This window comes from Streptomyces sp. NPDC088261 (assembly GCF_044740805.1).
In the GTDB taxonomy this organism is placed as follows: Bacteria; Actinomycetota; Actinomycetes; order Streptomycetales; family Streptomycetaceae; genus Streptomyces.
On the sequence record NZ_JBIURL010000004.1, the window covers coordinates 287709 to 402371 of the forward strand.

Here is a 114663-nt window from a genome sequence, read left to right on the forward strand (position 1 = left end):
GAGGTCAGGAGGGCTGCTGCGCGAAGTCCTTCGTACGGATCGTGAAGAACGAGACCACGCCGGAGGCGAGGGCGATGATCCCGCCGACGAGAAGAAGCTCGTTGAGGCCCGACGTGAAGGCCGCCGCGGCGAGGTGTTCGACCGGGCCCCGGACGGCGGCCGGGAGGGCGTCGACCGTCTGGGTGACCGTGCCGGACTGGACGGCGGTGGAGATACGGGAGCCGATGTCGCCGACGCCGTGGATCGCGGCGATGTGGTCGGTCACATAGGACTTGATCTTGCTGGAGAACAGCGTGCCCAGCAGCGCGATGCCGGTGGCGATGCCGATCTGGCGGAACGTCGAGTTGATGCCCGACGCCATGCCCGCGCGCGCCGGCTGGACCACACCGACGGCGGTCGACGCCAGCGGTGGATTGACCAGGCCCAGACCCGCGCCGGACATGAGCATGCCGGGGATGAGATGGGTCCACCCGCTCGACGCGTCCAGCCCCCGCATCCACAGCAGCCCGCCGCCGATCAGCAGCAGGCCGGGGCCGATCAGCCACTTCACCGGCATCCGGGAGGAGAGCCGTCCCGACACCGTGGACATCACCAGGATGCCGACCGAGATCAGCAACAGCCGCACACCGGCCCCCAGGGCGCTGAACCCGAGGATGTCCTGGAGGTAGAGCACCAGGTAGAGCAGCATCGACAGGAGGGAGGCGCTGAGGCCGAAGGCCGCCACCAGGCCGCCGGTGAAGGTCGGCTTGCGGAAGAGGGCCAGGTCGAACATCGCCTCGGAGACGCGCAGCTCGACCACCACGAACGCGGTCATGAGCACCACCGACGCCGCCAGGCACGCGATGACCACGGGGTCGGAGAACGAGTCGTGGCTGGACTGGATGAGCGCGTACACCAGGCTCGACAGGGCGGCGGTGAACAGGACGAAGCCCGGCCAGTCGGGGTGGCGGGCCTCCGGATTGCGGGAGTCGGCGACCTTGAGCACGGTGATCGCGACGGCGATCACCCCGATCGGCAGGTTGACGTAGAAGATCCACTCCCAGGACAGGCCGGTGGTGAGCACCCCGCCGAGCAGCGGCCCGATCGCCACGGCGAGTCCGGTGATGGTGCCCCAGATCCCGAAGGCGACCCCCCGGTCCTTGCCCCGGAACGCGTCCGCGAGCAGCGCCAGAGAGACCGAGAACATGATGGAACCGCCGATGCCCTGGAGCCCCCGGGACAGTTGCAGCATCAGGGAACTGTTCGAGAGTCCGCACAGCAGCGAGGCGAGGCAGAAGACCGCCAGACCGATCACGTAGAGCTTCTTGCGGCCGTACATGTCGGCGAGACTGCCCGCCGTGAGCAGCAGGGCGGCCAGCGTGAGGGAGTACGCGTCGACGACCCACTGGAGGTCGGAGAAGCTGGCGTGCAGCGACCGCTGGATGTCGGGCAGCGCCACGTTCACGATGGTGATGTCCAGCAGCAGCATGAAGGTGCCGAGGCAGACGGCGGTCAGCGTCCACCACTTGTTCTGCGCGGGCGGGGTGTGCGCGGCCCGGGGGGCGGGGTGGGATCCGCCCGGTTCGGGGGCCTCGGGTTCGGCATCAGGCATGCTCACTCCTCGTCCACGGCCTGAGGGGCGTACCGGTCCCACCGACTATCTCCCCCCGGCGCCCCCGGCCCGCCCTCACCGCGCGGGGCCAGCCGGGCGAACCTGCTCCGGGGCGTGGGCCGGCCGGGCCCGGGCGCGGCGTGAGTCACCCGGCCGGGGCCCGGCCCCGCGCCCGCGAGCGCTACGAGGTCAGGGCGTCGCCGTGGAGACCACGTACACGCGCGGGAAGGCCGGGTCCGAGAGGTCGACCACCACGTCCTGGCTGGGTCTGGGGTCCTTCTGGTCGTGGCTCACCCCGGCCCACGCGTGGTCCGGGATGTCGAAGTCCCAGCCGACCGTGCGCTGGTCGCGGGCGGAGATGGGGATGGCGCCCTCCTTGAGGGAGGAGCGGCTGACGCCCATCTCCGTCAGGAAGGTGTCGAGCCGTCCCGAGGTGACGTCGAACTGGACGTACAGGCGGCTGGACTTCCAGTTGCTGGTCTCGTAGTAGCGCAGTCCGGTGGCGCCGCCGGGGACCGGGACCTCGTAGATGCGGCGCTTCATCTTGGAGGGGCGCAGCGGCTGGAGGCCGGTGGCCGAGGACTCGGCCTCCTTGTCCCGGCCGCTCCTGCGGCTCTGTTCGGCGGAGACCACCAGGTAGCCCGCCGGGACGCCGACGAGCAGCACGATGACGACGGCGGTCAGCCAGCGGCGGCGGTTGCGGTGACGGCGGTCCTCCGGGGGCTTGCCGTCGTCGCCCGGCCGTACCGGCTGCGGTGGCGGCACGTGCGAGGGGAGGGTGCTCATGACGGCGGTTCCTCCTCGGTCGGGGCCGTACGGGTGGTACGGATGGCCTGGGCGTACCGCTCGTAGCGTTCGTAGCGCTCGACACGGCGGCGGGTGGCCCGGCGGAAGCGGCGCGCCACCAGCCGGGCGAGGTCGGCGGCGCCGACCATGCCCGCCTCGGGGCCCAGCTCCGCCTTGACGATGCGCGCCTCGGGGCGGTAGCCGCGCCCGGTGAGGTGGCGGCGGAAGGCGTCGCGGGCCGGGCCGATGAGCAGGTCGTCGGCGGCGCTGACGCCGCCGCCGATGACGAAGCAGGAGGGGTCGAGGGCGGCGGCGAGGTTGGCGATGCCGACGCCGAGCCACTGGCCGATGTCCTGGAACAGCTCGATGCACATGGCGTCGCCCTCGCGGGCGAGTTCGGTGATGAGCGGTCCGGTGATCTCGTGGACGTTGCCCTTGACCCGGTCGATGATGTTGTACGCCACCGGCGAGTCGGCGACGGCCAGCTCCCTGGCCTCCCGGACGAGCGCGTTGCCGGAGCTGTACTGCTCCCAGCAGCCGCGGTTGCCGCAGGGGCAGCGGTGGCCGCCGGGGACGACCTGCATGTGGCCGAACTCGCCGGCGACGCCGTACTTGCCGCGCTTGACCCGGCCGTCCTCCAGGATCGCGCCGCCGATGCCGGTGCCCAGCGTGATCATGACGAGGTGGTCCTCGCCGCGTCCGGCGCCGAAGCGCCACTCGGCCCAGGCGGCGGTGTTGGCGTCGTTGTCGACCATCACGGGGACGGCGAGGCGCCCGGCGATCGAGTCCCGCAGGGGTTCGTCGCGCCAGGCGAGGTGCGGGGCGAACAGGACGCGCGAGCGGTCGGCGTCGACCCAGCCGGCCGCGCCGATGCCGACGGCGTGCACGTCGTGGCGGTCGGAGAGGTCGAGGACCAGCTCCACGATGGTGTCCTCGACCACCCGGGGGCTCTTGGACTTGTCCGGGGTCTCGGTCCGGATCTTCTCCAGGATGTTGCCGTCCGGGTCGACCACCCCGGCCATCACCTTCGTCCCGCCGATGTCGATGCCGACGGTCGGGACGCGGGGCGCGGTGAGCAGGGACCGGCGCTCCCTGGTGCCGACGGTCCTGAGGACCGTGCCACGGGCGGACCCGCGGTGCGCGAAGTCGCGGTACGTGCTCATCGGCCCGGCTCCCTGGTGTCCGTCGGCTCAGGCCTGCCGTACCGAGTGCGTCCTCGGCTGATCGCTCGCACGAGTCGTGTCGTCCCTGCGGGGTCGGGGCCGGGCCCTGGCGGGCGGCGGCGGCGGACGGTGCCCGCCGGGGCCGATTCTGCCATCCGCCCTGCCCGGGGTCGCCACGGACCGGGGTCCACGGGGTGTACGGCTCCGGCACGGGCCGGTCGTCCGGCCGCCGCGCGGGTCCCGTACGGCTCCGGCGCGCCCGGGCGCCTACTCCGCGCCCGGCCCCGGGGCGGCCGGGCGGGACAGCTCGTGGGTCAGTTCCTCCAGCTCGGAGCCGCCCGCCATCTGGCGGGTCAGCTCGTCCAGGGTGATCGAGTCCTTGGTGTGGCCGCCGGCCATGACCCCGCGCTTGAGCAGCGTGAACCGGTCGCCGACCAGGAACGCGTGGTGCGGGTTGTGGGTGATGAGGACGACGCCGAGGCCCGCGTCACGGGCGGCGGCCACGTACTTGAGCACCACGCCGGACTGCTTGACCCCGAGCGCGGCGGTCGGCTCGTCCAGGACGAGGACCTTCGCGCCGAAGTGCACGGCGCGGGCGATGGCCACGCACTGGCGCTCGCCGCCCGACAGGGTCCCGATGGGCTGGTCGACGTCGCGCAGGTCGATGCCCATGCGCAGCAGCTCGGCGCGGGTGGTGGCGCGCATCAGGTCCACGTCGAGCCGTTTGAAGGGTCCGGCGCCGCGCGTCGGCTCGGAGCCGAGGAAGAAGTTGCGCCAGACCGGCATCAGCGGGACGACGGCGAGGTCCTGGTAGACGGTGGCGATGCCCCGGTCCAGGGCCTCGCGCGGGGAGGCCAGCGTGGTCTTCTCGCCGTCGATCAGGAAGTCGCCCGCGTCGTGCCGGTGCAGCCCCGAGATGATCTTGATGAGGGTGGACTTGCCCGCGCCGTTGTCGCCCAGCACACAGCTGATGGAGCCGGCGTGGACCTCCAGGGAGACCCCTTCGAGGGCGCGGACGTTGCCGTAGTACTTGCTGACGCCGTCGAGTTCGACGAGGGCCGTCATCGTGTCGCCTCCGCACGCTTGCGCACCCAGGCGTTGAGCAGGGTGGCCAGAAGGAGCATCGCTCCGAGGAAGAACTTGAACCAGTCGGGGTTCCACTCCGCGTACACGATGCCCTTGCTGGTCATGCCGAAGATGAACGCGCCGACCGCCGAGCCGACGGCGGAGCCGTACCCGCCGGTGATCAGGCAGCCGCCGATGACGGCCGCGATGATGTACGTCAGCTCGTTGCCGACGCCCTCGCCGGACTGCACGACGTCGAACGAGAACAGCAGGTGCTGGCCGGAGATCCAGGCACAGAACGCCACCCCCATGTACAGCCCGATCCGGGTCTTCGCGACCGGCACCCCGACGGCCCGCGCGGCGTCGGCGTTGCCGCCGACCGCGAAGATCCAGTTGCCGAAGCGGGTGCGCAGCAGGATCCAGGTGGCGACGGCGACCAGGACGATCCACCAGAGGATGGTGACCTTCAGCTCGATGTTCCCCAGGGTCAGCTGGGAGGCGAAGAGCTTCTTCGCGGAGGGAAAGCCCTCCATGTCGCCGATGGCCTTGGTCGAGACCGTGCCGCTGATGAGCTTCGTCAGGCCGAGGTTGAGGCCGGTGAGCATCAGGAACGTGCCCAGCGTGATGATGAAGCTGGGCAGTTTGGTACGGGTGAGCATGACGCCGTTGAAGGCGCCGAGGGCGAGGGTGACCAGCAGCGAGACGAAGACCCCGACCCAGACGTTCGCCGTCATCTGGTAGCTGAACATCGAGGTGACCAGGGCGGAGCTGGTGACCATGACCCCGGCGGAGAGGTCGAACTCGCCGCCGATCATGAGCAGCGCCACCGGGACGGCCATGATCCCGATCGTGGACGCCGCGTAGAGGACCGTACCGAAGCTGGACATCCGCAGGAACGAGTCGGCGACGACCGCGAAGAAGAGGAAGACGGCGAGGGCGCCGACGACGGCGCCCAGCTCGGGGCGGCCGAGGAGCTTGCGCAATGGGGAGGCGCCCAGGAGCCGTTCGTCGCCGGAGGCCGGTCCGCCGGGCCCGCCGGGTCGGTCCTTGACGGGGGGTGCGCTCGTGGTCATCGCGTACCCCGGTCGGTGTAGCCCGCCAGTGCCCCGGCGTCCCGCTGGGTGATGATCTGCGGTCCGGTGAGGACGGGGCGGCCGCCGCCGAGCACGTCGGCGTTGTAGCGGTAGAGCCAGAGCAGGTCCACGGCCTCGTACCCCTGGAGGTACGGCTGCTGGTCGACGGCGAAGCCGAGCGTCCCGGCCTTGAGGGAGGCGGCGACGGCGGCGTTGAGGTCGAAGGTGTCGATCTCGGCCTTGCTGTCGGCGGACTTCTTCGCCTGGACGGCGGCGTCCGCGAAGGGGGCGCCGAGCGTGACGACGGTGTCGATGGACGGGTCGGCCTGGAGCTTCGCCTCGATGGACGCCTGGACGTCGGGCATGTTCGTGCCGTCCACGTACAGGTTGGTCATCGATCCGCCGAAGGTCTTCTTCGCCCCGGCGCAGCGCTGTTCGTGGCCGACGTTGCCCTGTTCGTGGATGACGCAGAGCGCCTTCTTCTTGCCGCGCTTGTCCAGTTCGTCGCCGACGGCCTCCCCGGCGATCGACTCGTCCTGGCCGATGTGGCTCAGCGCGCCGAACGCCTTGGACTGCTCGGCGCCGGAGTTGACCGTGATCACGGGGATTCCGGCCTTGCGGGCCTTGGCGAGGACGTCCTTCATCGCGTCGGGCTTGGCGAGCGTGACGATCAGCCCGTCGACCTTCTTGTCGATGTACGACTGGACCTGCTGGGCCTGCTCCTGGCCCTGGTCGCTGTGCGCGTAAAGGAACTTGATGTTGTCCTTCTCCGCCGCCTGCTTGGCGCCCCTCTGGACGATGTCCCAGAAGGTGTCGCCGTCCCCGGAGTGGGTGACCATGGCGACGGTCCAGTTGGGGGTGGACACCGCGGCGCGGCCCGCGGCCTGTCCCTCGGCGGAGGCCCGGGCCGCCCGCTGTTCGGCCCGCAGGCCGCCCGTACTGCTGCATCCCGCGAGGGCCGAGGCCCCGAGCACCGCAGCCAGTACGGCCCCCATGGCGCGCACTCCTGTACCGACCTTTGCCACGACGCGGCGCCCTTTCTGATCTGTCCCGTACCTGATCTGTACCTGATCTGTCCTGTACCGGTTCCGGCGCCCAAGTATCGGTCATGGGCCGCCGGCAGGTAACCGCCGGGTACGGAACAGGTGGAATCCAGGGGCGTACGGGCGGCGGGGATCAGGGGGCGTACGGGGGCGGGGATCAGGGGCGTACGAGAAGCTGGAACTCGAAGGCGTAGCGCGACGCGCGGTAGATGTGCGAGCCGAACTCGACGGCCCGGCCCGTGTCGTCGAACGTGGTCCGTTCCATGGTGAGCAGCGGGGCCCCGGTGGGTTCGGTGAGCTGTCCCGCCTCCTCCGGGGTGGCGGCCCGGGCGCCGACCGACTGGCGGGCGCTGTGCAGGGTGATGCCGCCGGAGCGCATCATCCGGTAGAGGCCGGTGGCCTCCAGCCGTGCGGTGTCGCACTCGAACATGCCGGTGGGCAGGTGGTTGCGCAGGTACGCCATGGGCTCGTCGTGCGCGTACCGCAGCCGCTCGATCAGCCGGACCTCGGCGCCCTCCGTCACGCCGAGCGCCGCCGCGATCCGGGCGGTGGCGGGCTCCAGGGTGTTGGCCAGGACGCGGGTGGCCGGGCGCTGGCCCGCCGCCTCCAGGTCGTCGAAGAGGCTGCTCAGCTCCAGCGGGCGTTTGACCTGGCTGTGGACGACCTGCGTGCCGACGCCCCGGCGGCGCACCAGCAGGCCCTTGTCGACGAGGGACTGGATGGCCTGGCGGACGGTGGGGCGGGACAGCCCGAGCCGGCCCGCCAGTTCGATCTCGTTGCCGAGGAGGCTGCCCGGGGCCAGCCTGCCCTGTTCGATGGCGCCCTCCAGCTGCTGGGACAGCTGGAAGTACAGGGGCACCGGGCTGGTGCGGTCCACGCTGAGCTGGAGCGGCAGGGAGGGCTCCGTCTCCTGCCCGGGCTGGGACGATCTCGGCTGATGGGGCACGTCGCCGAGCGTAGCCGCCGGGAATGTCGGCGTGAAGTGGTGAAGTTCGATTGTCAGGACAAATGCTTGACACGGTGAGGAGCGTGCCGCCACCTTGGGGCCATGCGCATCGGACTCATCGGCACTGGCCGCATCGGAACGTTCCACGCGGAAGTGCTCAGCCGCCATCGTGAGGTCGGGGCCCTGGTCGTCGCCGACACCGACGCCGCACGGGCGTCCTTCGTCGCGGACCGTACAGGTTCCACCGCCGCCCCCTCCGTGGACGAGATCTTCGCCTGGGGCGTGGACGCCGTGGTGATCGCCTCGGCCACCTCGGCGCACGCCGATCTGATCAGCCGGGCGGCGCGGGCCGGGCTGCCCGCGTTCTGCGAGAAGCCGATAGCGCTGGACCTGCCGGGGACGCTGGGCGCGCTGGCCGACGTCGAGAAGGCGGGCACGGTGCTCCAGCTGGGGTTCATGCGCCGCTTCGACGCGGGGTACACCGCCGCGCGGGAGCTCGTGCGGTCGGGGAAGCTCGGGCGGCTGCACACCGTACGGGCGATCACCTCGGACCCGGCGCCGCCGCCCGCGGGATATCTGCCGCTGTCCGGCGGGCTGTACCGCGACTGTCTGGTGCACGACTTCGACATCATGCGGTGGGTCACCGGGCGCGAAGTGGTGGAGGTGTACGCGACCGGGTCCGACGCCGGGCCCCCGATGTTCCGCGAGGCGGGCGACGTCGACACGGCGGCGGTGGTGCTCACCCTGGACGACGGGACGCTGGCCACGGCCACGGCGACGCGCTTCAACGGCGCGGGGTACGACGTGCGGATGGAGCTGGCCGGGGAGCTGGACCAGTTCGCCGTCGGACTCGACGACCGTACGCCGATCACCTCGACGGAGCCCAAGGGGCCGCCGCGCTGCGACAACCCGTGGCCCGGTTTCCTGGAGCGCTTCGCCCCCGCGTACGAGGCGGAGCTGGACGCCTTCATCCAGGTCGTCAACGGTGAGCTGGACAATCCGTGCGACGGCAGGCAGGCGTTGCACGCACTGCGGATCGCGGAGGCGTGCGAGCGCTCGCGCCGCGACCACCGGCCGGTGGCGCTGGCGGAGATCCCGGGCGCCTGAGAGTCCGCCCGGCCCCGCCGGGAGGCGTTCTCACCAGCGCACCGGTAACCGGCGGGTGCCGCGGATGAGCCGTCCCGGCAGCCAGTCGTACGGCCCCGCCGCCGGGTCGAGCGACAGGTCCGGGCAGCGCTCCAGCAGGGAGCGGACGGCGATCCGGCCCTCCAGCCGGGCGAGCGGGGCGCCCAGGCAGAAGTGGATGCCGTGGCCGAAGGCGAGGTGGCCGCCGCCCCGGCCCGGCGTCCGTGACCTGCGGATGTCGAACGTGTCCGGGGCGGTGAAGCGGGACGGGTCGCGGTCGATCGACGCGAGGGCGACCAGGACCATGTCGCCGGGCGGGACCACCACGTCCCCGTACGCGAGCGGTTCCAGGGCGAACCGCCTGGTGCTGGTCTCCACCGGGCCGTCGTAGCGCAGCATCTCCTCGATCGCCCCGTCGAGGAGGGAGAGGTCGGCGCGCAGGGCGGCCAGTTGGTCGGGGTGGTCGAGCAGGGCCCGTACCCCGTTGGAGATCAGGTTGACCGTCGTCTCGTGGCCGGCGACGAGCAGGACGAAGGCCATGGCCCGCAACTCGTCGGCGGAGAGCCGGTCGTCGTCCTGGGCGTTGGTGCGCAGCAGCGCGGAGAGCAGGTCGTCGCCGGGGTGCGCGGCGCGTTTGTCCTGGATGAGGTGGTCGAGGTAGGCGGTGAGTTCTCCGGCCGCCTTCTCCGCGTCCCCCGGGTGGCTGGGCGCGACGAACCCGTTGGTCCAGGCGCGGAAGGTGTCGCGGTCCTCGTGCGGCACGCCGAGGAGTTCGCAGATGACGGTGATGGGCAGCGGGAAGGCGAGGACGTCGACCAGGTCGGCCCGACCGGTGGCCGGGAGCGCGTCGAGCAGGCCGTCGGTGATCTGCTGGACCCGGGGGCGCAGGCTCTCCACGCGGCGGCCGGTGAACTCCCGGGAGACCAGCTTCCGCAGCCGGGTGTGGTCGGGCGGGTCGCTGGTGAGGACGTGCGGGCCCATCGCCTCCTCCGGCAGGCCGCCGGCCATCGGCGACTTGGAGAGCCGGGGATCGGCGAGGGCGGCGCGGCCCTCCTCGTACCCGACCACGAGCCAGAACCGCTGGCCCGTGTCGTCCCGTACCTCGTGAACGGGCCCCGCCTCGCGGAGTTTCGCGTAGAACGGGTAGGGATCGCTGTTGAAGTCCGGCCCGTACTCTTCCAGTTCGATGATCGCCATCTTGTCACCGTACGTCACCGCCCCGGTCGGCTCCGTCGCCGGTGGCCGGATCCGCGTCATGCACCAACAGGGCGATCTGCACTCGGTTGTTGAGCCCGAGCTTGGCCAGGACGCGGGAGACGTGGGCCTTGACGGTCGGCACGCTCATGTAGAGGTCGGCGGCGATCTCGGCGTTGGACCTGCCCCGGCCCACGGCGTACGCGACCTCCCGCTCCCGGTCGGCGAGGGTGGCGAGGCGGCCGGCCGCGACGCGCCGGCGGGCGTCCGGGGAGGTGCCCGAGGAGGTGCCCTGGGACGTGCCCGCCACATGGGTCATCAACTGGCGTGTAACCGCCGGTGAAAGAACCGGGTCGCCCGCCGCGACACGCCGTACCGCCGAGACGATCCGGTCGGGCGGGGTGTCCTTGAGGACAAACCCGGCGGCGCCCGCGCGCAGCGCCCGCAACACCTGTTCGTCGGCGTGGAAGGTGGTCAGGACGAGCACTTCGGGGGCGCCGGGCCGGGCCCGCAGCGCCTCGGTGGCGGTCAGCCCGTCCATGGCGGGCATGCGGATGTCCATCAGGACGACGTCGGGGGCGCACCGCTCGACGAGGGGCGCGACCTGGGTGCCGTCGGCGGCCTCCCCCACGATCTCGATGTCCTCGGCGCCGCCGAGCATGAAGGTCAGTCCCGCGCGGACGAGGGGGTCGTCGTCGACGATGAGCAGCCGGATGGTCATGCGGCCCACGGTAGCCAGGCGCGGAGGGCGAAACCGCCGTCTCCCGTGGGTCCGTGGTCGAACCGGCCCCCGGCCAGCGCGGCCCGTTCGGTGAGCCCGATCAGCCCCTGGCCCGAGCCGGGGACGCGCGGGACCTCACCGATGGGCGCCGCGTTGCGCACCTCGACGGTGAGCCCGTCGCCGGGGCCGCCGCTCACCACGACCGTCGCCTCGGTGCCGGGCGCGTGCTTGCGGGCGTTGGTCAGGCCCTCCTGGGCGATGCGGTAGGCGGTACGGCCGGTGGCGGCGGGCACGGCGGCCACGTCGGCGACCCCGCTGTCGAGGGTGACCTTCATGCCGGCCGCGCGGGACTCGGCGACCAGCTCGTCCAGGGTGACCAGGGTGGGCTGCGGGCGGTTCCCGTCGTCGCCGGGGGCGCGCAGCACGCCGATGATCATCCGGAGGTCCTGCAACGCCTCGTGCGCGCTGTCCCTGATCACCCCGGCCGCTCTGGCGACCTCGGGCGCGGGCGCGTCCGGCCGGAATTCGAGGGCGCCCGCGTGCACGCTGAGCAGGGAGAGCCGGTGGGCGAGCACGTCGTGCATCTCCCGGGCGATGGACTCGCGGGCGAGCCGCTGCGCCTGCTCGGCGCGCAGGTCTGCCTCGGCCTCCGCCCGTACGGCGCGTTCGCGCAGCGCGACGACGAGCTGGCGCCTGGACCGTACGAGCAGACCCCAGCCGACCGCCAGCAGGACCAGGAGCACCGTGGCGATCACGGACGCGAGGAGGGACGTCGTCGGGTCGGGCCGCAGGACGGACTGCGCGGTCCCGGTCGCGATCGACAGCACGCCGATGGCGGCGACCGGCCGGAACGGGCGGTGCACGGCCACGCTGAACAGGCTGACCAGCGCCGCCCCGCTCGCCACCGGCTCGACCGCCATGCACAGGGCGAGCGCCACGGCGAGGCCGACGGGCCAGCGCCGCCGCGTCCACAGGGCGCAGCAGGCGAGCGCGCCGAGCATCACGTCGAGGAAGACGACCCCGTCGGCGTTGCCCGCCACCTGGCCGGTGTCGGTGGCGATCATCCCGAAACCGGCGGCGAGCAGGAACATCAGGGTGTCGGTCACCCAGTCCCGTACGGTCCGGCGGAGGCGGGGCCCGCCCCGGTCCCCGGGCAGCTCGGGTCCCCTCGGGTCGACCATCTCCGAGGGGAGCAGCCAGGGGTGTTCCGTACGCGTCATACGGACCAATTTAGGCAGGCCGGGGGGTGCTGGGGAGCCCGTGGGACGGCCCGGCTACCAAAGTCGCGGAGGCGGCTACTTCCGCTCCGGCGGCGGGTCGAAGGAGCCGAACGCCGCGGGTCCGGCCGGCTTGAGCGTGTGGATGACCACGCCGGTGGAGGTCGTCCGCGCGGCGGTCGTACGGAACGCGGCGGGGGTCCCTCCTTCGGGGAAGAGCCGCGCGCCCCGGCCGAGGCGGACCGGGAAGACCAGCAGGTGGTAGGTGTCGATGAGGCCCTCGGCCATCAGCGAGCGGACGAGGGCGCCGCTGCCGTGGATCTGGAGCTGACGCCCCGGCCGGGACTTGAGCCGGCGGATCTCCTCCGCCACGTCCGAGGAGATGACGGTGGTGTTCTCCCACTCCGCTTTCTCCAGGGTGGTGGAGACCACGTACTTGGGGAGGGTGTTGAGCGGCCCGGCCACCGGGTCGGCGGGGTCGGTGACGAGCGGCCAGTACGACGAGAAGATGTCGTAGGTCCTGCGGCCGAGGAGGAAGGCGTCGACGCGGCCGAAGTTCTCGGCGACGAAGGCGCCCATGTCGTCGTCGGAGAACGGGACGACCCAGCCCCCGTACGGGAAGCCCCCGCTGGTGTCCTCGTCCGGCGCGCCGGGGGCCTGCATCACGCCGTCCAACGAGACGAAGGTGGTGGCGGTCAGTTCCATGGTGCTGCTCCCTTGTGCTTCTGTTCCGCGCTCCTGTTCGGTCTATCAACAGGGGAGACCCGCGGCGACCCGGGAACTCATCGGCCGGGCGGGCGGCCCGGCCGTCGCGGGAGCGGGGTCAGCCGCCCAGTTCCCGGTGGCGGGCCGCCAGGCGGGCGGCGGCTTCCTCCGTGAGGGAGCCGAAGAGGCGCAGCCGGGAGATCCCGCCGTCCGGAAAGATGTCGATCCGCGCGTGGGTCGCGACGACGGCCGGGTCCAGGACGAAGCGGTGGTTCGTGTCGGGCTGGAGGCGGGTCCTCGGCACGACCTCGGTCCAGGCGTCCGGTTCCGCGGCCTCCGCGTCCCGTACGGACAGGGTCGCCCAGCCGGCCGCGTTGCCCTTCAGGTACGCGGTGTCGATCTCGGCGGCGCGGATCCCGGCCCGGCCCGGCAGCCGGTAGCGGATCCAGTCGTGGCCCAGGTCCCGGCGGCGGCGGGTCTCCCAGCCGTCGTCCATCTGCCGGGAGCGGCCGGGCTGGATCGTGTGCTCGGGCGGCGAGTAGAAGCGGTCGGAGGCGTCCTCGACCACGCCGCCGTTCTCCAGGGCGACGAGGTCGACCGTACCGAGCACGGCGAGCCACGCCGGGTCGGGCGCGACCTCGCCGTACACCCGCAGCCGGGCGATCCCGCCGTCGGGGTGCTGGTTGAGCCGCAGGTGGGTGAAGCGCTGTTCGGCGCCGACGACGAAGCCGTTGGCGGCGTGCCCGCCGACGGGGGTACGGGGCACGAGCGTCGTCCACTTCACCGTGTCGGCGAGGAGGTCGGCCGGGGACGGGGAGCCGGGCAGCGAGGTCGCCTCGACGGAGACGGCCTGGGGGTAGTTGCCCCGGAAGTGGGCGGTGTCGACCACGATCCCCCGGACGACGCCGGGCGCGCCGAGCCTGATCAGCGCCCAGTCGTGGTCGTCGGCGGTGGGGTGCGGATGTGCGGCGCCGGCGCCGCGTCTGCGCCGGGTCTCCCAGCCGTCCATGATCTTGCCCTTGTGCCCGAAGCGCTCGGGGTCGAAGACGGCCGGCCCGGGGACGAGCAGGTTCTCGCGCTCGGCGAAGAACTCGTCGTTGGCGGCGACGACCCCGGCGCCCAGCCGCCGGTCGGCGAGGTCCACGAGGTGGGTGAAGGGGAAGACCGCCGAGCGGTAGTCGGCGTACGGATCACCGCCGCCGTACGGGCGGGCGTCGCCGGTGAACGAGGGCGGGGACGCCGGCGTCAGGGGGGCGGGTGCGTGCGTCAAGGTCGGTCGTTCCTTTCGGTCAGCCGGCCGACGGATCGTTCCTCCCGATCAGTCGGCCGGCGGGCTCGGCGAGGGTGCCGTCGTGCGCGATACGTGCGCCCCGCAGCCAGGTCGACCGCACGACGCCGTAGAGGGTCTTCCCCGCGTACGCGGTGATCCGGTTACGGTGCTGGAGGGCGGCCGGGTCGACGGTGAAGGACGCGTCGGGTCCGAGGACCGCGAAGTCGGCGTCGCGGCCGGCCTCGACGGCGCCCTTGCGGGTCAGCCCGGCGAGCGCGGCGGGGGCGGTGGACATCCAGCGGGCGACGTCCGCCAGGGTGTGGCCGCGGCGGCGCGCCTCGGTCCAGACGGCCGGGAGCCCCAGCTGGAGCGAGGAGATGCCGCCCCAGGCGGTGGCGAAGTCGGGGGTCTTGAGGTCGGTGGTGCAGGGCGAGTGGTCGGAGACGACGCAGTCGATCGTGCCGTCGGCGAGCCCCTGCCAGAGCGCGTCCTGGTTCGCGGCCTCGCGGATGGGCGGGCAGCACTTGAACTCCGTTGCCCCGTCCGGGACTTCCTCGGCCGTGAGGGTGAGGAAGTGCGGGCACGTCTCCACGGTGATCCGTACGCCCTCGCTCTTCGCCGCCGCGATCAGCGGCAGGGCGTCCGACGACGACAGGTGCAGGACGTGCACCCGCGCGCCGAGCCGCCGCGCCTCCGCGATCAGCCGGGTGATCGCCGCGTTCTCGGCGGCGCGCGGGCGGGAGGCGAGGAAGCCCGCGTAGTCGCTGCCGCCCCGCTGAGGGGCGGCGGCCAGCGTGTGCGGGTCCTCGGCGTGCACGATCAGCAGGCCGCCGAAGCCGGTGATCTCGGCGAGCGCGCGGCCGAGCTGGTCGTGGTCCAGCTCGGGGAACTCCTCCACGCCGGAGGGCGACAGGAAACACTTGAAGCCGAAGACGCCGGCGTCGTACAGCGGCCGCAGGTCCTTGAGGTTGCCGGGGATCGCGCCGCCCCAGAAGCCGGTGTCGACGTGGGCCTTGGGGCCCGCCACCTCGCGTTTCACCCGCAGGTTCGCGGCCGTGGTGGTGGGGGGCAGGGAGTTGAGCGGCATGTCGAGGAGGGTGGTGATCCCGCCGGCCGCGGCGGCGCGGGTGGCGGTCCAGAAGCCCTCCCAGGCGGTCCGGCCCGGGTCGTTCACGTGCACGTGGGTGTCGACGAGGCCGGGCAGGACCACGTCGTCCCCGGTGTCCTCCAGGCGCGCGCCGGGCGGCACCTCGGCGTCGTACGGGAGGACGGCCGCGATTCTGCCGTCCGCGCCGGTCACGGCGATGGAGGCGGGGCGGATCCCGTCCGGGGTGACGACGCGCGTCGAGCGCAGTACCAGGCTCACTTCGGACACCGGTGCTCCTCGCTTCCCTGCCGCGGAGCTTCCCCGCCACGGAATTCAACGAACTGTTGAAGGAGTCTTCCCCTCCCGCCGGGCCCCGTCAAGACCGGCCCGCCGCAGCCGGGGTGACACGGGCGTCCGCGCGCTACACTTGAGTATTTCCACAGAGCGGAATCCAGTTTTCGCCTGGCAGAAGGTACCGTAGCTGTCATACAGCACGAAAAGATCACCCCGGGCCCGGCCCGGTAGGCTGCGTGCCTGCCCACCCGCCCGCCCCGAAAGGACCGTGCCGTGCCGTCGTCCAGCGCCAGCACCACCGACGCCGCCAAGACCTCCGCCAGCGGCGGCGTCCAGTCCCTGGAGCGCGCCTTCGACCTGCTCGAACGGATGGCGGACGCGGGCGGCGAGGTCGGGCTGAGCGAGCTGTCCGCGAGCAGCGGGCTGCCGCTGCCCACCATCCACCGTCTCATGCGCACGCTGGTGGCCTGCGGCTACGTACGCCAGCAGTCGAACCGGCGGTACGCGCTCGGCCCCCGGCTGATCCGCCTCGGCGAGTCGTCGGCGCGGCTGCTCGGCACGTGGGCGCGGCCCTATCTGGCCCGGCTGGTCGAGGAGACCGGCGAGACCGCGAACATGGCGCTGCTGGACGGCGACGAGATCGTGTACGTCGCGCAGGTCCCGTCCAAGCACTCGATGCGCATGTTCACGGAGGTGGGCCGGCGGGTCCTGCCGCACTCCACCGGGGTGGGCAAGGCACTGCTCGCGCACACCCCGCCGGAGGAGGTACGGGCCCTGCTCGCCCGGACGGGCATGCCCGCCGCCACCGAGAAGACGATCACGACGGCCGAGGGTTTCCTGGCCGCCCTGGAGACGGTACGGGGCGCCGGGTACGCCATCGACGACAACGAGCAGGAGATGGGGGTCCGCTGTGTCGCGGTCTCCGTGCCCAACTCCCCCACGGCGGCGGCCATTTCGATCTCGGGTCCGGCGGGCCGGGTGACGGAGGCGGTCACCGAGCGGATCGTGCCGGTGCTCCAGGAGGTGGCGCGGGACCTGTCGGCGGCGCTGGCGAGCACGACGGCGCAGCAGGCCTGACGCCTACGGCCGGTTCTGCGGTTTCCGCGCCTCAGCGGGGGCGGGGCGCGTTCCCGAAGACGTCCACGGCCGCCCGTACCGCCAGCAGCGGGGACGTGAGCGCGCTCACCGAACCGATCGAGCCGACGATCAGCAGCAGCGAGCGGCGCATGCGCGGCACCTCGGGCGCACCGTTCGCCGCCATCGCGGCGAGCGCGGACAGCTCGTCCTCGGCGATCGCGCGGTCCCGGAACTCCGCCGGATACGCGGCCAGTTCGCGCCGCAGCCGCGACACGGCGGCCCGCAACTCCATGACGCCGGGCTCCTCGCGCCGCTCGCCGCGCCCGTAGCCCTCCGTCACCCGCGGTTGCCCCACGCTGCGCAACACAGCCGCCCCCCCTCGGGCCGTCTCTCGCGGCCCAGCCCCGGCACGGATGCCCGCGCCCCTGTCCGACCTCTCGCGGCGATGGTCAAGCGCCAAGGTTCGCAGGCAAGTTAACGTCATCCCGGGCGGTATGCGCCACTCCACGGACCGAATACGGCGGGAATGCGAAAGGATTTCCCGCGGACCCGAAATGCGGCCGCACCCGGGGATGAGGTATCCAGGGCAGATGGCCGCCGCACCGTACGAACAGAACCCCTCCCGTCCTTCCGGCAACCGTCCCGCCGGCCCCCGACCCGCCGTCGCCGGACTGCTGCTCGCCGCCGGCGGGGGACGGCGGCTCGGCGGGCGCCCCAAGGCGCTGCTCGCCCACCGGGGAGCCCTCCTGGTGGAGCGCGCGGCGGGGGTGCTGCACGCGGGGGGCTGCGACCCGGTGCACGTGGTGCTGGGGGCGGCGTCGGAGGAGGTACGGCGCCGGGCGGAGCTGCCCGGATGCGTCCTGGTCGACAACCGGGGGTGGGCCGACGGCATGGGCTCCTCGCTGCGCGCCGGGCTCACCTCCCTGGCCGCCACGGACGCCAGGGCGGTGCTGGTGCTGCTCGTGGACCAGCCGGGGATCGGCGCGGAGGCGGTGGCCCGGGTCGTGGCCGCCTGCCGGTCCGCCGATTCGCTCGTGTCGGCCGCGTACGGCGGGAAGCGCGGGCATCCCGTGCTGTTCGGCTGCCATCGCTGGGTGGAGATCGCGGCGGATGCCCGGGGCGATCGCGGGGCACGCGGATATCTGGCGGACCGCGAACGCGACATCACGCTGGTCGAGTGCGGGGATGTCGCGCGGGCGTACGACATCGACACGGAGGAGGATCTGCGGCACCTGGAGCCTCCCGCGTAGAGCGAGGGCGCAGCCGTGGCACTGCGCGCCACGATGCCTCGACGCGGAGAGTCTCGACATCAACAAACCATTGAAGTTCCACCATGAGGAAACTACTATCCACAGGTCAGGTGCGCCCGCCGCCCAGGCGGACCCCTGCGACCGCATCCCGGCGCCACGGCACTCAGTGCCGTCCGAGGCGAGCAACCGGCCGCCGGGCACCGCCCGGCAGCTCGCCGAAGGAGTCGACAGCGCATGTCCGCACCCGCCCCCTCCCCCCTGGCCGTCGTGGACGCCGAGCCCCTGCCCCGCCAGGACGAGGTCCTGACCGAGGCGGCCCTCACGTTCGTGGCCGAGCTGCACCGGCGCTTCACCCCCCGCCGCGACGAACTGCTGGCACACCGTGCCGAGCGGCGCGCCGAGATCGCCCGTACCTCCAGCCTGGACTTCCTGCCGGAGACCGCCGCCGTCCGCGCGGACGACACGTGGCGGGTCGCGCCGTCGCCGGCCGCGCTGGACGACCGCCGGGTGGAGATCACCGGCCCGACCGACCGCAAGATGACGATCAACGCGCTGAACTCCGGGGCGAGGATCTGGCTCGCGGACTTCGAGGACGCGTCCGCGCCCACCTGGGAGAACGTGGTCCTGGGTCAGGTCAACCTGATCGACGCGTACGAACGCCGCATCGACTTCACGGATCCGTCCACGGGCAAGTCGTACGCGCTCAAGGCCGCCGACGAACTCGCCACCGTGGTGATGCGCCCGCGCGGCTGGCATCTGGCGGAGCGTCACCTCCAGCTGGACGGCGAGCCGGTGCCGGGGGCGCTGGTCGACTTCGGGCTGTACTTCTTCCACAACGCCCAGCGGCTAATCGACCTCGGCAAGGGCCCCTACTTCTACCTCCCGAAGACGGAGTCGTATCTGGAGGCGCGGCTCTGGAACGACGTCTTCGTCTTCGCGCAGGACTACTTCGGCATCCCGCAGGGCACGGTCCGGGCGACCGTGCTGATCGAGACGATCACGGCGGCGTACGAAATGGAGGAGATCCTCTACGAGTTGCGCGACCACGCGTCGGGGCTGAACGCCGGGCGCTGGGACTACCTCTTCTCGATCGTGAAGAACTTCCGTGACGGCGGCGCCAAGTTCGTCCTCCCGGACCGCAACGCGGTCACGATGACGGCCCCGTTCATGCGGGCGTACACCGAACTCCTCGTCCGTACCTGCCACAAGCGCGGCGCGCACGCGCTGGGCGGCATGGCCGCGTTCATCCCGTCCCGCCGCGATCCGGAGGTCAACAAGGTCGCCTTCGAGAAGGTCAAGGCCGACAAGGACCGTGAGGCGCGGGACGGCTTCGACGGCTCGTGGGTGGCCCACCCCGACCTGGTCCCGATCGCCATGGCGTCCTTCGACGCGGTCCTCGGCGACCGGCCGAACCAGAAGGACCGGCTCCGCGAGGACGTTCACGTGGCGGCGGGCGACCTGATCGCAATCGACTCCCTGGACGCCCGGCCCACGTACGACGGCATGCGCAACGCGGTGCAGGTCGGCATCCGTTACATCGAGGCGTGGCTGCGGGGCAGCGGCGCGGTGGCGATCTTCAACCTGATGGAGGACGCGGCGACGGCGGAGATCTCCCGCTCCCAGATCTGGCAGTGGATCAACGCGGGGGTGGAGTTCACGCACGAAGGACGGACGGTACGGGCCACTCCTGAGCTGGCCCGTGAGCTGGCCGCCGACGAACTCGCGGCGATCCGCGCGGAGAGCGGCGAGGAGGCGTTCGCGGCCGGGAAGTGGCAGCAGGCCCATGACCTGCTGCTGACGGTGGCGCTGGACGAGGACTACGCGGACTTCCTCACGCTGCCGGCGTACGAGCAGCTGCGCGGCTGAGCGTTCAGGCCCCTCTCGGCGTTCCCACCCCGCTTGGCAATTCCGTCCCCTGAGCATTTCCGCCCCCGCCCGCGATGAGTTTCGCCGGCGGGGGCGGTCTGCACTGGCATGGATGCAGATACGAATTCGGATACGGACACGGACACGCGTACGACGGCAGGAGCCGGCCCCGGCCCCGGGTCCGGCATGATCGATCTCGGTCCGGTGTGCCGCGCGACGGCCCGGGTGGCCCTCGGGGTCCCGGACGAGCGGCTGGACGGGCCGACCCCCTGTCCCGCCTACACCGTCCGGGACATCCTCGCGCACCTCGCCGGGCTGACGATCGCCTTCCGGGACGCCGCGGGCAAGAAGCGCGGCCCGACCACGGACACGGCGCCGGAGCCGGGGAACCTGCCCGTCCTGGACGAGGGCTGGCGCGAGGTACTCCCCCGGCAGCTGGACGAACTGGCCGCCGCGTGGCGGGATCCCGCCGCCTGGGAGGGCGGGACCCGGGTCGGCGGAGTGGATCTGCCCGGCGAGGTGGCCGGGGTGGTCGCCCTCAACGAGGTGCTGGTGCACGGCTGGGACGTGGCGCGCGCCACGGGCCAGGTGTACGAGGCCGACGAGGCAGGCCTGCGGGCGTCGTACGGGATGCTCAGCGCGCCCCGCCCGGCGGAGGGGATCTTCGGACCGCCGCTCGCGGTGGACGGGGACGCCCCGCTGCTGGACCAGGTGATCGGGCTGAGCGGCCGGCGGCCGGACTGGCTGCCGGGGGTGTGACGCCCGCCGTTCGTGCCCGGACGTCGTGTCGCTGAACTGCCGCGCAGGGGACGGCGGTTCGGCGACACGCCCAGGGGCGCGTCCGCCGGCCGGGGGGCCGGCCGGGCGCGCCCGGAGGCGTCCGGGCGCCCCGGCGCCGGGACGCCGGTCCACCGGCGCCCGGCGTCGGTCACACCGCGTCGAGTCCGCGTCCGTGGGCGGTGTCGTACGCCGCCCGGGACTCCGCGATCGTCACCCGGTGACGCTCGGCCCAGTCCGTCAGCCCCAGCAGGCTCGCGTGCAACTCACGTGCGACCGGGGTCAGTTCGTACTCCACCTTGGGCGGGACCGTCGCGTGCACCGTACGGGTCAGCAGTCCGTCGCGCTCCAGGTTCCGCAGCGTCAGCGTGAGCATGCGGCGGCTGATGCCCTCGATCGAGCGCTCCAACTCCGTGAAGCGGATGGGCCCGTGGGCCGCCGCCACGATGATCAGCACGCTCCATTTCCCCGCGACCCTGTCAAGAACTTCCCGGACCGGGCAGGCCTGCGCGTGCACGACCTGGGTGGTCACACGCGTGTTCCCCTGGGACATCGAAGTGCCTCCTTCTGCCGAGCTTCACAGTCACCCACGATGACCTCCGTTACAGATCGTGCGCCTTTGGAGGTCAAGCCCCATGGACAGGGACGTACAGACCGTTCCACCCTCTCATCCCTCCCGCCGGACGGCACTCGCCGTGCTGTGCGCGGGAAGCCTCATGACCGTGCTGGACGGCAGCATCGTGACCGTCGCGATGCCCGCGATCCAGTCCGGTCTCGGCTTCTCGCCGGCCGGGCTGGCGTGGGTGGTCAACGCGTATCTCATCGCCTTCGCGGGCCTGTTGCTGCTCGCCGGCCGGCTGGGTGACCTCCTCGGCCGCCGCCGGATGTTCGTCTCCGGCCTGGCCGTGTTCACCGTGGCCTCCGTGCTCTGCGGGCTCTCCCCCGGCGCCGGAACGCTGGTCGCCGCGCGCTTCCTCCAGGGCGTCGGCGGGGCGATGACCTCGGCGGTGGTGCTGGGCTTGCTGGTGGCGCTCTTCCCCGAGGGACGCGAACGGGCCCGGGCCATCGCCGTGTTCAGCGCGTCGGCCGCCGCCGGCGGCGCCATCGGGACCTTCCTCGGGGGCGCCCTCACCGCGACCCTCGGCTGGCACGCGATCTTCCTCATCAACCTGCCGATCGGCGCCGCCGCGCTGATCGCCGCCCGGCGGGTCCTGGCGGACGACCCCGGACAGGGCCCGCGCGAAGGCGCCGACTACCTGGGCGCCGTCCTGGTCACGGGCGCGCTGATGCTCGGCGTGTACACGATCGTGCGGACCGCCGACCACGGGTGGGGTTCGGTCCGTACGCTCGGCCTCGGCGCGCTGTCCGTGCTGCTGCTCGCGGCCTTCGCCGTACGGCAGGGGTACGCCGCCGATCCGCTGCTCCGGCTGGGGCTGCTGCGGTCCCGTACCGTCACCGGCGCCAATCTGGTCCACATCCTCATGGTCGCGGGGATGTTCACCTTCCAGTACCTCGGCGCGCTCTATCTCCAGCGGGTCCTGGACTTCGGGGAACTGGCCACCGGGGTGGCCTTCCTGCCCGCGCCGGTGGTCATCGGGGTGATGATGCTCGGATTCTCGGCGCGGCTCAACGCCCGTTACGGACCAAGGCCGTTGCTCTTCGGCGGGCTCGTCCTGATCGTCGGCGGGCTGGCGTTGTTCGGGCGGGCGCCCACGGACGGTTCGTACGCGACGGACGTCCTGCCGGTCATGGTCCTGCTCGGGGTCGGTTTCGGGCTGGCGATGCCCGCCCTGACCGGCCTGGCCATGGCCGGCGTACGCCCGGAGGACGGCGGGCTGGCGTCGGGGCTGTTCAGCACGACGCAGGTGGTGGGCGGTGCGCTGGGGCTCGCCGTCCACTCGGCCCTCGCCTCGGACCGTACGCGGGACCTCCTCGCGGCCGGTGAGGACACGGCCTCGGCGACGGGCGGCGGCTACCGGCTCGCGTTCCTCTCGGCGGCGGGGGTGGCGACGGCGGCGCTCGTGGTGGCGGTCGCGCTGCTGCGGCGGGGGCCGTCCGGGGAGACGGCGGAGGAAGCGGCGGAGGAGGAGGCGCCCGACGCCGCGGACACACGGGACGTGGCGGACGATCCGGCCGGGAGCCCGCGCGTAACCTCGTAAACGATCCGCACCCCGAGGAAAGCTCCGACCCGTGATCCCCTCGCTCCGCCGCCTGTTGTCCGTGCTCGCCCTGATGGCGCTCGTCGTCTGCGCCGCGTGCGCGCCGGCCGCCGGGGCGCCCGCCGGGCTGGACGACCCGGCGAAGAAGGAAATCGCCATGGAGTTGGTCTCCAGCGCGGAGAACTCCTCGCTCGACTGGAAGGCGCAGTACGGCTACATCGAGGACATCGGCGACGGCCGCGGCTACACCGCCGGGATCATCGGCTTCTGCACCGGCTGCGGCGACCTCCTCCAGGTCGTGCGGCGGTACACGGACACCCGCCCGAACAACCAACTGGCGCGCTTCCTCCCGGCGTTGAAGGCGGTCGACGGCTCCGCGTCCCACGCGGGCCTGGGCGCCCCCTTCACCGCCGCGTGGAAGAGGGCGGCCCGGGATCCCGCCCTGCGCGCGGCGCAGGACACCGAGCGCGACCGGCGGTACTTCGACCCGGCCGTGTCGCGCGCGAAGGCCGACGGGCTGGGCGTGCTGGGGCAGTTCATCTACTACGACGCGTACGTGATGCACGGTTCGGGCGACACGGAGGGCACGGTCGGCTTCCGTACGATCCGGGCCGAGGCCCTGCGTACCGCCGACACGCCCGCCGACGGGGGCGGCGAGGAGGAATTCCTCGGCGCGTTCCTGGACGCGCGCGTCGCCGCGATCCGCCGTGAACCCTCCCACTCCGACACGAGCCGTATCGAAACCGCCCAACGGCTCTTTCTGGCCCAGGGCAACCTGAACCTCGACACCCCGCTCGACTGGAAGGTCTACGGCGACCGTTACCGCATTTCCGGCGAGTAACGCCTCCGGTCGCCGCGCGTCACACTCCCTCGCAGAACCGCCCGAACCGCCCCGGCGCCAGATCTTCCGTGCGTCGAACGGGTGTACGCGGCCCCCATCCTTTGGTAGGAAAGCTTCCTAACAAACAAACCACGCGGGAATCCCCCCTCTGGAGGCCTCAGGTGTCCACGTCCCCCACACGCCCCTCGCGCCGGCTCAACTTCCTCCCCCACGCCCTGCTCGGACTCACGCTGGTGGCGATTCCGGCCACCGCCGTCGCGAACACGGCGCCCGCGCCCGCCGCGGTCACGGCCACCACGGCCGGCCCCCGGGCCGTCGCGGCGATCGGCCTCGACGACCCGGCGAAGAAGGAAATCGCCATGAAGCTGGTGTCCAGCGCGGAGAACTCCTCGCTGGACTGGAAAGCGCAGTACGGCTACATCGAGGACATCGGCGACGGCCGCGGCTACACCGCCGGGATCATCGGCTTCTGCTCGGGCACGCACGACATGCTCGACCTGGTCGAGCTCTACACCCAGCGGGTGCCGGGCAACGCGCTCGCCAAGTACCTGCCCGCGCTGCGCGCTGTCGACGGCACGGACTCGCACACCGGCCTCGGCTCCGGCTTCGTCAGCGCGTGGAAGACGGCCGCCAAGGACACCCAGTTCCAGACCGCGCAGAACGACGAACGCGACCGCGTCTACTTCAACCCCGCGGTCAGCCGCGGCAAGTCGGACGGCGTCGGCGTGCTCGGCCAGTTCATCTACTACGACGCCATCGTCATGCACGGCGACGGCAACGACGGCACGAGCTTCGGCGGCATCCGCAAGCGCGCCCTCACCAAGGCGAAGCCCCCGGCCCAGGGCGGCAACGAGACCACCTGGCTGAACGCCTTCCTCGACGCCCGCGTCTGGGCGATGCAGCAGGAGGAGGCCCACTCGGACACCAGCCGCGTGGACACGGCCCAGCGCGTCTTCCTCAGCAAGGGCAACCTGAACCTGAACCCGCCGCTCGACTGGAAGGTGTACGGGGACAGCTTCCACATCGGCTAGGCAGTGGAACACAGGTAGGGACCAGTGGCCTGCGGTGGATGTCACCTCAGGCCACTGGCGCGTCAGAAGAGGTCGAGGTCGGCGGGGAGATTCCCGGGTGCCGACGACGGAGCCCCGTCGGCGAGCAGGCGGTCCACTGCTGTCGCGCAGGCACGGCAGTTCGTCACGCCGTTCTGAGGATTGACCAGCGCCTTGAGCTGAGGGGTGCTGGGCGTTTTGTAAGGGATGCCGCCGTATCCGAGCGTGACGCCTCCGCCGCCGGGGAACGCCGGTCCGGCCGGGGGCCGTCCCCCCCGGCCGGAGTCGCGGGGCGGATCAGTCCTGTCCGGCGATCCGCGCGAGGCGCCGGGCCTCGCTCCTGGCGGAGCGGGCGACGGCGTCCTCGTCCACCGTGGTGAGGTGGTTGTCCTCGACGACGGTGCGTCCGTTGACGAGCGAGAGGGTGACCGGGGCCGCGGCGCCGAGGATCAGCGCGGTCACCGGGTCGGCGATGGAGGAGTGGGCGAGGGTGTCCATCTTCCAGAGCACGAGGTCGGCGAGCTTGCCCGCCTCGATCGAGCCGATCTGGTCGGCGCGGCCCAGCACCCGCGCCCCGCCGTACGTACCGAGGCGCAACGCCTGACGGGCCGTCAGAGCCGCTTCCCGGTGGGCGCCCAGGCGGTTGATCAGGAGGGCGTTGCGCAGTTCGGTGTGGAGTTCGCCGGACTCGTTGGAGGCGGTTCCGTCGACCCCGAGGCCGACGGGGATGCCGGCCGCGAGCATGTCGGGGACCCGCGCGATCCCGGCGGCCAGGCGGGCGTTGGAGGAGGGGCAGTGGGCGACCCCGGTGCCCGTACGGCCGAAGGCGGCGAGGTCCGCGTCGTTCATGTGGACGCAGTGGGCCATCCACACGTCGTCGCCGAGCCAGCCCGTCGATTCGAAGTAGTCGGTCGGGCCCATCCCGAAGCGTTCCTTGCAGAACTGCTCCTCCTCGACGGTCTCGCTGCCGTGCGTGTGCAGCCTGACCCCCTTGCGACGGGCCAACTCCGCGCCCTGCTTGAGGAGTTCGGTCGAGACCGAGAACGGGGAGCAGGGGGCGACCGCGATCTGGGCCATCGCGTCGAAGGAGGTGTCGTGGTAGCGGTCGACGGCCTCCTCGGTGGCGGCCAGGGCGCCGTCCAGGGTCTCGACGGCGAAGTCCGGCGGCAGGCCGCCGTCCGACGTCCCCCGGTCCATGGACCCCCGGGCGAGCGTGAACCGTACGCCCGTCTCGGCGGCCGACTCCATGATCGCGCCGGTCAGGTCGCCCGCGCCGCGCGGATAGACGTAGTGGTGGTCCATGGCGGTGGTGACACCGCCGCGCGCCATCATCGCGAGGGAGCCCCTGGCGGCGGCGCGGAGCATCGGCTCGTCAATGCGGGCCCAGACCGGGTAGAGGGCGACCAGCCAGTCGAAGAGGTTGTGGTCGGTCGCGAGGCCGCGGGTGATCCACTGGTAGAAGTGGTGGTGGGTGTTGACGAGGCCGGGCGTGAGGAGATGGCCGGTGCCGTCGACCCGCCGTACGACGTCGTCCAGACCGGCGGGGGCGGGGCCCGCGCCGACCGACTCGATCAGGTGGCCCGCGATCACGACGTGGCCCGAGGCGTACTCGGTGTCGTGCGCGTCCACGGTCGCTACGGCGCAGTTCTCGATGACGATGCGCGGGACGTGCGGTGCCGCCATGGCGGTTCCTCTTCCTGTACGGGCGATCAGGGGTCGGAGAAGGTCTGGGTCAGAGGGTGGTCAGGTCCGCTGCGATCCGCGCGTCGGCGCCGTCGCGCAGGACGGTGGCCTCGATCAGGCCGTACGGCCGGTCCGCGGCGAGGTAGACGGCTCCCTCGGGGGTGTCGTTCTTGAGCCCGAACGGCGCCAGATCGACCAGGAAATGGTGCTTGTTGGGGAGCGAGAACCGGATCTCGTCGATCTCCTCGCGCTGTTCCAGGACCCGGGTGCCCATCTGGTGGAGGGTCTGCTGGAGCGAGAGCGAGTAGGTCTCGGCGAAGGCGGCGAGCACATGGCGTCTGGTCTGCTCGTACGACTCGTTCCAGTCGGGTTCGCCGATGTCGCCGACGGCCCCCTCGTCACCGGACCCCGCGTCAGCGGACCCCTCGTCACCGGACCAGCCGTACCGCCAGCGCGCGGACACGTCGGTCGCGAGGATCCGGTCGTAGGCCTCCTTGAGGGTCGTGTACTTGTCCTTGGCGAACCCCCAGAACTCGGAGTCGGTCGAGTTCAGCACGGTCAGGTCCTTGAGCCCGGACACGACCTCCACCCGCTCGCCGTCGAAGGTGATCTGGCTGACCCGGGTCTCCTGCCCCCGGCGGACGAACGAGTGCCCGCCCCCGTCACCCCCCTCACCGGCCGCGATCCGCTCCCAGGCGTACTCCTCGATCCGGACCCGCGCCCGGTCGATCGGCGCGCACGTGGTCACGAAATGCCGGGCCAGCACGATGCCGAACTGCTCGGGGGACTCGATGCCGTGCTCCTTGGCGAACGCGTACACCGTGTTTTTCATGGTGTCGGTCGGCAGGACATGGGCGTTCGAGCCGGAGAGGTGCACGTCGTCCAGGTCGCCGGAGAGGGAGACCGAGACGTTCAGGTCCTTGATGTGGTGGGTGGCGCCGTCCCGCGTGATCTTGACGACGCGGTTCTCCGCCTTGCCGTACTGGTTCTGTCCGAGCGTGGTGGGCATGCCTGCTAGCTCCCTCGGTATACGGAGTAGCCGAACGGGTTGAGCAGCAGCGGTACGTGGAAGTGCTCGCCCGGCGTGACGGCGAAGGTGACCGTCACTTCCGGGAAGAACGCACCGCTGTCCCGTAGCGCGGGGGCGTCCTGCCGCTCCTCGGCCTGTGTCCTGCGGGTGAGGTACGGCCCGGTGGTGAAGTCGAGCCGTACGTGCGTGGTGTCCGGCGGCAGCGCCGGCAGGTGGGTGCAGCGCCCGTCCGCGTCGGTCCGCGAGCCGCCGAGGGTCACCCACGCGGCGCCGGAACCGCCGCGCGCCGCGAGTGATACGGCGACGTCCGGGGCGGGGCGTCCGGCGCTGGTGTCCAGGATGTGCGTGGAGACGGACGCCGGGGCGGGGTTCCGCGGTTCGGGGCCGGGGTCGGGGCGGGTGCTGGTGCTCACGGGGTCAGTCTCCTTCGAGGACGAGGCGCGTCAGCCGGATGCGGTTGATCTTGCCCAGTTCGGTGCGCACGATCTCGCGCTCCTCCTCCGGCGTATGACAGAGCCGGGTCCTCAGCGCGTCCCGCATCTGCTCACCGGTCGCGCCGGTGGCGCAGATCAGGAAGACATGCCCGAACCTGTCCTGGTACGCCAGGTTCAGTTCGAGCATCTCCGCCCTGAGCGCGTCGGAGGCACCGGTCATCCCCCGCTGTTCGCGGGAGGAGACCGGGTCCCCCGGCGCGGGCCGCCCGATCGGCGGGTGCCCCGCCATCGCCTCGGCCAGATCGCTCTCCGTCAGCGCGGCCACGGCGGAGTCCGCCGCCGTGAGGAGGTCGTCGAGTCCGGCGTACGGACGACGAGCGAGCAGCTCGCGCCCCCACGCCGGACTGGCGCACACCTCACGGAGCACGGCCAGGGCCGCGCTGTCGGACGAGACGTTGAACCGGGCTAGGCCCGGCGGTGGCCGGTACGTCACGGTGCCTCCGTGGCTGCGCTGAACGGGCTGCGCCCAGCTAACGCCCTCGGCCCCACGCCGTCAACACTTTGTTGAAATCTCGGCCGGGCCGCGACCGGACCGGCGGCGACAACCCCCTACGAGTTCGGGACCATGATGGTGTAGCAGGACATCACGGTGACGATGTCGATGGAGGTCGTGTTCACGATGACCAGGTAGGTCGCCTCGCACGTCTCCTCCGGCTTGAAGAAGTTCTGGATCGCCCCACCGCCGGGGCGGCCGATGACCACACCGCCGGGCAGATGCAGATATCCGTCGATCATCACGCCCACCCGCCAGTCGTCGATCGGGTTGGTGTTCGGCCACCACATGCCGACGGGCGGCGGGGAGTAGCAGAGGATTCCCGAACGCAGCATGTCGGCGTCGTACTTGGCGCGGTAGCCGACCTGCGACGCCCAGGCCGTTCTCTGGAGCTGGGTCGCGGCGGCACTGTGCTGGCCCTGGGAGACGGCGTTGACCATCGCCTTGAAGGTCAGTGCGTTGAACTGGCCGGGGCCCGCGTCGAACATCACGTCCATCAGCGCCGCTCTCCGGTTGCCGGACAGCGAGTCGAAGCCCGGAATCAGAGTTTGCAGAGCCTTTTCCGCGGCGGTGAATCTGACTTCGAACAGGAAGCGGATCTGATCAGGCCTCAGATCCTGGGCCCCGGAACGGACATCGTCGTAGTCCGCGCCCACGGCGTCGAGCAGGTCCCGCGCGTCAGGGCTGTCGAGATCGAAGCCGATCCCCACGGTGAGGCGGCCCTGCGGGTTCTTGTGGACGTGCGGATCGCCGTCCAGGCCGTTCGAGCTCTCGCGGCTCGCCACGTAGGACAGCGCCTGCTCGCGGGTCATCTGGGTGCCCTCGTCGCCCGCCGGCGCGTCCGGGTCCACCTGCCCGGAACCCGAGGTGACGCACGCGGGCAGGGGTGTGGCGAAGGCGGGCGCGGGCGTGAGCAGCAGCGGGAGCGCGGCGACGGCAGCGACCAGGAGGGCCGCGAGCGGGCGGCGGGCGGATGATCTTCGACGGACCATGGGTACTCCTCTGACAAGAACACGGGAGGGGGGAGGCCCGCTCATGATCGAGTAGGAGCGAGGTCCGGCGATATCCCAGAAATCAGGGGGTTCCCCGGGACCGGCCGCACGCCGCTGCCGCCACCGCGCCGGGACCGGTCCGGGGTCTCGGCTTCTGGGATCCCGGGATCAGTCCAGGATCTCCGGGACCCGTGAGGCGACGAGTCCCGCCACCAGGTCGCGCCGGCTGCGTACCCCCGCCTTGGTGAACACCGACTTGAGGTGGTCCTGCACCGTCAGCGGTTTCAGCGACAGCGCGCGGGCGATCTCCCGGGTGTCCCTCCCCCGCAGCACTTGTACGGCGACCTCGCGTTCACGGGCGGTCAGCCCGTACGTCGCGAACACCACGGGCAGGACGTCGTCCGCGTTCGCCGGGGTGATCACGACGGCCGCCAGATGATCGGCGCCGCCGCCCATGATCGAGGTGTTGAGCACCAGCCACGCCCCCGCGTGGGTACGGACCCGCAGCCGCGGCGGCACACCCGCGGCCGCCTTCGCCGCCCTGGCCTGCTCCACCGCCATCAGCAGGGAGGTCGGCACCTCGAAGGCCCCCACCGCGTCGTCGGCGATCTCGCCGAGCAGCACCTCGGCCCGGTCGTCGGCGCGCACGACGCGGTTGCGCGAGTCCAGGAGCAGGACGGCCGGCGGGTGCCCGCCCGCCGGTGTGCCCGCGGCACGCATCTGGCTGTGCCGCAGGGCCGTACCGAGGGAGCGGGCGGCCCGCCGGGCGAGCGCCACCTCCCCCACGCGGTAGGCGCCCCGGTCCGGGGCGCGCATGAAGGCGGCGCACCCCCACGCGGCGCCCGCCGCCTCGAACAGGACCCGCAGTTCGTCGCCGAATCCGGCCGGCGCTATCTGCTCGCGGAAGCGCCGGCTGTCACCCGGGCGGCCACGCGTCGCCCGGGTGAGGGAGTCGGCCACGAGTCCGCCGCGCCTCAGGTCGGCGAACTGGGTCACGTCCTGGGTCCAGATCTCCAGCTCCACGGCCTGCCGGAAGTCCTCCAGCCGCAGGTCGTCGGTGAGGACGGAGGTGACCAGACCGGTCGCGGGGTCGGTCCCGTGCCAGCAGACACCGTCGTACCCGAGGACCGGGCGCAGCACCTCGTCCGCCCGCCGGAAGATCTGGCCGGCGGTCAGCGGGCGATCGGCCAACTCCTCCAATTCGGCGATCGCGTGGCGCCGTTGATCTTTCTGGGAAGTCATGGCCAAAGGATAGGAACCGGGGTCGGGGTTCGGGTCATACGGTCAGTCGGGTCATAAGGTCAGTCGGGTCATACGGTCACACCTCCGAGTACTCGTGGCGCTCGCTCGGCTCGGCCTCCACGGCCGCCGCCTCCTGACGCCGGTTGCGGGTGTACTGGACGATCGTCACCAGCAGCGCGAAGATCGTGATGCCGACGGTGACGCCGATCGCGGTCTTCATGTGCGGGAGAAGCTGCGCGTGCTGGATGTGTGTCGTCCCGGTGCCCAGGATCGCCGTGACGACCGCGAGGACGATCGCGCCGCCGATCTGGAGGCTGGAGTTCAGGATGCCGGACGCCAGTCCTTGCTCCTCGTCCTTCACCCCGGCCGTGGCCTGCACGTTCACCGCCGGGAAGCAGAGGGCGAAGCCGACGCCGAGCAGCAGGATCGTGGGCAGCATGAAGTTCGCGTACGACTGCCCCGGGCTGACGCGCAGGAACAGGGCGTAGGCGGCCGCGAACGCGGTCAGGCCCGCGAGGAGCAGCTTGACCGTACTGAAACGCTCCAGGAGGAGCGGGATCTTCGAGCCGCTGAGGACCACGATCAGTCCGCCGGGCAGGAAGGCCAGGGCCATGTGGATCGGGGACCAGCCGAGGGAGTTCTGTACGTACAGCGTCACCAGGAACTGGAAGGCGACGTAGCCGCCGAACATCACCGCCGCCGAGATGTTGGCGTGGACGAGCGGGCCGGAGCGCAGGATGCCCAGCCGCAGCAGCGGGGTGCGGTGCCTGCGTTCGAGAACCACGAACACCGCCATCAGCACGACGCTCAGCGCCAGCAGGCCGAGGGTGGAGAAGCTTCCCCAGCCGTGCGTGGGCGCTTCGACCACCGCGTACACGAGGAGCAGCAGCGCCGCCGTACAGGTCACCGCGCCGCGCAGGTCCAGCCCGGCGAGGCTCGGCCTGCTGTGCGGGACCCGGGGGATGACCTTCAGGCCCGCGACGACCAGCGCGAGGGCGATCGGTCCGGGGACGAGGAACGTGAGCCGCCAGTTCAGCTCGGTGAGCAGCCCGCCGAAGATCAGCCCCAGGGAGAACCCGCTCGCGCCGCACGCGGCGTAGATCCCCATGGCGCGGCTGCGCGCCTTGCCTTCGGTGAAGGTGGTGTTGATGATCGACAGGCCCGCCGGGACGGTGAAGGCGGCGGACGCGCCCTTGATGAAGCGCAGGGCGATCAACAGGATGTCGCTGTCGACGAAGGTGCTGATGACCGACGCCGCGCCGAACACGCACAAGGCGGCGAGGAAGACCCGTCGGCGTCCCAGCAGGTCGGAGGCTCTTCCGCCGAGCAGCAGGAGGCTTCCGTAACCGAGGACGTAGCCGCTCACGATCCATTGCAGCGAACTGGCCGACAGATGCAGGTCCCTGCCGATGTCCGGCAGGGCGACCCCGACCATGGTGAGGTCGAGACCGTCCAGGAAGAGCGCTCCGCAGAGGACGATCAGGAGGATCCAGGTCGCCGGTTTCCACTTGGAGTCGCCGAGGGTGGACAGAGATCCGTTTTTCGTGGACAGAGATCCGTTTTCTTCCGAATTGGGATCATTCATTCGGCCAGAGTAAGCAGGCCCGGCATGCGCCCAAAATGGCGCGATACGTCCGCATTCGGCGAAGAATTTCCGTTACGCGCCCGTACGTGACCCGGCCGCCACCGTACGGAGCGCGACAGCCGCTCCACGGCCCCGGGCCCGGCGGATCGGGCCATGGAACAACATCCCTTTGCCCTGATGTTTGCCAAGCCTTGGGGATGGCCGCGCGGCCGGCCGCGCCGGGGAAATCGCCGGGGAATATCTGACCAGCACTCAGCTCAGCCCTCCGCCGACGGCGGCCGCGCCCCGTCCTCCCGCGCCCCCTCCTCGCGCGCCTTCGCCCGCTGCTCGTTCGCGTAGTTCAGGTAGTTGTAGACGGTGAAGCGGCTGACGCCGAGCGCGCTCGCCACCGTCTCCACGCCGTGCCGTACGGAGAAGGCGCCGCGCGCCTCCAGTATCCGGACGACCGATTGTTTGGACTTACGGTCCAACTCGGCCAGCGGCATGCCGTGCCGGCGCTCCAGCGCGGCCAGGATGTGGTCCAGGGACTCCGAGAGCTGCGGCAGCCGTACGGCGAGGACGTCCTCGCCCTCCCAGGCGAGCACGACGTCGTCGGGCTCGGCCTCGGCGGCCGCCATCAGCTCGCCGCCCATCGCGTCCACCAGCGGCTTGACCGCGGCGACGAGGGGGTGGTCGTGCGGCGCGGTCACCGACCGCCCTCCGCGGCGCCGCCCGCCGCTCCCGCGTCGATCACGTTCACCTGGAGCGAGACCCGGGTCGCGCCCGCCGCCAGCGTCTCGCGCAGCAGTGCGTTCACCGCCGCCAGCACCTCGTCCGAGCCGCCCTCGGCGGTGTTGCCGAACGGGCCGACGTCGACGGAGTCCAGCGGGGCGCTCCCCACGACCTCCCGGGCCACCAGCGCGTGCGCGGGTGCCTCGTCGAGGTCGAAGGGTTCGGTCGTGAACTCCACCCGCAGTCGCACCGCGCCTCCGCCTCCACCGTCGTCCTCGACGTTCGTACCGGAAGTCGACCTTAACGGATCGCCGGAGGGAGCCGGTCGAGTCGCCCGGCGGCGACCAGGGCGACCTCGCCGCCGACCCGTACGTTCGCCAGGGCGTCCGCCGACCCCTGGGGCGTCACCCGCATCAGGCTCGGGCGGCCGGCGAACCGCCCCTGGGCGAGGGTGAATTCGGCGTCCGGACGGACCAGCCCGTGCTTGGCCAGAAAGGCGCCCACGCAGCCGGCCGCGCTGCCGGTGGCGACGTCCTCCAGCACCCCGTCGTTGTTCCAGCTCCGGCCCTCGGGGATCCACCCCTCGGGGCCGCCGGCCGCCCCGACGTCCAGGACGTACGCGAACCGCGCCCCGTACCCCGCCAGCAGCGCGGTGAAGTCCGGGCGGGCGATCCGGGCCTCGGCCAGCCCCGACGTCACCGGCACGATCAGATAGCTCAGGCCCGTGGTGACCACCTCGAGGGGCAGATCGGCAAGCGCCCCGGCGGGCAGCGAGAGGGCGTCGGCGACCCCCGCCCGCCCGGCCTCCCGGACCTCGCCGAGGAAACGCGGCGGCCCCTGGTCGAGCAGCGCGGTGACCCCGACGGCCGACGGCGTCGTGGTCACGCCGACCGTCGCGCCCGGCAGCCGGAAGGTCCACCGGAGCGGTCCGGCGGCGCCCGATCGCTCGTGGAGGACGGCCGCCGCGCCGAGGACGGGATGCCCGGCGAAGTCCAGCTCCCCGAAGAGGTCGAAGACCCGGGCCCCGACCGCCCCCGCCGCGTCGGGCGGGGTGAGGAAGACCGATTCAAAGTGCCGTACCTCCTGCGTGATCGCGAGCAGCTGCCCGGCGGTCGTACGGTCCGGCAGGTCGCCGTCGGCGCCGAAGACGGCCAGGCTGTTGCCGGTGTACGGGCCGGTGGCGAACACATCGACGTGGCGGTAGCCGACGGACACAGGACGTCCCTCCAGGGATCACGAGGTGTGCGGGGAGCACACGGGCGGCTCCCGGCGCCGACGTTAGGGAGCTCCGACCGCCCTGTCCGGGGCCAATCGGACCCCGGTGGACCGGACGGGACCGGACGGCGGCCGAGGAATTACCGAAACGGCACTTGACAGGCCCCGAGCCTCCCGGGCAGGCTTCCATCAAGCAGAAAATAACTTCCGCAATACGGAAGGAGCGCCTGGCCCCTCATGAGTTACTCCGAGCAGCGCTTCGATGTGAACCTGTCCATCCTCTTCACGGAACTCCCGCTCCTGGAGCGCCCGGCCGCAGCCGCGGCGGCGGGCTTCGGCGCGGTCGAGCTGTGGTGGCCCTGGATCGACACCCCCACACCGCCGCAGGCCGAGCTGGACGCGCTCAAGAAGGCGCTCGACGACGCGGGCACCCAGCTGGTGGGGCTGAACTTCTACGCCGGGCAGCTGCCCGGGCCCGACCGGGGCGCGCTCTCCGTACCCGGAGCGGAGGCCGAGCGTTTCCGCGCCAACGTGGACGTCGCCGCCGACTTCGCCGCCTCCGTGGGCTGCACGGCGCTCAACGCGCTGTACGGCAACCGCGTCGAAGGCGTCGAACCGCACCTCCAGGACACCCTTGCCCTGGACAACCTCGTCCTGGCCGCCCGCGCGGCCGACCGGGTCGGGGCGACGTTGCTGATCGAGGCGCTCAACAAACCGGAGTCCCCTCTCTACCCGCTGGTGAGCGCGCCCGCCGCGATCGAGGTCGTGGACCGGGTCAACGCGGCGACCGGCCTCGGGAACGCGGCGTTCCTGCTCGATCTCTACCACCTGTCGATGAACGGCGAGAACCTGGCCGCGGTCATCGACTCGTACGCCGACAAGACAGGCCACGTGCAGATCGCGGACAACCCGGGCCGTGGCGCGCCGGGCACCGGATCGCTGCCGCTGGAGGATCTTCTCGGCCGGCTGCGGAAGGCCGGTTACGACGGCTGGGTCGGCCTGGAGTACAAGCCGGGCGACCGTCCGAGCGCCGAGGCGTTCGGCTGGCTCGCCACCTGATCGTCTGATGTACCCGACCATCTGATGCGCCTGACCATCTGATGCACCCGACCTTCTGATGTACGTGTGTCGAAAGAGGCCCCCGCAATGAGTAATCTCCCCAAGATCGCGTGGATCGGACTCGGCATCATGGGCTCCCCCATGTCCGAGAACCTGATCAAGGCCGGTTACTCGGTGACCGGGTTCACGCTGGAGCAGGACAAGCTGGACCGGCTCGCCGCCGCGGGCGGCACCGCCGCCGGGTCGATCGCCGAGGCGGTCGGGGACGCCGACGTCGTGATCACGATGGTCCCGGCCTCGCCGCAGGTGGAGGCCATCGCGTACGGCGAGGCCGGCATCCTGGCGCACGCCAGGCGGGGCGCGCTGCTGATCGACATGTCCTCGATCACCCCGCAGACCTCGGTGGACCTGGCCAAGAACGCCGCGGACGTCGGGGTACGGGTGCTCGACGCGCCGGTCTCCGGTGGGGAGGCGGGGGCGATCGAGGCGGTCCTGTCCATCATGGTCGGCGGCGAACAGGCCGACTTCGACGAGGCCAGGCCCGTACTGGAAGCCCTCGGCAAGACCATCGTGCTGTGCGGTCCGCACGGTTCGGGGCAGACGGTGAAGGCCGCCAACCAGCTGATCGTCGCGGTCAACATCCAGGCGTGCGCCGAGGCCGTGGTGTTCCTGGAGAAGTCCGGGGTGGACCTGGCCGCCGCGCTGGACGTCCTGAACGGCGGCCTGGCGGGCTCCACCGTACTGACGCGGAAGAAGGACAACTTCCTCAACCGCGACTTCAAGCCCGGCTTCCGCATCGACCTGCACCACAAGGACATGGGCATCGTCACCGACGCCGCCCGCAACGTCGGTGCGGCGCTGCCCGTCGGAGCCGTGGTGGCCCAACTCGTCGCCTCCCTGCGCGCGCAGGGCGACGGCGGCCTCGACCACTCCGCCCTCCTGCGCTCCGTGGAGCGCCTCTCCGGTGACCAGGTGTGAACTCCCCTTCCTGGCACCGCCCCTGAACCCGGGCTGCGGCAGCGCTGACACCTGTCCTTGTCGCGCCCAGGCGCTGCCGCCGCCCGGACCCCTTTCTTCTCCTTTTTCATCAACTTCCCGACCACGCGCCGGAGCTGACGGCAGACCAGCTCCGGTGCCTCCGTCCGGCCCGCCGGCCCTTGTCAGGGGTGACCGGCGGGCCGGACAGCATGCGGACCGCGACGGCGGGCGAGCCAGTGCGGTGGCCCCGCCGTCGCGGTCCTCGCATGTCCCCGGGCATGTCTCCCGGCACAACGGAGGGGGCGGGGGGGGGGGGGCGGGGGGCGGCCCCCCCCCCCCCCCCCCGCCCCCTCCTGCCGTGCCACCGCGGCATCCGGGCTCAGCTCAGCGGCAGGATCTCCGTCGGCGCGTGCCACGGCTCGGTGGCCAGGTCCTCGAACTCGTTGACGCTGGCGATGTCGCTGCCGCTCATCGAGATGTTCGTGACGCGCTCCAGGATCGCCTCGACCACCACCGGCACCCGGAACTCCGCCGCCAGCTTCTTGGCCTCCTCGAAGGCCGGCAACAGCTGGTCGGGTTCGGTGACCCGGATGGCCTTGCAGCCCAGGCCCTCGGCGACCTTGACGTGGTCGACGCCGTAGACGCCCAGCTCGGGCGAGTTGATGTTCTCGAACTCGAGGTTGACCTCGAAGTCGATGTCGAAGTTGCGCTGCGCCTGCCGGATCAGGCCCAAGTAGGCGTTGTTCACCAGCACATGCACGTAAGGGATCTTGTGCTGCGCGCCGACCGCCAGCTCTTCGAGCATGAACTGGAAGTCGTAGTCGCCGGAGAGCGCGACGACCGTCGCCTCCGGATCGGCGACGGCGACCCCGAGCGCGGCCGGGATCGTCCAGCCGAGGGGGCCCGCCTGGCCGCAGTTGATCCAGTGGCGCGGCCGGTAGACGTGCAACATCTGCGCGCCGGCGATCTGGGAGAGGCCGATGGTGGTGACGTACCGGGTCTCGGGGCCGAAGGCGCGGTTCATCTCCTCGTACACCCGCTGCGGCTTGAGCGGCACGTTGTCGAAGTGGGTACGGCGGTGCAGCGTGGCCTTGCGCTCCTGCGCGGAGGCGGCCCACGCGGCGCGATCGGGCAGTTGGCCCGCCGCCTTGAGCTCCTTGGCCACCGTCACGAAGAGTTCGAGCGCGGCCTTGGCGTCGGAGGCGATCCCGTAGTCCGGCGCGAAGATCTTGCCGATCTGGGTGGGTTCGATGTCGACGTGGACGAACTTCCGCCCCTGCGTGTACACATCGAGCTTGCCGGTGTGGCGGTTGGCCCAGCGGTTGCCGATGCCGAGGACGAAGTCCGACTCCAGGAACGTCGCGTTGCCGTAGCGGTGCGAGGTCTGGAGGCCCACCATGCCGGCGTTCAGCTCGTGGTCGTCGGCGATGATGCCCCAGCCCATCAGGGTGGGCACGACCGGGATGCCGGTCAGCTCGGCGAACTCGACCAGCAGGTCGGAGGCGTCGGCGTTGATGATGCCGCCACCGGCGACGATCAGCGGGCGTTCCGACTCGTTCAGCAGCGCGATGGCCTTCTCGACCTGGGCGCGGGTCGCGGCGGGCTTGAAGGCCGGCAGCGGCTCGTACGTCTCCGGGTCGAACTCGATCTCCGTCAGCTGGACGTCGATCGGCAGGTCGATGAGGACCGGCCCGGGGCGGCCCGACCGCATCAGGTGGAAGGCCTGCTGGAAGACGCCGGGGACCTGCGCGGCCTCCATCACCGTGGTCGCGGCCTTGGTGACGGGCTCGGCGATCGACGCGATGTCGACGGCCTGGAAGTCCTCCTTGAGGATCACCGCACGGGGCGCCTGCCCCGTGATGCACAGGATCGGGATGGAGTCGCCGGTCGCCGAGTAGAGGCCGGTGATCATGTCCGTACCGGCGGGTCCCGACGTACCGATGCAGACGCCGATGTTGCCCGGGTGGGTCCTGGTGTAGCCCTCGGCCATGTGCGAGGCGCCCTCGACGTGGCGGGCCAGCGTGTGCCGGACCCCGCCGGCGGCTTTGAGGGCGGCGTAGAACGGGTTGATGGCGGCGCCCGGCACACCGAACGCGTTGGTCACGCCTTCGCGCTTGAGGATCTCAACTGCGGCTCGGGCAGCGGTCATTCGAGGCATGGAGTGCTCCTGCTTCGGCTGGCGGATTCGGGCCCTGTCGCGCCACCTGAGAGCGCCAATTCCGTAATGCGAAAGTTTAGTTCTGCTATACGGAATCAAATTTAGGCGGGCCCCGCTACCGCGTCAAGGGATGGGCGAAGTCCGCCCCCCGGCCCCGCCGGTGGTGGACGATGGGCCGCGGTGCGTGTTCGAAGGGGGTTCTGATGGCAGAGAGCGTTCCGGTCCGCTGCCCGGCCTGTAGCCGGAGCCACGCCTTTGTGCCGACGGTGTATCCGTGCGCGTGCGGGGCGCCGGTCGAGCCACCGCTGCTGCGGGGCGCCCCGGCGGAGCCGGTGACGCACCGCACGTGGACGGACGAGTGGGTACGGGTGCGGTGCACGGCGTGCGGGCGGCAGGACCACTGGCCGCGGCCGGAGCTGGGCTGCCCGTGCGGCTCGGTGCTGCGGATTCCGGTACGGGAGGTGGGCGGCCCTGCGGGGCGCGCGGCGGGGCCGGCGAAACCCCCGCCCGCCGGGGCGCCGGTGGCCCCGCGCCCCACCTTCCGCCCGCTGACGATCCGTACCGCACGGGACGTGGTGACGGGGGCCGCGCTCTACTTACGGTGGCTGGGCTTCCAGGGCGTGGTCCAGGCGGCGGAACAGCCCGCGTCCGGCATCGACCTGCGCGGCCCGGACGTGGTCGCCCAGGTCGACCCGACGACTTCCCCGGCCTCGCTGCGGGCGGTCGAGTGCCTGTGGCTCAACGGCCTCAACGCGTCGGTGGTGGGCGTCTTCTTCGCCCTGGCGGGCTACGCGAACGACGCGCGAGCCCGCGCCGACACCCTGGGCGTCCCGCTGTTCGTCATGGACCTCACGGGCGCGCCGCAGCCGGTGAACGACCCGGCGGACGAACTGGTGGCGACGGGTGGGTAGGTGGGCGGGGGCGTCGGGCGGCCGGCTCGGGGACGGTTCCGCGTTGCGCCCGGATCGGCGAGCGTTGCCCTAGGGCGTGTCCGCGAAGTGGGGTCGTCCGCCCGGAGGGCGGGGCTCGCGGCGTCTGGTGCGTGCGATCGCAAGGCGGAGGACCCACCCCGTACTGGACGTACAAGGTGGGTCCGACAACGCCGCGAGCGCGCGTGCCAGGCGCCGCGAGCCAGACCCCCACTTTGCGGACACGCCCTAAGCCCCCATCATCCAGTCCGCGAACAGCCAGCCGGGCCACAGGGGAGCGACCGCGCTGACCGCCAGTACGACCACGGCACGTCCACGCAGGCGGACCAGGCCGTGACGACCGAGCGCGAACGTCCACAGGCCGCTACCGGCGAACGAGAGGACGAAGGCGAGGACGAGGATCGTCGGTACGCCTTCGGGACACGGACGTTACCGCCCACAGGAGCCACCGGGAATCGCGGTCCAGCCCAGCGCGTGAAACAGGAGAGCGAGACTCCACGCGGCTCCCGTGGCAATGATCAACACCCACGTCCCCCGCGTCCACGTCTCCGCCGACGACGAGCCTATGCTCCTGCGACCGACCATCACGAGTCCCCCCAACGGGCGCCCCCCGGCGCCTCACTCATGCGTACGCGCGCACGATCAGCGATCAGCAATCACTGAGCGCATCGGAGTCTAGCCCCGACCGCCCCTGAACTCGCCTGTGTTTCAAGGGGTGTTGGAGGTCGGCGAGACGGCGGCGTCCGGTGGGCACCAACGGCGAATCGGCGGCCCGCTGTTGTAGCCGGCGGGGGAATCGTGGCCCACTTGCCCGGAGCACGGTGGGCCACGGCTGCTCGGGATCACACCCGAGGGTGTACGGCTGCGGCGGCGGATTGTGGCTCAGGCATGGCGTCGCCCCCGAGAGGAGGGCGCGGACCTGCTGAGCGCGGAAGAACGCGCCACGATCGACCGCATCGGCGGGAGTTCGCTGATCTCGCAGGACGGCCCGCTTCCGATGGTCCCGGTGGCCACCCGCATGTGCGGAACATGTAGTGCTCCACGGTGGCTTGGTAACGGGTGGCGCCAGGAGCCGACCTCGGCGCCACCCGCCCTGCCCGCGCGCAGTCCAGCCTCTCGGCGTAGGCGGCACGGGAGTTCGGTGGGTACGGCGTTCTCACGTCCCGGTCGGCGATTCGGGTGGTACGTAGTCGGGGCACAGCACGGGATTGCCGCACGCGCAGGGGGGCCAGCGGAGGGCTGAGCCGGGAACCAGGTCGGCGCCGTCCGCGCCGGTGTCGTACTTCGGGACGACCAGCGTGCCGTTCGAACCGAACTCGTCCATCAGGCGGGTCAGACGCCTGCGTCCTTCGCTTCCCTCCGTCACGACAGCTCCTCCAGACCGCGAAGTACCCGCTCCAGCAGGTCGGTTGTCAGGGGCGCGTACGTACGGGCAGGCGCGCCGGCCCAGTTGGACAGGTCAGGCAGGTCGGGCGGATCCGGCCAGCCGGGCGGTAAGCGCCAGAAACCCCAGTGCTGAACCGTCTCCACGAGTTCGGCCAAGCCGCCCGCTCCGCCGGTAAGCCGTTCATTGGACATGAGCCATCGCCTCCGATACCCCGCACGCGATCACCCGCTGCGCTTGATCTGACACCCTCAGTGTGGCGACCACGGAGAGTAGAGCGCAAGTTCATCGCGTGAATCTGCAAAATTGCACACACGAAAGAGTGATGGGTCGCGACTGTGGAAAGCTGTTGCCCCGCGCTTCACAAGCGCCATGAACTGACGTGTCATCTGTAAGAAGGAGGGGCGCATGAGCGATCCGACCGTTCGCAAGCGTCGACTTGGCTCGGAACTCCGTCGCATGCGCGAGGCCGCCGGGTTAAAGCTGGACGACGTGGCAGAACGCACCAGCCTCAACGCGGCGAAGACGAGTCGCATCGAGACCGCGCGCATCGGGGTCAAACCCGACGACCTCACCGCTCTCCTGGACCTCTACGGCCTTGAGGACGAGGCGAAGCGAGCGGCGCTGCACGGCCTGGCCAAGGACGGCGGCAAGCGCGGCTGGTGGCAGACGTATCGCGACGCGATCTCGCCCGCCTATGCGGATCTGATCTCGTTGGAGGCCGACGCCCGCAACATGCGGTCGTACCAGACCACGTTGATTCCCGGGCTGCTCCAGACCGCTGCCTACGCCCGCGCCACGATCGACGCCATCAACATGACGTCGCCGCAGGACCGCGTCAACGCGCTGGTGGAGGTGCGGGTGGCCCGGCAGTCGGTCCTCACCCGGCCGGAGCCGCTGGAGTTCTGGGCCATCATCCACGAGGCCGCGTTGCGCCCGCGGATCGCGCCCGTCCAGGTCATGCGGGACCAGCTTCAACGGCTGATCGACCTCGCCGAGCTTCCACACGTGTCCATCCAGGTGCTTCCGCTGGACGCTCCGCCCCATCCGGGCCTGGCAGGCAGCTTCGCACTGGTGGGATTCCCCGAGACTGCGGACCTCGACGTCGTCCACGTGGAGTCGCTGACCAGCGCGCTCTACATCGAGGAGCCCGCAGAAGTGTCGAGCTACAGCGCCGCGTTCGAGAGACTTCGCGCAGCGGCACTTCCGTTCGCCGATTCAGCCGACCTCATCGCCAGAACGAAGGACTCACTCACATGACCGACACCACACCTGCTCCCATCTGGACCAAGTCCTCCTACAGCGGGGGAAATAGCGACTGCGTCGAGGTGGCCCACGGGTTCCCCACCACCATGCCCGTACGCGACTCCAAGCGCCCCACCGGCCCGGCACTTGCCGTGGCCGCCCCCGCCTGGGCCGCATTCCTCAGCGGCCTGAAGACCGGCGGCCTCGCCTGACGGGGGTACGCCATGCAAGGAGCCCCCGCCGGCAACTCGGTGGGGGCTCGCGGCGGTTCTTTGGTCAGATGGCCGGGCGCAGGTGTTCCGCCGCCCACTTCGCGAAGCTGGTGAGCGGGAGGCCGAGGGCGGTCGCGAACTCGGGGCGGGCCGGGTGGCCCACCACGTTCATGCGCTCGTGGCTCGCGCCGAACGGCGGGCCGCCCGCCGCCAGCGCCTCCTCCGGCGTCATCGTCGGAGCCGTCAGCTCCACGCCCAGCGCGTCGGAAAGGATCTCCGCGATCCGGGTCATCGGGAGCCGGTCACTCGCCAGTTCCAGCTCGACGCCGTCGAACCGCTCCGGGTCGGCGAAGGCCGCTGCCGCCGCCACGCCGATGTCCGTGACCGCGACCAGGGCGACCTCGGTCGTGGGCTTGATGACCGTCACCAGACCGCCCTCCGGGCCGTTCGGGAGCAGGAACGACGGCGGGAGGAAGTTCTCCATGAAAAAGGCCGGCTTGAGAAGCGTCCAGTGCGCGAAACCCGCCTCGCGGACCCGGTCCTGGAGCCCCGACTTGGTCTCGTAGTAGTGCTCCATCGACGCCCACCGGCCCTCCGCCCAGCCGGGCTCGGTGCGGTGCTGCCCCGCGCCGGAGACGGACGTGTGCACGAACTGCTCGACCCCCGCGTCCCGCGCGCCGTCTACCAGGTTGCGCCCCTGGACCCACTCGGAGTCGCCCTGGAGGTCGTTCATGTCGGGCATCTGGATCGAGAAGACGCCCCGCGCCCCCTCGGCGGCCCGCCGCACGGAGTCGAGATCGCGGAGATCGCCCGTGACCAGCTCGGCGCCGCGCCCCTCGATCGCCCTCGCCCGGTCGGTCGACGGGTCGCGGACCAGGGCCCGTACCGGAACACCCGCCGCGAGCAGGGCACTTGCCGTCGCACCACCCTGCTTTCCGGTGGCGCCGGTGACCAGGACGGGTGCGGAAGAGGTGGGCATGGGTCTCCTCGGGTGGTGGGTGGCGGATAAACGGCGGGCCCCGCCGTTTCCGAGTCGGTACGATACGGAGGGCCTCGCCACTTAGCAACCGAGGCAACCGGGACACCCGGCACACCAGGGCAACCCACGGAAGGAGACGCCATGGCCGTTCAGCGCGCGGACGCCCGCCGCAACTACGAGCGGATCCTCGCCGAGGCCGAGAAGGAGGTCGCCGCGCACGGCGCCGACGCCTCCCTCGAACAGATCGCCCGCACTGCCGGGGTCGGCTCGGCCACCGTGCGCCGTCACTTCCCCGGCCGCCGCGCCCTCCTGGAGGCGGTGTTCCACGAGCGGATCGAGGTCCTGTGCGCCCGCGCCCGCGAGCTGGCCGACGCGCCGGACGCGCGGGCCGCGCTGCTGGAGGCGCTGCGCGCGCTCGCCGCGTACGCCACCTCGGCGCGGGGGCTGGCCACCGCACTGACCCAGGACGGGGCCGCCGGCCCCGAGCACGTGAACGCCTGCGCGGCGAAGCTCTCGCACGCGTACGACCCGCTGCTGGAACGCGCCACCCGGGCGGGCGCGGTGACCCCCGGCGTGACCACCGCCGACCTGGTCACGCTGGTCTCGGGCATCGCCCTCGCCACCGAACACGACCCGGACCCGGCGGCCCGGACGGAACGGCTGCTCGACCTGGCGGTGGCGGGCATCAGCCCACGCGGGTGAGGGCGAGTGCGGGGGGCAAGAGCGGGCGCGCAGGGGTGCGGCCGTGGGCGGAGGCCGTAGGCTGACGCGACCGCGGGCAGGTGGGCACGTACGGACACGGCTGCGACCGCGGCCATGTGGGGGGCGCGTACAGGCGGGGCTGCGGCTGCATGCCGCGCGTACCGGCACGGCCGCGAGCGCGCGCAGGTGCACCCGTACGGTCGGGGCGGCGGCCAGCCACAACCCCTGCCGCTGACGGCAGTTGGACCCGTACGGCTACGACGCCCGGCCCGGCGCGGCCCGTACCGGACCCGGACCGCGCCCACGGCGCCGCGCGCCCCCGCCAACCGCTACGCCGCGAACCGCTCCCGCAGTTCGATCTTCCGCACCTTGCCGCTCACCGTCATGGGAAACGCGTCCACGATCTCCACCCGCCGCGGCACCTTGTAGTGCGCCAGCCGCTCACGGCAGTACGCCGCCACCTCCTCCGCCGACGGCGGGTCCGCCGGGTCGCGCGGGATCACGCACGCCACGATCTCCTCGCCGTACCGCGCGTCGGGGACGCCTATCACCTGCACGTCGGCGACCTTCGGGTGCCCGTACAGGAACTCCTCTATCTCCCGGGGATAGACGTTCTCGCCGCCCCTGATGATCATGTCCTTGATCCGGCCGACGATCTGCGCGTAACCGTCCTCGCGGATCACCGCGAGATCGCCGGTGTGCATCCAGCGGCCGGCGTCGATGACCTCGGCGGTGCGCTCCGGTTCGTTCCAGTAGCCGAGCATCACGCTGTAGCCCCGGGTGCACAGTTCGCCCGCCACCCCGCGCGGCAGCGTCACCCCGGTGGCCGGGTCCACCACCTTCACCTCGATGTGCGGCAGCGCCCGGCCGACCGTCCCCGTACGACGCTCCAGGTTGTCGTCGCGGCGCGTCTGCGTGGAGACCGGTGACGTCTCCGTCATGCCGTAACAGATCGACACCTCGGCCATGTTCATCTCGGCGACGACCCGCTTCATCACCTCCGCCGGGCAGGGCGAGCCCGCCATGATGCCGGTGCGCAGCGAGGAGAGGTCGTACGACGCGAAGCCCGGGAGGTCCAACTCGGCGATGAACATGGTGGGGACGCCGTACAGCGACGTACAGCGCTCCCGCTCGACCGCCTGAAGCGTCGCCCCGGCGTCGAACGACGGCGCGGGGATGACCACACACGCGCCGTGCGAGGTGGCGGCGAGGTTGCCCATCACCATGCCGAAGCAGTGGTAGAAGGGCACCGGGACACAGATCCGGTCGTGTTCCGTGTACGCGACCGTCTCCCCCACGAAGTAACCGTTGTTGAGGATGTTGTGGTGGGAGAGCGTGGCACCCTTCGGAAAGCCGGTCGTTCCTGAGGTGTACTGGATGTTGATCGGGTCGTCGCACGACAACTCGGCCTCGCGCGCCGCTATCTGATGCCCCGTCACCTCGCCTGCGTACGCGAGCAGTTCGGCCCAGCTCGGGTCACCGATGTAATGCACCGCCCGCAGGTCCGGACAACGGCCCCGCACCTCCTCCACCAACGCGCGGTAGTCGCTGGTCCGGTGGCCGAGGGACGCCAACAGCACCGAGATCCCGGCCTGGTTGAGCACGAACTCCACCTCGTGCGCCCGGTAGGCCGGGTTGATGTTCACCATGATCGCGCCGATGCGGGCCGTCGCGTACTGCGCCAGCATCCACTCGGGGCAGTTGACCGCCCAGATCCCGACCCGGTCGCCCTTCGCCACGCCGCGCCCGAGCAGCGCCCGCGCCAACTCGTCGACGGACGCGCCGAATTCACCGTACGTCCAGCGCCGTCCCGACGGTACGTCGACCAGCGCCTCCCGGTCGGGGAAGGCGGCGATCGCCCGGTCCAGGTTCCCGCCGACCGTGTCGCCGAGCAGCGGGACCGTGGCCGTGCCGTGGAGGTAGGAGGCGGCCGGGGCCGCCGCCACCGGGCCGGAACGGGTGGTCATCGTCGTCATCGCAGATCCCCCTCGTCGTACTCGGCGGTGGAGCCCCCGGCCGTACGCTCACGCAGCTCGATCCGGCGGATCTTCCCGGACACCGTCTTGGGCAGCTCGCCGAATTCGAGGCGGCGGATCCGCTGGTACGGGGCGAGCACCGAACGGGAGTGCGCGAAGAGCACCTTGGCGGTGTCGGGCCCCGGCTCCCAGCCCTCGGCGAGGACGACGTACGCCTTGGGGACGGCCAGGCGCACCGGGTCGGGTGCGGGCACGACCGCCGCCTCCGCCACCGCCTCGTGCTCCAGCAGCGCGCTTTCCAGCTCGAAGGGCGAAATCTTGTAATCAGAAGCCTTGAAAACATCATCGGACCTGCCGATGTACGTGATGTAACCATCGGCGTCGCGCGAGCCGATGTCACCGGTGCGGTAATAACCCCCCGCCATCGCCGCCGCGGTGAGGTCCGGAGCCCCGTGGTAGCCGGTCATCAGGCCGACCGGGTGCGCGCCGAGGACCAGCGCGATCTCCCCCTCGTCCACCCCCGGCGCCCCGCTCACCGGATCGAGCAGCTCCACTTTGAAGCCGGGCGTCGGGCGGCCCATGGAACCGGCCTTGAGGAGCTGGCCGGGCGAGTTGGCGACCTGGACGGCGGTCTCGGTCTGGCCGAAGCCGTCGCGGACCGTCACCCCCCACGCACACCGGACCTTCTCGATCACCTCGGGGTTGAGCGGTTCACCGGCCGCGACGGCCTCGCGCGGCGGCGTACGGAGCGTCGACAGGTCGGACTGGATCAGCATCCGCCACACGGTCGGCGGGGCACAGAAGCTCGTGACTCCCGCGCCGTCCATCTCCGCCATCAGCCGGCCCGCGTCGAAGCGGGTGTAGTTGTGGATGAAGACGGTCGCCTCGGCGTTCCAGGGGGCGAAGAGGTTGGACCACGCGTGCTTGGCCCAGCCGGGCGAGGCGATGTTCAGATGAACGTCTCCGGGGCGCAGCCCGATCCAGTACATCGTGGCCAAGTGCCCGATGGGGTACGACGCGTGGGTGTGCTCGACCAGTTTGGGGCGGGCGGTCGTGCCGGAGGTGAAGTAGAGCATCAGCGGGTCGTCGGCGTGCGTGGGCCCGTCGGGCTCGAAGCGTGCGGGCGCGTCGTCGGCGTCACCGTACGAGAGCCAGCCCGGCACCTCGGGGCCCACCGCGATCCGGGTGAACCGTCCCTCGATCCCGTCGAACTTCGCGGTGCCGTCCGAGCGGACGATCACGTGCGACGCCCGGCCGCGCTCGACCCGGTCGCGCAGGTCTTCGGGGCCGAGGAGGGGGGTGGCGGGGATGACGACGGCGCGCAGCTTCATCGCGGCGAGCGCGATCTCCCACAGCTCGACCTGGTTGCCGAGCATGACCACGACGCGCTGCTCGGGCCGTACCCCCCGCGCGCGCAGCCAGTTCGCGACCCGGTCGGAGCGCGCGGACATCTCCGCGAAGGTGACACGGGTACGCCTGCCGTCCTCCTCGACGATGTGCAGGGCCTCGCGGTGGTTGCCCTCCGCGATCCGGTCGAACCAGTCCAGCGCCCAGTTGAACCGCTCGGGTCGCGGCCACTCGAAGCCCGCGTACGCCGTCGCGTAGTCCTCCCGGTGCGCCAGGAGGAAGTCCCGGGCCGACCGGAATTCCTCCGTCGGGGTGAGCCTGCCGCTCGCGCCGGCCGGACTGTTCGGCGTCCCTGCCGTCATATGTCCTCCTCATTGCGGACCGTTCAATGACATCGTGTAATCAGTGACGTGGGTCTCACCACCCCCGGACGGGGGTGGTGGGGGTGCGGCCGACGACGGAAGGGCGGCGACGTGACCGAAGTGGTGGAGTCGGTGGAGTTGCGCGCGGCGCTGCTGCGGCTGCGGCGGACGACCGGTCTGCCGGTGGCGTTCGGCGGTCTGCTGCACGAGACGGGACGGTTCCGGATCGCCGAACTGACCGGCACGGCGACCGGCGCGCTGCGCGGCCTGGCGATCTCGTCGGGCAACGGCCTGGGCGGCAAGTCCATCGCCCTGGCCCGGCCGTTCGCGGTGACCGACTACCGCCAGGCGCGGCACATCAGCCATGAGTACGACGCGGCGGTCGCGGCGGAGGGGCTGCGGTCCGTCCTCGCGGTGCCGGTCGTCGTACAGCGCAGGGTACGGGGCGTGCTGTACGGGGCGCTGCGCACCGCGCTGCCCATCGGGGACCGTACGTTCGACGCGGCGGCGTCCGCCGCGCGGGACGTGGAACAGGCGTTGGTCGTACGGGACGAGGTGCGCCGGCTCCTGGCGGTGACCCGGGAGCGGGCGACGGGCCCGGCCGCGTGGGAGGAGGTCCGGGCCGCCCACGGCGAGTTGCGGGCGCTCGCGCCCCGGATCGCCGACCCGGAGACACGTGACCATCTGCTGGCGGTGTGCGCCCGGCTGGCGGGCGCGACGGGCGCGCCACCCGCCGAGCGAAACCTGCCGGTGAGCCTGGCCCCGCGCGAACTGGACGTCCTGACGTGCATCGCCTCCGGCGCGACGAACGCGGCGGCGGCGGAGCTGCTGGGGCTGCGGCCGGAGACGGTGAAGGGTTACCTGCGCTCGTCGATGCGGAAGCTGGGGGCGCACACCCGCCTGGAGGCGGTGGTGGCGGCGCGGCGGGAGGGGTTGCTGCCGTAGGGGCGGGGCGGCGCGCGGGGGCGCGGCGGGGGCTGGGGGGCGGCGCGGGTGGGGGGCGGCGCGAGTGCGGAGCGGCGGGGGCTGGGGGCGGGCGCGACTGCAAGGGCGGGCTGACTGCGGGGCGTCGAAGGCGGGTCCGGGCCTGCGGGCCTGCGGGCAGACCGAGGCTGTGGCCTGGCGAGGCTGCGGGCCGGGTGAGGCGGGCGTGGGCGTTGGCCGAGCCGTCCGTAGGCCGTCGGTCGGGCCGTAGGTCAGGCCGGACCGACGGTCGGCCGTGTACCGGGGTCGGCCCTATCCCCCCGGTCCGCCCCGTCCCTGGAGTCCACCCGACCCGTCGGCCCCAGTCCGGCCCGGGGCCGATCCGTCCGCCGGGGCCCGGCGCCGAACCAGCCCCAGCCCGACCCGGGGCTGGTCTCTCCGCTGAGGCCCGAGGCCGCACCGCCGGGGCCCGAGGCCGATCCGCCAGGGAACCGTCAAGATTCCGGCGCCGCCGGTCAATGCCGCGTCAGGGCCGTCCCCACTTCCCTCACCGTCGGTCGGGCCGGACCGACGGTCGGCCGTGTACCTGGGGTCGGCCAGTCCTTGATCGGCCGCGCCCTCGGGCCACCCGACCCGTCGATCCCATTCCGGCCCGGGGCCGATCCGTCCGCCCGGGCCCGGCCCCGAACCAGTCCCGGCCCGGCCCGGACCGAGGTTGATCCCTCCGCCGGGGCCCGAGGCCGATCCGCCAGGGAAGCGTCAAGATTCCGGCGCCGCCGGTCAATGCCGCGTCAGGGGCGTACCGGCCCCCCTCCCGCCGGATCTACGTTCCAGGTGTCGGAGTGATCGGACCGTCCGGGAGGCACACCATGGAGCAGGCCAGAGCAGCAAGGGGCGACGCGGCCGGGGCGAGGTTCCGATGACCACCGAGCCCCTCCTCGGCATCAGTGAGTTGAGCGCCGCCACCGTGTGGCCGGAGTCCGCCGTCGTCGCCCCCGGCGGGGACATCGCCGTCGCCGGGGTGTCGCTCGCAGAGCTGGCCGAGCGGTACGGCACCCCCACCTACGTCCTGGACGAGGACGAGGTGCGCGCCCGCGCCAGAGCCTGGCGCCGGGCACTCCCGGACGCCGACGTCGTCTACGCCGCCAAGGCGTTCCTCTGCCGGGCCCTCGTGGACTGGATCGAGGAGGAGGGCCTCGGGCTCGACGTCTGTTCCGCCGGTGAGCTGGAGCTGGCCGCCACCCGGGGCTTCCCCGCCGAGCGGATCGTCCTGCACGGCAACGCCAAGTCCCCGCAGGACCTGCGGACGGCGCTGCGCCTCGGCATCGGCCGTATCGTCGTCGACTCGGCCTGCGAGATCGCCAGGATCGCCGCGCAGGTGCCCGGCCCCGGCCCGCAGAAGGTGCTGGTCAGGGTGTTGCCCGGCATCGAGGCGGGCGCGCACCCGAAGATCCGTACCGGAGCCGAGGGGCAGAAGTTCGGCCTGTCCATCGCGGACGGCGACGCCGCCGACGCGGTGGCCCGTATCCTCGGCCAGCCCTCCCTCGAACTGGTCGGCCTGCACTGCCACCTCGGCTCCCAGATCACCGACGCGGAGCCGTACGCGGAAGCGGTACGGCGGCTCGTGGCCTTCCTCGCCGCCCTCAGGGACCGGCACGGCGTGACCCTGCCCGAGCTGGACCTGGGCGGCGGTTTCGCGGTCGCGTACCTGCCGGGCGATCCGGCCCCCGCGCCCGGCGTGTACGGGCGGTTGATCACCGACACGCTGGCGGAGGAGTGTGCCCGGTACGGCCTGCCGGTCCCCCGGCCGACCGTCGAGCCCGGCCGCTCGATCGTCGCGCAGGCCGGGGTCGCGCTCTACCGCGTCCTGGCGGTGAAGCGCACCGGGGGCCGGGTGTTCGTGGCCGTGGACGGCGGGATGAGCGACAACCCCCGGCCCGCGCTGTACGGCGCGCGGTACACGGTCCGCAGGGTGGGGCGCGCCTCGGCGGCCCCGATGCGTACAGCGACGGTCGTGGGCCGGCACTGCGAGGCGGGCGACGTCCTCGCGGAGGCGGTGGAGCTGCCGGACGACATCCGCGCGGGCGACGTCCTGGCGGTCCCGGCCTCGGGGGCGTACCACGTGTCGATGGCGTCCGGCTACAACATGACGGGCCGGCCGCCGGTCATCGCGGTGTCGTCGGGGCGGTCGCGGCTGCTGGTGCGCCGGGAGACCTTCGAGGATCTGCGTCAGCGGGACGTGGGGCTCTGAGACGTGGGGCTCTGAGCCTGAGCCGTCGGGTCCGTCGACACGTCCGCGAACCGGATGTCGTACGCGTCGGCCGGCGCCATCGTCGTGAGCAACCGCTCGCCCTCCTCCGCGATGTCGGCGCGCTGCTGCCGGGTGGGCCGCGCGAAGAGCTGGACGGTGAGGGTCGTACGGGACGGGGCCGTCCTTGTTGACGTACTTGACGTACCCCTTCCTGACGTTCCGGCCCGGCTCTCCTCCAGCCGCCAGATACCGGCGAGGAATCCGTCCACGAGCAGCGCCCGGTGGGCGATGTTGCCGTGCGAGGCGCGCCCCTTGTACGCGGGCGGGACGACCCGGCTCCGGTCCGCGTGCGACAACAGCAGGTTGTCGAACTCGGGCAGGAAGCGCGGCGGCGCCGGGGTGTCCCCGTCGGGCCTCGGCGCGTCGGGCAGGTCGAACAGCTCGACCCCGTACGCGTCCCGAAAGGTGAGCAGACGGGGCCGCAGCTGCTCGAACACGGCCCTCAGCCGGGTCAGGCCCGACCAGACCTGCATGTCCTTGAACGAGGCGGGACCGAAGGCGCCGAGATAGCGCAGGACGGTGTCGTCGGGCGCGGGCGCGGGCTCCGAGGGCCGGCCGAACCACTGCTCGGCGGTGGTGAGCGTGACCTGCCCGGCGCGGCCCCACAGCCCGCGCGGGGTGGTCTGCACGAGCGGCAGCAGCCCGCGGGCGGCGACGGCCAGCGCGAACGGGTCGGCGTCGGGCCACCGCGCGGCCAGCGCGTCCCGCAGCTCCTTCACGGGCCGCGGCCGCTCCTCGACCAGGTCGCGGCTGAAGGCGGTGAGGTGGTCCAGGTCCACACCGGCCAGCCCGGCCCGGAACAGCCGCAGCTCCTTCTCGCGCGCCTCCTGGAGGAGGGGGCGCAGGGTCAGGCAGTCGTCGGCGGTGTGGGTGTGGATGGTCGACCGCATCGTGACGAGCCGGGCGACCTCCCGGGACTCCATCAGACCCGACAGATCCCCGGGCACGAACCCGGCCAGCCGGGCGGCGAGCTGGAAGTAGGGCGGCTTGACGTTCTGCGCCTGAAGCCCGAGGAGGTGCCCGACGGCGTCCTTGGCGGACACCCCGGCGGCCCGGTGAAGCAGGAACTGCCGCTCCAGGGTGGCGCGATTGAGCGCGCGGGTGCCGAGGACGGGGTGGTCAGCCTTCAGAGCCACGCGGCAATTCAGGCCCGTCCGGCGTTTGAGGACAACAGTGACCCGCACAGACCACGGCCCGCGCGGACCCACCGGCCGGACAAACCAAGCCCGTCCGGCGATTGAGGACAACGGTGACCCGCACGGGTCACGGCCCGCGCGGACCCACCGGCGAAAACCAAGCCCGTCCGGCGCTTGAGGACAACAGTGACCGCAGCGGTCACGGCCCGCGCAGGCCCACCGCCCTAACTCACCCGCGCCCCCCGAGACGGCCGCGCCAGCGAATACCCCCCGATACCCGCAAGCGCCCCCAGCACACCCCCCACCGCCGTCCAGATCCAACGATCCGACCACCAGCCCGAGGCCCACCCTCCCTCCGGCTCACTCGCGACCGCCGCCGCCGACGGCTCGTCGTCCGACCCGTCCCCGTCCGCGTCGGCGAGCACCGCACTCGCCGTCAGCGGTACGGCGAGCGCGCCGCCCACCGCCACGGACCCGCCCTTGTCGGACAGAGACGCGCCGACCGAGGCCCGTACCGGCAGCCCCAGGTCCTCCTCCTGCGCGTTCACCACCGTCAGGCGTACGTAGTAGCTCCCCGGCAGCGGATCGTTCGACCAGGGCTCGGCCCAGGCCCGTACCGTCCGCAGGGTGCAGCGCAGCTCCAGCGTGTCCGCGTCGGCCGCGACCGCGCGGGTCCTGGCCCCGTAGACGCACGGCTGGTGGCGGCGCAGCCCGTCGTACACGTCGACCTGCCAGGTCGCGGAGCCCTTCCTGGTGGCGGAGTCGGGCAGGGTGACCTTCGCGGTGACGGTGGCGCGCTGCCCCGTGTCGACCGGGAAGACCCAGTACAGGTAGTCGCCCGTAGAAGCGTCGGCGGTGGCCTGCTGGCCAGCACGGAAAGCGGTGGCGGTACGAAACGACGTACCGGCCTCCGTAGGCCCGCCACCGGAACCGTCCGCACCGTCCGAACCGTCCGTGGACGACGAGGACGGGGCAGGGGTGTCGTCGGCCAGGGCAGGCCCCGCCGTCGTGAGCAGCGCCGTCACCGCCACCAGCAGCGACCCGGTGAGCGCGGACGTCTTGCGGATGCTTCGCATCAGTTGGTCCTCCATACGGCGACACGCCAGCGCGAGACCCAGCCCCACAGCAGCCCGGCCACCAGCCCGGTCAGTACGAGCAGGCCGAGCAGCCACCAGCCGCGGCCGAGACCGAACGCGGCGACGTCGGACGGCTCGTCGGGCGAGTCCACGACCTGGATGGTCAGTTCGACGGGCAGGCCCGGGGTGGTCTTCACGGAGTCGGGCGCCGAGAAGGAGTTGCTGACCTGGAGGCAGACGGCCTCGCCGGCGGACGCGGTGTCATCGTCGTCGTCCGCCTCCGGCTTCGGATAGCGCAATCCGGTCGAGATCACGTCCGTACGGCCGTCCCCCGCCTCGGAGCCGCGGACGATCTCCCTGCCGTGGACGGTCACCGCGCGCAGGAGCACGCCGTAGTCCCGGTCGACGGCACGGTCGGCGGCGACGCTCACCGAGGCGCGCAGCTCCTGGCCGGGCAGGACGTCCACGCGGTACCAGCGGTGCTCGGAGAACTCCTCGCGGTCGCTGTAGAGCCCGGCCTTCAGTACGGGCGCGTCGGCGCAGCGCGCGGCGCCGTCGGTCGCCACGGGGGTGACCACAGGATCGGCGGCGCGGTCCACCAACTGGGTGACGCGGCCCGAGAGTTCGTCGGTGTGCTGCACCGAGGTGTACGTACCGCCGGTGGCCTCGGCGATGCAGGTGAGCTGCCGCCTGGTCTTCGCGTCGGGCACCAGGCCCAGGGTGTCGATGACGAGGTGGATGCCCTTCGCGGCGATCTCCCGGGCCACCTCGCAGGGGTCGAGGGGGGCGCAGGTGTCCTCGCCGTCGGTGATGAGGACGATCCGGCGGGTCGCGTCACCGCCTTCGAGGTCCTTCGCCGCGCCGAGGAGGGCGGGGCCTATTGGTGTCCAGCCGGTGGGGGCGAGGGTGGCGACCGCGGTCTTCGCCTCGGTGCGGTCGAGCGGGCCGACGGGGTAGAGCTGCGCGGTGTCCTCGCAGCCGACCTTCTTGTCCTTCCCCGGATAGTTGGCGCCGAGGGTACGGATGCCCAGCTCGACCTCCTGGGGCACCGCGTCCAGCACCTCGTTGAAGGCCTGTTTCGCGGCCGCCATCCGGGACTGTCCGTCGATGTCCCGGGCCCGCATGGAGCCGCTCACATCGAGGACGAGGTCGACTTTGGGGGCCGGTTTTCCACTGGGTTCGTCCGCGGAGGCGGCGGGAGGGAAGAGCCCTACGGCCAGGGTGGCCACCAGACCGCACAGGGCGGCTGCCGACCGTTTACTTATGATCATCGCCGGATGATAGTGAGAATAACCCAGGGAGCCAAACGAGAACTGACACCTCGTCAATTGACATCTCGGACGCCGATGTGGGGAGGGTTCTCTTGCCGCGGGGGCCCGATCGGGTCACTGTAAGAGTCACGGACGCCCCATACGTCACAGCCCCACGTCACACCCTCACATCCCCACGCCACATCCCCACGCCACAGCCCGACGTCACAACCGCACACCCCCGCACCACAGCCGCACGTCACATCCCCACACCCCCACATCCCCCCACTCCTGACACCCGAGGTGACCGGTATGAGCAGCAGAAGCACGGGATCGGCAACGGACTCCGGGGGCGGGGGCGGCCTCAGCCGCCGCCGCTTCGTCGGTGTGCTCGCCGCGACCTCGGCGGTGGCGGTGGTGCCCGCGACGGCCGGAGCGGCCGCGCCGGTCCCCTCCCCGGGTACGCCCGCCGTCGCCACCCCGGCCCCATCCCCGGCACCCACCCCCGCCGCCGCCCCGCGCGCCGCCACCCGCCGGCTCTTCCTGGGGACGTACACCTCGTCCCCGGGCGGCGGCACCGGTGTGGGCCTGGCGACGTACGACTCGGCCACCGGCGCCATCACGGGCACCGGGACCGTCACGGGCGTCGCGGACCCCTCATACCTCGCGATCCACCCCGACGGGCGGACGCTGTTCGCCGTGGACGAGCAGCAGGCCGGGCAGGTCACGGCGATCGCCCTGGCGGACGACGGCCGGCACACAGTCCTCGGCAGCCGCTCCACCGGGGGCGCCGGGCCCGCCCATCTGTCCGTGCACCCGAGCGGGCAGTGGCTGCTGACCGCCAACTACACGTCCGGCAGCGTGGCCGTGCTGCCGATCCAGGCGTCGGGTGCGCTGGGCGAGCGTACGGCGCTGGTCACGCACTCCACGCCGCCGCCGGGACCGGGCCAGGGCGGACCGCACGCCCACCAGATCGTCACCTCACCGGACGGCGGCCATGTGCTCGCCGTCGACCTGGGGAACGACACGGTGTACACGTACCGCCTCGACGTACAGACCGGCGCGCTGACGCGTGTCTCGTACGCGCGGCTGCGGCCCGGGGCGGGCCCCCGGCATCTCACCTTCCACCCGTCGGGCGCCTTCGCCTACCTCGCCAACGAGCTGGACAACACCGTGGTCGTCTGTGCGTACGACTCCTCCACGGGCCAACTGACCCCCGGGGAGCCGCAGTCGACGGGCACCACCGGCAACACCCGCAGCTTTCCGGCGGAGTTGGCGGTCACGGACAACGGTGCCTTCGCCTATCTCGCCAACCGGGGTCACAACAGCCTGGCCCGGTACGCGATCGAGGCCGACGGCGCCGAGCTGCGGCTGCTGGACACCGTGCCGGTCGGGGGCGACTACCCGCGGCAGATCGCCCTCTCGCCGGGCGGGGAGCTGCTGTTCGCGGCGAACCAGCGGTCGAACTCGGTGACCGTCTTCGACGTCGACCAGGTGACCGGTGAACTGCGGTCCGCCGGCGCCCCGTTCACCGCGCCGGTCGCAGTGTGCGTCCTGCCGCTGTGACCGGTACGGGTGTCACGGGCCCGGTCGCCCGTGACACCCGTACCGCCGCCGGGTCCCCCGGGCGGGCCACCGCCGCCAGGTCGGGCGTCGTCAGCTCCAGGTAGGTGGCGGCCCAGACCAGCGGCGCGTTCCAGTTGACGGTGTTCTCCTTCGATCCCCAGGCGGCGGGGGCGGTGCCGGGACCCGCGTACGACTTGGCGGCGGGCCGGCCGGTGGGGGTCGCGGTGTCGTTGATGAGCGTGCTGTTCGGGCCGCCGGACAGCCAGCCCCGGGGGTACGGCGTCGCGGGGTAGCGCCCCCAGGCGAGGCGGTCGTGCAGGTCGGTCTCGTGGTAGGCGCCGTATCCGGTGACGTACGACAGGCGCATGGCGTTGGCGCCCATCAGGTAGTCCATGGAGCGGTGCATGGCCTTGAGCGCGCGGGGGTCGGCGGTGAGGTCGTAGTCGGTGCCGAGGAGCAACATCCGGTTGACGACGGAGGAGTTGGAGCCCCAGGGGTACGGTCCGCTCCCCGGGATCGGCGCCGGGTAGCCCTCGCCGTCCTGCACCGCGATCACCTCGTCGCAGAACGTCTTGAGGCGCCCGCGCATCGCCGCGAGATCGGCGGCGGGCAGGTCGCTGTCAACCGCGAGGAGGGAGAGCGTCCCGAGGGTGGCGACGTCGGCCCAGCTGAAGTCGGCGACGTGCCCGTAGTGGGGGGAGCGGATGACGGCCGTACGGTAATTCTCGCCGGTCTCCGCCCCTTCCGCTCGGCGCTGGGCGGTGAGGAAGAGCTCGGCGGCGGCCGCGTAACGGTCGTCGTCGTTGCCGGTGTCCGCGTAGTCGCCGCCGCCCTCGGCGTCGGGGGTCGTGTCGGTGTAGTCGACGTCCGGGGCGGCCTCGGCGCGCTTCCACGCCTCCTGGGCCGAGGCCCACAGCAGGTCGGCGCGGTCGGCGTCGAACGCCCCCAGGACGCGGGCGAGTTGGGCGTTGGTACGGGCCACGGCGTAGGTGGCGTTCGTGGAGGGCCCCATCGCGGAGCGGGGCAGAGTGTTCTCGGCGGCGACGTCCTCGACGGGGAAGGCGCTCCACCGGTGGTTGTGCACCTTGTGCGAGGCGAGCCCGGACGCGGGGAGCATCCCGGAGAGGAAGCGCGAACCGTACTCCACCTCGTCGAGAAGATCGGGGCGCCCGTTGCCCCGTTCGGGGATCAGGAGGGTGGAGTCGCCGTGGGCGGCGGGCCGGCGCTCGTAGAGGTTCATCAGGGTCCACGCGGCGATGGCGTGGTTGACGGGGTAGATCCCGAAGTCCCCGGCGTCGGCCCAGGATTGGGCCACGTCCAGCCGCTCCTTCCCGCACCAGTCCTGGTAACAGGGGACGGAACTGTCACCGGGGTGCAGCGCGTCGTGCGCGTGGGCGGGGCTCTGGAGGTAGCGGGCGGAAACGGGGGTGCCGAGGCGGTGAAAGTAGAAGTACTGCATGGCTTCGCGGGCGAGGTGGGGGTAGAGGGGGTTGCCGCCGATGGCGAAGGGAACGCTGCCGACGTCTCCGCCGGGGTCGCCAACGGTGAGCCGATACGTCCCTGGGGCGGTCACGGCGGAGAAGTCGACCCGATGGACGTGGTCGCCGGAGGCACGGTCCGCACCATGAATCCTGCTCGTACCGGTGGCCACGACCTTGGAACTGGTCGTATCGACGAGCCGCCACGCGAGCGGCGAGGTGTGCTCGGAGACGACGGTGGCGATCTTGTCGGCGCCGCTGAGGTAGCCAATCTGATTGACGCGCACGGGGCTGGGGTCGACGAGGGCGCTGCGCTTGGCGTGGGGGTTGCGTTGGGCGAGGGCGCTGCCTTGGGCTAGGGCGGCGCCCTTGGCGTGGGCGGCGCGTTGGGCGAGGGCGCTCCCTTGGACGTGGGCGTTGCCCTTGGCGAGGGCCTCGCCTTGGCCCGGGGCGGCGGCGCGGCCCTCGCCCGGGGCTGGCGGCAGCGCGGCGGCGACCGCGAGGGCGCCGAGCACGACGGGCGCGGCCAGGGCGACGCGAAGACGGGGGCGGGACGGGGACGGGGACGGCATGCGGCGGCTCCCTCGTACGGACCGGCGAGGGCACATAGTAGAACAAAACGATCACCTGCCCCGACAACCGACACGGTGTTCCGGTGCGGGGGCGCGGCTTCCCGATTGCCCTCACGCCGGACGAGCGCCCGCGCCCCGGTGGGCGGCGCGGCTTCCCACTTGTCCTCAATCGCCGGACGGGCTTGATGGCGCCCGCGCGCCCGGTGCCGGGTGCGGGTCACTGATGTCCTCAATCGCCGGACGGGCTTGATTTTGCCCGCTGCGGGCCGGTTGCGTATGCGCGGCTTGTCGCCGGGGGCCGGTCAGGGGTCGTGTCCTGCACTGCATGTTTTACGTCGCGTGCGGGCCCTTGTTTTGCGTAACGGTAGCCATGCGACACAAAACACGCTTTACGTTCCGGACACGACCCCTGCCCGTCCCCCTTCCAGGCCCGCGTCATAAACAACCCCGGCCCACCCCGGCGCGGGGCGGTAGCCAGCCAGGGCCCGCCCCGGGGCATTTCAAGCCCGTCCGGCGATTGAGGACATCGGTGACCCGCACCCGGCAACGGGCGCCAAGACCCAGCCCGCCCGGACGCACCCCCAGCCCGTCCGGCGTTTGAGGACATCAGTAAGCCGCGCTCGCAGGGCGGGCGGCAGGGGCCCCGGAGCGGGCGGGGTCGTTCACCTTCCCCGACGGCGTGAGGGGGGTGGGGTCGGAGGAGGTGCGTGTGGCCGGACGTAAAGCGTGTTTTGTGGCGCATGACTACCGTCAAACAAAACGAGACCGTGCACGCGCCGTAAAACATGCAGTCCGGACATACGTACCTCCGCAGGCCCCGCCCCCCGTCACCACGACACACCCAGCCCGTCCGGCGATTGAGGACATCAGTAAGCCGCGCCCGCGCAACGGGCAGACGCCACAACCAAGCCCGTCCGGCGATTGAGGACAAAGAAGGACGCCGCGCCCACCACCAGGGCGCAGACGCTCGTCCGGCATGGCGCGGTCAGGAGGCCGCGCCTACGCGCCGCGGCGGCGTTGGGTCGTGGAGCGTCAGGCGGGCGGGCCGCTCCGTTGGCGGGGCGTGGTGGATCGGGGTGTGCGTGTCCGTCAGGGGCACACCCGTGCCGCCTCGGCGTGATGCCACCACCTCCGCCACGATCGACAGCGCCGTCTCCTCGGGAGTACGCGCGCCGAGGTCGAGGCCGATCGGGGAATGGAGGCGGGCCAGTTCGAGTTCCGTCACGCCCACCTCGCGCAGGCGCGCGTCGCGGATCTCGTGGGTGCGGCGTGAGCCCATCGCGCCCACGAAGGCGACCGGCAGCCTCAACGCCCGTTCCAGCAGGGGGACGTCGAACTTGGCGTCGTGCGTGAGGACGCACAGCACCGTCCGCCCGTCGACCCGCGTCGACTCCAGGTAGCGGTGGGGCCACGCCACCACCACCTCGTCCGCGTCGGGAAAGCGCGCCGCCGTGGCGAAGACGGGGCGCGCGTCGCACACCGTCACGTGGTAGCCCAGGAACTTGGCCGCCCGCACCAGCGCCGACGCGAAGTCGATCGCGCCAAAGACGATCATGCGCGGCGGTGGCACGCTCGACTCCACGAGCAGCGTCAGCGGCCGGCCGCACCGGGAGCCGTCCTCGCCGACCACCAGCGTGGCGGTACGGCCCGCGTCCAGCAGGGCGCGCGCCTCCCCCGCCGCCGTACGGTCCAGCTCGGGGTGTCCGCCGAGGCCGCCCTCGTACGATCCGTCGGGGCGTACCAGCAGGGCCCGCCCGAGCAGTTCCGCCGGCCCCTCGGTGACCCGCGCGAGGGCCGTCGCCTCACCCCGCGCGGCGGCGGCCACGGCGGCCGCGTACACCTGCCGGCCGGCGGAGGCGGCCCGTACCGGCGTCACCAGGATGTCGATGACACCGCCGCAGGTCAGCCCGACGGCGAACGCGTCCTCGTCGTCGTACCCGAACCGCTCCAGGACGGTGACGCCGTCCAGGAGCGCCTGGACGCAGAGGTCGTACACCGCCCCCTCCACGCAGCCCCCGGAGACCGAGCCGATCGCCGTGCCCTCGCTGTCGACGGCGAGCGCGGCGCCCGGCAGCCGGGGCGCGCTGCCGCCGACCGCCACGACCGTGGCCACGGCGAAGTCGCGTCCCTGCTCGACCCATCGGGTCAGTTCTTCCGCGATGTCCAGCATGGGGATCTCCTCGCGTCTCGGGGGGAGGGGGAGTTACGCGCCCAGCCAGGATTCGATCGGGTGCAGCGCGTAGAACAGCACGAAGACCGCCGTCAGCCCCCACATGAAGGCCCCGATCTCCCGGGCCCTGCCCTGCGCCACCTTGAGCGCCGTGTACGAGATGACGCCCGCCGCGACCCCCGCGGTGATGGAGTACGTGAACGGCATCAGCACCACGGTCAGGAAGACCGGGACGGCGACGGCGCGGTCGCCCCAGTCGACGTGCCGGGCGTTCTGCGCCATCATCGCGCCGATCACCACCAGGGCCGCGGCGGCCACCTCGCCCGGCACCAGCCGGGTGAGCGGGGTGAAGAAGAGGCACGCCGCGAAGAGCAGGCCGGTGACGACGGACGCCAGGCCGGTACGTGCCCCCTCGCCGACGCCCGTCGCGGACTCGACGAAGACCGTCTGGCCCGAGCCGCCCGCCACTCCGCCGATCGCGCCGCCGGCCCCGTCGATGAACAGCGCCTTGGAGAGGCCCGGCATCCGGCCCCCGTCGTCGGCGAGTCGCGCCTCCGTGCCGACCCCGATGATGGTCGCCATCGCGTCGAAGAAGCCCGCCAGCACCAGAGTGAAGACGATCATCCCCACCGTCATCGCGCCGACGTCGCCCCAGCCGCCGAAGTCGACCTGCCCGAAGAGCGAGAAGTCGGGCAGGGAGACCGCACTCCCGGTCAGCTCCGGTGGCCCACTGCCCCACGACGTGGTGGCTATGACGCCCGTGGCGTCGAGGACCGCGGCGGCCACCGAGCCGATGACGATGCCCATCAGGATCGCGCCCGGCACCCGGCGCGCCTGGAGCATGAAGATCAGCAGCAGGGTCAGGCAGAAGAGCAGGACGGGCCACCCGGCGAGCTGGCCGGCCGGACCGAGGGTGACCGGGCCGCCGGCCTCCGAGGCGTGGACGAACCCGGCCTTCACCAGGCCGATGAGCGCGACGAACATGCCGATGCCGATGGTGATGGCGTGTTTCAGGGCGAGCGGGATCGCGTTCATGATCATCTCGCGGAGGCCGGTGACCACCAGGAGGCAGATCACCACCCCGTACAGCACGCACATCGCCATGGCCTGCGGCCACGTCATCACGGGCACGACCTGCCCGGCGAGCACCCCCGAGACGGAGAGCCCGGCGGCCAGGGCCAGCGGCACCTTCCCGACGAGGCCCATCAGGAGGGTGGTGAGCGCCGCGGCGAGGGCGGTCGCGGTGATCAGGGCGGACCGGGCGAGGGTGTCGCCCGCGACGTCCTCGCCGGACAGGATCAGGGGGTTGAGCAGCAGGATGTACGCCATGGCCATGAAGGTCGTGACGCCGCCCCGGATCTCGCGGGCGAGGGTCGAACCCCGGTGGGAGATCTCGAAGTATCTGTCCAGCCGGGTCCGGTTGGCCGGAGGACGCGCGCCGGCTTTCTCGGTGCCGGCGTCCTCGGCCGCGGTGTCCTCGGCTGTGGTGGTCCTGGGTTCCAGTGACGAATGGGTCATGTTGCCTGCTCCGGAGGGGAGATGGATGCGTGGGCTGCACGACCCGGGGGACGGCCCGAGACGAACGAAGAAGTGGTGGTGGTGTGTGGACGAGGGGTGGTGCGCGGGCCCTCACATGCCCGTCAGGTGTTCCGGTCGTACGGGCGTCCTGTTCAGCTCCAGCCCCGTCGCGTTCCTGATCGCCGCCAGAATCGCGGGAGTTGACGACAGAGTCGGCGCCTCGCCGACGCCCCGCAGCCCGTACGGCGCGTGCTCGTCGGCGAGTTCGAGCACGTCGACCGGGATGGTCGGGGTGTCGAGGAGGGTGGGGATCAGGTAGTCCGTGAAGGACGGGTTGCGTACCTTCGCGGTCACGGGATCGACGATGATCTCCTCCATCACCGCCACCCCGAGGCCCTGGAGGCTGCCGCCCTGGATCTGGCCGACGACGGAGAGCGGGTTGAGCGCCTTGCCGACGTCCTGCGCCACGGCCAGTTCGATGACCTTGACGAGGCCCAGTTCCGTGTCGACCTCGACCACCGCGCGATGGGCGGCGAACGAGTACTGGACATGGCCGTTGCCCTGTCCCGTACGGAGGTCGAAGGCCTCGGTCGGGCGGTGGCGCCACTCCAGCTCCAGGTCCACCACCTCGTCCTCCAGCACGTCCGCGAGATCGGCCAGCACCTCGCCGCCGTCGGTGACGACCTTGCCGCTTTCGAGCAGCAGCTCGGCGGTGGCCCAAGCGGGGTGGTACGTACCGAACTTGCGCCGCCCCAGCTCCAACACCCGCTCGCGCACGTGCTCGCAGGCGTTCTTGACCGCGCCGCCCGTGACATAGGTCTGGCGGGACGCGGAGGTCGATCCCGCGGAGCCGACCTGGGTGTCGGCGGGCTGGATGGTGACCTGGGTGACGCCCAGTTCGCTGCGGGCGATCTGCGCGTGGACGGTCACCCCGCCCTGGCCGACCTCGGCCATCGCGGTGTGCACGACGGCGACCGGCTCCCCCGCGACGACCTCCAGGCGGACCCGGGCGGTGGAGTAGTCGTCGAAGCCCTCGGAGAAGCCGACGTTCTTGATGCCGACCGCGTAGCCGACACCCCGTACGACCCCCTCGCCGTGCGTGGTGTTGGACAGCCCGCCCGGCAGGGCCCGTACGTCCGCCGCCTCGCCCGCCGTGAGCCACTGCCGCTCGGGCGGCAGCGGCCTGGCCTTCACGCGGCGGAGCAGCTCGGCGACGGGCGCGGGCGAGTCGACCCGCTGGCCCGTCGGCAGGAGCGTGCCCTGTTCCATGGCGTTGCGCTGCCGGAACTCCACGGGATCCAGGCCCAGTTCGGCGGCCAGCTTGTCCATCTGCGCCTCGTACGCGAAACACGCCTGGACCGCGCCGAAGCCGCGCATCGCCCCGCAGGGCGGGTTGTTGGTGTAGAGCGCGATCGCCTCGATGTCGACGTCCTCGACGACGTACGGGCCGACGGAGAGGGAGGCGGCGTTGCCGACGACGGCCGGGGACGCGGAGGCGTACGCACCGCCGTCGAGCACGATCCGGCACCTCATGTGGGTGAGTTTTCCGTCGCGCGTCGCGCCGTGCTCGTAGTGCAACTTCGCGGGGTGGCGGTGGACATGGCCGAAGAACGACTCGAAGCGGTTGTAGACCATCTTGACCGGTTTGCCGGTGCGCAGGGCCAGCAGGCAGGCGTGGATCTGCATCGACAGGTCCTCGCGCCCGCCGAAGGCGCCGCCGACGCCGGACAGGGTCATCCGGACCTTCTTCTCGGGCAGGCCGAGGACGGGGGCCATCTGGCGCAGGTCGGAGTGGAGCCACTGGGTGGCCACGTACAGGTCCACGCCGCCGTCCTCGGCGGGGACGGCGAGTCCCGACTCCGGGCCGAGGAAGGCCTGGTCCTGCATGCCGAAGACGTAGTCGCCGGTGACGATCACGTCCGCGCGGGCCGCCGCCGCGTCGGCGTCGCCGCGGACGATGGGCTGGCGGTGGACGATGTTCGGGTGCGGGACATGGCCGATGTGGTGGTCTTCGCGGCCTTCGTGGACCAGGGGGGCGCCGGGCGCGGTGGCCGACAACTCATCGGTGACGACGGGGAGTTCGGCGTAGTCGATCCGGATCCTGGCGGCGGCGCGGCGCGCGGTCTCGGGGTGGTCGGCGGCGACGATCGCGACGGGCTCGCCGTGGTGGCGGACCTTGCCGTGGGCGAGGACGGGGGTGTCCTGGATCTCCAGCCCGTAGTGCTTCACGGCGGTGGGCAGGTCGTCGTGGGTCAGGACGGCGTACACGCCGGGGACGGCGAGGGCCTCGGAGATGTCGATCGACCGGACCTCGGCGTGCGCGACGGTGGAGCGGAGGGTGTGCCCCCACAGCATGTCCTCGTGCCACATGTCGGAGGAGTACGCGAACTCGCCGGTGACCTTGAGGGTGCCGTCGGGGCGGAGGGTGGACTCGCCGATGCCGCCTTTGGTGCGGGAGCCTTGGGTGAGGCTGGCAGGGGTGCCGGTGGGGGTGCGGGGCGTGGAGGTTCCCGGTGTTGTGGAGGTACGGGGTGTCGAGGACGCCATCGTCAGATCGCCTCTTCCTGTCGCGCCGCGGCCAGCCGTACGGCGTCGAGAATCGCCTCGTACCCCGTGCAGCGGCACAGGTTCCCGGACAGCGCCTCGCGGATGTCCGCGTCGGTGGGGGACGGGTTGCGCTCCAGCATCTCGTCGGCGGCGACCAGCAGCCCCGGGGTGCAGAAGCCGCACTGCACGGCGCCCGCGTCCATGAACGCCTGCTGGACATGGGACAGTTCGCCCTCGCGGACCCGGCCCTGGCCCCCGTTCCGATCCTGGTCGCGCCGGCCCGCGTACTCCGCCAGCCCCTCGACCGTCAGTACCTCGCGGCCCTCCACCTGCCCGGCCGCGACCAGGCACGCGCAGACCGGAACGCCGTCGAGCCGTACCGTACAAGAACCGCATTCGCCCTGCTCGCAGGCGTTCTTGGAGCCGGGCAGGCCCAGCCGCTCCCGCAGGACGTACAGAAGGCTCTCGCCCTCCCAGACGTCATCGGCTTCCCGCCGGCGTCCGTTGACCGTGAAGTTCACACGCATGATCAGGCAGCTCCTCGGAGGGTTCGACCGGTGCCGCGGTACTGCTCCCACGTCCAGCCGAGCTGGCGGCGGGCCATGACGGCGACGGCGTGGCGGCGGTACGTCGCGGTGCCGCGCACGTCGTCGATGGGGTTGCAGGCGCCGGCGACGAGGTCCGCGAACTGCTTCGCGACCGACGGCGTGATGATCTTCCCGTTGTCCCAGAAGCCGCCCTCTTCGAGCGCCGCCCCGAGGAAGTCCTCGGCCGCCCGGGCCCGGACGGGCGTGGGGGCGGCGGAGCCGATGCCGGTCCGTACCGTACGGGTGCGGGGGTGCAGGGCCAGCCCGAACGCGCAGACGGCGATGACCATCGCGTTGCGGGTGCCGACCTTCGAGTACTGCTGGGGTCCGTCCGCCTTCTTGACGCGTACGGCCCTGATCAGCTCGTCGGGCGCGAGGGCGTTGCGCTTCACGCCGGTGTAGAACGCGTCGATGGGGATGAGGCGGGTGCCCCGTACCGACTCGGCCTCCACCTCGGCGCCCGCCGCGAGGAGCGCGGGGTGCGCGTCGCCGGCCGGGGACGCGGTGCCGAGGTTGCCGCCGACGCCGCCGCGGTTGCGGATCTGGGGCGAGGCGACGGTGTGGGAGGCGAGCGCGAGGCCGGGCAGCTCGGTCCGCAGGTTCTCCATGATGGCGGTGTACGGGACGGAGGCGCCGAGCCGGACGTGGTCGTCCTCGACCGTCCAGGTGGCCAGCTCGCCGACGCGGTTGAGGTCGAGCAGGTGCGTGGGGCGGCGGTGGTCGAAGTTGATCTCGACCATGACGTCCGTACCGCCCGCGAGGGGGACGGCGGAGGGGTGCTCGGCCTTGGCGGCGAGCGCGTCCTGCCAGGTGGCGGGGCGAAGGAAGTCCATGAATGGCTCTTCTCTCGATCGTTCGCTGTCGTGCGATCCGTGATCGTGCGTCGTGCGATTCGTGATCGGGCGGGGACGGGCGGCCCTGTCCATGAACTGTTCACGCGGTGTGGCACAAGTACACAAGCAGTGCGCCGCCTGGGGGCAGTCACGGAAACCATGAAGGGGTGGGCGGGGCGTGCGCGGGGTCTTGTAGATTCGAACAAAGGGGAACCGAAGGCGAGCCTCGCTTGAATCGACTCAACCGACTCAACCCACTCAACCGACTGAACCGACTGAATCGACGAGAAGGATCGGCGGCGAGAGATGCGGCTGCGCGCACTGCTGGAGACCGACGCGCTGGGCCTGCGGCTGCTGGGCGGCGCGGGGGAACTGGACCGTGGTGTCCGTGGCGTCATGACGACCGATCTGCGGGACCCGAGCCGCTATCTCTCGGGCGGTGAACTGGTCCTGACGGGCCTGGCGTGGCGGCGCTCCGCGGAGGACGCGGAGCCGTTCGTACGGATCCTCAACGCGGCCGGGGTCGCGGGGCTCGCGGCGGGCGAGGCGGAGCTGGGGCACATCCCGGAGGACCTGGTCACGGCGTGTGTCCGGCACCGGATGCCGTTGTTCGCGGTGCGGGAGGACGTGGCCTTCGCGACGATCACCGAGCACGTCGTACGGCAGGTGTCCGGGGAGCGGGCCGGGGATCTGGCGGCGGTCGTGGACCGGCACCGCAGGCTGATGACGTCGGGGCCGGCGGGCGGGGGCCCCGAGGTGGTGCTGGACCTGCTCACCTCCGACCTCGACCTGCGGGCGTGGGTCCTCACCCCCACCGGCCGGCAGATCGCGGGCGGCGGCGAGCGGCTGCCTGCGGGGCGGGCGGCGGCGCTGGCGGCGGAGCATCTGGCGGCCACTCGTTCGGGACGGAGGTCGCCCCATCGGGTGACGGCCGGGGGGACGGCGTACTCCCTGTTCCCGATTCACGACGGGGTCCACGTCCCCTACGACGACCGGGATCAGGGCCCGATCCGCGAACCGGGGGGCGGTACGGCGCCCGCCGCGTTCTTGGACGTACGGGATGTACGGGACGTACGGGAGACGGTGCTGTCGGACTGGTTCCTGGCGGTCGAGGCGGACGCGGGTGAGTGGCCGGCGGCGCGGCTTGACCTGCTGCGGGGGGTGACCCAGCTGATCTCGGTGGAACGGGACCGGCGCGACGCGTCGCGTACGGTACGGCGCCGGCTCGCCCAGGAGGTCGTGGACCTGGTCCAGGAGGGGGCGCCCCCGGCGGACATCGCGGCGCGGCTGCGGGTGGCGGCGCCGGTCCTGCTTCCCGGCGTGGGCGCGGCACCGCACTGGCAGGTGGTGGTGGCGCGACTGGAGTGGTCGGGGGACGACGCGGGTACGGCGGTCGCGTCGGGCCCGGCGGGTCAGGCGGCCCTGGAGGAGATCCTGGCGGCCCACACCCCACCGGGGACGGACCTGTCGGACCGGATCGCGGTGGCGCATTCGGACGGCGAGGCGATTGCGCTCGTACCGATCGCCATGGAGGTACGGGGGGACGGGCCGGGGGCTGGGGCGGCGGCGGCGCACACGGGGGCGGGGGTTGGGGCGGCGCCCCACAGCCCGGCTGGTGCCGGGGCCCACAGCCCGGCTGGCGCTGGGGCCGCGCCCCATGCCCCGGCCGGTGCCGGGGTAACGCCCCACAGCCCGGCCAGCGCTGGGGCAGCGTCCCAGACGGCCCACGGCCTGGCGTCCGGTGCTGGAACCGGTGCCGGGCCCGCCCCCGACACGGGCGCCGGGCTCCAGCCCGGCAACGGCAATCCGCTCGATCCCGGCTCAGGCTCCGGGGCCCGTATCGGCACGGGGTCTGCGGCCAGCACCGGGACCGGCACTGACGCCGGTGCTGGTGCCAGGCCCGCCCCCGGCAGCGGCAACCGGCTCCACCCCGGCTCCGGCAGCGGGGCCCGTACCGACACGGGGCCTGCGGCCAGCACTGAGACCGGCACCGGCATCGCCGCCGGAGCCAGTGCCGCACCCGCCAACGGGACCCCGTCCCACCCCGCGTCCGGCTCCGGGGCCCGTACCGGCACGGGGCCTGCGGCCACCACAGGGACCGACGCCGTTGCCGGAGCCGCCCTCGCCAACGGCAACGGCAACGGCACCCTGCTCCAACCCGGTTCAGGCTCCGGGGCCCGTGCCAGCACAGGGCCCGGCACCCACGCCGGAGCCGGGACCGGCAACGGGACCCCGCTCCACCCCGCGTCCGGCTCCGGGGCCCGTACCGGCACGGGGCCTGCGGCCACCACAGGGACCGGCACCGACGCCGTTGCGGGAGCCACCCCCGGCAACGGCACCCTGCTCCACCCCGGTTCAGGCTCCGGGGCCCGTGCCAACACAGGGCCCGGCACCCACGCCGGAGCCGGGACCGGGACCGGCAACGGGACCCCGCTCCACCCCGGCACCGGCTCCGGGGCCCGTACCGGCACTGGGTCTGCGGCCGGCACTGGGACCGGCCCCCGTACGGGCGCGACGGCCGCCGTCACCGGGACCGACACCGGCACCGGTAACCGCACCGGCGCCCCTACCGACCCGCCCGGGCAAGGGCTGCACGCCGACGTCCTGTTGGGCGCCGTACGTGGGACGCTCAGCGCTGGGCTCGGGGAGGATGGGCGGCTGACGTTCGGGGTGAGCGCCGCCGTGCACTCGGCCGAGGGATTGCGCGGCGCGCTGGAGGAGGCCCGGCACGCCCGCCGGGTCGCGGCGGCGCGGCCCGGGCGGGTCTGCGCGGCCGGGCACCACGAACTCGCCTCGCACGTCCTGCTGCTGCCCTTCGTCCCCGACGACGTCCGGCGCGCCTTCACGGCCCGGCTGCTGGACCCGCTGCGGGAGTACGACAAACGCCACCGCGCGGAGCTGATCCCCACCCTGGAGGCGTTCCTCGACTGCGACGGCTCCTGGACCCGCTGCGCGGCCAGGCTGCACCTTCATGTCAACACCCTGCGCTACCGGGTGGGCCGGATCGAGCAGTTGACCGGCCGCGACCTGGCCCGCCTGGAGGACAAGCTGGACTTCTTCCTCGCGCTGCGGATGGGCTGACCGCGCTGACGCGATCTGCCGGGCGCTCACGCCCAGCGCCACACCTGATTCGCGCGATTCCATTCCGTGCCCGAGGTGATGCAGTTCCACACCTGGAGAACCGACTGCTCACCCGGCTGGCCGGAGGGGGAATTGACTTCCATGCACCGTCCGCTCAGCCGGTTCCTGATGATCATGTAAGTAATGGGGAAGCACATGCACGGTTCCTGCGGCGGACGGATCTCCTGCGTGTACCACTCATTCGACCGGCCGTTGGCGTCACAGTACGGCTCCTGAATGATCGGTACACCATTCGCGGGATTGCCGCCGAGGACGGCCAGGCACTGGCCGGAATGGCGTGCCCTGAGGCGGAAGAATCCGTTTCCGCTGTCCAGCCGCTCGAACTCCTGCGACCAGCTCGCGTTGTTCGGCCAGAGGAATGCCCCCGTACCCGGGGCGGTGGAGGCCCACATGACGTCCGCGTGGAGTCCGGTCCACTGATTCGCGATCTCCACAAACGGGGGATCAGCGGCCGCCGCGGTTTCCCGGGCGGTCGCCGACGGAATGGCCACGAGACCCGCCACCGTGACCATCGCCGCCACCAGCGTCGTTCGTCTCAGTCTTCTTCTCCGTAAGAAATTCAACCCATTTCCCTTTCCTTGATGTCGTCGGTGTTCACCGGTGAGCCGATTTCCCGCCCCCGCGTCCATCGTGGAGGGCGCGGCTCCCACGCGACAGGTGCCCATTCCGCCACCTTGACGCCGAGAATGACCTGTGCATGACACTCTTTTAGGCTTATCCTCCCCAAAGGCCATGGGCCATGCGCCGGGGACAGCCGGGACGGGGGGACCGCCGTGAACGAGGCACATCTGTTACGGCACGCACTGCTCGCCGCCCACCGCATCGTCAACAACGAGCCCTACGCCGAGGACTTGGCCGAAGGGCTGCTCCGCGTCGTCGGCGCGGACTGTGTGTGCGTCGACATCTGCCCGGCCTGGCGGACCCGGACGCCCTCGGTGACGATGGCCGGAGAACCCAGCACCCTGTCGGCGGACGAGATCGACCACTGGATGGCCCTGTCCGCCGACGACCCGTACCTCGTGAACCTGCTCACCACCGGCGACCCGCACCCGTACCGTACGAGCGACTTCATGCCCTTCCACCGTTTCCGGCGGACCCTCGTCTACCGGGAGGTCTTCGCCCGGTACGGCATGCGTCATCTGCTGCTGATGGCACCGCACCTCAGCGACGAGAACCTGGTCCTCATCGGCCTGACGCGCAGGCTCCACGACTTCTCCGACCGCGAGACCCAGGCGCTCCACCCCCTCCGCGACCTCCTCGCCACCGCGCTGGACCACCGCGCCCAGGTCACCGCGATCCAGGCGAGGATCAAGGCCGGCCCGCCCGGCGCCCCACCGCACCGGCGCACCCTCACCGAACGCGAGACCCAGGTGATCGCCCTCGTCGCCGCCGGCCACACCAACGACCAGGCCGCCCGCGCGCTCGGCATCAGCTCACGGACCGTCCGCAAGCACCTCGAAGGGGTCTTCGGCAAGGCCGACGTCCCCAGCCGCGCCGCCGCCGTCGCCTGGTGGCTCCGCCAGCCCGGGAATCGCGCCCGGCGATGACCCGCCACCCGTGCGGTCGTGGTGGCCGGCGCCACCGGTGTCGTGTTGACCGCCGTCACCCCTCGACGGCGTCCCGGTCGTCCAGGTCGCCCGGAGATCCAACTCTCCCGCGCGGGCCGCCGGAAGCGATGATTCCGGCCTGCCCGACACCCGCCGTTTCCCCGGCGTCTTCCCAGGTGAAAGCCCTGCGAAGGGTGTCACCACCGGCACCAGGGCGCCCGTAACGCCCTTGTCCTGGGCGCCCCGCCGCCCCCATCGATGACCAAGGCATTGTGAATTTTTTCACCTGTCCTCTTGGCCCAGCGTGCCGATCCGTGCTGAGATGCGTCCACACCCAACAGCACAATGGCGCGCTCGGGGAGGGCAATGTGGCGCATACCGCCATGTCTGGTTCCGGAACCACTGCCGGTGACGACCCACTCCAGACCGCGGTATGGCGGCTGCGCTCGCGAGGGTGCTGGACCGACGCGGCCGCCCTGCTCGCACCGCACGCCGCCGACCCGGCCCCCGCGCTCCAGCGCGCGTCACTGCTCGTCGAGCGATGCCTGTTCACGGCGAACGGCTGGGCGGAGGCCGAGGACGCGCTGCGGGTCGCCGAGGCCACGGCGCGGGAGGACGACGAGCGCGGCGCCGCCGCCTGCGAACGCGGTCATCTCGCCTACGCCTCGACCGTCCTGCACGTCCGCGACCGCGCCGACGAGGCCCGCGCCGCGCTCAGCCGCGCGGCGGCGCTGATCCACCCCAGCGCCCCGGGCCGCGCCCTGCTCGACTTCCGCCGCGGGCTGTTCGCCGAGCACGTCGCCGACTCCCCCCAGTCGGCCCGCGCCGCGTACCGCAGGGCCCACGCCGCCGCCACCGCGCACGAGGAGACGCTGCTGCTCTCCTTCACCTGGCGCCACCTGGCCGGACTCGCCCTGCGCGAGGGCGAGTTGGCCGAGGCGAGACACGGCTTCGGCGAATCGCTGCGGATCCGCGAGGAGTTGGGCTATCTCGTCGGTACGGCCCCGGCCCTCGCGGCGCTCGCCGACGCCGAGCCGGAACCGGAGGCGACCAGGCTGCGCGCCGAGGCCGGGCGTCTCTTCCGTCTGCTGGGCGGAGTACCGACGTGGCTGGCCGACCAGTTGACGCCCCCGGCGCCGGTGTGAGCGGTCGGGCGGGCGGGGTGCGGTGGCGCTACGGACATCGCGACGTGCTGCTTCTCTCCGGCTCGAAGGCGGTCATCCCTGACGATCATCGTTGATGATCTTCGTACAGGGCCGCCGACTCCGGGCACAAGACGGCCCCGCGTTTTGTGATCACAGAGTGATCGAATCCGCCTGGTCGCCGGGGAGACGGGGGTGCGGGGCCCGCGCCGGCGGTTCGCCGCCGTGCCAGGAGCGCCAGAGACCCGCGTACGCCCCGCCGCGCGCCACCAGCTCGTCGTGCGTGCCCAGTTCGGTCAGCCGGCCGTCGTCGAGCACCGCCACCCGGTCCGCGTCGCGGGCCGTGTGGAGCCGGTGGGCGATGGCGATGACCGTACGGCCTTCGAGGACGGCGGCCAGCGCGCGTTCGGTGTGCCGCGCGGTCGCCGGGTCCAGCAGGGCGGTCGCCTCGTCGAGGATCAGGGTGTGCGGGTCGGCCAGGACCACCCGGGCCAGGGCCAGTTGCTGGGATCGCGCCCCGTCGGTGCGGGTCGCGCCCGCCCCGGTGCCGAGCTCCGTGTCGAGGCCCTGGGGCAGTTCGTCCACCCAGTCCGCGCCGACGGCGGCGAGCGCCGCGCGCAGGTCGTCGTCGGTGGCGGCCGGGGCGGCGATCCGCAGGTTGTCCCTGACCGTGTCGGCGAAGACGTGGTGCTCCTGGGTGACGAGGACGACCTGGCGGCGCAGTTCGTCCGGGCCGAGTGCGGCGACCGGCACCCCGCCGACCGTCACCGCGCCGGTGTGCGGCCGGTCGATGCCCGCCAGCAGCCGGCCGAGGGTGGACTTGCCGGCCCCCGACGGGCCGACCAGGGCGAGCCGTTCGCCGGGGCGGACGGTCAGGTCGACGCCGTGCAGGACGTCGCGCCCGCCGTCGTACGCGTACCGCGCGCCGGTCACCTCGATCAGGTCACCGGCGGGGACGCGTCCGGGTGCCGGGTCCGCCGGTGGTTCCTGGCCCAGCCCCTCCACCCTCGCGAACGAGGCCCCGCTGCTCTGGAGTTGGTCCACCCACCGCAGGATCGTGTCCATCGGGGTGTCCAGCTGGCGCAGATACAGGGCGCAGGAGACGACCGTACCGAGGGAGACGGCGCCCCGGTCGAGCAGTGCCCCGCCGACCAGCAGGACGGCGACAACCGGCACGACATACGAGACGTCCACGGCCGGGAAGAGCACGCTGCGCAGGAAGAGCGTGCGGGTGCGGGTGCGCCGGCAGCGCTCGACGGCGTCCTCGCAGGCCGCGATCCGCCGCTCCTGGAGGCCGAACGCCTCGACCGTACGGGCGCCGGACGCGGTCGCGGACAGCACCTCGGCCAGCGCGGAGTTGGCGGCGCCCTCGGCGAGGTAGTCACCGTGGGCGCGGCGCAGGTACCAGCGGGTGGCGCACCAGATGCCGAGCAGGCCGAGCACCCCGCACGCACCGAGCCGTACGTCGAGGGCGAAGACGGCGCCGAGGACGAACACGATCTGGACGGTCGCGATGAACACGTCGGGTCCGGCGTCCCGCAGGGTGGTGCTGACCTCGGGGACGTCGGCCGTGCCGCGGGCCGCGAGGTCGCCGGTGCCCGCGCGCTCGACCGCCGAGGCGGGCAGGGCGAGCGCGCGGTCGACCATCTGCTCGCGGATCCTGGCGGAGGTGCGTTCGCCGAAGCGGTGGCCGACGAACCGGGCCTGGCGGGTGAGGAGGAACTGCGCGAGCGCGCAGACCACGATGACGAGCGCGTACCGGTCGACGGTCCGCGTCCCCTCCCCCGCCGCGACGGCGTCGACGACGCGGCCGAGGAGCCAGGGGCTGACGAGCCCGGCCGCCGCCGCGAGGGCGTTGAGGACGATGAGGGTGGTGAAGGCGAGGGCGTCCTGGCGGATCAACCCGGCCGCCGCGCGCCGGACTTGGCGGGGTGAGGCGACGGGCAACTGCCGGGCGGTCATGGGGGATGGTCCTCTCGGCGGATCTGCGGATCGGCGGATCGATGAATCGGCGGACTCGGCGGACTCGGCAGATCAATGAATCGACGGGCTCGTCCTGATGTGTGCGCGTGCCGGGTCCGCGCCCTACGAGCCCCGCGACACGACCTCGCGGTATCCGCTGTCGCCGCGCAGGAGTTCCTGGTGGGTGCCGACGGCGCTCACCCGGCCGTCGGTCAGGAAGCAGACGGTGTCGGCCTGCGCGAGCAGCAGGGGTGAGGTGCTGGTGACCACGGTCGTACGCCCCTTCCTGGCGGCGCGCAGCCGGGCGGCGACGGCGGCCTCGGTGTGGGTGTCGACGGCCGAGGTCGGTTCGACGGCGAGCAGGACCTCCGGGTCGGCGAGCAACGCCCGGGCCAGCCGCACGCGTTGGCGCTGGCCGCCCGAGAGGTTACGGCCTCCGGCGTCGATCACGGAGTCGACGCCGTCGGGCAGTCCGAGGACGACGTCCTGCGCGGCGGCGGCGAACAGTGCCCGGGTGAGGGCCTGTTCGTCGCGCTCCTCGCGGCCGGCGAGGACGTCGCGCAGGGTTCCGGCGAAGAGGTCGGCCTCGTGGTCGGCGACGAGGATCCGGGCGCGGACCTCCGGCAGGGACATGGCGTCGAGCCGGGTGCCGTCCCAGGTGGCCGCCGAGGCGGTGAAGCGGCCGAGCCGGTCGACCACGGCGGCGCCGTCCTCGGGACGGGCGCCGGCCAGGACGGTCAGCGTGCCGGGCACCACCTCGACGCCGGAGGCGGGGTCGTGGAGCACGGCGGGCGCCCGGGGCGCGTCCACGGCCGCCGCCGGGTCCTCGATGTCGCGCTCCAGGCCGAGGAACCGTACGACGCGGCGGGCGGCCACCAGGCCCCGGGTGACCTCGTAGCCGCCTTCGACGAAGAACGCCACGGGCACGGCGAGGACGGCGACATACCCGTACACCGCCACCAACTCCCCCACCGAGATCGACCCTTGTACGGCCATCCTCGCCGCGAGCCAGGTCACGACGGCGAGGAAGAGGGCCGGCAGGCCGGGTCCGAGGGCGTCGATCCAGCTGGTGACCGCCCCGACCCGGTACCCCTCCTCCCGCAGCCGGCCGGAGTCGCGCCGGTAGCGGTCGGCGTGGACGTCCTTGCCGCCCAGCCCGCTCAGGACCCGCAGTCCGCCGACGATGTCCACGAACCGCCCGGCGAGGGCGCCCCGTTGCTCGCGGTACGCGCTCTCCGCGCCCTGCAACCGTCCCAGCAGCGGGCCCATGGCGACCGCGAGCAGGGGCACCCCCAGCAGGACGACGAGGGCGAGGAGCGGGGAGACGGCGAGGAGGAGCCCGGCCACGGTGACGTACGCGAGGACCGCCCCGACCCCGGGTCCGGTGACGGTCAACGCCCGGGAGATCGTCGCGACATCACCGATCCCGATGGTGACGACCTCCCCCGCCGTCGCCCGGCGGGGCAGCGCGGCGCCGAGCCGGGTCGCGTGCGCCACGACGACCCGTACGGTACGGAACGTGGCGTCCATCCGGACCCGGGTCATGGTCCGGTGCCGCATCGTGCCCACCCAGGCGTTGACCGCGCCCAGGGCGAACAGCGCCCCGGTCCAGCCGGCGAGCGCGGTCCGGTCGCCCGCCCGCAGCCCGTCGTCGACGGCGCGGGAGAGCAGGTACGGCGACAGGGCCAGGCACAGCATCCAGAGCGTGCCGTACGCGGCGCCGGCGAGGACCCGCCAGGGCTGGGCGCGCACCAGCCACCACAGATAGCGGAGCGGACCGCGTCGGTCGGGAGAACCGGGACCCCTGGGCGTGTCAGGCATGGCAGCACCCTAACGGCCGCCGTCCGGGCACCCAATGACCGCAAATGCGGACCGTTGCTGAAAATCCGTCAGATGGGTAAAAGGGGGCACAGAACGCCATGGACGACCTGCCCCGGCGTGGTGCTAAGATCGCCACGCTTGCCAAGCGGTAGGAAAACCTGCTAGGGCATAAAAGATATTCCGCGCACCGGCCCAGAATCCGCCACATCCGGGGGAGACCTATGCCATTAGCCGGGCCTTTCACGGCTGTCCGGCAGGCGAGCACGCGCGGCCGACCGTGCATTCATGTCCGCACCTGGTTGCCCATTCGCCCGAAGAGAGCCCTATGACGCAATACTTTCAGGATCCAGCGCTTTGGGGACTTATCGCTGGAACCCCCGTGGCCGCGACCGCGATCATTCGTGGACGCAAGTCGATCGCTGAGCTGCGGAAAGAGAAGGAAGAACTCAAGCGGCACTACGCGAATCTGGAGGAGCATTACGCAGAGGCCGTGGAAGAGGCCAAGGACCGCGCGGAGGAAGCCACCAAGACGGCTCTCAAGTCCGCCATGCGGACCCTTCAGGGTCTGGCGAGCGAGCAGCAGCTCGCGATCACGAAGATTCAGGACAAGTACGGCGAGCTCCAGATTCTTCAGGATCTCCTTGACATCGACCACATGAATTCACAGTTCGCCCGGCGTGCCCAGTCGATCGCCGTGCTCTGCGACGGATGGCTCGGCCGGCAGCGTGCCGCGGCCTCCCTGTACGACGTGGTCCGCAGTGCGAAGGGGCGTATTCGCCACTTCACCCGGGTGGAAATCCGGGCCCAGAGTAATTTCGCCATCGTCAGCCGTGCCGTGGAACCGGTCGCGCTCACCCTGGCCGAGCTGCTGGACAACGCGACCAGTTACTCGGCGCCGGAGACGATGATCGAGATCAACATCCGGCCCGTTCCCAAGGGCGTCTGCATCGTCGTCGACGACGCCGGTGTCGGCATGAACGAGGAGGAGAAGGCGAGGGCCGCCAAGCTCCTGTCGAGCGACCGCGCGCCCGGTGTCTCCGGTCTCGGCAACCCGCCGCAGTTCGGCTTCACGGTGATCGGTGTGCTCGCCGCCCGGTACGGCTTCAGTGTCTCCGTCGACTCCACGTCCCCGTACGGCGGGGTGCGCGCGGTGGTGCTGCTGCCCGACGAACTGCTCACGTCCATGCCAGAGCCCGAGGAGATTCCAGCCGTGGCCACCTCCTCACCGCTGCCGTCCGACGAGGACACGACGGGCGGCGTGAGCGCCGCCCCCGTGGCCGCCCCCGCTCCCGCCACCACGTTCGGCGGTCTGCCCAAGCGCCGCCGGCGCGGCGCGATCTCGATCGTGCCGACGGCGGGCGAGACGGCGGAGGCGCCCGTCCGTGACAGCGAGAAGGCCGCGTCCGTCATGGGCGCGTTCCAGCGGGGCACGCAATCGGGCCGTCGCTCCACCCACACAAGCAGTGAAGGGCATGAGACGCAGTGAACTACGATCTTTCGTGGATGCTTGACAGTGCTCTGGAAGTGCCCGAAGCACGCCATGCCATTCTGGTCTCTGCGGACGGCCTTCTCATGGCCCGTTCCAAGGATGTCGGAAAGGACCACGCCGACACCGTCGCCGCCGCGATGAGCGGAATGCAGTCGCTCAGCCGTACGGTCGCCGATTTCTGCGGCGGCCCCGATCAGCGGCCCCAGTGGCATCAGACTCTCGTCGAGTTCGACCACGGCTGGGTGTTTCTGATATCGGCCGGAGAGGGCGCCTATCTCGCCGTCTCCGCCTCGCCCGAAGTCGACATGGCTGAGATCACCTTCCGTATGCAGCAGCTGGTCGGCCAGCTCGGCAAGGCGCTCACCAGTCCCCCTCGGGAGGATGTGAAAGCATGACAACACCGGACGAGCCCGAGCTGGAACAAGAAGTCACTCCATTAGTGCGACCGTATGTGATCACCAACGGTCGCGAGCTGCTCGACGACAACGATTTCTCGCTGATCACATTGATCACGGTGTCCGAGAACGCCCCGCAGAACGGGTTTCTCGATCCCGAAAAGCGGCGTCTCATGGAGCTGTGTTCCGGCGGTTTTCTCTCGGTCGCCGAGATAGCCGGGCACACCCATCTGCCCGTGGGTGTCGTCAAAATCCTTCTGCACGATCTCACGGCGGACGGCTATCTCTACACCCGTGCGCCCATACCTCCGGCAAAACGCGTCGACAGGCAAATCCTCGAGGAGGTGCTGAATGGGCTCCAAGCTCGCTTTGGATGACGGCGTCTACCTGCGCGATTCGGTGCAGACCGCGGCCAAGATCCTGGTGGTCGGTCATTTCGCGGTGGGAAAGACGACCTTCATCGGGACCATGTCCGAGATTCCGCCGCTGCGGACCGAAGAGGTCATGACGCAGGCGGGCGAGGGGATCGACGACCTCAAGGGCACGCCGGGCAAGACCACGACCACCGTGGCCATGGACTTCGGCCGGCTCACGCTCAGCGAGAAGCTGGTGCTGTACCTGTTCGGCACCCCCGGACAGCAGCGGTTCGTCCAGGTCTGGGAGGACATGTCGCGGGGTGCCCTCGGCGCCCTGGTCCTGGTCGACCCGAACCGGCTCGAAGAGTCCTTCCCCGTGATGGACCTGGTCGAGCGGTACGGAATTCCGTACGCCATCGCCGTCAACCGGTTCGACGACGGCACGCCGGGCCACTCCGACGAGGAGATCCGGGAAGCTCTCGACCTGCTCCCGGAGACCCCGCTCGTCACCTGCGACGCGCGCGACCAGCGGTCGTCCGCCCATTCCCTCATCGTACTGGTCCGTTATCTCCAGTCGCGCCTCAACTAGGAGTCCAGGCATGCAATCTCATTCGGAATTCCTCGCTCCGCCGCCCGGCTGCCCCGCGCACAACAGCGGCAAGAGCGTGCCGCTGCACGGGCCGGAGTTCGCCGCGGACCCGGAGGGCTTCTACTCCTACCTGCGGCAGTTCGGACCGGCCGCCCCGGTCGAGCTGACGCCCGGGGTCGAGGCGTCGCTCATCACCGACTACGCCGCCGCGCTCCACGTCCTCCAGAACCCGGACACCTTCGCCAGGGACGCCCGCCGCTGGCGGGCCCTGAACGAGGGCCGGATACCGGACGACAGCCCCGTCCTGCCGATGATGATGTACCGGCCGAACCCGATGTTCTCGGACGGCGCCGACCACCTGCGGCTGCGCCAGGCCGTGACGGCCAGTCTGGCCCGCATCGACACCCACCGCCTGAGCCGGCACGTCGACCGGGTCGGTTCCTACCTCATCGACCAGTTCAGCGGGCGGGGCCGGGCCGATCTGGTCGCCGACTACGCGCAGTTGCTGCCCCTGCTCGTCTTCAACGATCTCTTCGGGTGCCCGGCCGAGATCGGTGACCGGCTCATCTTCGGCTTCTCCGGGATCTTCGACGGAGTCGACGCGGAGAAGGCGAACGAGGTGCTCAGCGAGTCCCTGTTCGAACTGGTCGCGCTCAAGCGCGCCCAGCCCGGCGACGACGTCACCTCGTGGCTGATGCAGCACGAAGCCGGCCTGAACGACGAGGAGATGATCCATCAGCTCGTCCTGCTGATCGGCGCGGGCACCGAGCCGACGCAGAACATCATCTCCAGCACCCTGCGTCTCCTGCTCTCCGAGGACAAGCGCGGGGACGGCATGCTGGTCGAGGACGCCATCAACGACGTGCTCTGGAACGGCCCCCCGATCGCCAACTACGCCGTGCACTACCCGGTGTTCGACGTGGACCTCTCGGGAAGCCGGCTGGACGCGGGGAACCCCGTCCTCATCAGCTTCGCGGCGGCCAACAGCGACCCGGGCCTCTCCGCGAGCCGCCAGACCCTCAGCAAGCGGGCGCACCTCGCCTGGGGCGCGGGTCCGCACGCGTGCCCGGCGAAGGACCCCGCGCTGCTGATCTCCGTACTGGCCGTCGAGAAGCTCCTCAACACGCTGCCGGACATCGAACTGGGCGTGCCCGCCCACTCGCTGACCTGGCGCCCCGGGCCGTTCCACCGCGCGCTCAACGCGCTGCCGTCCCGCTTCACGCCCGTACGGCACGAGAGGCGCGAGTCCTCCCCTCTGCCGACCTCGGGCCGCAATGCCGGAAATACTCCGGTACGGGATCAGCCGCAGCGGGCGCAGAAGGGTAACTTCTGGAGCGGATTCCTGTCGTGGTGGAAGGTGTGACATTCGCAACATGCCAGAGGCATTGTCGGTCGAATGAGTGTTCCACCATCGGGGTAGACAGGGTTGGCGAATCTTATGTGATGTCTTGAATAAAGGAGTCTCCGTGGAGCCGTCCCTGGCAGCGCCACTCATAGACCGACGCGCGGTGGTTTCACTGTTCTCCCGTCTGCGCACGGCCAACGGCCAGTCGAATCCACTGCCTTTCTACGCGGATCTCAGGTCCATGGGCAGCGTCGTGCCCGCCCCCTGGGGCGGCCACCTGGTGAACTCCTTCGAACTCTGCAACCAGGTATTAAGAGACCGGGCTTGGCAGGTTCCCGATAGCGCCTGGCGGCTACGCCAGGGCGAGAAAACCCGCTGGAATTCCATTTCTTCGCGGGAAATGGGCAGGACTCTGCCCGCACTCAACCCGCCGCATCACACCCGGGTGCGCCAGTCGATCGGCAATCTTTTCGACCGCAGTTCCCTGGAAGCCACCAAGGATTCGGTCGAGAGGACGACGGAACGGCTTTTCGACCGGCTGGCCGAAGAACTGCGGGAGAACGGCGAGGCCGATTTCAGCTCTCTGATCAGCGAGGAACTGCCCTCCCTCACCATTTGCGAATGGCTCGGTCTGCCGATCGAGGACTACGCGCTGATGCGTGATCTGACGCATCACCAGGTGTTCGCGCAGGAGCTGCTGCCCTCGCCGAGTCAGCTCGCGCTGTCCGACACCGCGACCCTCCGGCTCCAGGAGTACTTCATCGAGCTGGTGGCCAAGCGGCGTGCGGAGCCCGGGGACGACCCGATCTCCACGTGGCTCAGGACGTGGGACGGGATCGAGTCCGACCCGGCGAAGGCGGACGAGGCCGTCTACCTCCTCGCTCTCCTGGTCGTGCTGGCCGCGCCGGAGACCACGTCGACCCTGATCTCCACCATGGTGTGGCTGCTCCTGGAGCACCCCCTCCAGCTGGAGTGGCTGCGCGCGCACCCCCAGCACCTCCCCGACGCGGTCGAGGAGGTCCTGCGGTACGACTCCCCGAACCACATCATCAGCCGGGTCGCCGGCGAGGACACCACCCTCGGCGGGGTGCCGGTGTCCAAGGACCAGATGGTCCACCTCATGATCGGCGCCGCCAACCACGACCCGGCCCAGCACTCCGAGCCGGACGTCTTCAACATCCGCCGCCGCGCGACGCATTTGAGTTTCAGCGGCGGAATCCACTACTGCCTGGGCGCCCCGCTGGCCCGGCTGGAGGCGACGACGGTACTGAGCACGCTGCTCAGGCGGATGCCGTCCCTGCGCGTCAGTTCACCGCCGGTCTGGGCTCCCCGGGTGGGATTCCGGCGCATCGCCTCACTGGGAGTTGTCGCGGGCTGACGCGTTGTCGGCGACCGCGACTCCGTCCCCCATCGAGAAGAGCCCGCGCGACAGCGGACGACAAACGAGGAACAGCGTGGTGGATGCTTTCAAGGTTCTGCGTGTACGGCACGAAGGGCCGCTGCTGAAGGTCCAGTTGAACAGCCCCGAGACCGGGAACGCCATTTCCGGGCTGATGCTGGACGAGCTTCTCGCCGTTCTGGACACCGTGCACGACGACCCCGGCATTCGCGTGCTCATCCTGTCGGGTGCCGGGGACGACTTCTGCGTGGGCGGTGACCGGCGGGAGTTCGCCGAGTTCCTCCGTACGGACCCCAGCGGGGTCGCGTTGCGCACCCTCGGCACCAAGGCCCGCCGGGTCTGCGACGCCCTCGCGACGTCCGACGCGGTCACCGTCGCCCGGCTGCACGGCGGGGTGATCGGCGCGGGGGTGGCGCTCGCGGTCTACTGCGATCTGCGGGCCGGCGCGGACAACTGCCGTTTTCGGCTCCCCGAGTTGGCGCTCGGCATGCCCCCCGCGTGGGGCGGCTCGCTGCCCCGGCTCATCCAGGAGTCCGGCGCCGCCCGGATCCGTGAACTCATCATGACCGGCGAGAACTTCGACGCCGCCAGGGCCGCCGACCTGTCCCTGCTTCACAAAGTCGTTCCCGAGGAGGAGCTGGAGGACGCCATCAGCGCGTGGACCAGGCCGCTGGTGCGCAGATCCGCGTCGGCGCTGCGGACCACGAAGGTCATGATGAACGCGTACGCCTCCGCCAGCCGGCTCGCGGACGCCTCCCTGTTCGACGCGGAGCTGCTGACCGCCTCGGTGGCGGCGGGGCGGGCGGGACGAGGCTGAGGGTGGAGACAGGTGGCGGCCGTGCGTCCAGGAGCGCGGCCGCTACGCGCCCCTGAAGTGGTCCCGTACGAGTGACTGCACCAGGGCCAGGTCCGCGGCGGCCAGGGCGTCGAGCAGCGCGGTGTGTTCCGCCGCGTCGGCGACGAGGTCGGCGCGGCGCACGGCCGGGGCGCTGACCAGGGGCCACTGCGAGCGGCGGTGCAGGTCGTCCGCGACCGCGACCAGCTGCTGGTTCCCCGCGAGGGAGAGCACCGCGCGGTGGAAGGCGCGGTCACGGTCCGCGTAGGCGGCGTGGTCGCCGGAGGCGGCGGCCGCACCCGTCGCCTCGGCCAGCGGCCGCAGTTCGGCCCAGCGCTCGGCCGGTACGGTACGGGCCAGCCGGAGCATGACCGGCACCTCGATCAGGGCCCGTACCTCCGCCAGTTCGGCGAGTTCGGCGGCGCCGCGCTCGGCGACCCGGAAGCCGCGGTTCAGGACGACCTCGACCGCGCCCTCCCGCGCCAGCTGCTGCATCGCCTCGCGGACGGGGGTCGCGGACACGCCGTACCGCTCGCCGAGGGCGGGGGCCGAGTAGACCTCGCCGGGTACCAGGTCGCCACTCACGAGCGCGGAGCGCAGCGCGTCGAGGATCTGGCCCCGTACGGAATGGCGCCGTACCGGCCGGGGCACGGACGGTTCGGGGCCGCTGTACGTGTGCTCCCGGTCCTCCGGTGACGTACGCGACTGCTTCGGCACCCGGTCGGGGCGCGCGGAGGCGTACGGCGGGGGCGCGGTCCTCTCCCGCCCGCCGTCCTGTTCCAGGCTTCGCTCCACCCGGTCCCACCTCCGCTCCTCCCTGCACGATAGGCGGGCCGGGCCGCAGTTCAAAGAGCGGACGTGTCGGGTAAGGTAAGGCTTACCTGCAAACGATCGCGATTCGGTGGTCCCCTGCATGACCCTTCCCGCCCTGCTGCCCCGCTTCCCGGCCTCGCCGGTCACGGACGCCTACGCCCGGCTGACCGAGGTCTTCCCCGCGCTGCGCGTCGACGAGATCGCGGCCGGCGGGGAGCTGCCGCACGACGGCGGCTGGGTGAGCGCGGCCGGCCTCGCCGCCGGGGGCGCCGCCCTCGACACGTTCCTCGGCTGGGACGAGGCGCAGATCCTGCGGGACTACGGGCGGCCGGCCCGCCCCGACGTGGTGGCGAGCTTCGCGCTGCACCGCTACGCCTGGCCCGCCTGCCTCCTGGTCACGCTGCCGTGGTTCCTGCACCGGCGGGTGCCGCGGGTGCCCGTGGCGGACGTCGCCTTCCAGCGGGTGCGGGGCAGGATGGCCGTACGGACCGGGTCCTTCGCCTGCCTGCCGGACGACCCCGCCGCCGGGCACCCGGACGCCCGGGTCGTGCCGGACGAGGAGGCGCTGCGCGGCGAGGTGCGCGCGGCGGTCGCGGAACACCTCGGGCCGGTGCTGGAGGGCTTCGCCCCCCGGATGCGGCGGGGGCGGCGGGCGCTGTGGGGCATGGCGACCGACGAGATCGTCGAGGGCCTCTGGTACGTCGCCCACCTGCTGGGCGAGGAGCACCGGGCGATGGCCGAGCTGGAGCTGCTGCTGCCGGGCACGACGGGTCCGTACGTGGGCGCCGCGGGCTTCCGTGAGCTGACGGGACCCGACGGCGCGGCCCTCGCCACCCGCGACCGGGCGAGCTGCTGCCTCTACTACACACTGCGTCCCGATGACACGTGTGTCACCTGCCCGCGTACGTGTGACGCCGACCGTGTCGGTAAATTGACCGCGAACGTCTGATCCGGCTCTGACCTCGCACTCCGGCGGTCCTCGCCTGACTGCCCGTCACCCGGCGGCTCCACGCCACCCGCAGGGGTGATATTAATCGGACATGACAGCCGCTTTGCGCACGGCAGTTCGAGCCGAGCGTGCCTATTTGTGCGCCTCTCCGCCTCGTTGGCGTTGTCTTGGCCCAAAACCCCCTGAGGGACACCGCACTTCCGCCAATATGGCGCCCGATACGCCCTACTGCGATGCAAGGAACACCGCATGCGACTGACCGACATATCGCTGGACTGGCTGCTCCCCGGCGGCGTGCTGCTCGTCGGAATCCTGGTGGCGGTGGCGATCCTCGCGCGCGGCAAGCGCGCCGGTGAGAAGACCGCGACCGAGGACTCCTGGGAACGCACCGAGGAGCGCCGCAGGCGCAAGGAAGCGATCTACGGAACCGCCTCGTACGCCCTGCTCTTCTGCTGCGCCGCGGTCGCCGCGGCGCTCTCCTTCCACGGCCTGGTCGGCTTCGGCCAGGAGAACCTCAACCTGACCGGCGGCTGGGAGTACCTCGTCCCGTTCGGCCTCGACGGCGCGGCGATGTTCTGCTCCGTCCTGGCCGTGCGCGAGGCCAGCCACGGTGACGCCGCTCTCGGTTCACGGCTGCTGGTGTGGCTGTTCGCCGGCGCCGCCGCGTGGTTCAACTGGGTCCACGCTCCCCGGGGCCTCGGCCACGCGGGTGCGCCCCAGTTCTTCGCCGGCATGTCCCTCTCGGCCGCGGTGCTCTTCGACCGCGCGCTGAAGCAGACCCGCCGTGCGGCGCTGCGCGAGCAGGGCCTCGTGCCCCGCCCGCTGCCGCAGATCCGGATCGTACGGTGGCTGCGCGCGCCCCGCGAGACGTTCGGCGCCTGGTCGCTGATGCTGCTCGAAGGCGTCCGCACCCTGGACGAGGCGGTCGAGGAGGTCCGTGAGGACAAGCGGACGAAGGAGCAGAACCGGCACCGCAGGCGGGAGCAGCAGAAGCTGGACCGGGCGCAGATCAAGGCGCTCAACCGGCAGCACCGCGCCTGGGGCCGGGGACGCGGCGGCGGCCGCCAGATCCCGCTGCCCGCCGTGACCGCGCCAGGAGGGTCCGTGCCGGCCGTCGAGGCCGCCGCGGAGCCTGCCATACCCGAGCCGGGACAACTGCCCTATCACTCCCGGCTCTCCCTTCAGCCCGCGACGGGCAGTGAAGCCCCCCGTACCGTCGACCTCACCGCGGAGGACGACACCCAGGCATTGCCACGGCTCGACTCCCTGGAGCGCAAGCTCAAGGACCTGGAGCAGCAGTTCGGCTGAGGTTCAGGCTCAGACTGAGGCTGAGGTTCTGTACACGCGGCTCGCGGATTTCGCGGCTCGCGCGGGAGATTCGCACCCAACGGACCGGTGTGGCGGGACAACCGTCACGCCGGTCCGGCGTTTGCGGCCACCGCACCCGCCGCGCCCACTGCGCCTGTTGGCCGTACGGCTCGGTGTGTGCGCGCCCCTCGCGGGCTCAGGCGGCGGCCTCGCCGTTCATCTCGAACCAGACCACCTTTCCCAGTGGCCTCGTCCGTATCCCCCAGTCGTCCGCGAGACTGCGCACCAGCGCGAGCCCCCTGCCGTGCGTGGCGTCGTCGGCGGCGCGCACCGGCGCCAGGGGTGGGCCGGCGGGTGGCGCGGCGAAGTCCCGCACCTCCACGCGCAGTCGGGAGTCCGCGACGGTCGCCGTGACGACCGCGCCCCGCTCCGTGTGCACCAGCGCGTTGGTGACCAGCTCACTGATGAGCAGCTCCGCCACCTCCGCGCAGTCCCTCTCCTGCCAATGTCTCAGCATCTCCCGTAAGGCGTGACGCACCTCCGGGACGGCCGCGAGATCGGCGCCTCCCATTCGGCGCCGCAATCCAGCCATCCTTCTGTCCCCCCGCTCGTACCGGCTTCTACTCCTGTCTCGATATCTACAGGAGATGCATGCCCGACACGGGACCGCTCACGCATTCAGATCCGCATCCCGGGGGCGCACGGAATCAGGGACGGGGCACGTTCCGGAGGTTGGAGCGCGCCATCTGGACCATGCGCCCCACCCCGCCGTCCAGCACGACCTTGCTCGCCGAGAGCGCGAAGCCCGTGACCATGTCCGCCTTGATCTTGGGCGGGATGGAGAGCGCGTTCGGGTCGGTCACCACGTCGACCAGCGCGGGGCCCTTGTGCTTGAAGGCCTCCTTGAGCGCGGCGCCGAGCTGGCGGGGCTTCTCGACCCGTACGCCGAAGGCACCGGCCGCCCGCGCGATCGCCGCGAAGTCGGGGTTGTGGTTGGTGGTGCCGTACGACGGCAGTCCCGCCACCATCATCTCCAACTCCACCATGCCGAGGGCCGAGTTGTTGAACAGGACGATCTTCACCGGCAGGTCGTACTGCACGAGGGTGAGGAAGTCGCCCATCAGCATGGAGAATCCGCCGTCGCCCGACATGGCGACGACCTGGCGTCCCCGGTCGGTGAACTGCGCGCCGATCGCCTGCGGCAGGGCGTTGGCCATCGAGCCGTGGCTGAACGAACCGATCACGCGGCGGCGGCCGTTGGGGGTGAGGTAGCGGGCGGCCCAGACGTTGTTCATGCCGGTGTCGACGGTGAAGACGGCGTCGTCATCGGCCAGTTCGTCCAGGACGGACGCGACGTACTCGGGGTGGATCGGCGTGTGCTTCTGGACGTTGCGGGTGTAGGCCTTGACCACGCCTTCGAGGGCGTCCGAGTGCTTCTTCAGCATCTTGTCGAGGAACTTGCGGTCCGTCTTCACCTTCACCCGGGGGGTCAGGCACCGCAGCGTCTCGCGCACGTCGCCCCACACCGCGAGGTCCAGCTTGGAGCGGCGGCCGAGGTGCTCCGGCCGCACGTCGACCTGGGCGATCTTGACGTCGTCGGGGAGGAAGGCGTTGTACGGGAAGTCCGTGCCGAGCAGGATCAGCAGGTCGCACTCGTGGGTGGCCTCGTAGGCGGCGCCGTAGCCGAGGAGCCCGCTCATCCCGACGTCGTACGGGTTGTCGTACTGGATCCACTCCTTGCCGCGCAGGGCGTGGCCGACCGGGGACTTGACGCGTTCGGCGAACTCCATGACCTCGGCGTGGGCGCCGGCCGTGCCGCTGCCGCAGAAGAGGGTGACGCGCTTCGCCTCGTCGATCAGGCGGGCGAGCTTGTCGATCTCGGCGTCGGCGGGGCGTACGGAGGGGATGGAGGTGACCAGCGCGTGCTCGACCGCCCGTTCGGGGGCGGGCGCGTCGGCGATGTCGCCCGGGAGGGTGACGACGCTGACCCCGCCCTGGCCGATCGCGTGCTGGATCGCGGTCTGGAGGAGGCGGGGCATCTGCTTCGGGTTGGAGATCATTTCGCTGTAGTGACTGCACTCCCGGAACAGCTGGTCGGGGTGGGTCTCCTGGAAGTAGCCGAGGCCGATCTCGCTGGAGGGGATGTGCGAGGCGAGGGCGAGGACGGGGGCCATGGAGCGGTGCGCGTCGTACAGGCCGTTGATGAGGTGCAGGTTGCCGGGGCCGCAGGAGCCGGCGCAGGCGGCGAGCCTGCCGGTGATCTGGGCCTCGGCGCCGGCCGCGAAGGCGGCCGTCTCCTCGTGCCTGACCTGCACCCATTCGATGGCGGAGTTGCGGCGGATGGCGTCGACGACGGGGTTGAGGCTGTCGCCGACGACTCCGTACATCCGCTGGACACCGGCCCTGGCGAGGATGTCGACGAACTGCTCCGCCACGTTCTGCTTGGCCATGGGAAGGTGCCCTCTCTCGTCTCCGGTCGCCGGTGTCCGGCCGCCGCCCTGGGTCCATCAACCCACGCCGGGCGGGGTTACGCCTCCCAGACGGCGACGGCCGTGCGGTCGTCCGCGTAGCCCTTGACCCTGAGTTGGGTGTCCGCGAGATAGGACGCCAAACCTGGCGGTTCGTCGGAACTCCAGCGGTCGGCCAGCTCGGCCGCGAGGGCCGGGACGCCGCGCAGCGGTTCGGCGAGGCCGGGGCTGCACAGGAGGAGGGTGTCGCCCGGGAGGGCGACGGAGGCCCGGAAGCGGAACGGTTCGGCCTGCGGGGGCACCGGCTCCTCGACGTACGGGGCGGGGGGTGTCGGGATGCCGAGGTCCACGGTCAGCCGGTCGCGGCGGGGGGTCTCGGGGGGCCGGGAGCCGAAGCCGACGACGGGGTCGCCGGTGAGGGCGGCGGGGTCGGGGACCGCGGGTTCCAGGTCCTGCCAGGCGCCGTCCCTGAGACGGAAGAGGCCGCCGCCGCCGACTCCGAAGAAGACGCGGGTACGGCAGCCGGGGTCGGCGGAGAGCAGCAGGCAGCGCAGGCTCGCGGTGTACGCGTCGGGCGGGAGGCCCAGCTCGGTGGCGCGGGCGCGGAGCTTGCCGTAGCCGCGGTCGGTGAGCCGTTGCAGTCCGGCCTTGAGGTCGCCCCTGCGGCCGGCCCTTATGTCGTCGGAGAGCCGGCTGTGACTGCGGCCGACGGCACCGCCGATCCAGTGACAGGCGTCGGCGGCGGCGAGGTGGGCGCCCTCGGTGGCGCGGACGCCGGTGGCGACGGCGACGAGGATGAGCGCGGCGTCGCCCTCGCCGAAGCGGGCGGTGAGGAGCGTGTCGCGGCGGGGTTCGCCCCGGTAGCGCCCGGAATCGCCGCGTACGGAGGCGGCGCGCAGCGTGTACGTCCCGTAGCGGGCGCCGTCGAGCACGGTGTCGGCGACGAGCTCGCCGAGGCGGTCGGCGTGGGCGGGGGGCAGGGCGGTGGGCTCGGGGTCGTAGGTGGGCGGCCCCCCACCGAGATGGGCGACGCCGGGCCGCGCGGGGGCGGGAAAGTCCTCGGCACGGTCCCGCCCGGCAGCGGCGAGCGCCACCACGGACGCCCCGTCCTCGGCCCGGGGCCCGCCCTCCCCCCACCCCACGGCCGGCCCGGGCGCCCCGGGGCCGTCGTGGGCGGGGAGGCGGGGGTCGCTGCCGGGGGGCGGGGGCGCGGGGGCGCCTGGGGGCGCCGGGGGCGCGGGCTGGATCAGGGGCGGGGTGGAGGGGGCGGGCGGCCCCGGGGGCGCGGGGTGAACTGCGGGCGGTGCGGTTGGCCCTGGGGGCACGGGGGCGCCGGGTGGCGCCGGGGGCGTGGCGTGAACTGCGGGCGGTGCGGGCGGCCCCGCGGGCCTGTGGTTGACCACGGGCGGCGCGGGTGGCGCCGAGGGCCCACGGTCGACCACGGGCGGGGCTGGCGGCCCCGAGGAGGCAAGGGGGATCACAGGCGGGGCGGGCGGCCCGGAGGGCCCTCGGTCGACCACGGGCGGCTCCGGCTGCCCCAGGGGCGCAGGTTGGATCACGCGCGGCGTGGGCGACTCAGAGGGCGCAGGGGGGATCACAGGCGGCGCAGGGGGCGCAGGGGCCCTGCGGTTGGCCGGTGTGGGCGGCGTGGGCGGCGCTGAGGGCGCGGGGTTAGTCAGGTGCGGGACAGGCGGTCCCGGGGGCCTGCGGGGGGCCACGGGTGGGTCCGAGGGCCTCGGGGGTGGACTCACGCCTTTCTCGTCGTCGAAGGACTCCCCGGCCGGAGCGGCCGGCCCCCACGCGGCTCCCGGCACGGCCTGCGGATTCCTGGCGGACGGCAGTCCGCCGCCCGCCCAAGCGCCCTCACCCTCTCCGTCATCGCTACGGGCGTCCGGGCCCGGCACGGCCCGGTCGGCACCGTCCGACGCCTCGGCGTCCGCATCGCCCAGCCCCGGCGAGGTAGGCGCCCCGACTGCCGCGGTCCTGGGCCGGTGGCCCGGAGGCAGCGCCCCTGCCGAGGAGTCGGCGGCGGAGACAGCCGATGACTCGGGCTCCGCCGGAACCACATCCGGCCGTACGGAAGCCGCAGGAGCCGAACCGGACGGCTCCGAAGCCGACGCCCCGGGCGCCCCGGGCTCCGCCGGAACCGCGTCGGACCACTCCCAGGCCGAGGCCCCGGACGGCCCCGGCCCCACCTGAACGGTGTCCGAACGCTCCGGGGCCGAGGCCCAAGGCCCCCCGGGCTCCGCCCGAACGGCACCCGGACGTTCCGGGGCCGAGGCCCGAGGCGGCCCTGGCTCCGCCGGAACCACGTCGGACCACTCCTGCGCCGAGGGCCCGGCGGGTTCGGGCTCCGCCCGACCCGTGTCACTCCCCGCCACAGGCGGGGCCCAAGCCGCGCCGGACGCTCCCGGCCGCGCCGGGGCCCCAGAAGGTTCGGGCTCTGCCCCTGCGCCGTCCGGTCGCTCCGAGGCCGGAGCCTGAGTACGAGGAGGTTCCGACCCCGCCGGAACCGAACCAGCCGGCTCAGAGTCCGAGGCCCCAGGGGACTCGGACTCCGCACCGCCCGCGCCGGGCCGCGCCGCAGGTGAGGCCCAGGTCGGGCCAGGCTCTCCCGGCCGCGCCGGGGGCCCAGAAGGTTCGGGCTCCGCCCACACCAGGTCCGGCCGCCCCAGGGCCGGGGGCCGGGGCGGTTCGGGCTCTGCCCGTGCGCTGTCCGGGCGCGGCGAGGCCGGAGTGGGACGAGTTTCGGGCGCCGCTGGGGCCGCGTCCAGCTGCTCGCGGGACGAGGTGCCAGGAGGCTCGGGCTCTGCGGGCACCTCATCCGGACGCACCGAAGGCGAGGCCCAGGCAGGTCCGTCCGCTTCCGGGCGCACCGGAGCCGAGCCGGGCGGCTCTGGGGACGATGCCCGAGGGAGCCCGGACGCCTCCGGAATCGCGTCCGACCACTGCCGGGCCGGGGACCGAGGGGACTCGGAGTCTGCGCGGCTTGCGTCGGGCGGCACCGCAGGTGAGGTCCAAGCCCGTCCGGGCTTCCCCTGCCGCGCCGGGGCCTCGGGAGGATCGGGTTCGGGGCGGATCGTGTCCGGGGGCTCTGGGGACGACGGCTCGGGCTGCCTGGACTCTGCCGGGACCGCTGTCGGGCGCTCCCGGGGTGTGGTTCCACCGTCGTCGGGGGCTGGGTCGGCCCGCGTCGGGTGGGCCGGGGATGACGGCCAGGGGGCTCCTGGGGGTGGTGGGGTGTTGGTTGGGTGGGGGTGAGGGGCCGGTGGGGACGCATTCGCCGGGGTGGGGCGTGGGGGTTGTTGTTCCCACCACGCCCGCGGGCGCTGCGTCTCCGGGGACGCCACCGCGTCCACCGCCGAGGCGAAGTGGGCGTCGAGTGGGTCCCCCGTACCCATGTCCTGCGCGGACTCGTCGTACAGACGGTTCCACCAGTCGTCGGCGTCCGGCCGCTCCCCCTGCTCGCTCATGCCCCTATCTTCGACCGCGACGGGGAGGAGAAAACGGGGCGACCGGAAAAATTAAGTCCGCCGGGCGGCCCCACCCCCCACGGGAAGGACGCCCGGCAGACGTTCACAGTGTCAGCGCGGGGCAGATGCGCCGGCGCGGAGACCGGGGGCATCACCCTCCCCGAGCAAATCCAGGTCAGGCTGCCCAAGGGGCAGGTGACCGGGGTCTGTTGCTGCTGTGATGGCGCCACCTTCGCAGAGCACGCGGCCGAAAGGGGATGATGGGGGCGGCGGGTTTACGCCGTGGCTGGTTTCCGCCACGGATCACGGCGGAAACAGGATGCTCCCGGTGGTTGATCCGGGTTGGTCCCTCGGGTCTCCCAGGGGCTCCCAGGGGCGCCCAGGAGTACGGCGGTGTGTGGTGAGGACGGTGCAGGGTGCTGGGAGCGATAGGTCTTGACGAGAGACAGGAGTCCGCGTACCGCGCGCTCGTGGCCATCGGCGCCGCGGACGTCTCGGACCTGGCCCACCGTCTCGCCCTGCCCGAGGCGGACACGGAACGGGCCCTGCGCCGCCTGGAGCGCCAGGGACTGGCCGCCCAGTCCTCCGCCCGTACGGGACGCTGGGTCGCCGCTCCCCCCGCCGTCGCGCTGGGCGCGCTCCTCACCCAGCACCGCCACGAGCTGGAACAGGCCGAGCTGGCCGCCGTGCTCCTCGCCGAGGAGTACCGCGCCGAGGCCAGGGAACCCGCCGTGCACGACCTCGTGGAGGTGGTGACGGGCGCGAGCGCCGTCGCCCACCGGTTCGTGCAGTTGCAGCTCGGCGCCACCGCGGAGGTCTGCGCCCTGGTCACCGGCAAGCCCGTCGCCGTGACGGGCATGGACAACGAGGCCGAGGAACGGGCGGCGCGACGCGGGGTCGCGTACCGCGTCGTGATCGAGCGCGAGGTGCTCGCCCTGCCCGCCGGCATCAGCGAACTGTCCGCCGCCCTCGGCCGCGACGAGCAGGTCCGCGTCATCGAACGGGTCCCCACCAAGCTCGTGGTCGCCGACCGCGGTCTGGCCATGGTGCCGCTCACCGGGCGGGGCGCGGAGCCCGCCGCCCTGGTCGTCCACGCCAGTGGACTGCTGGAGTCGCTGCTGGGCCTGTTCGAGGCGGTGTGGCGCGATGCCCTGCCCCTGCGGCTCGGCTCCGGCGACGGCAAGGGCAACGGCGACGGCAACACCGGCAGCGCCGAGATCCTGGAGGACGCTCTGCCCGGCCCCGACTCCACCGACCTGGAGGTACTGTCGCTGCTGCTCGCCGGGATGACCGACGCGAGCGTCGCGAAACAGCTGGACCTGGGGCTGCGGACCGTACAGCGCCGGGTGAAGGGGCTGATGGAGCTGAGCGGGGTGACCACCCGGTTGCAGCTCGGCTGGCACGCGTACGAGAAGGGCTGGGTGGCGCGGGAGCCCCGGCGCTGAGCCGGGTCCACAGGCCGGGTCCACGGACCCGGTCCACGGGCCCGGCACGCCCGCCGCGCCACGCCCCCTCCGCGACCTGCGGGACCGCCCCCGTTCCGGCACGCTGGGCAGATGGACGTGTGGCAGCTGGTGCTGGTGGGCCTTGTCATGGTCCTCGGCCTGTTCGGCGTGCTGGTCCCGGGTGTGCCGGGTCAGGCCATCGTCTGGGCCGCCGTCCTGTGGTGGGCGCTGGCGGACACGTCCCGCGCCGCCTGGGTCGTCCTGATCGGCGCCACGGCCCTGCTGCTGCTCAACCAGGCGCTCAGACCGCTGCTGCCCTCCCGCCGGAGAACCAGGACCGGGGCACCCCGGCGCACCCTGCTGGTGGGCGGCACGACCGCGATCGTCGCCTTCTTCGTCGTACCGGTCCTGGGCGGGATCCTGGGGTTTGTCGGGGGCATCTACGGCGCCGAGCGGATCCGGCTCGGCAGTCACCGGGACGGCTGGGCCTCCACCCGTACGGTCATGCGCACCGCCGGATACCCCCTGCTGGTGGAGTTGTTCGCGTGCCTGCTGGTGGTGGGCGCCTGGCTGGGCGCACTCATCCTGGGCTGAGCCGCGACCCCGGAGCGCCGTCCGTGGGGCTGAGCCGCGACCGGAGCGCCGCCCGCGTGTGAGGCTGGGGCATGACCGAATTCAGTGACGCCGAGCGCGCGTACCTCAGGACCCAGCGGCTGGGGCGCATGGCCACCGTCGACCCCAAGGGGCAGCCGCAGGCCAACCCGGTCGGCTTCCACCCGCAGGACGACGGGACGATCCTCATCGGCGGTTACGCCCTCGGCACCACCAAGAAGTGGCGGAACCTCCTCACCCACCCCAAGGTCGCGCTGGTCGTCGACGACATCGTGAGCGTCACGCCGTGGAAGGTGCGCGGGGTGGACATCCGGGGTGAGGCCGAGCTGCTGACCGGCCCGCACGACCTCGGTCCGCACTTCAGCGAGGAGCTGATCCGTATCCACCCGCGGAAGATCCACAGCTGGGGCCTGGAGTGAGCCGGGTGAGGGGGCCGGCGGACCGGCCCCCTCACCCTCGCCCGGCGCCGCCTACCGGAACTTCCCCCGCTTCGCGTCCATCGCCGCCCGCCCCTCCGCGCCCATGCGCTTCCAGTCGCGCCGGATCTCGGCCCGGAGCCGCGCGTCCGTCTTGGCGACGATCCGCTTGTTCTCGCGCAGCAGCTTGCGATAGCTCTCCAGCCGCCGGTCGGAGAGCGAACCGTCCGCCACGGCGGCGAGCACCGCGCACCCCGGCTCCGCGCCGTGCGCGCAGTCGTGGAAGCGGCACCCGCCGGCCAGCGACTCGATCTCCGAGAAGACCTGTCCGACCCCGTTCTCCGCGTCCCACAGCCCGACCCCCCGCAGCCCGGGGGTGTCGATCAGCACGCCCCCCGAGGGCAGCACGATGAGGTTGCGGGTCGTGGTGGTGTGCCGGCCCTTCCCGTCGACGTCACGGATGGCCTGCACCTCCATCAGCGGCCCGCCGAAGAGCGCGTTGGCGAGGGTGGACTTCCCGGCGCCGGAGACGCCGAGCAGCACACTCGTACCGTCCGACACGACGGCCGAGAGCACGTCCACCCCCTCCCCCGTCTCCGCGCTGACGGCGAGCACCGGCACGCCGGGCGCGGCGGACTCGACGTCCTTGACGAGATGGGCGAGTACGGCGGGGTCCGCCACCAGATCGGCCTTGGTGAGGACGACCAGCGGCGCGGCCTCGCGCTCCCCGGCGGCCCCGCTCTCCCTCGCGGGAGCGTTCTCCCGCAGCAGCGCCGCGCCGGTGGAGCTGGACATCGCGAGGGCGAGGAAGCGCTCGACGCGCCCGAGGTCCAGCTCCGCCGCGAGCGACACGCAGATCACGATGTGGTCGACGTTGGTGGCGAGGACCTGGCCCTCGGAACGCTTCGACGAGGTGGACCGTACGAACGCGGTCCGCCGGGGCAGCAGCGTCCGGACGAACCGGGGGTCACCGCCCGCGTCGAGGGCGACCCAGTCACCGGTGCACACGACGCGCATCGGATCGCGCGGTACGACGTACTCGGTGTCCGCCCGGACCGGACCGGCCGGCGTCACGACGTCACACAGGCCGCGGTCGACGCGTACGACCCGGCCGGGCACCAGGCCCCGCTCGGCGTACGGGGTGAACTCCGCCTCCCAGCCCGCGTCCCAGCCGTAGGGGGCGAGCGGGTGCGACGGAGAAGCCTCGGGGGAGGCAGAAACCTCGGGGGAGGCGGAAGACGCAAAAGAGAAAGACAAGGGAAACCCTTCACAAGGGTGGCCCCGGCACGCGCCTCGGGCGCGGAAGCTCCGGATCGGCGAAAGCGACGCGGAGGTCAGGTCAGCCGCGGGCCACAGGAGTGTCTGTGACACACATCTGCTGGATGCGGGCAGCGCCCATCTCGACGGCAACCATCGGTCACACCTCCTGGTTCACACAGCTCACGGAACGAACGGACCCAACGTAACGCCCATGCCCGGACGAGCGCCAAGTGTTTTTCGCGGCGGGGACCGGCCAGGACCGGCGGCCTCCCACGCCCCGTGTTCCCCAGGTGCGCATCGTCCGGACACACGGGCGACACCGCCCCGTCCCTTTGGGTCGCTGGCCTGGAGACCTTCTCCCCGCCCGGTTCGCCTCACCCCCCAAGACACCCACGAGGTCACTGAACACATGCCTGAACTCAATCGGCGTCGTTTCCTCCAGGTCGCCGGCGCGACCGCGGGCTTCTCCGGCCTGTCGAACAGCATCGACCGGGCCGCGGCCATCCCGGCCAGCCGTCGCTCCGGCACCATCGAGGATGTCGAGCACATCGTCGTACTGATGCAGGAGAACCGTTCGTTCGACCACTACTTCGGCTCGCTGCGCGGTGTCCGCGGCTTCGGCGACCCCCGCCCCGTCACCCCGGTCGGCGGGAAGTCCGTCTGGCACCAGTCCGACGGGACGAGGGAGGTCCTGCCGTACCACCCGGACGCCGAGGACCTCGGCATGCAGTTCATCGAGGGGCTCGACCACGACTGGGCGGGCGGCCACCAGGCCTGGAACCAGGGCCGGTACGACCAGTGGATCCCCGCCAAGTCCGCGGGCACGATGGCGCACCTGACGCGTGAGGACATCCCGTTCCACTACGGGCTCGCGGATGCGTTCACGGTGTGCGACGCGTACCACTGCTCGTTCATCGGGGCCACCGACCCCAACCGGTACTACATGTGGACCGGCCACGTCGGGAACGACGGCAAGGGCGGCGGGCCCGTGCTCGGCAACGACGAGCTGGGGTACGACTGGACGACGTACCCGGAGCGGCTGGAGAAGGCCAGGATCTCCTGGAAGATCTACCAGGACATCGGGGACGGCCTGGACGCGGCCGGGAGCTGGGGCTGGATCGACGACGCCTACCGGGGCAACTACGGCGACAACTCGCTGCTCTACTTCAACCAGTACCGCGACGCGAAGCCCGGGGACCCGCTGTACGACAAGGCGCGGACGGGCACGAACGCGAAGGCCGGCGACGGGTTCTTCGACATCCTGCGGGCGGACGTCAAGGCGGACCGGCTGCCGCGCGTCTCCTGGATCGCGGCGCCCGAGGCGTTCTCCGAGCACCCCAACTGGCCCGCCAACTACGGCGCCTGGTACATCTCGCAGGTGCTCGACGCGCTCACCTCCAACCCGGAGGTGTGGAGCAGGACCGCGCTGTTCATCACGTACGACGAGAACGACGGCTACTTCGACCACGCCGTCCCGCCGTTCCCGCCCGCCTCGGCAGCGCAGGGCCGGTCGACGGTCGACACCACCCTCGACCACTTCCCGGGCGACAGCCGCCACGCCGCCGGACCGTACGGTCTCGGGCAGCGGGTGCCGATGCTGGTCGTGTCGCCGTGGAGCACCGGCGGGTACGTGTGCTCGGAGGTCTTCGACCACACGTCGATCATCCGGTTCATGGAGCGCCGCTTCGGGGTCTTTGAGCCGAACATCTCGCCCTGGCGGCGGGCGATCTGCGGCGACCTCACGTCCGCCTTCGACTTCTCGCTCAAGAACACGCGGCCCGCGCGCCTGCCCGGCACGGACGGGTACGAGCCGCCGGACCAGGAGCGGCACCCCAGTTACGTACCCGTGCCGCCGGACCGTCCCGTCCTGCCCAAGCAGGAGAAGGGGTCGAGGCCGACGCGCCCGCTGCCGTACGCCCCGTTCGCGGACGGGTCCGCGACCCCCGCGACCGGGCGGTTCACGCTCACCTTCAGCGGCGGGGAGGAGGCGGGGGCGGCCTTCACGGTCACTTCGGCGAACCGTACGGACGGGCCGTGGACGTACACGGCGGGGGCGGACCAGCAGCTCTCCGACACCTGGAACACCGCGTATTCGAAGGGCGCGTACGACCTCTCGGTCTTCGGGCCGAACGGGTTCCTGCGGACCTTCAAGGGCTCGGGCACGGTGGCGGGCCCCGAGGTGACGGCCCGGCACGACGGGCACCGGGGCCGGGTCGAGCTGACCCTGCGGAACGCGGGCACGCGCGACTGCCGGCTGACCCTCACCGACGCGTACGGCGGGAAGAGCGAGACGGTGAGGGTGCGCGCGGGCGGTCACGTGGTGCACACCGTCGACACGCGGCACGGCGAGCGGTGGTACGACGTGTCCGTGACGGCCGACACCGACCCGGCGTTCCTGCGGCGCCTCGCCGGCCATGTCGAGACCGGCGAGCCGGGCGTGAGCGATCCGGCGATCATCACCGGGTGACCCCTGGGGGGCGGCCGGCCGGACCGGCCGCCCCCGAGGTCACCCCGCGTCACCCCGCATCACCCCGCCTCGCTCCGCAGCCACACCGCCGTGTCCGGCGGGAGGTGGCCGTCGGGCAGGGGGTCGCTCGCCAGGAGGGGCTCCGCCCCGTCCGGTACGGACAGCGGTACGGGGTGGTCCGAGAGGTTGACCCGGCACACCAGGCCCGCGCCCTTCCGGAAGGCCAGTTCGCCCGGGGCCGACGGCAGCCACGTGAAGCGCTCGTCGCCGAGGAAGTCCCGGCGCAGCGAAAGCGCCGTACGGTACAGCTCCAGGAACGAACCGGCCCGGCCGGTCTGCGCCTCGACGGAGCGTTCGCCCCACCCGTCGGGCTGCGGCAGCCAGCTGCCGCCCGCGCCGAAGCCGTACGACGAACCCTCCCTGGTCCACGGCAGCGGCACCCGGCAGCCGTCGCGGCCCTTCTGGCCGTGGCCCGTGCGCTCCCACATCGGGTCGCGCAGCGCCTCCGCCGGCAGGTCGGCCACCTCGGGCAGGCCCAGTTCCTCGCCCTGGTAGAGGTACGTGGTCCCGGGCAGCGCGAGGGTCAGCAGCGCGGCGGCCCGGGCGCGCCGGTGGCCGCGCGTGTCGTCCACCGCCGGTTCGCGGCCGTCGCCGGTGACCCAGGCCCGCAGGTCGGTGCCCTCGGGGAGGCCATAGCGGGTGCGGTGGCGTACGACGTCGTGGTTGGAGAGCACCCACGTCGGCAGGGAGCCGGTGGTCGCCGCGTCGGCGAGCGAGGTGTCGATGACGTCGCGGAAGGCGCCGGACTCCCACGGGCAGCGCAGGTGGAAGAAGTTGAAGGCCTGGTGGAGTTCGTCGGGCCGGGTGTAGAGCGGCAGCCTCGCGGCGCTGACACCGGCTTCGGCGACCATGATCCGGGGCGGGGCGTACGCGTCGGTGATCTTCCGCCAGACGCGGTATATGTCGTGGACCTCGTCGCGGTCCCAGAACGGGTGGTTGAGGCCCGCTGGCGGCGAGTTGAGGGGTGCGGTGTCGCCGCCGTGGGTGTCGCGCAGCGGTGGTACGAGGTCCTTGCGCAGGCCGTGCGCGACGTCGACGCGGAAGCCGTCGACGCCGAGGTCGAGCCAGAACCGCAGGGTGTCCTCGAAGTCGGCGGCGACCTCGGGGTTGTCCCAGTTCAGGTCGGGCTGCTCGGAGGCGAAGATGTGCATGTACCACTGGCCGTCCGGGACGCGGGTCCAGGCGGGGCCGCCGAACTTGGACTGCCAGTCGGCGGGCGGCCGGGCGCCGTCGGGGCCGGTGCCCTCGCGGAAGATGAACCGGTCGCGGGCGGCGGAGCCGGGGGCCGCCGCGAGTGCTTCCTGGAACCAGGGGTGCTGGTCGGAGCAGTGGTTGGGGACGATGTCGACGAGGGTACGGAGGCCCAGTTCGCGGGCCCTGGCGAGGAGCGCGCGGAAGTCGTCCAGGGTGCCGTGGCGGGGGTCGACGCCCCGGTAGTCGGCGACGTCGTAGCCGCCGTCGGCGAGCGGGGACGGGTAGAACGGGGTGAGCCAGACGGCGTCCGCGCCGAGGTCCGCCACGTGCCCGAGGCGGTCGGTGATGCCCCGGAGGTCGCCCATGCCGTCACCGTCGGCGTCGGCGAAGCTGGGGACGTACACCTGGTAGACGACGGACTCGCGCCACCAGTCGGGGCGGGGCCCGCCGGGGGCGGCCCGCCGGTCCTGGGAGGTGGCCGGGGCGCGGCCGGAGCCGGTGCGGTCTTGGCCGTCGGCGCTGACGTCCGGGATCGCGTGCTGTGTCACTGAAACCTCTCGTGCCGTGCTCGGGGGACGCCTGGGTGGCGTGCGGTGCGATCATCCCCCAGGGGGCGCAAGAGGAGAGCAGGGCGGCGCGGGAGCGGTGGGGCGCGCGGGAGTGATGGGGCGCACGAGGGCGGTGGGTGGCCCGGCGGCGGACCGGCCGCGCGGGAGCGGTGGGCGGCCCGGTGGCGGCTCGGCCCCGCGGGACGCCGGGTCGGCGGGGCGTCAGCGAGGAGTCCGTACGTCCTTGGCGCGGCCGAGTCGCGCGGCGGCGCGGGCGGCCTGGACCGCGTAGTGCCCCTTCGCCTCGGACGAGCGGAGGGAGCGCAGCGCCAGCAGCAGGACGCCGATGTCGTCGAGATACACCGGGTCCGGCACCAGGTCGGTGGGGAGGATTAGGTAACCGATCGCGGCCCAGAACATCCACTTGCGCCGCTCCGGCACCCCCGCGGCGCGGAGCGCGCGCCGGGCGCGTACGAGACGGACGGCGAGGGTGATCGCGCCGGCGAGGGTGATCAGCGCCAGCACGACGCCGACGGCGATGAGGATCATGAGTTCGGTGCTCATTGCGGTCTCTTCCGCCGGGGTCCTGGTTCAGGTCTCCCTACCGGTACCCCGTGACGGGCCGTCCCACCACTAGGGCGGCACACCCGTCACCACGCACGCAAGGGGGCGCCTCCGGCCGAATCGGCGAGCCGCGTGGGGTCGTTCGGAGGGCCAGGAGGCCGCAACCGATCAGATTCAGCCAAGATCATCGTGCGGGCATATCGGTGATACAGGTCACAACGGGCCGCCGCACCCCCGGTGTTGATCTCGTATTCGGCCGCCCTTCGGCAGACCCGGCGGGTCCGCCGGACGCTACGCGCGTCACGTCCGGCGCGGCGGGCGCCCGCGCGGCCGTCCGGCGCACGGCCGGATGACGTCACCGGGACAACTGCGGTGCTCGGCGGGGGTACGTGCTGCGGGCACCCGGTTCGCTCCCGGTCGCGACACGAGTGCGCTCCCGCACCATCCGCCCCTCCCGTACTGGCCGCGCCCGGCCGCCGGACCGTGATCCTTCCGGCCGCCGCCGCCCGCCCCGGGCCGTACCGTCCCGGCGCGCCGGGCGGCGCGCTCCGGTGGTCCAGAAGTGGGCCTTGTCCAGAAAGGGAACTGGAGTCAACTATTCACTCCGTGCGATTGACAGGTTCACGGCCAAAACCGAATGGCGGTGGACAGTCGCACACCAGCGGTCCGCTTACCCGACGGGCCGCGCGTTTCCCCCATCAATGGAGGATGTTGTGACCTTCAAGCGCCTTTCCCCCCTCGGCTCGATCTCCAGACGCGTCCGTGTTCTCGCGGTCGCCTCCGGTCTGGTGACCGTCGCCGCGCTTGCGGCCCCGACTGCTATCGCCCAGCCCGCCCCCGTCGCCCCCCTGGCGACCCAGCTCGCCGCCGCGGACGCCGGTGTGCGCAGCGCCGCCGTCGTCGGCTCCGCCTGGTACACGGACGCCGCCTCCGGCAAGGTCGTCGTCACCGTGGACAGCACGGTCTCCGCCGCCGAGATATCGGAGATCAAGGGCTCCGTCCCGGACGACTCCAAGCTCACGATCAAGAAGACCCCCGGCACGTTCACCCCCCTCATCGCCGGCGGCCAGGCCATCTACGCCGGGGGCAGCCGCTGCTCCCTCGGCTTCAACGTCCGTAGCGGCAGCACGTACTACGCGCTGACCGCCGGGCACTGCACCAACATCAGCGCCAACTGGTACACCAACTCGGCGGGCACCGCGGCGCTCGGCACCCGCGCGGGGACCAGCTTCCCGGGCAACGACTACGGCATCATCCGTCTCTCCAACGCGTCGCTCGCCGACGGCCGGGTCTCCCTCTACAACGGCTCGTACCAGGAGATCTCGTCCGCCGGTAACGCCAGCGTCGGCCAGCGCGTGACCCGCAGTGGCTCCACCACCGGGGTCCACACCGGTACGGTCCAGGCCACCAACGCGACCGTCCAGTACTCCCAGGGCGCCGTCTCCGGTCTGATCCAGACCAACGTCTGCGCCGAGCCGGGCGACAGTGGCGGCGCGCTCTTCGCCGGCACCGTGGCGCTGGGCCTGACCTCTGGCGGCAGCGGCAACTGCTCCTCCGGCGGCACCACGTTCTTCCAGCCGGTCACGGAGGCGCTGAGCGTCTACGGGGTCAGCATCTTCTAAGCACGTCACGCGTCTTCCGGGCGCGTCAGCGCCCTCTGGACCGAACGTCCCCGGTCGCCGGGCGGGCATCGCGCCCGTCCGGCGGCCGGGGACACGTCCGTTCCGGGGCGCGGGCGGGGGCCTTCCCGCCCTCAGCCGAGAGCCGCCGCCGCGGGCAGCGTCACCTCGAAGCGGCAGCCGCCGGTGACGTTGTGGACGGCCGTACGGCCCGCGTGGGCCTCCACGATGCCCCGGACGATCGCCAGCCCGAGCCCCGCGCCCGCCGGGGGCGTACGGGCCTGGGTGCCGCGCCAGCCGGTGTCGAACACCCGGGGCAGATCCTCCGCCGGAATCCCCCCGCAGCCGTCCGTGACGGACAGCACGACCGAGTCCTCGCGCCGTACCGCCGCCACCGCGACCGTGCCGTCGGCGGGCGTCCGGTGGATGGCGTTGACGAGCAGGTTGGCGAGGACGCGGGTCATCTCCTTGCCGTCCACCTCGACCGGTACGGCCTCGATGCTCCCGCCGACCAGCCGGACCCCGTGCTCCCTGGCGAGCGGGTCCACGCCCGCCAGCGCCTCCCCCACCAGGTCGTAGACCGACATCCGGGTCGGTGCCAGGGCCAGCGCCCCGGCGTGGATACGGGACAGCTCGAAGAGGTCGCCGACCATCGAGTTCAGCCGCTCGACCTCGGCCCTGATCTGCCGGAAGTAGCGGTCCGGGTCCTGGACCATCCCGTCCTCCAGCGCCTCCGACATCGCGCGCAGCCCGGCGAGCGGGGTCCGCAGGTCGTGCGAGATCCAGGCGACCAGCTCACGGCGGGAGGTCTCCAGGGCGCGCTCGCGCTCCCGGGAGGCGGCGAGTTTGGCGCTGGTCGCGGCCAACTCCCTGCCCAGTGCGGACAGTTCGGCGGTGGAGTCCCCGTCGGGCGCGGCGAAGCTGCCCCCGTTCCCGAAGGAGCGGGCGGCGAGCGCCAGGTCGTGGCTCCGGGCCACCACCCAGCGGCCCAGCAGCATCGCGGTGGCGAGCGAGACGACCGCGGCCATCGCCGCGACCGTGGTGACGACCGACAGGTCGTGGGTCGACAGGAACATCGCCCAGGCGACCGCGAGCGTCCCCCCGAGCATCGCGGTCACCGCGACGGCGGCGACGACGGTCAGCGAGACGAGCACCGAGCGGTGGCGCAGCAGCCGCAGGACGAGGGCGCCGAGCAGTCCGGCGACCCCGGCACCGAGGAACGCGTACAGGGCGATGAGGAGCATGTCGGTCATCGTGCTCCCCGGCTCCCTTCGGACGGTACGGGGGCGGGCGTCGCGGCGTCGGGTGCTTCCACCGGTGCCTCCGCCTCCGCCGGCGCCTCCGCATCGGCCGGTACGTCGAAGCGGTAGCCGACCCCCCAGACCGTACGGATCAGCTTCGGGGCCGCCGGATCGTCCTCGACCTTGCCGCGCAGCCGCCGTACGTGCACGGTGACCGTCGACAGATCGCCGAACTCCCACCCCCACACGTCGTGCATCAGCCGCTCCCGGGCGATGGCCTGCCCCGGGTGGCGCATGAGGTGGGCGAGGAGGTCGAACTCCCGGAGGGTGAGCGAGAGCACCCGCCCGTCCTTGGTGACCCGGCGGGCCGCCGGATCCAGGGTGATCCCGGCGACGGTCAGCTCGGGCCCGGCCGGGGCGCCCCGGCCGGCGTGGCCGCGCCGCAGGACGGACTCGACGCGCAGCACCAGCTCCCGGGGGCTGAACGGCTTGGTGACGTAGTCGTCCGCGCCGATCTCCAGCCCGAGGATCCGGTCGTCCTCGTCACCGCGCGCGGTGAGCATGATCACCGGTACGGGCCCCGCCGCGCGCAGCCTGCGGCACACCTCCAGGCCGTCCATACCGGGCAGCATCAGGTCGAGCAGCACCAGCGAGGGCGACTTCCCGGCGGCGAGCCGCAGCGCCTGCGGCCCGTCGGCGGCCCGGTCGACGGCGAAGCCCGCGCGTTCCAGGTAGCCGGTGACGACCTCGGCGACGGTGGGATCGTCGTCGACGACCAGGATGGTGTGCATGACGGCAAGTCTCCTCGGACGGTGACCGGTGCACCGCCCCTCACCCCTTACGAAACCATGACGTCCGATGCGTACGAGCCCCACGTCCGATTCGTTCAAGACCGCGGGGCGGCGGGTCCCTACGGTGGGCGCATGACTCCTCGACTCGACGCGACCTCCCTGGTCGTCTCCGACATGGCGGCCTCGCTCGCCTTCTACCGCCTCCTCGGCCTGGACATCCCGGCCGGCGCGGACACCGCGCCCCATGTGGAGGTCCGGCTTCCGGGCGGTACGCGGGTCCTCTGGGACACGGAGGACACGGTCCGGTCCTTCGACCCGGGCTTCACGGCGCCGGAGGGGAGCGGGCGGATCGGGCTCGCCTTCCTCTGCGAGAGTCCGGCCGAGGTGGACGCCACGTACGCGGCGCTGACCGCCGCCGGGCACCGGGGGCACCTCAAGCCGTGGGACTCGGTCTGGGGGCAGCGTTACGCGATCGTCCTCGACCCGGACGGCTGCGAGGTCTCGCTCTTCGCCAGCGCGGCGTAGGCGCCCAGGGTGAGACCCGCCAGCTCGCGGGTCTCGCGCGCGAGATGCGCCTGGTCCGCGCACCCGGCGGCCGTGGCCGCCGCCGCGTACGGCATCCCCGCCCGTACGAAACCCAGCGCGCGCTGGAACCGGAGCACGCGCGCCAGGGTCTTGGGCCCGTACCCGAAGGCGTCCAGCGAGCGGCGGTGGAGCTGGCGGGCGCCGAGCCCGACGGCGTCGGCGGTCGCGGCCACACCGCGGCCCGCGTCGAGCCGGGCGACGACGGCCCGCAGCAGCGGGTCCGGCGCGGGGGCCGCGGCCGCGCGGCGCAGCGCGACGGCCTCCAGCGCGGCGGCCGGGTCCCGGGCGGCGTCGAGGCGCGCGGTGAGCCGCCGCACCTCCGCGGGGGACCACAGGTCGGCCAGGTCGACGCGGCGGTCGCGCAGTTCGTGCGCGGGCACCCCGAGCAGGGCGGGCGCGGTGCCGGGCGCGAACCGCACCCCGGCGCAGCCCGTCGCGGGAACGGTGGAGTGGTGGGCCCGGGTGTCGGGCCCGGCGACGAGCAGCCGGCCCCCGATCCAGAGCAGGTCCATGCAGCCGTCGGGGAGTACGGGGTACGGGGCGGTAGCGCCCGCGTCTGTCGCGGTCTGCGGGGTCTGCGCGGTCTGCGGGGCCCGCGTGACCTTCGTGGCCTCCGCCGTCTTCGTCCAGACGACCGCGCCGTCCAGCCGCGAGGCCCTTTCGTCGTACATACCGATGAGGCTAAACCGTCTCCTGCCCGGCGGCGCTGATCCACAATGGTCGCTCCTACGCATTTCCTACCGCGGGGGCGACGATGACGGCACTGATGGAGTTCACCACCGACAGCGGGGCGCGGGTGATGGTCGAGGTCGACCGTGACGCGCCGGGCGCGAGGCCCGTCAGCCGTGGCAACTCCCTGGCGCAGGCGGGCCGTACGTTCGACGAGGCGCTGACCGGGATCCGCGCGGCGGCCGAATCGGCGCTGGCGGTGTTCCGGGACGGCCCGCTGAATCCGGACTCCGTGGAGCTGGAGTTCGGGGTGAAGCTGATGGCGGAGGCCGGTGCGGTGATCGCCAAGAGCTCGGCCGAGGGCCATCTGACGGTGAAGCTGTCCTGGGCGCCGGGGTCGGGCGGAGCACCGGACGGCGGGGCCGCGCCGACCGCCGTCGCCGGATCGGCCGTTGCAGGACCGACCGTGCCCGGACCTGCCGGGCCCACCGGGCCGTGAGGGCCTCTCCCGCCTGGCACGCGCGGATCGACGTCGGGGGCGTGGTGGAGGGGTCCGGCTTCCTCGTCGCCGAGGACACGGTCCTGACCTGTGCCCATGTGGTGGGCCGGTGGCCGCGCGCGGAGGTGGTCTTCCCCGGTGCGCGGAGCCTCGGCCCGGTGGCGGCCGAGGTGGTCGCGCGCGGGGCGTGGGCCGGCGGTGACACGGACCCGGGCGATCTCGCGGTGCTGCGGCTCGACCGGCCGGTGGGCATCGTCCCCGCCGCCTTCGCCCCGCTCGTCGGGCCGTACGCCACGCCGCCGCCGAAGCTGGTCGCGTACGGCTTCCCCGACGGTTACGAGGAAGAGGGCGTGCAGACCGAACTGCGCGCCACCTCGCACCTGTTGATCCAGGACGAGTGGGCGCAGCTGGAGTACTGGCGGGGGTACGGGCAGCAGGCCGACCGGGGATTCAGCGGGGCCGCCGTGATGGTGGAGTCGAGCGGCGAGGTGGCCGGGATGGTCGTCACGCAGGACGCGGTCACCCGCAACTGCCGGATGATTCCGGCGCGGGTGCTCGCCCGCCACTGGGCGCCGCTGGCCGACCGGGTCCCGACGGGCAGTTACCGGGGAGAGGAGAAGCGGCGGCTGCGCGAGCTGATCGAGCGGGCCCGCGTGACGCGCGGCACGCCGGGGGCGCTCTTGCAGAAGGTGTCCGGTACGCAGGACTTCGTCCTGCCGGGGGTGGAGCCGGACACTCTGTGGGCGGCGGTCTGGTACTTGCTGACGGAGACGGAACCGCGGCCCGACCGGCTGCCCTTGGCGGACCTGGCCGTCCACCTGGTCTCGTACGTGGACGACGAGACGCTGGGGGACGAGCTGCGCGCCTGGGCGCGAAGCCACCGGAGCACCCACGATCACGCCTCCGCACCGGAAACGGTGTGGCCGGAACGGGAGCCGTCGGTACGGGAGTCATCGGTACACGAGTCGTCAGCCACAGGCGGTACGGCGGAGGGCGGACCGGCCGTGATGGCTCTCGGCTCCGGGGAGCTGCCCCCGGCACCGGCGCCCGAGGCGGCGGTGGCCGCCCCCGCCGTGCCGCTCGTCGCGCCGGCCGTCGTGCCGCCGCCCCAGGTCGCCCCGGATCCGGCCCCCGCCCCGTCGCTCCCCTTCGCCCCCTCGCCCTCCGCCCAGGCGGAAGCCGCGCCCGTACCCGTACCCGTACCGGCGCCTTCGCCCGCCCCCGACCCCGCCCCGCCTCCGGCCCCCCGGCTCCCCGCCCGCACCCGCCACTGGTCGCCGATCCTGGTCGAGATCCGCCGCAGCGGCGCCGACCGCAAGGCGCTGCTGGTCGAGGTGTCCGCGTACCGGCACGGCCACCGGCGGCTGGTCGGCGAGCAGCGGCTGACCAAACGGGACCTACAACCCTGGGTGCTGGACCGGATCGACGACGCCTTCGCCGAACTCGACACGACAGGGCGCGAGTTGATCGCGTTCGCCCTCCCCAGGGGCTGGCTCAACCACCCCGTGGACCAGTGGTCGGCCCGCAAGGGCACGCGCACGCCGCTCGGTTGTGTGGCGCCGGTGGTGGTGATGGACCACGACCGCAGGACCAACCCCCGGCTCCAGTTCCGGCTGAAGAAGATGTGGGACGTCCTGGACGAGCAGCGCGAGTCGCGGTTCCACCGGATCACCTGCGAGGGCGCCCCGGCGCCCGGCCTGCTCGCCGTCCAGCTCCAGGACGCGGCGGGCCCGGTGGCGCTGACCAGGCCGCCCACGGCGCCCGACGACCGGGCGACGCACCTCGCCGTCCTGGACGCGCCGGTCCCGATCGTGCTGTGGCCGCGCACCGGCTGCCCCGGAGGTGGCGGAGAGGCGTGCGGGGCCGCGTGCCGCGGCTCGGTGTTCCTGGACTCCCTGGCCGAGCGGCTGTCCCTGCTCGCCCCGGGCGAACTGCCCGAGCACGTCTTCGCCCTGCGCAAGCACGCCTTCGGCCACGAGGGGCCCGAGCCGCACTGGGCCGCCGACCTGTCCTTCGTCTGGGACGATCCACGGTGGTTCCCCGACGTCCCGCGGCTGAACCGGTCGCCCGTCGACTGACCTGGAGGTCCGACATGTCGTCCCTGTGGCCGGTGTACACCGGAACCGACGAACCGCACGACGGCGTCGGGCTGTTGCCCGCGCCGCCGCCCTGGCGCGCCTTCAACGGCGGGCCCGTGGTCGAACTGCCCGCGGACGACCCTTCCCCGTCACCCGACCGGGTGCACCGGGCCCAGGCGTACCGGGCGACGCCCGAGAGCGTGCAACTCGTCAACGCCGCGCTGTACTTGCGCCGACCGCTGCTGGTGACGGGGCCGCCGGGGAGCGGCAAGTCCAGCCTGGCGTACGCCGTGGCCCGGGAGTTACGGCTCGGGCCCGTCCTGCGGTGGAACATCACCAGCAGGACGGCGCTCGGCGACGGGCTCTACCAGTACGACCCGCTCTCCCGGCTCTACGCGGCGGGCCAGGCCCCGGGGAACGGCACCATCGAGGACCACCTGCGGCTCGGCCCGCTGGGTACGGCGCTCCTTCCGTACGAACGCCCGCGTGTCCTGCTGATCGACGAGATCGACAAGAGCGACCTGGACCTCCCGAACGACCTCCTGAACGTGATGGAGGAGGGGCAGTACGAGATCCCCGAACTGGTCCGCGCCGCCAGGACCCGGGCCTCGGCCGAGGTGCTGATGGCGGACTCCGACCGGCTGGTACGGGTGGAGCGCGGCCGGGTGCGCTGCCGGGCGTTCCCCTTCACCGTCCTTACCAGCAACGGCGAACGGGACTTTCCGCCCGCGTTTCTGCGGCGCTGTGTGACCCTGGAACTGAAGCAGCCGGCCGCCGACCACCTGGCCGCGATCGTCCGGGCGCATCTGGGCCCTCTCGACGGACCGGCGCGGGATTTGGTACGAACGTTTCTGACGCGGGGCAGGAACGGTGAGCTGGCGACCGACCAGCTGCTCAACGCGATCTATCTCACCAGGACTTCCGGACTGGCCGGCGAGTCCAGGACGGAGTTGGCGGACCATCTGATGCGCTATCTGAGCCGGACGCCGGAACCCGATGAATTCTGATCTGGCCCGGTTACGGGACGTGCTGACGGCGGCGGGCGACGACCCGCCGACCGGCCGCGAGCTGGCCGAACTGCTCTGGCTCGCCACCCAGTCACGCCCTGTCCCGACCCCCACCGGGGAAGCGCCGCCCCTGCCGCCGCCCGGCGGGCAGCCTCCTCCGGAGCGGCAAACCCCGCCCGGCGGGCAGCCTCCAGCAAGCGGCCAACCCCCGGCGGACGAACAGACCCCGTGGGGTGGGCCGACTCCGTGGAGCCCGCAGACCCTACCGGGCAGGGAGGCCCCGCCGGGTGAGCCGACTCACCCGAGCACGCGACCCCCTGCCGGCGAACAGGCACCGCCGGGCGGGCACACCCCTTGGGGCCCGCAGACCCCACCGGGCGGCCCGACCCCGCCCGTCCGGCGGACCCCGCCGGACGGGCAGTCCCCGCCCGGCACCCACGCCCCGCCGGGCGGGCGCACCCCCGACCCGCTCGGCCTCGAGCCTGGGACGGGGCGGCCCGTCGGGGTGCGTCCGCCGGAGGAGCCGCCCCAGGGCGCGCAGCCCGAGCACGCGCCCGATCCCGGCGGCGGTTCCGCCTCGTACCGGCTGCGCGCCGACGCGCCCCCCGAGGGCGGCCGGGCCGACTTCGACCCCCCGGGGGAGTACGCCCGGTACAGCCGGGCCACGGTCCGCCCCCTGACGGCCCGGGACCGGGACGACACGCCCGCGATACTCGCGCCCACTCCCCCGACGATCGCCCGCCCGCTCGCCCTCCAGCGGGCCCTGCGCCCGCTCCGCGGCACCGCGCCCCCCGCCCGGCCCACGGAGTGGGACAAGGACGGCACCGCCCACCGCATGGCCGCGCTCGGGGCCGGGCGGGGCCGGTGGCTGCCCCGGCTCTGGCCGGCGCCCGAGCGGCGGCTCCATCTGCGGCTGGTGGTCGACTCGGGCCCCACGATGGCGATGTGGCAGCCGCTCGCCCGCGATCTGCACAAGGCGTTCGGCCAGTTGGGCGCGTTCCGTACGGTGGAGCTGGTGCGGCTCGGCGCGGACGGCTCCGTGGCGGTACGGAAGTGGCCGGCGGGCCGGACCGTCGCGCTGGTCATCAGCGACACGATGGGCCCGCAGTGGCGTGAGGGGGCGGCCGGCCGGCGCTGGTACAGGACCCTGCGCGGCTGGGCCCGTACGCTCCCCGTCGCCGTCGTGCAGCCCCTGCCGGAACGGATGTGGCAGGACACCCCGCTGGCCCCCGTCCCCGGCCTGTTCACCGCCCCCGGCCCCGGCGCGCCCAACGCGTCGCTGCACTTCGCGCCGTACGACAGCCTGGCCCGGGGCATTCCGGTGCCGGTCCTCGAACCGAACGCCGAGTGGTTCGGCAACTGGGCGGGCCTGCTGGCCTCGCCGGGCGGGACGGTGTTCCCCGGGTCCGCCGCGCAGCTCACGGCCGGCCCGCCGCCGGCCGCCCGGGACGGCGAGGACGGACTCTCCCCCCGGGAGACCCCGGCCGAGGAGCTGGTCCAGCGCTTCCGTTCCGCCGCCTCCCAACAGGCGGTACGGCTGGCGGCGCACCTGGCCGTGGGGCTCGCCTATCTGCCGGTGATGCGGATCGTACAGACGTCGGTGGAGAAGCAGCCGCGCGCGCAGCACCTCGCGGAGGTGGTGCTGAGCGGCCTCCTCACCGTCGCGCCCGGTCCGGCCGGGTCGTACGAATTCCGGCCGGGGGTACGGGAGTTGCTGCTGGCGACCCTGCCGTCCCACGAACTGGGCACGACGGCCGCGCTGCTGCACCGGGTGGCGACGGAGATCTCGCTGCTGGGTGGGTCGGTGCCGGGCGAGTTCCGCCGACTGCTCGACGGCGCGCGCGGGAACGGGTGGGAGGCGGGCGGGCGCGTCACGCTGCTGAGCCCCGAGAGCATCCCGGTCACGGGCGACCTCCTCGGGTCCGGGCGGGCGCCCCGCGCCTCCGACGGGCCGTCGGTGGGGTCGTACCGGCTGCTGGACCGCGTCGGCCCCGGCGCGTACGAGCGGTGGCGGGCGCGGGACGAGACGGGCCGCGAGGTGGTCGTACGGTACGCGGGCGCCGTACCGTACGGCGCGAAGGCGGCGGCGCGGCGGCAGGCGCAGGCGGTCGTGGCGCTGCGGCATCCCGGCATCGTCACGACCCACGACTTCGGGTGGGACGACGGGGTCCTCTACTTCGTCGAGGAGCCGGTGGCGGGCGAGCCGCTCGCGAGGCCGGGGTGGACGGAGCCGGGCCGGTCCTCCGCGACGTCCGTGCCGGATCTGGTGAGCGTGGGACGGCAGGTCCTCGACGCGCTCGCGCACGCCCATCAGCACGGGGTGACCAACCGTCACCTGACGGGAGAAGAGATCGTGCGGCTGCCGGACGGCCGCGTGAAGGTGGGCGGCTTCGGCCTGCCGGACGCGGCGCGGTCCGGCCCGGATCCGGCGGCACGGACGGAGAGGGTGGCCCAGACGGAGGCGGTGGCCGACGCCGACGCGGCGGAGGATCTCCGCGGCCTCGGCCGGGTGCTGTACGAACTCGCCACCGGCAACGCCCCCTTCGCCCCGCGACGGCTCGACGCGCCGGGCCCCGGCGGCGAACAGGTCGTCCCGCCACGACAGTTGCGTCCCGACCTGCCGCCGCGCCTGGAGACCGTGATCCTGGACCTGCTGGCCCCGCACCCCGAGCGCCGCGCGCGGGGCGCCGCGACGCTGCGCGCGGAGCCCGTACTGTCCCCGGACGCCTGGCAGTACAGCGTCCTCGGACCGCTCCGCGCGGTACGCGGCCGGCAGGACGGCACCCCGGCCGACCCCACGGAACGGGCCCTGCTCGCCCACCTCCTCCTGTCCTACGGGCACGGCGCGTCCACCGCCGAACTGGCCGGTGCGCTCGGAGTCACGGCGCGGGACAGGACCCCGGAGGAGGCGGTGGCCCTGGCCGCCGCCGCGCTGCGGATGCGGGGGCATCCGGTCGAGGACACCGGTACGGGCTACCGACTGCGCCTCGACGCGCACGAATTGGACGTCCGTACGGCACAACAGCGCGCCGAACAAGCCGCCCTGGCGGCTCGGTCCGGCCACCACGACACCGCAGCCGGGCTGTACGACTCCGCCCTCGCCCTCTGGTCCGCCACTCCGCTGACCGGCATCGACGGCCCCTGGGCGGACGGCCAGCGGGGCGCGCTGCGGAAGTGGCGGCTGTCCCTGGAGGGCGGCCGCACCGCCGCGTCGACGCGGGGCCGGTCCGCGGGCCGGGTCCCCCAGGATCCGGGCACGGGCCCGTCCTTCCCGGCACCGGCGCCGGACGGCACCGGCAAGCGGGGCGACGTCCCGGGGAAGGGCGTCGCTAACCGGGAGCGCCCCGCTCCCCGTCTGGTGTCCACGGCATACGGTTCGTTCAGACCCCCCTGGGACGAGGTCGACCCCGACGACCTTCTCGTCGTCGTCCAGGTGGTGGTCCTCGGCGGTACGGCCCCCGGTCCCGGGGGCGGGCCCGCGTACCGTCCGGGTGTCCGCCGGGCGCTGCGGCGCAGCGTGGGCGGGGCCGGACGGCCGGACGCGGACGGGACGATCCGGGTGACGGCGAGACGCGGGCAGACCGCGGCCAGGGTGGTGGGACGGCTGCGCCGCCGGTTCGCGGCCCTCGCCGACGCGCGGTTCACAGGCTCGGGCGGACCGCTCGTGGTCCTCGCCCACCTCGGAGCGTCACCCGGCGAGACGCTCGCGATGACGCGGTTGCTGGCGCCGGGAGGACCGGCGGTGGGCGGCGGTGCCGTGGTCATCGGCCTGTCGGACCCGCTGTACCGGCTGGCCGGGAGGCCGTCCCCGTACCGGCGGGCCGAGACGACGGAGACCGGCGCCGCGGTGACAGTCTGGTACCGCACGCTCAGGCCACCGCCCCGGCGCCGGCGCTCCCCCCGCCCCTGGTTCGGCTGACCGCGCCCCCGACCGGCCGGGCGGAACGAACCCGCCCCCGGCCGGTCCACCGGAACCGCCACCCGCGCCCCCGCACCCCGCACCCCGCCCGTCAGGGCCGTTCGTCCTTCTCCCTGCTCTCCCTGCTCTCCCTCAGTTCCTTGTTCTCGCGGCTCTCGCGCCCCGCGTGGAGCCGCGACCGCAGGTCGTCCGGGGGCAGGAAGCGGGACCAGCGCTCCGGGAACTCCGACGGCATGACCAGGTCACCGCCCTCGTCGCCCTCGTCGTCCGGGTCGTCGGGGTCGTCGAAGTCGCCCCGGGCTCGGCGCAGTTCCGTCTCGGCCGCCGCGCGGGCCAGCAGTTCCGCCGCGTGGGCGGTGCGCAGCCGTTCGTTGGCCGCGCGGGCCGCCGCCGTGGCCAGCGAGGGCCAGACGCGGTCGATCGCCGCGTTGACGGCCGCGCCGACCAGGACCGCGAAGGCCGAGATGCCGATCCAGAGCAGCACGGCGATGGGCGCCGCGAGGGACCCGTAGATCGTCGGGCCCTCGACCGTACTGGTCAGGTAGATGCGGAGCAGGAAGCTCCCCAGGACCCACATGCCCAGCGCGACCAGCGCGCCCGGCACGTCCTCGATCCAGCGCGACCTGGCCGGCACCGACACGTGGTAGAGCGTGGTCAGGAAGGCGATCGAGAGGATGCTCACCACCGGCCAGTAGAGGACGGAGACCACTTCCGTGCCCCACGGGATGAGCTCCACGACCCGGTCGGGGCCGACCACCGCGAGCGGCAGCACCACCGCGCCGATCAGCAGCGCCACGAGGTAGAGCAGAAAGGCGAGGAGCCGGGTCGCGACGATGCCGCGCCGCCCGTCCAGGCCGTACATCACGGTGATCGTGTCCACGAAGACGTTCACCGCCCGCGAGCCCGACCAGAGCGCGATCGCGAAGCCCAGCGAGATGACGTCGGGCCGCCCCCCGTGGGTGACGCTCGCCAGCAGCGGCTTGGCGATCTGGTTGACGCCCCGGTCGGAGAGGACCGTGCCGACCGCCGACAGGATGTTCTTCTCGATCGAGGCGACGGTGGTGGTGCTGGTCCAGTCGTCCACGTAACCGAGCAGCCCGATCAGCCCGAGCAGCAGCGGCGGCAGGGACAGCAGGGTGAAGAACGCCGCCTCGGCCGCGAGTCCGAGGATGCGGTACTCGATGCACGAATTGACGGTGTCCTTCAGCAGCAACCAGGCCATCCTCCGCATGGAGACGTCGCGATAGAGGACTCGGGCCCGGTGAAGTCGGCCCGCCGGCCGCTCGGGTGTTTCATTTGCTGCCTGCACGTCCTTACCGTAGCGGCATGGCAGCCACCACCCACACAGTGACCAACCAGGTTCCGCCCCTGGTGGGGTACGACGTCTTCAGCGCCGACCCGGCCCTCACCGAGGGGGTGGAACGGCACATTCCAGCCGCTCTCCTCGACGAGGCCCGGGCGGAACTGACGGCGCTCGGCCGCTCCGCCGGGTCCGCGGAGGTACAACTCCTGGGCACGCTGGCCAACGAGAACCCGCCGAAGCTCCGGACGCACGACCGGTACGGCGACCGGATCGACGAGGTCGACTTCCACCCGGCCTGGCACCAGCTGCTCGGACAGGCCGTCACGGCCGGGCTGACCGACGCCTGGGGCCGCCCGGCGGGCCACGTCCGGCGCGCCGCCGCGTTCCTCGTGTGGGGGCAGGTGGAGGCCGGGCACACCTGCCCGCTGTCGATGACCCACGCGGCGGTCCCGGCGCTGCGGGTGGAGCCGGCGCTCGCCGCCGACTGGGAGCCGCGCCTCACCTCCCGGGTGTACGAGCCGGGGCTGCGGCCCGCCGGGGAGAAGGCCGGGGTGCTCTTCGGGATGGGCATGACGGAGAAGCAGGGCGGCAGCGACGTCCGTACCAACACCACGAGCGCCCGGCGGCTGGACAGCGAGACGGGCGCGGGCGACGAGTACCTGCTCACCGGGCACAAGTGGTTCTGTTCCGCGCCGATGTGCGACGGATTCCTCGTCCTGGCGCAGGCGCCGGGCGGGCTGACCTGCTTTCTCGTCCCGCGGGTGCTGCCGGACGGCACGCGCAACGTCTTCGCGATCCAGCGCCTCAAGGACAAGCTGGGCAACCGCTCCAACGCGTCGAGCGAGGTCGAGTTCGACGAGACCTGGGGGCGCCGGGTCGGCGAGGAGGGGCAGGGGGTGCGCACCATCATCGAGATGGTGGCGGCGACCCGGCTGGACTGCGTGGCCGGTTCGGCCGCGCTGATGCGGCAGTCGGTGGCGCAGGCGGTGCATCACGCCACGTACCGGCGGGCGTTCGGCGCCGAGTTGATCGACCAGCCGTTGATGGTGAACGTCCTGGCCGATCTGGCCCTGGAGTCGGAGGCGGCGACGACGCTCGCGCTGCGGCTGGCGGCGGCGTACGACACGGTCCAGGGCGGTCCCGGGGAGGAGCGTGACCGGGAGAAGGCGTTCCTGCGGCTCGCGGTGCCCGTCGCCAAGTACTGGGTGACCAAGCGGTGCACCCCGGCCGTGGCGGAGGCCCTGGAGTGCCTGGGCGGCAACGGGTACGTGGAGGAGTCCGGGATGCCCCGGCTGCTGCGCGAGGCGCCGCTGAACTCGATCTGGGAGGGCTCGGGGAACGTACAGGCACTGGACGTGCTGCGGGCGCTCCAGCGGGAGCCCGGCGCGCTGAACGCCTTCCTCCAGGAGGTGGGCCTGGCGCGCGGCGCCGACCACCGGCTGGACCGGGCCATCAAGGACCTGCTCACCGAACTGGCCGACCTGACCGGCATCGAGGCACGGGCGCGGCGGCTGGTGGAGCGGATGGCGCTGGTGCTCCAGGGTTCGCTGCTGGTGCGGTGGGCGCCGCCGGAGGTGGCGGACGCGTTCTGCGCCTCACGGCTCGGCGGGGACTGGGGTACGGCCTTCGGCACCCTGCCGCACACGCTGGACCTGGCGTCGGTCGTGGACCGGGCGAGGCCGGTGGGGTGAGGCCGTCACGGGAGAGCTGGGCCGGCCACCGAAGGGGTGGTGGGGCCATCAGAGGTGGTGCTGCGCCGACACGGCACCACCTCTGATTCCCCGTCACTCTCCGGCACCCGCGCCCGGGATGCCAGAGTTGCAACCCGTTGCAGCAGAATCCGGAACTGCCCCTCCGGGGGATGGGCGGAACGGCACGATGGGCTGATGAAGGACATACCGCTCGACCTCGCCCGGCTCTCCACCGTGGACGGCGCGCAGGCCACCCGGCTCCTCCACCGGGTCAGGGAGGCGGCCCTGGCCGGCGAGCGGCCCCCGGTCGCGCCGCGCCCGGTGATCGACGCGTCGTGGCGGCGGATGTCCCGGATGGGGCTCGATCCCGACAGGACCACGCGCACGGTGCTGCTGGAGCGGGACGAGCTGGAGCACCGGCGGCGTACGTCCGTGCTCGGCGAGGCGCTGCGGACCCTCGTCGACTCGCTGGCCGACGTGGCGGACGCGTCCCTCCAGATCACGGTCGTCACGGACGACGAGGGGCGGGTGCTGTGGCGGGACGGCAGCCCGTCCGTGCTGCGGCAGGCGGGCGGGATCTGGCTCGAAGAGGGGGCGACCTGGACGGAGGGGGCCACGGG

At 72.4% G+C, this 114663-nt stretch carries 94 protein-coding genes and 1 pseudogene (1 of these 95 cut by a window edge); 41 read left to right on the top strand and 54 right to left on the bottom strand.

The annotated features are described in order from the left end of the window. Positions 1–4 precede the first annotated feature (4 nt). From ACIODU_RS10985 to ACIODU_RS11015, 7 genes are all read right to left on the bottom strand, one after another. Positions 5–1591, bottom strand: a complete 1587-nt coding sequence (locus ACIODU_RS10985) for an MFS transporter (RefSeq protein ID WP_401766401.1) — start codon at positions 1589–1591, stop codon at positions 5–7. Between the two features lie 189 nt (positions 1592–1780). Then, positions 1781–2377: a hypothetical protein gene (locus ACIODU_RS10990; RefSeq protein WP_356422139.1), complete on the bottom strand. Its 597-nt coding sequence runs from the start codon at positions 2375–2377 to the stop codon at positions 1781–1783. After that, positions 2374–3540, bottom strand: coding sequence for an ROK family glucokinase (locus ACIODU_RS10995; protein ID WP_401766404.1), 1167 nt, complete (start codon positions 3538–3540; stop codon positions 2374–2376). The genes ACIODU_RS10990 and ACIODU_RS10995 overlap by 4 nt, the downstream gene beginning before the upstream one ends. A gap of 267 nt (positions 3541–3807) precedes the next feature. Next, a complete protein-coding gene (locus tag ACIODU_RS11000; protein ID WP_401766407.1) occupies positions 3808–4605 on the bottom strand; it encodes an ATP-binding cassette domain-containing protein in 798 nt (265 codons plus the stop codon). Further along, on the bottom strand, positions 4602–5678 hold the full coding sequence (locus ACIODU_RS11005; RefSeq protein WP_401766410.1) for an ABC transporter permease: 1077 nt from the start codon (positions 5676–5678) through the stop codon (positions 4602–4604). Before ACIODU_RS11005 ends, ACIODU_RS11000 begins: the two co-directional genes overlap by 4 nt. Beyond that, complete coding sequence (locus ACIODU_RS11010; RefSeq protein WP_356422149.1) at positions 5675–6673, bottom strand: sugar ABC transporter substrate-binding protein; 999 nt, start codon at positions 6671–6673, stop codon at positions 5675–5677. Before ACIODU_RS11010 ends, ACIODU_RS11005 begins: the two co-directional genes overlap by 4 nt. Positions 6674–6878: 205 nt before the next feature. Next, a complete protein-coding gene (locus ACIODU_RS11015; RefSeq protein ID WP_327238476.1) occupies positions 6879–7616 on the bottom strand; it encodes a GntR family transcriptional regulator in 738 nt (245 codons plus the stop codon). 153 nt (positions 7617–7769) lie between these two features. On the opposite strand from ACIODU_RS11015, the gene ACIODU_RS11020 reads away from it, so the two are divergent. Beyond that, positions 7770–8774 carry a Gfo/Idh/MocA family oxidoreductase gene (locus ACIODU_RS11020; protein WP_356422152.1) on the top strand — a complete coding sequence of 335 codons (1005 nt, stop codon included), beginning with the start codon at positions 7770–7772 and terminating at the stop codon, positions 8772–8774. Positions 8775–8804: 30 nt separating this feature from the next. On the opposite strand, the gene ACIODU_RS11025 is transcribed toward ACIODU_RS11020, so the two are convergent. From ACIODU_RS11025 to allB, 6 genes are all read right to left on the bottom strand, one after another. Continuing rightward, positions 8805–9989, bottom strand: a complete 1185-nt coding sequence (locus ACIODU_RS11025; RefSeq protein ID WP_401766413.1) for a cytochrome P450 — start codon at positions 9987–9989, stop codon at positions 8805–8807. Positions 9990–9993: 4 nt separating this feature from the next. Further along, positions 9994–10707 (bottom strand): response regulator, encoded by a 714-nt coding sequence (locus ACIODU_RS11030; protein ID WP_401766415.1) that lies wholly within the window; start codon positions 10705–10707, stop codon positions 9994–9996. Then, the gene (locus tag ACIODU_RS11035) at positions 10704–11927 is read right to left on the bottom strand and encodes a histidine kinase (RefSeq protein WP_356422161.1); all 1224 of its coding nucleotides are present in this window, start codon (positions 11925–11927) and stop codon (positions 10704–10706) included. Before ACIODU_RS11035 ends, ACIODU_RS11030 begins: the two co-directional genes overlap by 4 nt. A 75-nt stretch (positions 11928–12002) precedes the next feature. Further along, a complete protein-coding gene (locus tag ACIODU_RS11040; RefSeq protein WP_401766418.1) occupies positions 12003–12629 on the bottom strand; it encodes a dihydrofolate reductase family protein in 627 nt (208 codons plus the stop codon). 118 nt (positions 12630–12747) lie between these two features. Then, positions 12748–13878 carry an allantoicase gene (gene alc, locus ACIODU_RS11045; RefSeq protein ID WP_401766761.1) on the bottom strand — a complete coding sequence of 377 codons (1131 nt, stop codon included), beginning with the start codon at positions 13876–13878 and terminating at the stop codon, positions 12748–12750. 40 nt (positions 13879–13918) lie between these two features. Then, positions 13919–15274, bottom strand: a complete 1356-nt coding sequence (gene allB, locus ACIODU_RS11050) for an allantoinase AllB (RefSeq protein WP_401766419.1) — start codon at positions 15272–15274, stop codon at positions 13919–13921. Positions 15275–15553: 279 nt separating this feature from the next. On the opposite strand from allB, the gene ACIODU_RS11055 reads away from it, so the two are divergent. After that, entirely contained in the window at positions 15554–16357 is an 804-nt protein-coding gene (locus tag ACIODU_RS11055; protein WP_356422170.1) for an IclR family transcriptional regulator, read from the top strand. A 31-nt stretch (positions 16358–16388) separates the two neighbouring features. On the opposite strand, the gene ACIODU_RS11060 is transcribed toward ACIODU_RS11055, so the two are convergent. Next, entirely contained in the window at positions 16389–16724 is a 336-nt protein-coding gene (locus ACIODU_RS11060) for a DUF5955 family protein (RefSeq protein ID WP_401766423.1), read from the bottom strand. 223 nt (positions 16725–16947) lie between these two features. Between ACIODU_RS11060 and ACIODU_RS11065 the strand changes: the two genes are divergently transcribed. The 3 genes from ACIODU_RS11065 to ACIODU_RS11075 all read left to right on the top strand — a co-directional run bounded on the left by ACIODU_RS11065 (position 16948) and on the right by ACIODU_RS11075 (position 20232). Beyond that, positions 16948–17607, top strand: coding sequence for a nucleotidyltransferase family protein (locus tag ACIODU_RS11065; protein ID WP_356422173.1), 660 nt, complete (start codon positions 16948–16950; stop codon positions 17605–17607). 234 nt (positions 17608–17841) lie between these two features. Then, positions 17842–19473, top strand: coding sequence for a malate synthase A (gene aceB / locus ACIODU_RS11070; RefSeq protein WP_401766426.1), 1632 nt, complete (start codon positions 17842–17844; stop codon positions 19471–19473). Positions 19474–19659: 186 nt separating this feature from the next. Continuing rightward, entirely contained in the window at positions 19660–20232 is a 573-nt protein-coding gene (locus ACIODU_RS11075; RefSeq protein WP_356422179.1) for a TIGR03086 family metal-binding protein, read from the top strand. Positions 20233–20401: 169 nt separating this feature from the next. Here the strand turns inward: ACIODU_RS11075 and ACIODU_RS11080 are convergent, their stop codons facing one another. Then, a complete protein-coding gene (locus ACIODU_RS11080) occupies positions 20402–20803 on the bottom strand; it encodes a winged helix-turn-helix transcriptional regulator (protein WP_401766428.1) in 402 nt (133 codons plus the stop codon). A gap of 163 nt (positions 20804–20966) precedes the next feature. Here ACIODU_RS11080 and ACIODU_RS11085 point away from each other — a divergent pair, with 163 nt between their 5' ends. From ACIODU_RS11085 to ACIODU_RS11095, 3 genes are all read left to right on the top strand, one after another. Then, on the top strand, positions 20967–22409 hold the full coding sequence (locus tag ACIODU_RS11085) for an MFS transporter (protein WP_401766431.1): 1443 nt from the start codon (positions 20967–20969) through the stop codon (positions 22407–22409). Positions 22410–22482: 73 nt separating this feature from the next. Further along, entirely contained in the window at positions 22483–23250 is a 768-nt protein-coding gene (locus ACIODU_RS11090) for a chitosanase (protein ID WP_401766764.1), read from the top strand. Positions 23251–23411: 161 nt separating this feature from the next. Then, positions 23412–24281, top strand: coding sequence for a chitosanase (locus tag ACIODU_RS11095; RefSeq protein WP_401766433.1), 870 nt, complete (start codon positions 23412–23414; stop codon positions 24279–24281). Positions 24282–24596: 315 nt separating this feature from the next. Here ACIODU_RS11095 and ACIODU_RS11100 read toward each other — a convergent pair whose 3' ends face one another. The 10 genes from ACIODU_RS11100 to ACIODU_RS11145 all read right to left on the bottom strand — a co-directional run bounded on the left by ACIODU_RS11100 (position 24597) and on the right by ACIODU_RS11145 (position 33744). Beyond that, entirely contained in the window at positions 24597–25982 is a 1386-nt protein-coding gene (locus ACIODU_RS11100; protein ID WP_401766436.1) for an 8-oxoguanine deaminase, read from the bottom strand. A gap of 49 nt (positions 25983–26031) precedes the next feature. After that, positions 26032–26991: a factor-independent urate hydroxylase gene (gene pucL / locus ACIODU_RS11105; protein ID WP_401766439.1), complete on the bottom strand. Its 960-nt coding sequence runs from the start codon at positions 26989–26991 to the stop codon at positions 26032–26034. A gap of 5 nt (positions 26992–26996) precedes the next feature. After that, positions 26997–27425, bottom strand: coding sequence for a hydroxyisourate hydrolase (gene uraH / locus ACIODU_RS11110; RefSeq protein ID WP_356422196.1), 429 nt, complete (start codon positions 27423–27425; stop codon positions 26997–26999). Positions 27426–27429: 4 nt separating this feature from the next. Further along, entirely contained in the window at positions 27430–27939 is a 510-nt protein-coding gene (gene uraD, locus ACIODU_RS11115; protein ID WP_401766441.1) for a 2-oxo-4-hydroxy-4-carboxy-5-ureidoimidazoline decarboxylase, read from the bottom strand. A 116-nt stretch (positions 27940–28055) separates the two neighbouring features. Beyond that, entirely contained in the window at positions 28056–28991 is a 936-nt protein-coding gene (locus ACIODU_RS11120) for a hypothetical protein (protein WP_401766443.1), read from the bottom strand. A gap of 168 nt (positions 28992–29159) precedes the next feature. Beyond that, complete coding sequence (locus ACIODU_RS11125; protein ID WP_401766446.1) at positions 29160–30233, bottom strand: LuxR C-terminal-related transcriptional regulator; 1074 nt, start codon at positions 30231–30233, stop codon at positions 29160–29162. Between the two features lie 76 nt (positions 30234–30309). Then, positions 30310–31818: an MFS transporter gene (locus ACIODU_RS11130; protein ID WP_401766449.1), complete on the bottom strand. Its 1509-nt coding sequence runs from the start codon at positions 31816–31818 to the stop codon at positions 30310–30312. Positions 31819–32075: 257 nt separating this feature from the next. Then, the gene (locus tag ACIODU_RS11135; protein WP_401766451.1) at positions 32076–32507 is read right to left on the bottom strand and encodes a helix-turn-helix domain-containing protein; all 432 of its coding nucleotides are present in this window, start codon (positions 32505–32507) and stop codon (positions 32076–32078) included. Beyond that, positions 32504–32779 (bottom strand): hypothetical protein, encoded by a 276-nt coding sequence (locus ACIODU_RS11140; RefSeq protein ID WP_401766453.1) that lies wholly within the window; start codon positions 32777–32779, stop codon positions 32504–32506. The genes ACIODU_RS11135 and ACIODU_RS11140 overlap by 4 nt, the downstream gene beginning before the upstream one ends. 50 nt (positions 32780–32829) lie before the next feature. After that, on the bottom strand, positions 32830–33744 hold the full coding sequence (locus ACIODU_RS11145; RefSeq protein ID WP_401766455.1) for a PhzF family phenazine biosynthesis protein: 915 nt from the start codon (positions 33742–33744) through the stop codon (positions 32830–32832). A 237-nt stretch (positions 33745–33981) separates the two neighbouring features. Here ACIODU_RS11145 and ACIODU_RS11150 point away from each other — a divergent pair, with 237 nt between their 5' ends. Then, positions 33982–34803 (top strand): TIM barrel protein, encoded by an 822-nt coding sequence (locus ACIODU_RS11150; protein ID WP_401766458.1) that lies wholly within the window; start codon positions 33982–33984, stop codon positions 34801–34803. A gap of 87 nt (positions 34804–34890) precedes the next feature. Continuing rightward, the gene (locus ACIODU_RS11155) at positions 34891–35781 is read left to right on the top strand and encodes a 2-hydroxy-3-oxopropionate reductase (protein WP_327233725.1); all 891 of its coding nucleotides are present in this window, start codon (positions 34891–34893) and stop codon (positions 35779–35781) included. A gap of 379 nt (positions 35782–36160) precedes the next feature. Here the strand turns inward: ACIODU_RS11155 and gcl are convergent, their stop codons facing one another. Then, on the bottom strand, positions 36161–37939 hold the full coding sequence (gene gcl / locus ACIODU_RS11160; RefSeq protein ID WP_401766461.1) for a glyoxylate carboligase: 1779 nt from the start codon (positions 37937–37939) through the stop codon (positions 36161–36163). Positions 37940–38142: 203 nt separating this feature from the next. Here gcl and ACIODU_RS11165 point away from each other — a divergent pair, with 203 nt between their 5' ends. Beyond that, positions 38143–38850, top strand: coding sequence for a hypothetical protein (locus ACIODU_RS11165; protein ID WP_356433287.1), 708 nt, complete (start codon positions 38143–38145; stop codon positions 38848–38850). Between the two features lie 1174 nt (positions 38851–40024). Here the strand turns inward: ACIODU_RS11165 and ACIODU_RS11170 are convergent. Both ACIODU_RS11170 and ACIODU_RS11175 read right to left on the bottom strand, forming a co-directional pair. Then, the gene (locus ACIODU_RS11170) at positions 40025–40234 is read right to left on the bottom strand and encodes a hypothetical protein (protein ID WP_401766464.1); all 210 of its coding nucleotides are present in this window, start codon (positions 40232–40234) and stop codon (positions 40025–40027) included. Then, positions 40231–40410 (bottom strand): hypothetical protein, encoded by a 180-nt coding sequence (locus ACIODU_RS11175; protein WP_401766467.1) that lies wholly within the window; start codon positions 40408–40410, stop codon positions 40231–40233. The genes ACIODU_RS11170 and ACIODU_RS11175 overlap by 4 nt, the downstream gene beginning before the upstream one ends. A 250-nt stretch (positions 40411–40660) precedes the next feature. On the opposite strand from ACIODU_RS11175, the gene ACIODU_RS11180 reads away from it, so the two are divergent. Both ACIODU_RS11180 and ACIODU_RS11185 read left to right on the top strand, forming a co-directional pair. Next, positions 40661–41512: a helix-turn-helix domain-containing protein gene (locus ACIODU_RS11180; RefSeq protein ID WP_401766469.1), complete on the top strand. Its 852-nt coding sequence runs from the start codon at positions 40661–40663 to the stop codon at positions 41510–41512. After that, positions 41509–41709 (top strand): DUF397 domain-containing protein, encoded by a 201-nt coding sequence (locus tag ACIODU_RS11185; RefSeq protein WP_401766472.1) that lies wholly within the window; start codon positions 41509–41511, stop codon positions 41707–41709. Before ACIODU_RS11180 ends, ACIODU_RS11185 begins: the two co-directional genes overlap by 4 nt. Before the next feature lie 64 nt (positions 41710–41773). On the opposite strand, the gene ACIODU_RS11190 is transcribed toward ACIODU_RS11185, so the two are convergent. Then, complete coding sequence (locus tag ACIODU_RS11190) at positions 41774–42688, bottom strand: NmrA family NAD(P)-binding protein (protein WP_401766475.1); 915 nt, start codon at positions 42686–42688, stop codon at positions 41774–41776. A 141-nt stretch (positions 42689–42829) separates the two neighbouring features. Here ACIODU_RS11190 and ACIODU_RS11195 point away from each other — a divergent pair, with 141 nt between their 5' ends. Continuing rightward, positions 42830–43390, top strand: a complete 561-nt coding sequence (locus tag ACIODU_RS11195) for a TetR/AcrR family transcriptional regulator (protein ID WP_401766478.1) — start codon at positions 42830–42832, stop codon at positions 43388–43390. A gap of 329 nt (positions 43391–43719) precedes the next feature. Here ACIODU_RS11195 and ACIODU_RS11200 read toward each other — a convergent pair whose 3' ends face one another. Both ACIODU_RS11200 and ACIODU_RS11205 read right to left on the bottom strand, forming a co-directional pair. Beyond that, a complete protein-coding gene (locus ACIODU_RS11200) occupies positions 43720–45366 on the bottom strand; it encodes an AMP-binding protein (RefSeq protein WP_401766480.1) in 1647 nt (548 codons plus the stop codon). After that, positions 45363–47075 carry an AMP-binding protein gene (locus ACIODU_RS11205; RefSeq protein ID WP_401766482.1) on the bottom strand — a complete coding sequence of 571 codons (1713 nt, stop codon included), beginning with the start codon at positions 47073–47075 and terminating at the stop codon, positions 45363–45365. Before ACIODU_RS11205 ends, ACIODU_RS11200 begins: the two co-directional genes overlap by 4 nt. A gap of 111 nt (positions 47076–47186) precedes the next feature. Between ACIODU_RS11205 and ACIODU_RS11210 the strand changes: the two genes are divergently transcribed. Both ACIODU_RS11210 and lysA read left to right on the top strand, forming a co-directional pair. After that, positions 47187–48020 (top strand): response regulator transcription factor, encoded by an 834-nt coding sequence (locus tag ACIODU_RS11210; protein WP_401766485.1) that lies wholly within the window; start codon positions 47187–47189, stop codon positions 48018–48020. 898 nt (positions 48021–48918) lie between these two features. Next, entirely contained in the window at positions 48919–50250 is a 1332-nt protein-coding gene (lysA, locus tag ACIODU_RS11215; protein WP_401766487.1) for a diaminopimelate decarboxylase, read from the top strand. Here lysA and ACIODU_RS11220 read toward each other — a convergent pair. From ACIODU_RS11220 to ACIODU_RS11230, 3 genes are all read right to left on the bottom strand, one after another. Then, complete coding sequence (locus ACIODU_RS11220; RefSeq protein ID WP_401766489.1) at positions 50229–51446, bottom strand: winged helix DNA-binding domain-containing protein; 1218 nt, start codon at positions 51444–51446, stop codon at positions 50229–50231. The two genes, lysA and ACIODU_RS11220, sit on opposite strands and share 22 nt — an antisense overlap. Positions 51447–51670: 224 nt before the next feature. Continuing rightward, positions 51671–52522: a hypothetical protein gene (locus ACIODU_RS11225; protein ID WP_401766491.1), complete on the bottom strand. Its 852-nt coding sequence runs from the start codon at positions 52520–52522 to the stop codon at positions 51671–51673. After that, a complete protein-coding gene (locus ACIODU_RS11230; protein ID WP_401766493.1) occupies positions 52522–53793 on the bottom strand; it encodes a VWA domain-containing protein in 1272 nt (423 codons plus the stop codon). The genes ACIODU_RS11225 and ACIODU_RS11230 overlap by 1 nt, the downstream gene beginning before the upstream one ends. A gap of 291 nt (positions 53794–54084) precedes the next feature. On the opposite strand from ACIODU_RS11230, the gene ACIODU_RS11235 reads away from it, so the two are divergent. Further along, entirely contained in the window at positions 54085–55338 is a 1254-nt protein-coding gene (locus tag ACIODU_RS11235; RefSeq protein ID WP_401766495.1) for a lactonase family protein, read from the top strand. Here ACIODU_RS11235 and ACIODU_RS11240 read toward each other — a convergent pair. The 6 genes from ACIODU_RS11240 to ACIODU_RS11265 all read right to left on the bottom strand — a co-directional run bounded on the left by ACIODU_RS11240 (position 55301) and on the right by ACIODU_RS11265 (position 65043). Beyond that, positions 55301–57388 carry a glycoside hydrolase family 9 protein gene (locus ACIODU_RS11240; protein ID WP_401766497.1) on the bottom strand — a complete coding sequence of 696 codons (2088 nt, stop codon included), beginning with the start codon at positions 57386–57388 and terminating at the stop codon, positions 55301–55303. The genes ACIODU_RS11235 and ACIODU_RS11240 overlap by 38 nt on opposite strands. 985 nt (positions 57389–58373) lie before the next feature. Further along, positions 58374–59558, bottom strand: coding sequence for an XdhC family protein (locus ACIODU_RS11245; protein ID WP_401766498.1), 1185 nt, complete (start codon positions 59556–59558; stop codon positions 58374–58376). Positions 59559–59591: 33 nt separating this feature from the next. Next, complete coding sequence (locus tag ACIODU_RS11250) at positions 59592–61076, bottom strand: NCS2 family permease (protein WP_401766500.1); 1485 nt, start codon at positions 61074–61076, stop codon at positions 59592–59594. 111 nt (positions 61077–61187) lie between these two features. Beyond that, positions 61188–63623: a xanthine dehydrogenase family protein molybdopterin-binding subunit gene (locus tag ACIODU_RS11255; RefSeq protein WP_401766502.1), complete on the bottom strand. Its 2436-nt coding sequence runs from the start codon at positions 63621–63623 to the stop codon at positions 61188–61190. Positions 63624–63625: 2 nt separating this feature from the next. After that, a complete protein-coding gene (locus ACIODU_RS11260) occupies positions 63626–64150 on the bottom strand; it encodes a (2Fe-2S)-binding protein (protein WP_356425588.1) in 525 nt (174 codons plus the stop codon). 2 nt (positions 64151–64152) lie between these two features. Next, positions 64153–65043, bottom strand: coding sequence for an FAD binding domain-containing protein (locus tag ACIODU_RS11265; protein WP_401766504.1), 891 nt, complete (start codon positions 65041–65043; stop codon positions 64153–64155). Positions 65044–65349: 306 nt separating this feature from the next. Here ACIODU_RS11265 and ACIODU_RS11270 point away from each other — a divergent pair, with 306 nt between their 5' ends. Next, a complete protein-coding gene (locus ACIODU_RS11270) occupies positions 65350–68124 on the top strand; it encodes a PucR family transcriptional regulator ligand-binding domain-containing protein (RefSeq protein ID WP_401766506.1) in 2775 nt (924 codons plus the stop codon). Positions 68125–68150: 26 nt separating this feature from the next. Here ACIODU_RS11270 and ACIODU_RS11275 read toward each other — a convergent pair whose 3' ends face one another. Next, positions 68151–68696 (bottom strand): RICIN domain-containing protein, encoded by a 546-nt coding sequence (locus ACIODU_RS11275; RefSeq protein WP_401766766.1) that lies wholly within the window; start codon positions 68694–68696, stop codon positions 68151–68153. 261 nt (positions 68697–68957) lie between these two features. Between ACIODU_RS11275 and ACIODU_RS11280 the strand changes: the two genes are divergently transcribed. Next, complete coding sequence (locus ACIODU_RS11280) at positions 68958–69731, top strand: response regulator transcription factor (RefSeq protein ID WP_401766509.1); 774 nt, start codon at positions 68958–68960, stop codon at positions 69729–69731. Positions 69732–70099: 368 nt separating this feature from the next. Next, complete coding sequence (locus ACIODU_RS11285) at positions 70100–70876, top strand: hypothetical protein (protein ID WP_356425577.1); 777 nt, start codon at positions 70100–70102, stop codon at positions 70874–70876. A 150-nt stretch (positions 70877–71026) separates the two neighbouring features. Here the strand turns inward: ACIODU_RS11285 and ACIODU_RS11290 are convergent, their stop codons facing one another. Both ACIODU_RS11290 and ACIODU_RS11295 read right to left on the bottom strand, forming a co-directional pair. Beyond that, a complete protein-coding gene (locus tag ACIODU_RS11290) occupies positions 71027–72835 on the bottom strand; it encodes an ABC transporter ATP-binding protein (RefSeq protein WP_401766511.1) in 1809 nt (602 codons plus the stop codon). Between the two features lie 123 nt (positions 72836–72958). Then, a complete protein-coding gene (locus ACIODU_RS11295) occupies positions 72959–74656 on the bottom strand; it encodes an ABC transporter ATP-binding protein (RefSeq protein ID WP_401766514.1) in 1698 nt (565 codons plus the stop codon). Positions 74657–74981: 325 nt separating this feature from the next. Here ACIODU_RS11295 and ACIODU_RS11300 point away from each other — a divergent pair, with 325 nt between their 5' ends. The 7 genes from ACIODU_RS11300 to ACIODU_RS11330 all read left to right on the top strand — a co-directional run bounded on the left by ACIODU_RS11300 (position 74982) and on the right by ACIODU_RS11330 (position 81046). Beyond that, a complete protein-coding gene (locus ACIODU_RS11300; protein WP_401766517.1) occupies positions 74982–76142 on the top strand; it encodes an ATP-binding protein in 1161 nt (386 codons plus the stop codon). Beyond that, the gene (locus ACIODU_RS11305; RefSeq protein WP_356425569.1) at positions 76139–76540 is read left to right on the top strand and encodes a roadblock/LC7 domain-containing protein; all 402 of its coding nucleotides are present in this window, start codon (positions 76139–76141) and stop codon (positions 76538–76540) included. Before ACIODU_RS11300 ends, ACIODU_RS11305 begins: the two co-directional genes overlap by 4 nt. After that, positions 76537–76917: a DUF742 domain-containing protein gene (locus ACIODU_RS11310; RefSeq protein ID WP_161312192.1), complete on the top strand. Its 381-nt coding sequence runs from the start codon at positions 76537–76539 to the stop codon at positions 76915–76917. Before ACIODU_RS11305 ends, ACIODU_RS11310 begins: the two co-directional genes overlap by 4 nt. Next, on the top strand, positions 76892–77485 hold the full coding sequence (locus ACIODU_RS11315) for an ATP/GTP-binding protein (RefSeq protein ID WP_356425566.1): 594 nt from the start codon (positions 76892–76894) through the stop codon (positions 77483–77485). The genes ACIODU_RS11310 and ACIODU_RS11315 overlap by 26 nt, the downstream gene beginning before the upstream one ends. A 10-nt stretch (positions 77486–77495) precedes the next feature. Then, entirely contained in the window at positions 77496–78848 is a 1353-nt protein-coding gene (locus ACIODU_RS11320) for a cytochrome P450 (RefSeq protein ID WP_356425564.1), read from the top strand. Positions 78849–79230: 382 nt separating this feature from the next. Further along, complete coding sequence (locus ACIODU_RS11325) at positions 79231–80208, top strand: cytochrome P450 (protein ID WP_401766521.1); 978 nt, start codon at positions 79231–79233, stop codon at positions 80206–80208. Between the two features lie 76 nt (positions 80209–80284). After that, positions 80285–81046 (top strand): enoyl-CoA hydratase/isomerase family protein, encoded by a 762-nt coding sequence (locus ACIODU_RS11330; protein WP_356425558.1) that lies wholly within the window; start codon positions 80285–80287, stop codon positions 81044–81046. Positions 81047–81088: 42 nt separating this feature from the next. Here the strand turns inward: ACIODU_RS11330 and ACIODU_RS11335 are convergent, their stop codons facing one another. Then, a complete protein-coding gene (locus tag ACIODU_RS11335) occupies positions 81089–81847 on the bottom strand; it encodes a GntR family transcriptional regulator (RefSeq protein ID WP_401766769.1) in 759 nt (252 codons plus the stop codon). A 130-nt stretch (positions 81848–81977) separates the two neighbouring features. Between ACIODU_RS11335 and ACIODU_RS11340 the strand changes: the two genes are divergently transcribed. Both ACIODU_RS11340 and ACIODU_RS11345 read left to right on the top strand, forming a co-directional pair. Beyond that, the gene (locus tag ACIODU_RS11340) at positions 81978–82826 is read left to right on the top strand and encodes a (2Fe-2S)-binding protein (protein ID WP_401766524.1); all 849 of its coding nucleotides are present in this window, start codon (positions 81978–81980) and stop codon (positions 82824–82826) included. 249 nt (positions 82827–83075) lie between these two features. Beyond that, positions 83076–84134, top strand: a complete 1059-nt coding sequence (locus ACIODU_RS11345; RefSeq protein WP_356425551.1) for a DUF2637 domain-containing protein — start codon at positions 83076–83078, stop codon at positions 84132–84134. A 196-nt stretch (positions 84135–84330) separates the two neighbouring features. Here ACIODU_RS11345 and ACIODU_RS11350 read toward each other — a convergent pair whose 3' ends face one another. The 3 genes and pseudogenes from ACIODU_RS11350 to ACIODU_RS11360 all read right to left on the bottom strand — a co-directional run. Next, complete coding sequence (locus ACIODU_RS11350; RefSeq protein WP_401766527.1) at positions 84331–84705, bottom strand: ATP-binding protein; 375 nt, start codon at positions 84703–84705, stop codon at positions 84331–84333. Between the two features lie 136 nt (positions 84706–84841). Next, entirely contained in the window at positions 84842–86584 is a 1743-nt protein-coding gene (locus ACIODU_RS11355) for a pyruvate dehydrogenase (RefSeq protein WP_356425545.1), read from the bottom strand. Between the two features lie 77 nt (positions 86585–86661). Next, positions 86662–88107: pseudogene (locus tag ACIODU_RS11360) on the bottom strand (protein phosphatase 2C domain-containing protein); the annotation flags it as partial. Between the two features lie 2384 nt (positions 88108–90491). Between ACIODU_RS11360 and ACIODU_RS11365 the strand changes: the two are divergent. The 3 genes from ACIODU_RS11365 to ACIODU_RS11375 all read left to right on the top strand — a co-directional run bounded on the left by ACIODU_RS11365 (position 90492) and on the right by ACIODU_RS11375 (position 92551). After that, positions 90492–91520, top strand: coding sequence for a helix-turn-helix domain-containing protein (locus ACIODU_RS11365; protein WP_401766530.1), 1029 nt, complete (start codon positions 90492–90494; stop codon positions 91518–91520). Between the two features lie 111 nt (positions 91521–91631). Beyond that, on the top strand, positions 91632–92114 hold the full coding sequence (locus ACIODU_RS11370) for a DUF456 domain-containing protein (protein WP_356425536.1): 483 nt from the start codon (positions 91632–91634) through the stop codon (positions 92112–92114). 71 nt (positions 92115–92185) lie between these two features. Then, the gene (locus ACIODU_RS11375; protein WP_161308140.1) at positions 92186–92551 is read left to right on the top strand and encodes a PPOX class F420-dependent oxidoreductase; all 366 of its coding nucleotides are present in this window, start codon (positions 92186–92188) and stop codon (positions 92549–92551) included. Positions 92552–92602: 51 nt separating this feature from the next. Here ACIODU_RS11375 and rsgA read toward each other — a convergent pair whose 3' ends face one another. Then, a complete protein-coding gene (rsgA, locus tag ACIODU_RS11380; RefSeq protein WP_401766535.1) occupies positions 92603–93805 on the bottom strand; it encodes a ribosome small subunit-dependent GTPase A in 1203 nt (400 codons plus the stop codon). 412 nt (positions 93806–94217) lie between these two features. On the opposite strand from rsgA, the gene ACIODU_RS11385 reads away from it, so the two are divergent. Next, on the top strand, positions 94218–96275 hold the full coding sequence (locus ACIODU_RS11385; protein WP_401766538.1) for a phosphocholine-specific phospholipase C: 2058 nt from the start codon (positions 94218–94220) through the stop codon (positions 96273–96275). 59 nt (positions 96276–96334) lie between these two features. Here ACIODU_RS11385 and ACIODU_RS11390 read toward each other — a convergent pair whose 3' ends face one another. Continuing rightward, a complete protein-coding gene (locus ACIODU_RS11390) occupies positions 96335–98077 on the bottom strand; it encodes a glycoside hydrolase family 13 protein (RefSeq protein ID WP_401766541.1) in 1743 nt (580 codons plus the stop codon). A gap of 222 nt (positions 98078–98299) precedes the next feature. Further along, a complete protein-coding gene (locus ACIODU_RS11395; protein WP_401766544.1) occupies positions 98300–98641 on the bottom strand; it encodes a DUF1232 domain-containing protein in 342 nt (113 codons plus the stop codon). Between the two features lie 713 nt (positions 98642–99354). Here ACIODU_RS11395 and ACIODU_RS11400 point away from each other — a divergent pair. Next, positions 99355–100263: a S1 family peptidase gene (locus ACIODU_RS11400; RefSeq protein WP_401766547.1), complete on the top strand. Its 909-nt coding sequence runs from the start codon at positions 99355–99357 to the stop codon at positions 100261–100263. Between the two features lie 131 nt (positions 100264–100394). Here ACIODU_RS11400 and ACIODU_RS11405 read toward each other — a convergent pair whose 3' ends face one another. Beyond that, the gene (locus ACIODU_RS11405; protein WP_356425522.1) at positions 100395–101513 is read right to left on the bottom strand and encodes a HAMP domain-containing sensor histidine kinase; all 1119 of its coding nucleotides are present in this window, start codon (positions 101511–101513) and stop codon (positions 100395–100397) included. Then, positions 101510–102292 carry a response regulator transcription factor gene (locus ACIODU_RS11410; protein WP_401766551.1) on the bottom strand — a complete coding sequence of 261 codons (783 nt, stop codon included), beginning with the start codon at positions 102290–102292 and terminating at the stop codon, positions 101510–101512. The genes ACIODU_RS11405 and ACIODU_RS11410 overlap by 4 nt, the downstream gene beginning before the upstream one ends. A 132-nt stretch (positions 102293–102424) precedes the next feature. On the opposite strand from ACIODU_RS11410, the gene ACIODU_RS11415 reads away from it, so the two are divergent. Next, entirely contained in the window at positions 102425–102817 is a 393-nt protein-coding gene (locus ACIODU_RS11415) for a VOC family protein (RefSeq protein WP_401766554.1), read from the top strand. Here ACIODU_RS11415 and ACIODU_RS11420 read toward each other — a convergent pair. Further along, the gene (locus tag ACIODU_RS11420; RefSeq protein ID WP_401766557.1) at positions 102757–103548 is read right to left on the bottom strand and encodes a DUF6597 domain-containing transcriptional factor; all 792 of its coding nucleotides are present in this window, start codon (positions 103546–103548) and stop codon (positions 102757–102759) included. The genes ACIODU_RS11415 and ACIODU_RS11420 overlap by 61 nt on opposite strands. Before the next feature lie 83 nt (positions 103549–103631). On the opposite strand from ACIODU_RS11420, the gene ACIODU_RS11425 reads away from it, so the two are divergent. The 4 genes from ACIODU_RS11425 to ACIODU_RS11440 all read left to right on the top strand — a co-directional run bounded on the left by ACIODU_RS11425 (position 103632) and on the right by ACIODU_RS11440 (position 111049). After that, positions 103632–104045 carry a CU044_2847 family protein gene (locus tag ACIODU_RS11425; protein ID WP_401766563.1) on the top strand — a complete coding sequence of 138 codons (414 nt, stop codon included), beginning with the start codon at positions 103632–103634 and terminating at the stop codon, positions 104043–104045. Next, positions 104042–106123 (top strand): trypsin-like peptidase domain-containing protein, encoded by a 2082-nt coding sequence (locus ACIODU_RS11430; RefSeq protein WP_401766566.1) that lies wholly within the window; start codon positions 104042–104044, stop codon positions 106121–106123. Before ACIODU_RS11425 ends, ACIODU_RS11430 begins: the two co-directional genes overlap by 4 nt. Before the next feature lie 14 nt (positions 106124–106137). After that, positions 106138–107130 (top strand): AAA family ATPase, encoded by a 993-nt coding sequence (locus tag ACIODU_RS11435; RefSeq protein WP_401766569.1) that lies wholly within the window; start codon positions 106138–106140, stop codon positions 107128–107130. Between the two features lie 505 nt (positions 107131–107635). Beyond that, positions 107636–111049 (top strand): SAV_2336 N-terminal domain-related protein, encoded by a 3414-nt coding sequence (locus ACIODU_RS11440; RefSeq protein ID WP_401766571.1) that lies wholly within the window; start codon positions 107636–107638, stop codon positions 111047–111049. A gap of 91 nt (positions 111050–111140) precedes the next feature. Here the strand turns inward: ACIODU_RS11440 and ACIODU_RS11445 are convergent, their stop codons facing one another. Next, on the bottom strand, positions 111141–112358 hold the full coding sequence (locus tag ACIODU_RS11445; RefSeq protein ID WP_356425505.1) for a YihY/virulence factor BrkB family protein: 1218 nt from the start codon (positions 112356–112358) through the stop codon (positions 111141–111143). 17 nt (positions 112359–112375) lie between these two features. Between ACIODU_RS11445 and ACIODU_RS11450 the strand changes: the two genes are divergently transcribed. Both ACIODU_RS11450 and ACIODU_RS11455 read left to right on the top strand, forming a co-directional pair. Next, positions 112376–114043 (top strand): acyl-CoA dehydrogenase family protein, encoded by a 1668-nt coding sequence (locus ACIODU_RS11450; protein ID WP_401766574.1) that lies wholly within the window; start codon positions 112376–112378, stop codon positions 114041–114043. A 195-nt stretch (positions 114044–114238) separates the two neighbouring features. After that, a protein-coding gene (locus tag ACIODU_RS11455; protein WP_401766577.1) for a GAF domain-containing protein crosses the window boundary here: on the top strand, positions 114239–114663 show its start. The gene runs 871 nt beyond the window's last position; only the first 425 of its 1296 coding nucleotides appear in the window; its start codon is at positions 114239–114241; its stop codon lies off the right edge, out of view.

What these genes read in the sequence shown, in the direction of transcription:
- ACIODU_RS10985 (WP_401766401.1), bottom strand. Translation starts at nt 1,591, where the DNA reads ATGCCTGATGCCGAACCCGAGGCCCCCGAACCGGGCGGATCCCACCCC.
- ACIODU_RS10990 (WP_356422139.1), bottom strand. Translation starts at nt 2,377, where the DNA reads ATGAGCACCCTCCCCTCGCACGTGCCGCCACCGCAGCCGGTACGGCCG.
- ACIODU_RS10995 (WP_401766404.1), bottom strand. Translation starts at nt 3,540, where the DNA reads ATGAGCACGTACCGCGACTTCGCGCACCGCGGGTCCGCCCGTGGCACG.
- ACIODU_RS11000 (WP_401766407.1), bottom strand. Translation starts at nt 4,605, where the DNA reads ATGACGGCCCTCGTCGAACTCGACGGCGTCAGCAAGTACTACGGCAAC.
- ACIODU_RS11005 (WP_401766410.1), bottom strand. Translation starts at nt 5,678, where the DNA reads ATGACCACGAGCGCACCCCCCGTCAAGGACCGACCCGGCGGGCCCGGC.
- ACIODU_RS11010 (WP_356422149.1), bottom strand. Translation starts at nt 6,673, where the DNA reads ATGGGGGCCGTACTGGCTGCGGTGCTCGGGGCCTCGGCCCTCGCGGGA.
- ACIODU_RS11020 (WP_356422152.1), top strand. Translation starts at nt 7,770, where the DNA reads ATGCGCATCGGACTCATCGGCACTGGCCGCATCGGAACGTTCCACGCG.
- ACIODU_RS11025 (WP_401766413.1), bottom strand. Translation starts at nt 9,989, where the DNA reads ATGGCGATCATCGAACTGGAAGAGTACGGGCCGGACTTCAACAGCGAT.
- ACIODU_RS11030 (WP_401766415.1), bottom strand. Translation starts at nt 10,707, where the DNA reads ATGACCATCCGGCTGCTCATCGTCGACGACGACCCCCTCGTCCGCGCG.
- ACIODU_RS11035 (WP_356422161.1), bottom strand. Translation starts at nt 11,927, where the DNA reads ATGACGCGTACGGAACACCCCTGGCTGCTCCCCTCGGAGATGGTCGAC.
- ACIODU_RS11040 (WP_401766418.1), bottom strand. Translation starts at nt 12,629, where the DNA reads ATGGAACTGACCGCCACCACCTTCGTCTCGTTGGACGGCGTGATGCAG.
- ACIODU_RS11065 (WP_356422173.1), top strand. Translation starts at nt 16,948, where the DNA reads ATGGCCGCCGCACCGTACGAACAGAACCCCTCCCGTCCTTCCGGCAAC.
- aceB (WP_401766426.1), top strand. Translation starts at nt 17,842, where the DNA reads ATGTCCGCACCCGCCCCCTCCCCCCTGGCCGTCGTGGACGCCGAGCCC.
- ACIODU_RS11075 (WP_356422179.1), top strand. Translation starts at nt 19,660, where the DNA reads ATGATCGATCTCGGTCCGGTGTGCCGCGCGACGGCCCGGGTGGCCCTC.
- ACIODU_RS11080 (WP_401766428.1), bottom strand. Translation starts at nt 20,803, where the DNA reads ATGTCCCAGGGGAACACGCGTGTGACCACCCAGGTCGTGCACGCGCAG.
- ACIODU_RS11085 (WP_401766431.1), top strand. Translation starts at nt 20,967, where the DNA reads ATGACCGTGCTGGACGGCAGCATCGTGACCGTCGCGATGCCCGCGATC.
- ACIODU_RS11090 (WP_401766764.1), top strand. Translation starts at nt 22,483, where the DNA reads ATGGCGCTCGTCGTCTGCGCCGCGTGCGCGCCGGCCGCCGGGGCGCCC.
- ACIODU_RS11100 (WP_401766436.1), bottom strand. Translation starts at nt 25,982, where the DNA reads ATGGCGGCACCGCACGTCCCGCGCATCGTCATCGAGAACTGCGCCGTA.
- pucL (WP_401766439.1), bottom strand. Translation starts at nt 26,991, where the DNA reads ATGCCCACCACGCTCGGACAGAACCAGTACGGCAAGGCGGAGAACCGC.
- ACIODU_RS11120 (WP_401766443.1), bottom strand. Translation starts at nt 28,991, where the DNA reads ATGGTCCGTCGAAGATCATCCGCCCGCCGCCCGCTCGCGGCCCTCCTG.
- ACIODU_RS11125 (WP_401766446.1), bottom strand. Translation starts at nt 30,233, where the DNA reads ATGACTTCCCAGAAAGATCAACGGCGCCACGCGATCGCCGAATTGGAG.
- ACIODU_RS11130 (WP_401766449.1), bottom strand. Translation starts at nt 31,818, where the DNA reads ATGAATGATCCCAATTCGGAAGAAAACGGATCTCTGTCCACGAAAAAC.
- ACIODU_RS11150 (WP_401766458.1), top strand. Translation starts at nt 33,982, where the DNA reads ATGAGTTACTCCGAGCAGCGCTTCGATGTGAACCTGTCCATCCTCTTC.
- ACIODU_RS11155 (WP_327233725.1), top strand. Translation starts at nt 34,891, where the DNA reads ATGAGTAATCTCCCCAAGATCGCGTGGATCGGACTCGGCATCATGGGC.
- gcl (WP_401766461.1), bottom strand. Translation starts at nt 37,939, where the DNA reads ATGCCTCGAATGACCGCTGCCCGAGCCGCAGTTGAGATCCTCAAGCGC.
- ACIODU_RS11165 (WP_356433287.1), top strand. Translation starts at nt 38,143, where the DNA reads ATGGCAGAGAGCGTTCCGGTCCGCTGCCCGGCCTGTAGCCGGAGCCAC.
- ACIODU_RS11180 (WP_401766469.1), top strand. Translation starts at nt 40,661, where the DNA reads ATGAGCGATCCGACCGTTCGCAAGCGTCGACTTGGCTCGGAACTCCGT.
- ACIODU_RS11185 (WP_401766472.1), top strand. Translation starts at nt 41,509, where the DNA reads ATGACCGACACCACACCTGCTCCCATCTGGACCAAGTCCTCCTACAGC.
- ACIODU_RS11190 (WP_401766475.1), bottom strand. Translation starts at nt 42,688, where the DNA reads ATGCCCACCTCTTCCGCACCCGTCCTGGTCACCGGCGCCACCGGAAAG.
- ACIODU_RS11195 (WP_401766478.1), top strand. Translation starts at nt 42,830, where the DNA reads ATGGCCGTTCAGCGCGCGGACGCCCGCCGCAACTACGAGCGGATCCTC.
- ACIODU_RS11200 (WP_401766480.1), bottom strand. Translation starts at nt 45,366, where the DNA reads ATGACGACGATGACCACCCGTTCCGGCCCGGTGGCGGCGGCCCCGGCC.
- ACIODU_RS11205 (WP_401766482.1), bottom strand. Translation starts at nt 47,075, where the DNA reads ATGACGGCAGGGACGCCGAACAGTCCGGCCGGCGCGAGCGGCAGGCTC.
- lysA (WP_401766487.1), top strand. Translation starts at nt 48,919, where the DNA reads ATGACCACCGAGCCCCTCCTCGGCATCAGTGAGTTGAGCGCCGCCACC.
- ACIODU_RS11225 (WP_401766491.1), bottom strand. Translation starts at nt 52,522, where the DNA reads ATGCGAAGCATCCGCAAGACGTCCGCGCTCACCGGGTCGCTGCTGGTG.
- ACIODU_RS11230 (WP_401766493.1), bottom strand. Translation starts at nt 53,793, where the DNA reads ATGATCATAAGTAAACGGTCGGCAGCCGCCCTGTGCGGTCTGGTGGCC.
- ACIODU_RS11235 (WP_401766495.1), top strand. Translation starts at nt 54,085, where the DNA reads ATGAGCAGCAGAAGCACGGGATCGGCAACGGACTCCGGGGGCGGGGGC.
- ACIODU_RS11240 (WP_401766497.1), bottom strand. Translation starts at nt 57,388, where the DNA reads ATGCCGTCCCCGTCCCCGTCCCGCCCCCGTCTTCGCGTCGCCCTGGCC.
- ACIODU_RS11245 (WP_401766498.1), bottom strand. Translation starts at nt 59,558, where the DNA reads ATGCTGGACATCGCGGAAGAACTGACCCGATGGGTCGAGCAGGGACGC.
- ACIODU_RS11250 (WP_401766500.1), bottom strand. Translation starts at nt 61,076, where the DNA reads ATGACCCATTCGTCACTGGAACCCAGGACCACCACAGCCGAGGACACC.
- ACIODU_RS11255 (WP_401766502.1), bottom strand. Translation starts at nt 63,623, where the DNA reads ATGGCGTCCTCGACACCCCGTACCTCCACAACACCGGGAACCTCCACG.
- ACIODU_RS11260 (WP_356425588.1), bottom strand. Translation starts at nt 64,150, where the DNA reads ATGCGTGTGAACTTCACGGTCAACGGACGCCGGCGGGAAGCCGATGAC.
- ACIODU_RS11265 (WP_401766504.1), bottom strand. Translation starts at nt 65,043, where the DNA reads ATGGACTTCCTTCGCCCCGCCACCTGGCAGGACGCGCTCGCCGCCAAG.
- ACIODU_RS11270 (WP_401766506.1), top strand. Translation starts at nt 65,350, where the DNA reads ATGCGGCTGCGCGCACTGCTGGAGACCGACGCGCTGGGCCTGCGGCTG.
- ACIODU_RS11275 (WP_401766766.1), bottom strand. Translation starts at nt 68,696, where the DNA reads ATGGTCACGGTGGCGGGTCTCGTGGCCATTCCGTCGGCGACCGCCCGG.
- ACIODU_RS11290 (WP_401766511.1), bottom strand. Translation starts at nt 72,835, where the DNA reads ATGACCGCCCGGCAGTTGCCCGTCGCCTCACCCCGCCAAGTCCGGCGC.
- ACIODU_RS11295 (WP_401766514.1), bottom strand. Translation starts at nt 74,656, where the DNA reads ATGCCTGACACGCCCAGGGGTCCCGGTTCTCCCGACCGACGCGGTCCG.
- ACIODU_RS11300 (WP_401766517.1), top strand. Translation starts at nt 74,982, where the DNA reads ATGACGCAATACTTTCAGGATCCAGCGCTTTGGGGACTTATCGCTGGA.
- ACIODU_RS11310 (WP_161312192.1), top strand. Translation starts at nt 76,537, where the DNA reads ATGACAACACCGGACGAGCCCGAGCTGGAACAAGAAGTCACTCCATTA.
- ACIODU_RS11315 (WP_356425566.1), top strand. Translation starts at nt 76,892, where the DNA reads ATGGGCTCCAAGCTCGCTTTGGATGACGGCGTCTACCTGCGCGATTCG.
- ACIODU_RS11320 (WP_356425564.1), top strand. Translation starts at nt 77,496, where the DNA reads ATGCAATCTCATTCGGAATTCCTCGCTCCGCCGCCCGGCTGCCCCGCG.
- ACIODU_RS11325 (WP_401766521.1), top strand. Translation starts at nt 79,231, where the DNA reads ATGGGCAGGACTCTGCCCGCACTCAACCCGCCGCATCACACCCGGGTG.
- ACIODU_RS11340 (WP_401766524.1), top strand. Translation starts at nt 81,978, where the DNA reads ATGACCCTTCCCGCCCTGCTGCCCCGCTTCCCGGCCTCGCCGGTCACG.
- ACIODU_RS11345 (WP_356425551.1), top strand. Translation starts at nt 83,076, where the DNA reads ATGCGACTGACCGACATATCGCTGGACTGGCTGCTCCCCGGCGGCGTG.
- ACIODU_RS11350 (WP_401766527.1), bottom strand. Translation starts at nt 84,705, where the DNA reads ATGGGAGGCGCCGATCTCGCGGCCGTCCCGGAGGTGCGTCACGCCTTA.
- ACIODU_RS11355 (WP_356425545.1), bottom strand. Translation starts at nt 86,584, where the DNA reads ATGGCCAAGCAGAACGTGGCGGAGCAGTTCGTCGACATCCTCGCCAGG.
- ACIODU_RS11370 (WP_356425536.1), top strand. Translation starts at nt 91,632, where the DNA reads ATGGACGTGTGGCAGCTGGTGCTGGTGGGCCTTGTCATGGTCCTCGGC.
- ACIODU_RS11375 (WP_161308140.1), top strand. Translation starts at nt 92,186, where the DNA reads ATGACCGAATTCAGTGACGCCGAGCGCGCGTACCTCAGGACCCAGCGG.
- ACIODU_RS11385 (WP_401766538.1), top strand. Translation starts at nt 94,218, where the DNA reads ATGCCTGAACTCAATCGGCGTCGTTTCCTCCAGGTCGCCGGCGCGACC.
- ACIODU_RS11395 (WP_401766544.1), bottom strand. Translation starts at nt 98,641, where the DNA reads ATGAGCACCGAACTCATGATCCTCATCGCCGTCGGCGTCGTGCTGGCG.
- ACIODU_RS11405 (WP_356425522.1), bottom strand. Translation starts at nt 101,513, where the DNA reads ATGACCGACATGCTCCTCATCGCCCTGTACGCGTTCCTCGGTGCCGGG.
- ACIODU_RS11410 (WP_401766551.1), bottom strand. Translation starts at nt 102,292, where the DNA reads ATGCACACCATCCTGGTCGTCGACGACGATCCCACCGTCGCCGAGGTC.
- ACIODU_RS11415 (WP_401766554.1), top strand. Translation starts at nt 102,425, where the DNA reads ATGACTCCTCGACTCGACGCGACCTCCCTGGTCGTCTCCGACATGGCG.
- ACIODU_RS11420 (WP_401766557.1), bottom strand. Translation starts at nt 103,548, where the DNA reads ATGTACGACGAAAGGGCCTCGCGGCTGGACGGCGCGGTCGTCTGGACG.
- ACIODU_RS11425 (WP_401766563.1), top strand. Translation starts at nt 103,632, where the DNA reads ATGACGGCACTGATGGAGTTCACCACCGACAGCGGGGCGCGGGTGATG.
- ACIODU_RS11435 (WP_401766569.1), top strand. Translation starts at nt 106,138, where the DNA reads ATGTCGTCCCTGTGGCCGGTGTACACCGGAACCGACGAACCGCACGAC.
- ACIODU_RS11450 (WP_401766574.1), top strand. Translation starts at nt 112,376, where the DNA reads ATGGCAGCCACCACCCACACAGTGACCAACCAGGTTCCGCCCCTGGTG.